General features: G+C 65.8%; 99 protein-coding genes and 1 tRNA gene (2 of these 100 only partly in view). 69 read left to right on the top strand and 31 right to left on the bottom strand.

Going from position 1 to position 115343, the window contains the following annotated elements; all coding sequences use genetic code 11:
- From PKE72_RS16490 to PKE72_RS16415, 16 genes are all read left to right on the top strand, one after another.
- Positions 1-845: the 3' portion of a M28 family peptidase gene (locus PKE72_RS16490; protein ID WP_271166452.1), read on the top strand. Its footprint begins 115 nt before the window's first position; the window shows 845 of its 960 coding nt (coding positions 116-960); its start codon lies beyond the left edge, outside the window; it ends in the stop codon at positions 843-845.
- On the top strand, positions 845-1369 hold the full coding sequence (locus PKE72_RS16485) for a hypothetical protein (protein ID WP_271166451.1): 525 nt from the start codon (positions 845-847) through the stop codon (positions 1367-1369). Before PKE72_RS16490 ends, PKE72_RS16485 begins: the two co-directional genes overlap by 1 nt.
- A 320-nt stretch (positions 1370-1689) precedes the next feature.
- A complete protein-coding gene (locus PKE72_RS16480; protein WP_271166450.1) occupies positions 1690-2343 on the top strand; it encodes a sugar transferase in 654 nt (217 codons plus the stop codon).
- Positions 2344-2560: 217 nt separating this feature from the next.
- Positions 2561-4087, top strand: coding sequence for a beta-helix domain-containing protein (locus PKE72_RS16475; RefSeq protein WP_271166449.1), 1527 nt, complete (start codon positions 2561-2563; stop codon positions 4085-4087).
- A 56-nt stretch (positions 4088-4143) separates the two neighbouring features.
- The gene (locus tag PKE72_RS16470; RefSeq protein ID WP_271166448.1) at positions 4144-6789 is read left to right on the top strand and encodes a TonB-dependent receptor domain-containing protein; all 2646 of its coding nucleotides are present in this window, start codon (positions 4144-4146) and stop codon (positions 6787-6789) included.
- Between the two features lie 193 nt (positions 6790-6982).
- Complete coding sequence (locus PKE72_RS16465) at positions 6983-7825, top strand: type II secretion system protein N (protein WP_271166447.1); 843 nt, start codon at positions 6983-6985, stop codon at positions 7823-7825.
- On the top strand, positions 7822-9978 hold the full coding sequence (gene gspD, locus PKE72_RS16460; protein ID WP_271166446.1) for a type II secretion system secretin GspD: 2157 nt from the start codon (positions 7822-7824) through the stop codon (positions 9976-9978). The genes PKE72_RS16465 and gspD overlap by 4 nt, the downstream gene beginning before the upstream one ends.
- A gap of 3 nt (positions 9979-9981) precedes the next feature.
- Positions 9982-11478 carry a type II secretion system ATPase GspE gene (gene gspE, locus PKE72_RS16455; protein ID WP_271166445.1) on the top strand — a complete coding sequence of 499 codons (1497 nt, stop codon included), beginning with the start codon at positions 9982-9984 and terminating at the stop codon, positions 11476-11478.
- Positions 11478-12698 carry a type II secretion system inner membrane protein GspF gene (gene gspF, locus PKE72_RS16450; RefSeq protein ID WP_271166444.1) on the top strand — a complete coding sequence of 407 codons (1221 nt, stop codon included), beginning with the start codon at positions 11478-11480 and terminating at the stop codon, positions 12696-12698. The genes gspE and gspF overlap by 1 nt, the downstream gene beginning before the upstream one ends.
- A gap of 13 nt (positions 12699-12711) precedes the next feature.
- Positions 12712-13161: a type II secretion system major pseudopilin GspG gene (gspG, locus tag PKE72_RS16445; protein WP_271166443.1), complete on the top strand. Its 450-nt coding sequence runs from the start codon at positions 12712-12714 to the stop codon at positions 13159-13161.
- Positions 13130-13594, top strand: a complete 465-nt coding sequence (locus tag PKE72_RS16440) for a GspH/FimT family pseudopilin (RefSeq protein WP_271166442.1) — start codon at positions 13130-13132, stop codon at positions 13592-13594. Before gspG ends, PKE72_RS16440 begins: the two co-directional genes overlap by 32 nt.
- A complete protein-coding gene (gene gspI, locus PKE72_RS16435; protein WP_271166441.1) occupies positions 13587-13997 on the top strand; it encodes a type II secretion system minor pseudopilin GspI in 411 nt (136 codons plus the stop codon). Before PKE72_RS16440 ends, gspI begins: the two co-directional genes overlap by 8 nt.
- Before the next feature lie 11 nt (positions 13998-14008).
- Entirely contained in the window at positions 14009-14593 is a 585-nt protein-coding gene (gspJ, locus tag PKE72_RS16430; protein ID WP_271166440.1) for a type II secretion system minor pseudopilin GspJ, read from the top strand.
- Positions 14590-15576 (top strand): type II secretion system minor pseudopilin GspK, encoded by a 987-nt coding sequence (gene gspK / locus PKE72_RS16425; protein ID WP_271166439.1) that lies wholly within the window; start codon positions 14590-14592, stop codon positions 15574-15576. Before gspJ ends, gspK begins: the two co-directional genes overlap by 4 nt.
- Complete coding sequence (gene gspL / locus PKE72_RS16420; RefSeq protein WP_271166438.1) at positions 15573-16673, top strand: type II secretion system protein GspL; 1101 nt, start codon at positions 15573-15575, stop codon at positions 16671-16673. Before gspK ends, gspL begins: the two co-directional genes overlap by 4 nt.
- Complete coding sequence (locus tag PKE72_RS16415) at positions 16670-17140, top strand: type II secretion system protein M (RefSeq protein ID WP_271166437.1); 471 nt, start codon at positions 16670-16672, stop codon at positions 17138-17140. Before gspL ends, PKE72_RS16415 begins: the two co-directional genes overlap by 4 nt.
- A gap of 4 nt (positions 17141-17144) precedes the next feature.
- Here PKE72_RS16415 and PKE72_RS16410 read toward each other — a convergent pair whose 3' ends face one another.
- The 3 genes from PKE72_RS16410 to PKE72_RS16400 all read right to left on the bottom strand — a co-directional run bounded on the left by PKE72_RS16410 (position 17145) and on the right by PKE72_RS16400 (position 21488).
- On the bottom strand, positions 17145-18161 hold the full coding sequence (locus PKE72_RS16410; RefSeq protein ID WP_271166436.1) for an SMP-30/gluconolactonase/LRE family protein: 1017 nt from the start codon (positions 18159-18161) through the stop codon (positions 17145-17147).
- 32 nt (positions 18162-18193) lie between these two features.
- Entirely contained in the window at positions 18194-19291 is a 1098-nt protein-coding gene (locus PKE72_RS16405; RefSeq protein ID WP_271166435.1) for a Gfo/Idh/MocA family protein, read from the bottom strand.
- 109 nt (positions 19292-19400) lie between these two features.
- Entirely contained in the window at positions 19401-21488 is a 2088-nt protein-coding gene (locus PKE72_RS16400; protein ID WP_271166434.1) for a TonB-dependent siderophore receptor, read from the bottom strand.
- A gap of 11 nt (positions 21489-21499) precedes the next feature.
- Between PKE72_RS16400 and PKE72_RS16395 the strand changes: the two genes are divergently transcribed.
- Positions 21500-22738 carry an acetyltransferase domain-containing protein gene (locus PKE72_RS16395; protein WP_271166433.1) on the top strand — a complete coding sequence of 413 codons (1239 nt, stop codon included), beginning with the start codon at positions 21500-21502 and terminating at the stop codon, positions 22736-22738.
- Here the strand turns inward: PKE72_RS16395 and PKE72_RS16390 are convergent.
- Positions 22729-22947 carry a hypothetical protein gene (locus tag PKE72_RS16390; RefSeq protein ID WP_271166432.1) on the bottom strand — a complete coding sequence of 73 codons (219 nt, stop codon included), beginning with the start codon at positions 22945-22947 and terminating at the stop codon, positions 22729-22731. The two genes, PKE72_RS16395 and PKE72_RS16390, sit on opposite strands and share 10 nt — an antisense overlap.
- A 108-nt stretch (positions 22948-23055) precedes the next feature.
- Positions 23056-23131, bottom strand: a tRNA-Lys gene (locus PKE72_RS16385).
- A gap of 156 nt (positions 23132-23287) precedes the next feature.
- On the opposite strand from PKE72_RS16385, the gene PKE72_RS16380 reads away from it, so the two are divergent.
- Both PKE72_RS16380 and PKE72_RS16375 read left to right on the top strand, forming a co-directional pair.
- Entirely contained in the window at positions 23288-24700 is a 1413-nt protein-coding gene (locus PKE72_RS16380) for an amino acid permease (protein WP_271166431.1), read from the top strand.
- Positions 24700-25053, top strand: a complete 354-nt coding sequence (locus tag PKE72_RS16375; RefSeq protein ID WP_271166430.1) for an Hpt domain-containing protein — start codon at positions 24700-24702, stop codon at positions 25051-25053. Before PKE72_RS16380 ends, PKE72_RS16375 begins: the two co-directional genes overlap by 1 nt.
- On the opposite strand, the gene PKE72_RS16370 is transcribed toward PKE72_RS16375, so the two are convergent.
- From PKE72_RS16370 to PKE72_RS16355, 4 genes are read right to left on the bottom strand one after another with little or no spacing between them, the layout of a single operon-like run.
- Complete coding sequence (locus tag PKE72_RS16370; RefSeq protein ID WP_271166429.1) at positions 25050-25322, bottom strand: type II toxin-antitoxin system RelE/ParE family toxin; 273 nt, start codon at positions 25320-25322, stop codon at positions 25050-25052. The genes PKE72_RS16375 and PKE72_RS16370 overlap by 4 nt on opposite strands.
- The gene (locus PKE72_RS16365) at positions 25315-25503 is read right to left on the bottom strand and encodes an antitoxin (RefSeq protein ID WP_271166428.1); all 189 of its coding nucleotides are present in this window, start codon (positions 25501-25503) and stop codon (positions 25315-25317) included. The genes PKE72_RS16370 and PKE72_RS16365 overlap by 8 nt, the downstream gene beginning before the upstream one ends.
- Positions 25504-25528: 25 nt before the next feature.
- Positions 25529-25861: a chorismate mutase gene (locus PKE72_RS16360; RefSeq protein WP_271166427.1), complete on the bottom strand. Its 333-nt coding sequence runs from the start codon at positions 25859-25861 to the stop codon at positions 25529-25531.
- 39 nt (positions 25862-25900) lie between these two features.
- A complete protein-coding gene (locus tag PKE72_RS16355) occupies positions 25901-26716 on the bottom strand; it encodes a ferredoxin--NADP reductase (RefSeq protein WP_271166426.1) in 816 nt (271 codons plus the stop codon).
- A gap of 109 nt (positions 26717-26825) precedes the next feature.
- Between PKE72_RS16355 and PKE72_RS16350 the strand changes: the two genes are divergently transcribed.
- The 8 genes from PKE72_RS16350 (at position 26826) to map (ending at position 36290) form a co-directional block, all read left to right on the top strand.
- Positions 26826-29072 (top strand): S9 family peptidase, encoded by a 2247-nt coding sequence (locus tag PKE72_RS16350; protein WP_271166425.1) that lies wholly within the window; start codon positions 26826-26828, stop codon positions 29070-29072.
- A 25-nt stretch (positions 29073-29097) separates the two neighbouring features.
- Complete coding sequence (locus tag PKE72_RS16345; RefSeq protein WP_271166424.1) at positions 29098-30738, top strand: amidase; 1641 nt, start codon at positions 29098-29100, stop codon at positions 30736-30738.
- A 47-nt stretch (positions 30739-30785) separates the two neighbouring features.
- Positions 30786-31064, top strand: a complete 279-nt coding sequence (locus tag PKE72_RS16340) for a SemiSWEET family sugar transporter (protein WP_271166423.1) — start codon at positions 30786-30788, stop codon at positions 31062-31064.
- 260 nt (positions 31065-31324) lie between these two features.
- The gene (locus PKE72_RS16335; RefSeq protein WP_271166422.1) at positions 31325-31630 is read left to right on the top strand and encodes an SCP2 sterol-binding domain-containing protein; all 306 of its coding nucleotides are present in this window, start codon (positions 31325-31327) and stop codon (positions 31628-31630) included.
- 104 nt (positions 31631-31734) lie between these two features.
- Positions 31735-32946, top strand: a complete 1212-nt coding sequence (locus tag PKE72_RS16330) for an acyl-CoA dehydrogenase family protein (protein WP_271166421.1) — start codon at positions 31735-31737, stop codon at positions 32944-32946.
- Between the two features lie 117 nt (positions 32947-33063).
- Complete coding sequence (gene egtB, locus PKE72_RS16325) at positions 33064-35223, top strand: ergothioneine biosynthesis protein EgtB (protein ID WP_271166420.1); 2160 nt, start codon at positions 33064-33066, stop codon at positions 35221-35223.
- Positions 35224-35313: 90 nt separating this feature from the next.
- Positions 35314-35523, top strand: coding sequence for a ParD-like family protein (locus PKE72_RS16320; RefSeq protein WP_271166419.1), 210 nt, complete (start codon positions 35314-35316; stop codon positions 35521-35523).
- Positions 35520-36290 carry a type I methionyl aminopeptidase gene (gene map / locus PKE72_RS16315; RefSeq protein ID WP_271166418.1) on the top strand — a complete coding sequence of 257 codons (771 nt, stop codon included), beginning with the start codon at positions 35520-35522 and terminating at the stop codon, positions 36288-36290. Before PKE72_RS16320 ends, map begins: the two co-directional genes overlap by 4 nt.
- Before the next feature lie 80 nt (positions 36291-36370).
- Here map and PKE72_RS16310 read toward each other — a convergent pair whose 3' ends face one another.
- Positions 36371-36592: a con-10 family general stress protein gene (locus PKE72_RS16310; protein WP_271166417.1), complete on the bottom strand. Its 222-nt coding sequence runs from the start codon at positions 36590-36592 to the stop codon at positions 36371-36373.
- Between the two features lie 117 nt (positions 36593-36709).
- On the bottom strand, positions 36710-36874 hold the full coding sequence (locus tag PKE72_RS16305; protein WP_271166416.1) for a hypothetical protein: 165 nt from the start codon (positions 36872-36874) through the stop codon (positions 36710-36712).
- Between the two features lie 111 nt (positions 36875-36985).
- Here PKE72_RS16305 and PKE72_RS16300 point away from each other — a divergent pair, with 111 nt between their 5' ends.
- Positions 36986-37279 (top strand): DUF883 C-terminal domain-containing protein, encoded by a 294-nt coding sequence (locus PKE72_RS16300; RefSeq protein WP_271166415.1) that lies wholly within the window; start codon positions 36986-36988, stop codon positions 37277-37279.
- A gap of 184 nt (positions 37280-37463) precedes the next feature.
- Here the strand turns inward: PKE72_RS16300 and PKE72_RS16295 are convergent, their stop codons facing one another.
- Entirely contained in the window at positions 37464-38165 is a 702-nt protein-coding gene (locus PKE72_RS16295; protein ID WP_271166414.1) for an MBL fold metallo-hydrolase, read from the bottom strand.
- 192 nt (positions 38166-38357) lie between these two features.
- Between PKE72_RS16295 and tig the strand changes: the two genes are divergently transcribed.
- From tig to PKE72_RS16270, 5 genes are all read left to right on the top strand, one after another.
- Positions 38358-39701: a trigger factor gene (gene tig / locus PKE72_RS16290; protein ID WP_271166413.1), complete on the top strand. Its 1344-nt coding sequence runs from the start codon at positions 38358-38360 to the stop codon at positions 39699-39701.
- A 116-nt stretch (positions 39702-39817) separates the two neighbouring features.
- On the top strand, positions 39818-40762 hold the full coding sequence (locus PKE72_RS16285) for a hypothetical protein (RefSeq protein ID WP_271166412.1): 945 nt from the start codon (positions 39818-39820) through the stop codon (positions 40760-40762).
- A 77-nt stretch (positions 40763-40839) separates the two neighbouring features.
- On the top strand, positions 40840-41772 hold the full coding sequence (locus PKE72_RS16280; protein WP_271166411.1) for a hypothetical protein: 933 nt from the start codon (positions 40840-40842) through the stop codon (positions 41770-41772).
- A gap of 90 nt (positions 41773-41862) precedes the next feature.
- Complete coding sequence (locus tag PKE72_RS16275) at positions 41863-42510, top strand: ATP-dependent Clp protease proteolytic subunit (protein ID WP_271166410.1); 648 nt, start codon at positions 41863-41865, stop codon at positions 42508-42510.
- Positions 42511-42582: 72 nt separating this feature from the next.
- Complete coding sequence (locus PKE72_RS16270; RefSeq protein ID WP_271166409.1) at positions 42583-42903, top strand: hypothetical protein; 321 nt, start codon at positions 42583-42585, stop codon at positions 42901-42903.
- 13 nt (positions 42904-42916) lie between these two features.
- Here the strand turns inward: PKE72_RS16270 and PKE72_RS16265 are convergent, their stop codons facing one another.
- A complete protein-coding gene (locus tag PKE72_RS16265) occupies positions 42917-43573 on the bottom strand; it encodes an HAD-IB family hydrolase (protein ID WP_271166408.1) in 657 nt (218 codons plus the stop codon).
- 194 nt (positions 43574-43767) lie between these two features.
- On the opposite strand from PKE72_RS16265, the gene clpX reads away from it, so the two are divergent.
- Positions 43768-45036 (top strand): ATP-dependent Clp protease ATP-binding subunit ClpX, encoded by a 1269-nt coding sequence (clpX, locus tag PKE72_RS16260; protein WP_008260240.1) that lies wholly within the window; start codon positions 43768-43770, stop codon positions 45034-45036.
- Between the two features lie 102 nt (positions 45037-45138).
- On the opposite strand, the gene PKE72_RS16255 is transcribed toward clpX, so the two are convergent.
- On the bottom strand, positions 45139-45327 hold the full coding sequence (locus PKE72_RS16255; RefSeq protein ID WP_271166407.1) for a hypothetical protein: 189 nt from the start codon (positions 45325-45327) through the stop codon (positions 45139-45141).
- Between the two features lie 693 nt (positions 45328-46020).
- Here PKE72_RS16255 and PKE72_RS16250 point away from each other — a divergent pair.
- The 4 genes from PKE72_RS16250 to secF all read left to right on the top strand — a co-directional run bounded on the left by PKE72_RS16250 (position 46021) and on the right by secF (position 50108).
- Positions 46021-47073: a M23 family metallopeptidase gene (locus tag PKE72_RS16250; protein WP_271166628.1), complete on the top strand. Its 1053-nt coding sequence runs from the start codon at positions 46021-46023 to the stop codon at positions 47071-47073.
- Positions 47074-47175: 102 nt separating this feature from the next.
- Complete coding sequence (gene yajC, locus PKE72_RS16245) at positions 47176-47493, top strand: preprotein translocase subunit YajC (protein WP_271166406.1); 318 nt, start codon at positions 47176-47178, stop codon at positions 47491-47493.
- Positions 47494-47526: 33 nt separating this feature from the next.
- Entirely contained in the window at positions 47527-49119 is a 1593-nt protein-coding gene (gene secD, locus PKE72_RS16240; RefSeq protein WP_271166405.1) for a protein translocase subunit SecD, read from the top strand.
- Positions 49119-50108 (top strand): protein translocase subunit SecF, encoded by a 990-nt coding sequence (gene secF / locus PKE72_RS16235; protein WP_271166404.1) that lies wholly within the window; start codon positions 49119-49121, stop codon positions 50106-50108. The genes secD and secF overlap by 1 nt, the downstream gene beginning before the upstream one ends.
- Positions 50109-50183: 75 nt before the next feature.
- Here secF and PKE72_RS16230 read toward each other — a convergent pair whose 3' ends face one another.
- Positions 50184-51389 carry a pyridoxal phosphate-dependent aminotransferase gene (locus tag PKE72_RS16230; protein WP_271166403.1) on the bottom strand — a complete coding sequence of 402 codons (1206 nt, stop codon included), beginning with the start codon at positions 51387-51389 and terminating at the stop codon, positions 50184-50186.
- 100 nt (positions 51390-51489) lie between these two features.
- Between PKE72_RS16230 and PKE72_RS16225 the strand changes: the two genes are divergently transcribed.
- The 14 genes from PKE72_RS16225 to PKE72_RS16160 all read left to right on the top strand — a co-directional run bounded on the left by PKE72_RS16225 (position 51490) and on the right by PKE72_RS16160 (position 67279).
- Positions 51490-52506 (top strand): hypothetical protein, encoded by a 1017-nt coding sequence (locus PKE72_RS16225; RefSeq protein ID WP_271166402.1) that lies wholly within the window; start codon positions 51490-51492, stop codon positions 52504-52506.
- A gap of 4 nt (positions 52507-52510) precedes the next feature.
- Complete coding sequence (locus PKE72_RS16220) at positions 52511-53224, top strand: TVP38/TMEM64 family protein (RefSeq protein ID WP_271166401.1); 714 nt, start codon at positions 52511-52513, stop codon at positions 53222-53224.
- A 284-nt stretch (positions 53225-53508) separates the two neighbouring features.
- Positions 53509-54549 (top strand): rod shape-determining protein, encoded by a 1041-nt coding sequence (locus tag PKE72_RS16215; protein WP_008260883.1) that lies wholly within the window; start codon positions 53509-53511, stop codon positions 54547-54549.
- A 150-nt stretch (positions 54550-54699) separates the two neighbouring features.
- Entirely contained in the window at positions 54700-55806 is a 1107-nt protein-coding gene (gene mreC, locus PKE72_RS16210; RefSeq protein ID WP_271166400.1) for a rod shape-determining protein MreC, read from the top strand.
- On the top strand, positions 55803-56321 hold the full coding sequence (locus PKE72_RS16205) for a hypothetical protein (protein WP_271166399.1): 519 nt from the start codon (positions 55803-55805) through the stop codon (positions 56319-56321). The genes mreC and PKE72_RS16205 overlap by 4 nt, the downstream gene beginning before the upstream one ends.
- The gene (mrdA, locus tag PKE72_RS16200) at positions 56318-58312 is read left to right on the top strand and encodes a penicillin-binding protein 2 (protein WP_271166398.1); all 1995 of its coding nucleotides are present in this window, start codon (positions 56318-56320) and stop codon (positions 58310-58312) included. The genes PKE72_RS16205 and mrdA overlap by 4 nt, the downstream gene beginning before the upstream one ends.
- Positions 58312-59466, top strand: coding sequence for a rod shape-determining protein RodA (gene rodA / locus PKE72_RS16195; RefSeq protein WP_271166397.1), 1155 nt, complete (start codon positions 58312-58314; stop codon positions 59464-59466). The genes mrdA and rodA overlap by 1 nt, the downstream gene beginning before the upstream one ends.
- Positions 59467-59533: 67 nt before the next feature.
- The gene (locus PKE72_RS16190) at positions 59534-60547 is read left to right on the top strand and encodes a LacI family DNA-binding transcriptional regulator (protein ID WP_271166396.1); all 1014 of its coding nucleotides are present in this window, start codon (positions 59534-59536) and stop codon (positions 60545-60547) included.
- 64 nt (positions 60548-60611) lie between these two features.
- On the top strand, positions 60612-61766 hold the full coding sequence (locus PKE72_RS16185; protein ID WP_271166395.1) for a fumarylacetoacetate hydrolase family protein: 1155 nt from the start codon (positions 60612-60614) through the stop codon (positions 61764-61766).
- Positions 61763-62521 (top strand): D-xylose 1-dehydrogenase, encoded by a 759-nt coding sequence (gene xylB, locus PKE72_RS16180; protein WP_271166394.1) that lies wholly within the window; start codon positions 61763-61765, stop codon positions 62519-62521. Before PKE72_RS16185 ends, xylB begins: the two co-directional genes overlap by 4 nt.
- A 56-nt stretch (positions 62522-62577) precedes the next feature.
- Positions 62578-64011, top strand: coding sequence for a sugar porter family MFS transporter (locus tag PKE72_RS16175; protein WP_271166393.1), 1434 nt, complete (start codon positions 62578-62580; stop codon positions 64009-64011).
- Positions 64012-64091: 80 nt separating this feature from the next.
- A complete protein-coding gene (locus PKE72_RS16170; RefSeq protein ID WP_271166392.1) occupies positions 64092-65534 on the top strand; it encodes an aldehyde dehydrogenase family protein in 1443 nt (480 codons plus the stop codon).
- A 3-nt stretch (positions 65535-65537) separates the two neighbouring features.
- Entirely contained in the window at positions 65538-66407 is an 870-nt protein-coding gene (locus tag PKE72_RS16165) for an SMP-30/gluconolactonase/LRE family protein (RefSeq protein ID WP_271166391.1), read from the top strand.
- A complete protein-coding gene (locus PKE72_RS16160) occupies positions 66404-67279 on the top strand; it encodes an aldose 1-epimerase (RefSeq protein ID WP_271166390.1) in 876 nt (291 codons plus the stop codon). Before PKE72_RS16165 ends, PKE72_RS16160 begins: the two co-directional genes overlap by 4 nt.
- On the opposite strand, the gene pelA is transcribed toward PKE72_RS16160, so the two are convergent.
- The 6 genes from pelA to PKE72_RS16130 all read right to left on the bottom strand — a co-directional run bounded on the left by pelA (position 67276) and on the right by PKE72_RS16130 (position 76965).
- Complete coding sequence (pelA, locus tag PKE72_RS16155) at positions 67276-68355, bottom strand: pectate lyase (protein WP_271166389.1); 1080 nt, start codon at positions 68353-68355, stop codon at positions 67276-67278. The genes PKE72_RS16160 and pelA overlap by 4 nt on opposite strands.
- Before the next feature lie 88 nt (positions 68356-68443).
- Positions 68444-71782, bottom strand: coding sequence for a TonB-dependent receptor domain-containing protein (locus PKE72_RS16150; RefSeq protein ID WP_271166388.1), 3339 nt, complete (start codon positions 71780-71782; stop codon positions 68444-68446).
- Between the two features lie 307 nt (positions 71783-72089).
- Positions 72090-73718, bottom strand: a complete 1629-nt coding sequence (locus PKE72_RS16145; RefSeq protein ID WP_271166387.1) for a family 43 glycosylhydrolase — start codon at positions 73716-73718, stop codon at positions 72090-72092.
- A gap of 144 nt (positions 73719-73862) precedes the next feature.
- Positions 73863-74501, bottom strand: coding sequence for a 2-dehydro-3-deoxy-6-phosphogalactonate aldolase (locus PKE72_RS16140; RefSeq protein WP_271166386.1), 639 nt, complete (start codon positions 74499-74501; stop codon positions 73863-73865).
- Complete coding sequence (locus PKE72_RS16135; protein WP_271166385.1) at positions 74498-75388, bottom strand: 2-dehydro-3-deoxygalactonokinase; 891 nt, start codon at positions 75386-75388, stop codon at positions 74498-74500. The genes PKE72_RS16140 and PKE72_RS16135 overlap by 4 nt, the downstream gene beginning before the upstream one ends.
- A gap of 2 nt (positions 75389-75390) precedes the next feature.
- The gene (locus tag PKE72_RS16130) at positions 75391-76965 is read right to left on the bottom strand and encodes a sodium/sugar symporter (RefSeq protein ID WP_271166384.1); all 1575 of its coding nucleotides are present in this window, start codon (positions 76963-76965) and stop codon (positions 75391-75393) included.
- Positions 76966-77167: 202 nt separating this feature from the next.
- On the opposite strand from PKE72_RS16130, the gene PKE72_RS16125 reads away from it, so the two are divergent.
- The 3 genes from PKE72_RS16125 (at position 77168) to PKE72_RS16115 (ending at position 80626) form a co-directional block, all read left to right on the top strand.
- Entirely contained in the window at positions 77168-77941 is a 774-nt protein-coding gene (locus tag PKE72_RS16125) for an IclR family transcriptional regulator (RefSeq protein ID WP_271166383.1), read from the top strand.
- 131 nt (positions 77942-78072) lie between these two features.
- Complete coding sequence (locus PKE72_RS16120) at positions 78073-78822, top strand: SDR family NAD(P)-dependent oxidoreductase (protein WP_271166382.1); 750 nt, start codon at positions 78073-78075, stop codon at positions 78820-78822.
- Between the two features lies 1 nt (position 78823).
- Positions 78824-80626 (top strand): IlvD/Edd family dehydratase, encoded by a 1803-nt coding sequence (locus PKE72_RS16115; protein WP_271166381.1) that lies wholly within the window; start codon positions 78824-78826, stop codon positions 80624-80626.
- Between the two features lie 51 nt (positions 80627-80677).
- Here PKE72_RS16115 and PKE72_RS16110 read toward each other — a convergent pair whose 3' ends face one another.
- Genes PKE72_RS16110 through PKE72_RS16100 form a run of 3 tightly spaced genes read right to left on the bottom strand, consistent with a single transcriptional unit; the run spans position 80678 to position 85706 of the window.
- Complete coding sequence (locus PKE72_RS16110; protein ID WP_271166380.1) at positions 80678-82660, bottom strand: glycoside hydrolase family 97 protein; 1983 nt, start codon at positions 82658-82660, stop codon at positions 80678-80680.
- Positions 82657-84195 carry a tryptophan halogenase family protein gene (locus PKE72_RS16105; RefSeq protein WP_271166379.1) on the bottom strand — a complete coding sequence of 513 codons (1539 nt, stop codon included), beginning with the start codon at positions 84193-84195 and terminating at the stop codon, positions 82657-82659. The genes PKE72_RS16110 and PKE72_RS16105 overlap by 4 nt, the downstream gene beginning before the upstream one ends.
- Positions 84195-85706: a tryptophan halogenase family protein gene (locus PKE72_RS16100; RefSeq protein WP_271166378.1), complete on the bottom strand. Its 1512-nt coding sequence runs from the start codon at positions 85704-85706 to the stop codon at positions 84195-84197. The genes PKE72_RS16105 and PKE72_RS16100 overlap by 1 nt, the downstream gene beginning before the upstream one ends.
- A gap of 235 nt (positions 85707-85941) precedes the next feature.
- Here PKE72_RS16100 and PKE72_RS16095 point away from each other — a divergent pair, with 235 nt between their 5' ends.
- From PKE72_RS16095 to PKE72_RS16080, 4 genes are all read left to right on the top strand, one after another.
- The gene (locus PKE72_RS16095; RefSeq protein ID WP_271166377.1) at positions 85942-88836 is read left to right on the top strand and encodes a TonB-dependent receptor; all 2895 of its coding nucleotides are present in this window, start codon (positions 85942-85944) and stop codon (positions 88834-88836) included.
- Between the two features lie 74 nt (positions 88837-88910).
- Positions 88911-90557, top strand: a complete 1647-nt coding sequence (locus PKE72_RS16090; RefSeq protein WP_271166376.1) for a DUF5597 domain-containing protein — start codon at positions 88911-88913, stop codon at positions 90555-90557.
- Positions 90558-90586: 29 nt separating this feature from the next.
- Complete coding sequence (locus PKE72_RS16085) at positions 90587-93517, top strand: TIM-barrel domain-containing protein (protein ID WP_271166375.1); 2931 nt, start codon at positions 90587-90589, stop codon at positions 93515-93517.
- A gap of 240 nt (positions 93518-93757) precedes the next feature.
- Complete coding sequence (locus PKE72_RS16080) at positions 93758-95707, top strand: sialate O-acetylesterase (RefSeq protein ID WP_271166374.1); 1950 nt, start codon at positions 93758-93760, stop codon at positions 95705-95707.
- Here PKE72_RS16080 and PKE72_RS16075 read toward each other — a convergent pair whose 3' ends face one another.
- The 3 genes from PKE72_RS16075 to PKE72_RS16065 are packed head-to-tail and all read right to left on the bottom strand — an operon-like array spanning position 95708 to position 100258.
- On the bottom strand, positions 95708-96334 hold the full coding sequence (locus PKE72_RS16075; protein ID WP_271166373.1) for a hypothetical protein: 627 nt from the start codon (positions 96332-96334) through the stop codon (positions 95708-95710).
- Positions 96335-96368: 34 nt separating this feature from the next.
- Positions 96369-97988 (bottom strand): alpha-L-fucosidase, encoded by a 1620-nt coding sequence (locus tag PKE72_RS16070; RefSeq protein ID WP_271166372.1) that lies wholly within the window; start codon positions 97986-97988, stop codon positions 96369-96371.
- Entirely contained in the window at positions 97985-100258 is a 2274-nt protein-coding gene (locus tag PKE72_RS16065; RefSeq protein WP_271166371.1) for a beta propeller repeat protein, read from the bottom strand. Before PKE72_RS16065 ends, PKE72_RS16070 begins: the two co-directional genes overlap by 4 nt.
- Before the next feature lie 281 nt (positions 100259-100539).
- On the opposite strand from PKE72_RS16065, the gene PKE72_RS16060 reads away from it, so the two are divergent.
- Positions 100540-103086: a glycoside hydrolase family 3 protein gene (locus PKE72_RS16060; protein WP_271166370.1), complete on the top strand. Its 2547-nt coding sequence runs from the start codon at positions 100540-100542 to the stop codon at positions 103084-103086.
- Between the two features lie 148 nt (positions 103087-103234).
- Here PKE72_RS16060 and PKE72_RS16055 read toward each other — a convergent pair whose 3' ends face one another.
- Positions 103235-104587, bottom strand: a complete 1353-nt coding sequence (locus PKE72_RS16055; protein WP_271166369.1) for an MFS transporter — start codon at positions 104585-104587, stop codon at positions 103235-103237.
- Positions 104588-104800: 213 nt separating this feature from the next.
- Between PKE72_RS16055 and cyoA the strand changes: the two genes are divergently transcribed.
- The 7 genes from cyoA (at position 104801) to PKE72_RS16020 (ending at position 111680) form a co-directional block, all read left to right on the top strand.
- Entirely contained in the window at positions 104801-106012 is a 1212-nt protein-coding gene (cyoA, locus tag PKE72_RS16050; protein ID WP_271166368.1) for a ubiquinol oxidase subunit II, read from the top strand.
- A gap of 13 nt (positions 106013-106025) precedes the next feature.
- Positions 106026-108029 carry a cytochrome o ubiquinol oxidase subunit I gene (cyoB, locus tag PKE72_RS16045; protein ID WP_271166367.1) on the top strand — a complete coding sequence of 668 codons (2004 nt, stop codon included), beginning with the start codon at positions 106026-106028 and terminating at the stop codon, positions 108027-108029.
- 3 nt (positions 108030-108032) lie between these two features.
- Positions 108033-108662 (top strand): cytochrome o ubiquinol oxidase subunit III, encoded by a 630-nt coding sequence (gene cyoC / locus PKE72_RS16040; protein WP_271166366.1) that lies wholly within the window; start codon positions 108033-108035, stop codon positions 108660-108662.
- Positions 108659-109051 carry a cytochrome o ubiquinol oxidase subunit IV gene (gene cyoD / locus PKE72_RS16035; protein ID WP_271166365.1) on the top strand — a complete coding sequence of 131 codons (393 nt, stop codon included), beginning with the start codon at positions 108659-108661 and terminating at the stop codon, positions 109049-109051. The genes cyoC and cyoD overlap by 4 nt, the downstream gene beginning before the upstream one ends.
- A 91-nt stretch (positions 109052-109142) precedes the next feature.
- The gene (locus tag PKE72_RS16030; protein WP_271166364.1) at positions 109143-109823 is read left to right on the top strand and encodes an SURF1 family protein; all 681 of its coding nucleotides are present in this window, start codon (positions 109143-109145) and stop codon (positions 109821-109823) included.
- The gene (locus PKE72_RS16025) at positions 109820-111154 is read left to right on the top strand and encodes an ATP-binding protein (protein WP_271166363.1); all 1335 of its coding nucleotides are present in this window, start codon (positions 109820-109822) and stop codon (positions 111152-111154) included. Before PKE72_RS16030 ends, PKE72_RS16025 begins: the two co-directional genes overlap by 4 nt.
- Positions 111144-111680 carry a response regulator transcription factor gene (locus PKE72_RS16020; RefSeq protein ID WP_271166362.1) on the top strand — a complete coding sequence of 179 codons (537 nt, stop codon included), beginning with the start codon at positions 111144-111146 and terminating at the stop codon, positions 111678-111680. Before PKE72_RS16025 ends, PKE72_RS16020 begins: the two co-directional genes overlap by 11 nt.
- A 20-nt stretch (positions 111681-111700) precedes the next feature.
- Here the strand turns inward: PKE72_RS16020 and PKE72_RS16015 are convergent, their stop codons facing one another.
- Together PKE72_RS16015 and PKE72_RS16010 are read right to left on the bottom strand one after the other, a co-directional pair.
- The gene (locus PKE72_RS16015; protein ID WP_271166361.1) at positions 111701-111901 is read right to left on the bottom strand and encodes a DUF2842 domain-containing protein; all 201 of its coding nucleotides are present in this window, start codon (positions 111899-111901) and stop codon (positions 111701-111703) included.
- Entirely contained in the window at positions 111901-112152 is a 252-nt protein-coding gene (locus PKE72_RS16010; RefSeq protein WP_271166360.1) for a transglycosylase, read from the bottom strand. Before PKE72_RS16010 ends, PKE72_RS16015 begins: the two co-directional genes overlap by 1 nt.
- Positions 112153-112288: 136 nt before the next feature.
- On the opposite strand from PKE72_RS16010, the gene PKE72_RS16005 reads away from it, so the two are divergent.
- Positions 112289-113389 carry a COX15/CtaA family protein gene (locus PKE72_RS16005; RefSeq protein WP_271166359.1) on the top strand — a complete coding sequence of 367 codons (1101 nt, stop codon included), beginning with the start codon at positions 112289-112291 and terminating at the stop codon, positions 113387-113389.
- Here the strand turns inward: PKE72_RS16005 and PKE72_RS16000 are convergent.
- Complete coding sequence (locus PKE72_RS16000; RefSeq protein WP_271166358.1) at positions 113358-114743, bottom strand: alkaline phosphatase PhoX; 1386 nt, start codon at positions 114741-114743, stop codon at positions 113358-113360. The genes PKE72_RS16005 and PKE72_RS16000 overlap by 32 nt on opposite strands.
- Positions 114744-115005: 262 nt before the next feature.
- Between PKE72_RS16000 and rplM the strand changes: the two genes are divergently transcribed.
- Positions 115006-115343: the 5' portion of a 50S ribosomal protein L13 gene (rplM, locus tag PKE72_RS15995; protein WP_183196355.1), read on the top strand. Its footprint extends 136 nt past the window's final position; only the first 338 of its 474 coding nucleotides appear in the window; it begins with the start codon at positions 115006-115008; its stop codon lies off the right edge, out of view.

The following is a 115343-nucleotide window of genomic DNA, read 5'->3' as shown; positions in this document are numbered from 1 at the left end:
ACGCCCAACTGCTGGACGACGTGCGGATCCTGTCGGCGGACGACATGGAGGGGCGAGGGACAGGCACGCCGGGCGGAGAGCGGGCGCGGGCTTATGTGGTGTCGCGGCTCGAGGCCCTGGGCGTGGCGCCGGCTTCGTTCGGGCGGTTGCAGCCGTTCGAGGCGACCGGTCGTTCGCCGCAGGGCCCGGTGACCTATCGTGGGGTCAATGTGCTGGGCCTGATCCCCGGAACCCGCGTCGGTGACCGCTATATCGTGGTCAGCGCCCATTATGACCACGTCGGCATGCACGACGGCCAGATCTACAACGGCGCCGACGACAACGCCTCTGGCGTCGCGACGATGCTGGAACTGGCCAAACGGCTGAAGGCCCAGGCGCCGGAGCACAGCGTGCTGCTGGTCGCCTTCGACGGGGAGGAGCGGGGGCTGCTGGGCGCGCGCGAGTTCGTCAAGGCGCCGCCGGTGCCCCTGTCGTCCATCGCCCTGAACCTGAACTTCGACATGACCGCGCGGGCCGAGACCGACGGCCATCTGTGGGTCACGGGCACCTATCAGCACCCGAACCTGCGCCCGATCCTGGAGCCCCTGTCGGCGGTCGGGCCGGTCAGTTTCGCCTTCGGCAAGGATACGCCGCAGGATGAGGGTGAGAACAACTGGGTCTCTGCGTCAGACCACGGCGCCTTTCACGACAAGGGGGTGCCCTTCCTCTATATGGGCGTGGATTATCACCCCGATTATCACCGCCCCACCGACGACTTCGAGCGGATCAAGCCCGAGGTCTTCACCTCGGCGACGGAACTGGCCATCGCCGGATTCCGGGCTCTGGACCGGTCGTTGGATCGGTGATGCGGCGTCTTCTGGTTCCTACCCTGATCGGCCCCATGTTGTTCGGCATGGCGGTGCTGACCGGCTGCGAGCGGCGTGAGGCGCGGCCGGAGGCGCCGGTTACAGCGCCCAAGCGTGAGGCCGATTTCCGCCATCGGCTGGAGGGGGACATCTCCGGCGACTATCGGCCCGTCGCCGAGGCGGGAGAGGTCTGGCGAGTCGCGAGCCTGTTCATCGGCCAGGCCTCTGCGTTCGAGGCCTGGGAAGCCGGACGGCGCGAGGCGTCTCCGCTGATCCTGACCCTGGTAGGGCCGGACGGCGCGGTGCGGTTCACGCCACGCGCCTATGCGCTGACCGATGAGCGGCTGACGCTGGTCGCCGGCGCGCCGGGCGGGCGGGACGCCAGGCTGGAGGCCCGGATCGATCCCGGCGCACTGGCCACCGCTCGTCGCAATCTGGGAGACCGGACGCCGGTCATCAGCGGAACCGTGACGGTCGAGGGCGTCAGACTGCCCGTCAATCTCGGCTGGTGGAACGGCGACTGATCTGGTCAGGTCAGGTGAAGGCGCGGGCTAAAAGCCAACCTGCCGCCGCAACCAAAACCCATAACAGGGCGCCCAGCCCGATCATGACCACGACCGAGCGGCGGCCCGACCAACGGCGTTCCGCCGGCGGCTGTTCGACGAGCCGGAGCGGGGGGCGGCGCAAGGATTTGCGATCTGGAAGAACCACGATGCAACCTATGATAGGTTGCGCGCCGTCGTCAACAGACTGATGGTCAAGTCTGAGTTGTTTTGTAAGTATTAGTGGGGGTTGCCAACTATACAACCATAAGGAATATTCCCGCCCCGGGGGAGGGGCGGGCATGACGACCGTTGAAGCCGCACTGCGAAACATGGAGGCGGACGGACCGGTTTCCGATCACGGGAGCCGAGCCCTTATCCGCCTTATGGATGTGCTGGCGGCGTCGGCGGCCCTGCTGTTCTTTCTGCCGACCCTGCTGTTGATCGCCGCCGCCGTACGGGTGCAGGACGGCGGCCCGGCCCTGTTCCGCCAGCAGAGGATCGGCCGCGACGGTCGGCCGTTCGCCTGCCTGAAATTCCGTTCCATGACTCCGGACGCCGAGGCGCGCCTGCCCCAACTGGTGGATGGAGAATGGGCGGAGCGTCGTAAATTGAGGCGCGACCCCCGCGTGACGCCGCTGGGGCGGTTCTTGCGCCTGTCCAGCCTGGATGAACTGCCGCAACTGATCAATGTGCTGGTCGGCGACATGTCCTTGGTCGGACCGAGGCCCATCGTAGCGGATGAGGCGCCGCTTTATGGACGTCGCTTCGCTGCCTATTGCGCGGTGCGGCCCGGACTGACCGGGCTTTGGCAGGTGTCAGGACGCAACGATGTGTCGTATGCGCGTCGTGTAGCCATGGACATGTGGCTGGTCCGCAACCTGACGATACGGACCTATCTGGCGCTGATCCTGCGCACGGTGCCGGCCGTGCTGGGTCGAGAAGGCGTCTACTGACTGGTCGTGAAACTGATTTGGTAACGGACCAAATATTGCAAAAAAGATGCGAATTGGCCGCAAAACCTCCGCCGAACCTTCATCTCAGGGCGCATGCGCCGTCACACGGCCTGACTATGACTGAAGTTGGGCAGGAGGGACGAACACGTCATCGCGGCCGGGCATGAGCTCGACCGTCCCCTGTCATAGCTCTTTGACCAGACACGGTGGACTGACGATGACCGGCCTTCAGCTCAAGACCCTTCTCGTGACGGCGGCCAGCGCCCTCGCGCTCGCCGCGTGCGGCTCCTCCGAGGTGGCCTCGCCCGGCGAGGGTGATTTCGGCAACGGCGGCGGCACCACGCCGACCACCCCGACCACGCCGACGCCCGGCACCCCCGCCGCCGACTGCCCGACCGGTCTGTCGAACATCGGCACCATCGCCAACGGCACGCTGCGCGTCTGCCAACTGCCGCAGCAGGTCCTGGGCAACCTGACCCTGTCGGTCCGCGCCGGCACCATCTACGCCATCAGCGGCCGCACCGAAGTCGGCACCGACCGCGGCATTGACCCGGCCTCGACCACCGGAACCCAGGGCATCCTGACCATCGAGCCGGGCGTGAAGGTCTTCGCCTCGAGCGGCGGCGACTATCTGCTGGTCAACCGCGGCTCGCAGATCTACGCCGAAGGCACCGCGACCAACCCGGTCATCTTCACCAGCCGTCAGGACATCGAAGGCACGGCCACTGCGACCTCGCAAGGTCAGTGGGGCGGCATCGTCCTCGCCGGCCGCGCGCCCCAGGCCAACTGCCAGTTGACGGCCCCGGTCACCTGCACCGGCCAGGTCGAGGGCACCAGCGCCTTCTACGGCGGCAACACCGCAGCCGATAACTCGGGCCGTCTGCGCTACGTCCAGATCAAGTACTCGGGCTTTGAAATCTCGACCGGCAACGAGCTGCAGGCCCTGACCCTGGCCGGCGTCGGCTCGGGCACGACCCTGGAGTACATCCAGTCGTATAACAGCTCGGACGACGGCATCGAGATCTTCGGCGGCAACGCCAACCTGAAGCACATCGTCATCAACGGCGCCGACGACGACGGTCTGGACACCGACACCGGCTGGCGCGGCGGCGCCCAGTTCGGCATCGTGACCCAGCGCGCGCCGAACTCCACCAGCCGTTCGGCCGGTTTCGAGTTCTCGTCCGCCCCGACCTCGACGCCCTACGCCTCGCGCTATCTGTCGCAGCCGAAGATCGCCAACTGGACCCTGGTCGGCCGTAACGCCCCGACCGACGCCCACACGGTCATGCACTTCGACACCGGCACCAACCCGAACCTCATCAACATCGTCGCCACCTCGACGACGGGTTCGGTCGCCGGCTGCTTCGACATCGCCGACGCGGACACCCAGACCAGCTTCGACGGCGGTTCGACGCCTTCGCTGCGCTCGATCTACATGTCCTGCTCGATCTCGTATCGTCCGGCCAACGTCGCCCGCTCGACGGCGGTGTTCACCAACGCCCGCAACACCAATGTCACGGCGGCGGGAACCTCGACCCTGACCGCTCCGGCCTCGGGCACGACGATCACGAACCAGAACCTGGCCTTCATCAACGGCGCCAACGAAAACGCCGTGACGGCGGTCGATCCGAAGACGGTCTACAGCTTCTTCGACAGCGTCACCTACATCGGCGCCGTTCGCAACGCCCAGGACACCTGGTGGCAGGGCTGGACCTGCGGCCTGACGTCCGGCTCGACCTGCTGAAGACGACAGCTCCGNNNCGGTTCTTCGCGTTTCCTGACCCCTTCAAGGCGCAGACCATGAATAGACTTACTCTGACCCTGAGCGGGGTCCTTCTCGCCACCAGTGCGCTGATCGCGCCCGGCCTGGCGTTCGCCCAGACCGCCGCCCCGACCGCCCAGACCCCGGCCGAGCAGGTCGAGGAACAGGCGACCGACGTCGGCGAAATCGTCGTCCTGGGTCGTTATATTCCCGAACCCAACCGCGAAAGCTCGGAGGTCGCGGCCTTCCTGACGTCCGAGGACCTTGAGCGCACCGGCGACAGCAACGCCGCCGCGGCCCTGACCCGCGTCACCGGCCTGTCGATCGTCGAAGGCCGTTTCATCTATGTCCGCGGCCTGGGCGAGCGTTATTCCTCGGCCCTGCTGAACGGTTCGCCCCTGCCCAGCCCCGAGCCGCTGCAGCGGGTCGTGCCCCTGGACCTATTCCCCTCCAGCATCCTGGACGGCGTGACGGTTCAGAAGACCTATTCGCCCAACTTCCCCGGCGAGTTCGGCGGCGGCGTCATCGACCTCCACACCATCGACGCGCCGAACCAGCCCTTCTTCAACATGAAGCTGTCGCTGGGCGGCAACACCGAATCCACCGGCAAGGAAAACCTGATCTATTACGGATCGCGCACCGACTTCACCGGGTTTGACGACGACACGCGCGAAGTCCCCGGTGCGATCGCCATCGCCTTCAATCAGGGCAAGCAGATCAACAGCGCCAACTTCACCGCCGACCAGCTCCAGACCATGGGACAGTCGCTGGTGAACGCGCCCCTGCGCCTGCTGCAACGCGAAAAAACGCCGATCGACGGCGGCGTGGAACTGGCCGGTGGCTTCTCGCAGGATACGAGTTTCGGCACCCTGGGCCTGATCGCGGTCGCTGGATACGACAACAGCTGGCGCGCCCGTAGCGGCGTCCAGGAAGAGGGGCAGTTCCAGGGCGAAGTCCTGGTGCCGGTGTCGACCTATGACGTCGACTCGAACCAGAACGACATCCGCCTGAACTTCCTCGGCGGTCTGTCGCTGTCGAACGCCGATCACGAGGTCAAGTGGACCAACCTCTACGTCCGCAACACGACCAAGGAAGCCCGCTCGGTCGCCGGTCCCGACTTCGACGCCGGCGGCAGCGTGATCCGCAACGACTATACCGAATGGTTCGTGCGCCAACTGTGGAGCAGCCAACTGGCCGGCGAGCATCAGTTCATGGACGGCGCGCTGGAGATCGACTGGCGCGCGGCCTACGCCAAGACGTCGCGGGACGCGCCTTATGAATCGCGCTTCCAGTACGGCGTCAACGCGGACGGCGACTACATCCACAACGTCCAGGGCAATCTGATCTCGTTCAGCGAGCTGGACGACGACATCGTGTCCGGCGGCTTGGATGTGGCCTATACCCTGCCTCTGTCCGAGGCCCGCGAAGCCATCATCAGCGCCGGGGTCGCCACCCTGGACAACAATCGTGAAGCCACCCGTCACGATCTGCAGTTCGAAGCGGTCAACGGCTTGACCGACGATCAACGGATGTCGCGGATCGACTATCTGTTCTCGGACTACAACATCAATCCGACCACGCTGCAGCTGCGTGAAATCGCCGGCAGCAACGGCGCCAGCGCCTATGACGCCGAGCTGCAAGTCAACGCCGCCTACGCCATGGTCGATGCGGAAATCATCCCGCTGGTCCGCACAACGGTGGGCGTCCGCTTCGAGGACGGTCAGCAGAGCGTCACGCCGCGCGACGTGTTCGGCGGAACCTCGACCTACGAGGCCACCGAGATCGAGGAGCAATATTGGCTGCCCTCGCTGACGGCGACCTGGAACTTCGCCGAGGATCAGCAACTGCGCTTCGGCGTGTCGCAGACGATCGGCCGCCCGCAGTTCCGCGAACTGGCCCCCCAGGCCTATACGGACCCGGAAAGCGACCGCATCTTCATCGGCAACCCCTATCTGGTGGACACCGAGCTGCTGAACCTGGACGCGCGGTACGAATGGTACTTCGCTCGCCAGCAGTTCATCACCGCCGGCGTCTTCTACAAGGACATGGACAAGCCGGTTGAGTCCGTCATCGTCGACGTGGGCAACCAGCGCCAGCAGTCGTATCTGAACGCGCCCAAGGCGACCATCATGGGCGCCGAGGTCGAGGTGAAGAAGTACTTCGAGTTCCCCGACCAGGGCATGAGCTTCATCGCCAACAAGCGTTGGCTGGTGCAGGCCAACTACACCTACTCGGACTCCGAGGTTAAGGTCGGCGACGGCGACACCGTCCTGACCCTGGGTGGGGCCGGCACGCCGGAACAGGCGTCCTTCTTCATCCAGGACGGCAGCCGTCTGCAAGGCCAGTCGGACCATGTCGCCAACCTGCAACTGGGTTGGGAAGACGATACGGCCCGCTCGCAGGCGACGATCATCGTCAACTATGTCAGCGACCGGATCACCGCCCGCGGCGCCGGCACGGGCGCGAGCCGCGAGCCGGACTTCATCCAGGAGCCGGGCGTCTTCCTGGACTTCGTCTATCGCAAGGACTTCACCGTCATGGCCCGCGACATGGGCTTCGCCCTGGAGCTGCGGAACCTGCTGGGCACCGAGTTCGACGAATATCAGGAGCTGGGCAACAAGATCCGGGTCAACAACTACGACCTGGGCCAGAGCGCCTCTGTCAGCCTGACCGCCCGCTTCTGATCTCAGGAACAGGCGAGACGTTTGCGACCGGGAGGCCGTCGGCCTTCCGGTCGTTTTCGTTCTGAAATGATCCGTATGGGTCGTGACTGTCACGACATGTTCTTCGTGTCTTCACACTTCGGTGCGGCCCGCATACGGACGATTAGTCTAGATCGCGCCATGGCCGTCTGGGGGCCGGAACAGGCATGGCGTCGTGATCGCGGCTTTCCGTAGTTTGAGCGTCTCTTCGGCGACCGACCGTCTGCGGCGTTTGCCGCTGCGCCGCCTCGTTGAGGGCGTGCTTATTCTGCTGCTGCTGGTTCAGGCCGGGCGTCTTGTTTGGCTGTTCGCCGCTCCGTCGTCGAAGCCCGCCGCCGCAGCCGCCCATTCGATCCCCGCTGTCGATCTGAGCATCCTATCGCGTTTCGACGCCTTCTTCCGCACAGGCGGGCAGGGGGCCCTGGCCGGCGCCTCGGGCGCGGACGCCAGCCAGATGCGGCTGTTCGGCGTTCGCTCGGGCGGCGTCGGCGGCGGGTCGGCGATCATCGGCCTGGCCGACGGACGCCAGATTTCGGTCGGGGTGGGCGAGGAGGTCGAGCCCGGGCTGGTGCTGCAGGGCGTCGGGCCGGACTTCGTGACCTTGGCGCGTGGCCAGTCCATCAGCCGGCTGGAGTTTTCCGATGCGCCGGTCGGGGCCGCTGCGCCGCCGCCCCCGCCCGCCACGCCCCAGGTGGTGGCCCCGCCCGCAGCCGCGCCGGCGTCGGCTCAGGGAGCGGTCGTCGATCCTCAAAGGCTGATGGCCCAGGCGTCGCTGCGGCCGCGGATGCAGGGGTTGGGCGTCAACGGCTTCACTGTCTCCTCGGCCGGCAATGCGTCGGAACTGCGCAGCGCCGGGCTTCAGTCCGGCGACGTCATCCTGTCCGTAAACGGCGTGGCCCTGAACAGCCCTCAGGCCATCGGCGCCCTGCGTGGCCAACTGGCCAGCGCCCCTTCGGCCGAAATCCAGTATGAGCGCGCGGGCGAGACGCGCATCACCACCATAAGGACGCGTCCATGACCGCCTCTCTGCGCAACCGCCTGAAGCGTTCCGGCGTCGGCGCCCTCGCCGCCGTGCTGGTCCTGCAGGCGCCCTTGGCCGCCGCGCCCGTGATGGCCCAGGAGGCGCGCCAGACCCTGAACGTCCAGGGCGCCGACATCCGCGCTTTCATCCAGGACGTGGCCCGCACCACCGGCCGCACCTTCATCGTCGATCCGGCCGTGACCGGGACGGTGACGGTGACCAGCGACCGACCCCTGGGCCGCGCCCAGTTGTTCGAGGTTTTCCTGTCCACTCTGCGGGCCAACGGCCTGGTGGTCACCCCGACCCAGTCGGGCGCCTATCGCATCAGCCCGGCCCAAGGGGCGGCCCAGGGGCCCTCCACCGTCGGGGCGGAGCGGTTCTCGACCGAGGTCTTCCAACTGCGCAACATTGACGCCGCGTCGGCCGCGGAGACCATTCGGCCCCTGGTCGGGGCCCAGGGCCAGGTCCTGGCCAATCCCGGCGCCAACAGCGTGGTGGTGGCCGACTTCTCGGACAATCTGGCCCGTATCCGCGCCCTGATCGGCCGGATCGACGTGGACCGGTCCAGCTATGAGGTGGTGGCCCTGGAAAACGCCTCGGCGCGCGAGATCGCCGGGGTGCTGCAACAGGTCATGGCCGCACCGGGCGGCGCCGGGCAGGGGATGGTCACGGTCACCCCGGTCGAAAGCTCCAACTCCATTGTCCTGCGCGGCGACGGCCAGGCCCTGGCCCGGGTGCGGGGCCTGATCCACGATCTGGACGGTCGGTCTCGGGCCAATCAGGACGTCAATGTCGTCTTCCTAGAGCACGCCGACGCGGCCCAGCTTCTGCCGGTGCTGCAGCAGGTGGTCGGCCAGCCGGTCACGCCGGCGACCGAAGCCAGCCCCGGCCTGAGGACCGCTCCGACCGGTTCGACCTCGTCGGCGTCCGGCGGTCTGTCCCGCGCCGCGACCAGCCTGGGGACTGACGAGGGCCAGAACGGAGCGATCGGCTCGTCCACCGTCACCGCTACCGGCCAGCACGCCACCATCGCCCGCTTCCCCGGCGCCAACGCCCTGGTCATCGCCGGTCCGGCCGACATGCAAAGGACGCTGGCCGATGTGATCCGGCGGCTGGACGTGCGCCGTCAGCAGGTGCTGATCGAGGCCATAGTCGTCGAGCTGAGCGACAATGCGGTGCGCGAACTGGGCGTTCAGTGGCTGTACGGCGGCGAGAACGGCGTCGGCCTGACCAACTACACCGACAATGCGACGCCGCTGGTGAACATCGCCGGCGGCGCCTATGCGGGTCAACTGGACGAAGACGATCCGCTGCGCGAACAGCTGCAGACCCTGGCCCTGAACAGTCTGGTCGGCGCTAACGGCTTCGTCGGCGGCGGCGGGTTCGAGGTGGGCGACGGCCTGTTCGGCTTCATCATCAACGCCGCCAAGACCGACAAGGGTTCCAACCTGCTCCAGACGCCGTCGATCATGACGCTGGACAATGAAGAGGCCAGCTTCCTGGTCGGCCAGGAGGTGCCGGTCACCACGGGCCAGACCCTGTTGGACGGCAATTCCAATCCCTTCACCACCACCGACCGCAAGGACATCGGGGTGCGGCTGACGGTGAAGCCCCAGATCAACGCCGGGGGCTCCATCACCCTGACCCTGCGTCAGGAGGTGTCGGCCATCAACAGCGGGCTGACGACCAGCACCTCCGGGCTGGTGTTCGACAAGCGCGAGCTTCAGACCACCCTTGTGGTGGACGACGGCGACATCGCCGTGGCCGGTGGTCTGCTGGACCAGAACGACATCATCTCGACCGACAAGGTGCCGGGCCTGGGCGACCTGCCGGGCGTCGGCGCCCTGTTCCGCTCGAACAGCCGCCAGCGGGGGCGGACCAATCTGATGGTCTTCCTGCGCCCCACCATCGTCCGGACCCGCGAGGAGGCTCAAGGGCTGGCCGCAGACCGCTGGGGCTATATGCGCGACCAGCAGCAGGCGGTGCAGCCGGATCGCGAGCCCAGCCTGGATGCGCTGGTGCGGGACTATATGCGCACTCAGGCGCCGGCCGCCCCGGCGACGGGCGAGGCCATGGTGATCGCGCCGAGCGGCGTCACGGCGCCCGTGGCCCCGGTCGAGGCCGCGCCCCTGCCGCCGACCGGGAACTGATCCATGATCACCCTGGTCAGCCCCAGCCTGCCCTATGGATTCGCCAAGCGGCACGGCGTCCTGCTGCTGGACGCCGGCGATGTGGCGCGGGTGGGCCTGCGCGAGGGCGCGGCCCCCCAGGGGCTGATCGAGGCGCGGCGGGTGCTGGGCCGGCCCCTGGTCGTGGAGCCGCTGACACAGGCCGCCTTCGACCGGCAGCTGTCCGAGATCTATGCGGGCGACCATCTGGCGGCGGCGGACGGCGAGGATCTGGACATGCCCGCCGGCCTGGACAGTCTGATCGACGACATCCCGGCGGCGGCCGATCTGCTGGACACGGCCGACGACGCGCCGGTCATTCGGCTGATCAACGGGATCATCGCCGAGGCGGTGCGGACCGGCGCCTCGGACATCCACCTGGAGACCTATGAGAGCGCCCTGCTGGTGCGGATGCGGGTCGACGGGGTTCTGCGCGAGGCGTTGAGCCTGAACCCGCGCATCGCGCCGCTTCTGGTGTCGCGGATCAAGGTGATGGCGCGGCTGGACATCGCCGAGAAGCGGGTGCCGCAGGACGGGCGCATCCCCCTGGCCCTGGGCGGCAAGTCGCTGGACGTGCGGGTCTCGACCCTGCCGTCGCGCGGCGGCGAACGGGTGGTGATGCGGATCCTGGACAAGGATCAGGCCGGCTTGACCCTGGACCGTCTGGGCATGGCGCCCGACGCCCTGGTCGCCTTCCGCGCGGCCCTGGCCGAGCCCAACGGCATCATTCTGGTCACCGGTCCGACGGGGTCGGGCAAGACCACCAGCCTGTATGCGGGCCTGGCCCTGCTGAACGACCAGACACGCAACATACTGACGGTCGAGGATCCGGTCGAATACGCCATCGACGGCGTGGGTCAGACCCAGGTCAACCCCAAGGTCGGCATGACCTTCGCCGCGGGCCTTCGGGCCATTCTGCGCCAGGACCCGGACGTGGTCATGGTGGGCGAAATCCGCGACGTGGAGACGGCGGGGGTCGCGGTTCAGGCCGCCCTGACTGGCCACCTTGTGCTGTCCACCGTACACACCAATGATGCGGCGGGGGCGGTGACGCGGCTGCGCGACATGGGGGTGGAGCCCTTCCTGCTGGCCTCGACCCTGCGGCTGATCGTGGCCCAGCGGCTGGTGCGACGGCTGTGCGACCATTGCCGCACGCCGGAGACGGCCGACCAGGCGACGGCGAAACTGATCGGCGCCAAGGTCGGGGTGCGCGTCTGGCGTCCGCACGGCTGCGCCCATTGCGGCAATACCGGCTACGTCGGTCGGCTCGGCCTGTATGAGGTGCTGAAGATCGACGACCGGGTGCGGCGTCTGATCGCGGCCGAGGCGGACGAGGACGCGGTGGTCGCCGCCGCCTTCGCCGGGGGCGGAACCCTGACGGAACGCGCGCGCGCCCTGGTGCTGGACGGCGTGACCTCGGTCGAGGAGGCGGTGCGCGTCGCCCGCCAGGAGACCGCGACCGATCCGGCGGAGGCGGCCTGATGGCGGCCTTCGACTATGTCGCCGTCGATGCGGCGGGCCGCACGGTCTCGGGCGCCGTCACCGCCGCAGATGAGGCGACGGCGCGGGGGCAGTTGACGCGCCGCCGGCTGATGCCGCTGCAGCTGACGCCGGCGCGGATCGCCGCGCGGTCCGAACGGGGCGGTTCAGGTTCGGTCCGAGGCGACCGGCTGACCGCCAAGACCCTGGCCCTGACCACCCGTCAGCTGGCGACCCTGATTTCGGTGTCGCCGATGGAGGAGGCCCTGCGCACCCTGGCGCTCCAGGCCGATCGGCTGGTGGTGCGGCGGGTGCTGGAAGGGGTTCACGCCGGGGTCATGGAGGGGCGGCGCCTGTCGGACGCCATGGCCTTGCAGGGCCAGGCGTTTCCGCCGCTGTACCGGGCCATGGTCTCGGCCGGGGAACAGTCGGGTGCGCTGCAACCGATCCTGGAACGTCTGGCCGACGGGCTTGAGCGGGACCAGCAGGTGCGCGGCAAGGTGATCACCGCCGTGGTCTATCCCAGCGTCCTGGCCGTGGTGGCCCTGGGCGTCATCGCCATTCTGATGACCTTCGTCGTGCCCAAGGTGGTCGATCAGTTCGAGAGCATGAACCAGACCCTGCCGCTGCTGACGCGGCTGGTGATCGGGGTGTCGGATCTGATGCGGAACTGGGGCTGGCTGTTCCTGCTGCTGCTGGCCGGCCTAGTCGTCGGCGGCGCGCTGGCGCGGCGTCGGCCCGACATCCGGCTGCGGATCGACCAGACGATGCTGAGGCTGCCGGTCGTCGGTCGCCTGACCCGCGACCTGCACGGGGCCAAGATGGCGCGGACCCTATCGACCATGATCGCCGCCGGCCTGCCGGTGCTGGAAGGCCTGACCATCACCGCCCGCACCGTGTCCAACATGGCCCTGCGCCGGGCCACGGAATCCATGAGCGAGGCCGTGCGCGAGGGTGGGGGGCTGTCGGCCGCTATGCGCCGCGCCGACGTGTTTCCCCCGCTGCTGGTCTATATGACCGCCTCGGGCGAGAGCAGCGGTCGGCTGGAGCCGATGCTGGAGCGCGCCGCCGACTATCTGGAACGCGAGTTCGCCACCTTCACCGCCGTAATGCTGAGCCTGCTCGAGCCGGCCATCATCGTGGTCATGGGCGGGGTGGTCGCGATGATCGTCCTGTCGATCCTGCTGCCCATACTTCAGATCAACACCCTGGCGATGGGGTGAGGAGAGTTTAGTCATGACGTCAGATAATCAGAACAAGCGACGCAAACGTCGGGGTTTCACCCTGGTCGAGCTGATGGTGGTCATCGTCATCATCGGCCTGTTGGCGACCGTGGTGGCGCTGAACGTCCTGCCCAGCCAGGACCGGGCCATGGTCGGCAAGGCCAAGGCGGACATCTCGGTTCTGGAACAGGCGATCGAGACCTATCGGCTCGACAATCTGAACTTCCCCACCGACCAGCAGGGGCTGCAAGCCCTGGTCGCTGCGCCCGCCGGCCTGGCCCAGCCGGAACGCTATCGTGAGGGCGGCTATGTGCGTCGTCTGCCCGAAGATCCGTGGGGCAACCCCTACCGCTATCGTCGCCAGAGCGCGCACGGCCAGCAGTTCGACGTCTTCTCCCTGGGAGCGGACGGCAAGGAAGGGGGCGAGGGCAATGACGCGGACCTCGGCAACTGGCAGGGCTAGCATTCGGCGTCGTCGTTCGGGATTCACTCTGGTCGAGCTGATGGTCACGATCACGGTGATCGGACTGGCGGCCGGGGCGGTGGTCTTGTCGATGCCGGATCCCCGCCCGGCCGTAGGTCTGGAGGCGGAACAGTTCGCCGCGCGGTTGTCGCGCGCCCGTGAAGAGGCGATCCTGACCAACCGCCCCGTGGCGGCGGAGGCGGACGCATCCGGCTACGGGTTCGCCAGCTTCGACGGCGCGACCTGGACGCCTCTGACCGGCGTCTTCGTCGCCAGGACCTGGGGCGAGGGCGTCACTGCGCCCGCAGATCCGATCCGTATCGTCTTCGATCCCACCGGGATCGCCGACCCGGCGCAGGTGCGCCTGACCCGTGACAACCAGTCCCGCACAGTGGCGGTCGACGGCGCGGGCGAGGTGTTGATCAATGATTGATGAAATTCCCGTTCCAGCAGCGAGGCGTCCGGCGGCGAGCGGTAGCGCCCAAAATCGCGATGGATTCACCCTGATCGAAATGCTGGTGGCCTTGGCGGTCTTCGCCCTGGCGGCCATGGCCTTGCTGAACCTGTCGGGCGAAAGCACCCGGTCGGCGGTGCGCGTCGAGGCCCGCACCTTGGGCGGGGTAGTGGCCGAGAATGTCGCGGCCGAGGCCATGATCGCGCCCAGCCTGCCGGTCGGGGAAACCGCCGGAGAAGTGCAGATGGCCGGTCGCGTCTGGCGCTGGCGTCGGGTCGTCACCGGAACCGAAGTCTCCGGCATGGGGCGGATCGACGTGCGGGTTTCCACCGATGAGGGGCAGGTGGCGGACCGCGTTCTGTTCCGGGCGGCGGGATCATGAGGCCCGGGCGCATGAGGCGGGGCGGCTTCACTCTGGTCGAGGTGCTGGTCTCGCTGGCGATCTTCGCTGTGCTGGCCGGCGCCGGGGCCCTGATGTTGAGCCAGACCATCGAAACCCGGTTCGCCGTGCGGGCCGAGACCGACCGGGTCGGCGACATCCAGCGGATGCGGGCCCTGCTGAAGGCCGACCTGGCCCAGGCCGCGCCCCGTCGCACTCGCGCCCCCACCGGCCGCCCCCTGCCGCGGGCCCTGATGGGGCAGGAGACGCCCGGTGATCCGATCCTGACCCTGGTGCGCAACGGCTGGTCCAATCCGAGCGAGGCGGCGCGCCCGTCCTTGCAGCGGGTCGAATATCGGGTGGTCGACGGACGGCTGGAGCGGCGCGTCTCGCCCTATCTGGACGGCGCCCGCGCCGGCCCGCCCCAGGTGCTGTGCCGGGGGGTCAAGGACGCCGCCGTCACCTTTATCCAGAACGGGTCGGAGGCCCAGGCCTTCATCGCCTCGAGCGACCGGCCCCTGCCGGACGCCGTGCGCATCGTCATGACCCTGGACGGCGTCGGCCGGCTGGAGCAGGTCTTCCTGGTGGCTTCGGCATGAGCCGGCCCCGGGCGTCGCGCGAGGGCATGGCCCTGTTGACCGTCCTGCTGCTGGTGGCGGTGATGGCGGTGGTGGCGGTGGCCATTCTGGACGATGTCCGCTTCTCGGTGCGCCGCACGACCAATGCCGAGACCCAGGCCCAGGCCCAGTGGTACGCCGCCGGGGCCGAGAGTCTGGCGCGACGTCAGATCACCGATCTTCTCAAGGTCGATGCGGCGCGCACCCCGATCGAGCCGCGCTGGAACGGCCGCGTGATGGAATTCCCGGTCGAGGAAGGGACGATCCGCGCCGTCGTTACCGACGGCCAGAACTGTTTCAACCTGAATTCCCTGGTCTATGGCCAGGGCGAGGATCTGTTCGCTCGGCCCGAGGGGACGGCCCAGTTCATCGCCCTAGGGACGGCGCTGGGCCTGTCGCGCGCCCGCATGGCGGCGGCGGCCGCCGCCCTGACCGACTGGATGGACAATGACGCCGAGGCCTCGCCCGGCGGGGCGGAGGACGCGCGCTACGCCGGTCTGGCGACCCCCTATCGCACCGGCGGGGTCATGCTGGCCGACGTCAGCGAAATGCGTGCGGTCGCGAACATTGACGCTGCGCTTTACCGGCGGCTGCGTCCCTATGTCTGCGCCCTGCCGACCACGGCCCAGGCGCGGCTGAATCCCAACACCCTGACCCCGGCCCAGGCGCCCCTTCTGGTCATGCTGACCGGGGGCGAGATCGGCCTGCAGACCGCTCGCGCCGCCGCCGCCGCCCGCCCGGCCGCCGGCTGGGCCAGCATGGACGCCTTCTGGGCTCAGCCCGCCCTGAAGAGCTTCACACCCGATGAAGAAACCCAGGCGCAAGTCTCTCTCTTGACGCGCTATTTCGATCTTCGGGTCGATATCGACTACGGCGGCGCCCACGCCGTTCGCACCGCTCTTTTGTACGCTGCGCCCGACGGCGCCGTGCGCACCGTCATTCGCCGCTGGACCCCTGAAGAATGAGCCAGACCCGTATCGTCATCATCCCGCCGGCGGCCTCGATGCCGGCCAATTTCCTGACGTTCGACGCGAACGGGCGGGTCCTGCAACGCGGAGCCTTGCTGCTTGAGGACGCGGCGGCGACGCCGGACGTCCGCACGGTGGCCGTGGCCCCCGGCGCCGACGTCCTGGTGCGATGGCTGGACCTGCCGGTCGGCGGCGCGGCCCAGGTGCGGGCCGCCGCGCGCTGGACGTTGAAGGACGATCTGGCGGGGGATCCGGAACGGACCGTGGTGGCGGTCGGACCCGTCACGGGCGAGGGGCCGCGTCTGGTCGCCGCTGTGGGTGCGGGCCTGCTGGAGGCCTGGATCGACTATCTGGCCGGGCTGGGGATTACGCCGGTCGCCATCGTGCCCGACTGTCTGGCGCTGCCGGAACCGGAGGGGGAGGGGCTGAACGCCGCCGCCTTCGGCGCCGACATCGCCCTGCGCGGCCATCGTTTTGCGGCCACGGTCCAGCCGGACCTCGTCGAGGCGGTGGCGGCGGGCCGCGCGGTGGTCGGCATCGAGGATCGCGAAACGCTGGAGCGGCTGCTGGCCGCCGCCGCTGCGGCGCCCGCCCTTGATCTGTTGTCCGGCGTCGAGCGTCGGCGCGAGGCCGCGCGCGGGGGCTGGCGACTGGCGGCGGCCCTGGCGGCGGCCCTGGTCTTCTCGCCCCTGATCCTGACGGTCGCTGCGGGCGCGCGCGACCAGGTCGCCGCCGACCGGGCCGAGCGCCGCACCCTGGCCCTGATCGCCGAAATCATGCCGGACGCAGCCCAGGCCGTCGATCCGGTCGAAGAGGCGCGTCGTCGCCTGGCCGTCGCCCCGCCGCCCGGAGGGCTGACCACCGTCGCCGCCGCCCTGTTCGCCGCCGTGGAACAGGTCGAGGGGGCGGAACTGGACAGTCTCAGCGCCGATCCCGCTAATGGGGTGCGCGCCACCGTCAGCTATCCGGCCTTCTCGGATCTGGAGACCCTGCGCACCGCTATGGCGGCGGCGGGCCTGTCGATGGCCGACGCCTCGACCGTCGAGGACGGCGGCCGGGTGGTCAGTGAAGTCGTGATCGGAGGCGCCGCATGAACGGCCTGATGTCTCAAGCCGCCGCCTGGTGGGACGGCCGCACCCTGCGCGAGCAGCGGATGCTGGCCGTCATGGGGCTGGTGGTCGCCGCCGTCCTGGTCTGGCTGCTGGTGGTGCGGCCGGTCTGGGCCTGGCGGGCGGACGCCGCCGATGCGCGCGTCGTCGCCGAGACGGACCTGGCCCTGGTCCAGGCTGCCAGCGGTCGCCTGTCGCCCGCTGCTGCGCCGGGCGACGTCGATGTGGCGGCCGTGGTCGCCGAGGTCGGGTCGGTGACGGGCCTGACGCCGGTCATGGGCATGTCGGCGGACGGCGGCCTGGGCTTCAGCCTGACCAATGTGTCCTCGACCGCCGCCTTCGGATGGCTGGCGGCTCTGCACGACCGCAAGGTTCAGGCGACTGCCCTCAATGTGGTCGAGAACGCCGATGCGACCCTGAGCCTGGAAGGGACGCTGGCGCCCGCGCCCTGACCGCTCAGCCGCGCGTCAGGGTGCGCAGTTTCAGCAGCCGGTCGCCCGCCGTGATGAACAGGGTGCGGCCGTCCTCGCCGAAGGTGCAATTGGCCGCCGCGCCCCCGGTCTGGATCAGGCCCAGCGCCCGGCCGTCCGCCGCCAGCACATGGACTCCGCCCGGACCCGTCACGAACAGACGGCCGTCACGGTCCACGACCATGCCGTCGGGCAGGCCGGGATTGGCCGGGCCGACCAGATCGGTGAAGTCCTTCAACACCCGTCCGCTGGCGGCGATGTCCGATGCGGTCAGGTCGTAGGCCATCAGCACGGCGCGCGCCGGGTCCGAGACCGCGACATAGAGGGTGCGCTGATCGGGCGACAGCGCGACGCCGTTGGGGAAGGTCAGGTCGCGGACCAGCAGGGTGACGCCGCCGTCGGGGGCCAGCCGATAGACGCCGTTCTGCGCCTGCTCCTTCAGCGGCGACTGGTCCATGTCCTTCAGCCCATAGGGCGGATCGGTGAAGAAGATCGCGCCGTCTGATGCCTGAACCAGGTCATTGGGCGAGTTGAACCGCTTGCCTTCGTATTGCGTCGCCAGCAGGGTCTTGGCGCGCGTCGCCAGATCGACCCGAGCGACGGCGCGGTTGCCGTGATCGGCCATCAGGATCGAACCCGCCGGACCGACAATCAGGCCGTTCGACCCCGGCTCGCGGAAGGCCGAGGCGTCGGGGCCGTCATAGCCGGAAGGGTCCATGAAGACGGAGGCGCCGTCCCGTTCGGACCAGCGGTGGATTCGGTTCTCCGGCACGTCGCTGAACAACAGATAGTCGCCGTCGGCGATCCAGACGGGGCCTTCCGACCAGGTGAAGCCGGAGGCCAGGGTCTCGATCGGGGCGTCCGGGGCGATCAACCCGTCCAGCGCCGGATCCAGGCGCACGACGCCGACGGCGGGCGGCGAAGCCTTCGCCTGCGCCAGGGTCGAAAGGCCGGCGGCGCCGGCGACACCGCCGGCAAGAACGAGGCGACGCGAAAGGGGCAAGGCGGATCTCCGGAAGAGGCGAGGGGTCTGGGTCAGAGCGAGACGGCGCGGTGTTCACGCGCGGACAGATATATGGCCTTGATGATCCGCATGTCCCGCAGACCTTCTTCGCCCGCGACAATGGGCTCGACCCCGGTCATCACACACTGCGACAGATGGTCCAGCTGGGCCGAGAACTGGTTCTGGGGCGCTTCCGGAACGGGGTGGTCCTCGGTGCGCCAGTCCTTGAGGCGGCGCAGGCGGTTGCCGGAATAGGCGGTCGCCGGCTCGGCGTCGACCCAGCCCTTGTCGCCGACCACGCGGAAGCGGTTGTGGTTCGACCCATAGGAGGAGACGCAGTTCGCCAGGGCGCCGGAGGGAAAACGAAGCTGAAAATTGATCCTGTCCTCGACCTCGCGGAAGCGCGGGTCGGAGCGGTCGGTCGCCTCCACCGCCGTCACCTCGACCGGCTCCTCGCCCGTCAGATAGCGCGCGGCCTGGAGGCTGTAGATGCCGATGTCCATCAGCGAGCCGCCGCCGGCCAGGGCGCGGTTCAGCCGCCATTGGGCGGGGTCGCCGATAGTGAACCCATGCTCGGCCGTGACAACGCGGGGCCGGCCGATTTCACCCGAGCGGGCGATCCTCATCGCCTCGCGGTTAGCCGCCTCGAAATGGCAGCGGTAGCCGATCATCAGCTTGCGACCGGCCGCCCGGCAGGCGGCGATCATCTCTTCAGCCTCGGCCGCCGTATTGGCCATGGGCTTTTCGCACATGACGTGCTTGCCCGCGGCGGCGGCGCGCAGGGTGTATTCGTGGTGCATCCCGTTGGGCAGGACCACATAGACGATGTCGACGTCCGGGTTGTCGCGGATCGAGTCGAAAGTCTCGTAGGTGTATAGGCCGCGCTCAGGAACGCCGTAGCGTTCGGCGTACCGGCGCGCCTTTTCCGGGGAACCGCTGACCAGGGCGGTGACGCGTGAATGCCTGCATTCGGCGAAGCGCGGCAGGATGACGTCCGCATAACCGCCCAGACCGACGATGGCGTAGCCCAGCCGCCGGTCCGGCGCCTGGGCGGCCAGAGCCGAGGCCGGGGCCAGCCCGGCTGCGGCGGCGCCCAGCTTCATCAGGGATCGGCGTGTGGGCGTCATCATCGTCGGCTTCCCCCGGCTTTGGTGCGAGCCCATAGTGACGGGGGTTCGCCTCAGGGGGAAGCCATGATCGCCGCGATCCGATGTCTCAGGCCGCCTCGGCGACGAGACCCTACAGGGCCAGTCGCAGCGAGGCGCGGACGCTCCGCGGGGCGCCGGGGAAGATCCAAAGGGCGCTGTACGAGCTGGCGGCGTAGCGCTCGTCGAACAGGTTATCGACCTCGACCCGCGCCGTGACCTGGGAGGTCACGCCATATTCGACCGCCGCCTTCGCCTTCCAATAGTCCGGCAGGCGCACCGGGTTGACGGTCAGGGCGCCAGCCCGGTCCCCGACATAGGCGGCGCCCGCCATCATCGACCAGTCCGTGCCGTGCGGCGTGGCGAACCGGCCGATAACGAACAGCGAGCCTGAGTGTTCGGGCACGTTCAGCACAGTGTCGTTGGCGAAGGCGCTGTCGTCGGCCTTGGCGTCGGTCCAGCCGTAGTTCGCGACCACCTGCCACGCCTCGCCGAGTCGGACCGATCCGTCCAGTTCGATTCCGCGCGACGTCAGCTTGCCGACCGGGGCCAGATAGTTGGCGTCCACCGGGTCGCTGGTCAGGATATTGGTCTTCTCGATGTCGAAGATGGTCGCGGCCAGGTCGATACCCTCCCAGGCGCCGGACAGGCCGATCTCGTAGCCCTTGCCCTCTTCCGGGGCGAAGCCGGCGCCGGTCCGGCCGGTGCCGGAGTTCAGCACGAAGGACTGGCCGTAGCTGGCGTGGGCGGTCAGGTCTTTGGTCAGGCGATAGCGGGCGGCGAAGCGATAATCGACCGGGCTGTCCTTGTTCTCGCCCACGGCGCCGGTGCGGTTGTTGCGGATGGTCTGGCTGTAGTCGTCATAACGCAGGCCCGCGACCAGGCTGAGGCGGTCGTTCACCTCCCACAGGTCCTGGGCGTAAAGGGTGACGACCTCGCGCGTTTCCAGATTGTCGGTGAAGGGCAGGGGCGTGGGGCTGGCGACGGCGCCATAGACGGGATTGAACAGGTCGATCGGATAGGGGTTGGCCGCCGTCGGATTGATCCTCAACCACTTCTCGCCATAGGTCAGCTGATAGGCCTTCACCCCGAAGCCCAGGGTGTGGACGCCCAGGCCGGTCGTCACCACGCCGTTCAGCTCCAGCCGCGCCGACAGGTCTTCTACGGTGAAGTCACGACCCCGGCGCTGACGCCACAGCGTATCACCGACCAGGCGCGAATGGTCGCTGGACAGCCCCTTCAGCGAGCCCCCCCGCCAGGCCACGCCGCCGTTCAGGCTCCAGCTGTCGCTGATCTGATATTCGCCGGTGATCTGGTGCCGTTCGTTGCGGAACCGCGTCGGGCCGTCGCTGGGCTCGCCGTAGTAGTTGGATGTCGGCAGGGCCAGGGCGTCGCCGTTCACCGCCGGCATGCCCCGGTCGAATAGGGTCGAGAAGACAGTGAATTCGCCCACATAGGTCAGACGCAGATCGTCGTTGGGCCGCCAGGTCAAGGACGGGGCGACCGAGGTGCGCTCCATCCCGACATGGTCGCGCCAGCCCTCGCTGGTCTCGCCCGCCAGCACCAGTCGTCCGGCCAGAGTTTCCGAGATCGGGCCGGTCACGTCCAGCTCGCCCCGTCTCAGGCCGAAGGAGCCGACCGTGCCGGAGAAGACCGCATCAGGGGTGAAACGCGGGGTCTTGGAGACGATATTGATCCGGCCGGCCGGGTCGATGTCGCCGAACAAGGCGCCGGCCGGGCCTTTCAGCACCTCGATCCGCTCGGCCGTGGCCGGGTCGCGCGGCGGGGCCATGCCCCGGTTGGCCAGGAAACCGTCTACATAATATTCCGCCCCGCCGTCGGGCGTGCCCAGGAAGCCGCGGATGGCGAAATTGTCCATCATTCCCCCGCGGTTGTTCTGCTGGCTGACGCCGCTGACCAGTTCCAGAGCGTCGGACAGGCGGGTGGCCCCGACGGCGTCCAGCAGGTCGCTTTCGATGGAGCGGCTGGAGGGAGACATCCGCTCGGTCACTACGCCGACGCCCAGGGTGTGGTCGTGCGGGGCCGTGCGACGGCCCAGAACCACGATCTCGCTGACAGTCGCGGGCTCGCCCGGCTCCAGGGGCGGCTCCCACGCAGCGTGGGATTCGGTGTTGGCGGCGGCCAGCAGGCACAGGCTGGCGCAGCTCGAAAGCAGGGACACGGGATACTCCGTTGAAACGTTATAAAGTATCGGCTATCCGCTTCTGCCTGATGATGTCAACCGCTGCAACGCTTGCACCCGCCTCCGTCGCCCCGTCCGAACAGGTCCGTTCGGCCGGTCGCATCCGCTCGATCGACGCCATGCGCGGCCTGGTCATCCTGCTGATGCTGGTCGATCACGCGCGGGAGTTCTTCTTCATTCACGCCCAGGTCTCGGACCCGATGAACCTGGAGACGACGTCTCCGGCGCTGTTCTTCACCCGGCTGTCGGCCCACCTGTGCGCGCCGGTTTTTGTGGCCCTGACGGGGCTGGGCGCTTGGTTGTATGGCAATGGCAGGGGGGGAGGGCCGGTCGGCGCACGGGCGGCGTCCGACTTCCTGCTGAAACGCGGCCTGTTTCTGGTGGCGCTAGAGCTCACCGTGGTCGGGTTCGGATGGAGCTTCTCCTTCACGCCCCAGATCATCTATCTCCAGGTCATCTGGGCCATCGGCCTGTCGATGATCGCCCTGGCCGCCCTGGTGCGCCTGCCGCGCGCGGCCCTGATCGCCGTGGGCCTGGCGATCATCCTGGGCCACGATCTGCTGGATCCCATCACCATCGCGGCGGGCCAGCCGGGCCATGTCCTGTGGGCGGTGCTGCACGATCGTACCCTGATCGACCTGCCCTGGGGCGGCCAGGTGCGGACCTCCTATCCCCTGCTGCCCTGGATCGGCATCGCGGCCCTGGGGTACGGGATCGGGCCCTGGTTCGTCGGGGCTGCCTCGTCGCGCCTGCGGCGTCTGATCCTGACGGGGCTGGTCGCCCTGACGCTGCTGGTGGGGCTCCGGGCCCTCAATGTCTACGGCGATCCGACGCCCTGGGCGGTCCAGGCCACGTCGCTTCAAACGGTGATGAGCGTGCTGAACCTGACCAAATATCCGCCCTCGGCCGATTTCGTCCTGCTCACCCTGGGAGCCGGCGCCCTGCTGCTTGCGGCCCTTGAACATGGGCCGACCCGGCTGACGGGAATCCTGGCGGTCTTCGGCGGGGCGCCGCTGTTCTTCTATCTGATCCACATCTACGGGCTGCACCTGCTGTACCTGTCGGCCCTGACCCTGTTCGGCGCCAACCAGGGCGACAGCTTCGGCGTGCCGGGAGTAGGCTGGCTGTGGGCCATCGCTGCGGTCGTCGCCGTCCCCTGCTGGTTCGCCTGTCGCTGGTTCGCTCGGGTCAAGCGGCGCAGTTCTCATCCGTGGATGCGCTACTTCTGAACGTCCTTACGTGGCGGCTCATCGTCGCGCTCGCCCTTGTCGTGATTGTCTCGCGCCTCGGACGCCGCATCCAGCATTCGGATAGCCGACAGATCGGCTTCCTGGGCCGTCATGCGGATCGAATCCTGCGACGGGTCCTCGACAACGACGGCGTCCTTTGACGCCCGTGGCGTTAGAGGGCCTTGGCGGGTCGAACTACGGTCAGTCATGCCAATTGAACACAGCGACCTTCGAGCGGTTCCTGTCCTCTGACCAAACGCGCAAAAAGCGCCCTTAGGGGCGGCGACCGCTAAGCAGCTGATTTGAAGGAAAGACGATGGTGGGTGATGTAGGGTTCGAACCTACGACCCGCTGATTAAGAGTCAGCTGCTCTACCAACTGAGCTAATCACCCGACCGGTCGTCTTGTCTGCGGCGAAGGCGACTGCCTTGCCGAAGGGCGCTCCTACTACCCAGCCGACGGAGGGTTGGCAAGCGCTTTCGAAAACTTTCTTTGACGGGCATGGTCTGCCAGGAATCGGTCGCGTGGGGCGGCGGGGGAGTGAGCATCATGGCCTTCTGGAACCGGCGTCGTTCGATCGACGTCATGACGGCGCCGCACGACGGACCGCGGCTGAAACCCACGCTCAGCTGGCCGCACCTGCTGGCCCTGGGCGTGGGGGCCATCGTCGGCACCGGCATTCTGACCCTGATCGGGGTCGGTGCGGGTCTGGCGGGGCCGGCGGTGCTGATCAGCTTCGGGCTGGCCGGCCTGGTCTGCGCCTGCGCGGCGCTTGCCTATGCCGAACTGTCGACCATGATGCCGGCGGCGGGCAGCGCCTATACCTATTCCTACGCCGTCCTGGGCGAGATGATCGCCTGGGTCGTGGGCTGGAGCCTGATCCTCGAATATTCGCTGGTCGTCAGCGCCGTGGCGGTGGGCTGGTCCGGTTACGCCGTGGGCTTCCTGAGCGGCCTCGGTGTCGACCTGCCTCTGGCCCTGACGGCGGGGCCGCACGCCGGGGGGATCATCAACCTGCCCGCCGTGGCCATCATCGGCTTGGTGACGGGTCTGCTTCTGCTGGGCACAAAGGAGAGCGCGACCCTGAACGCCGTGCTGGTGGTGATCAAGATCGCCGCCCTGGTCGTCTTCGTCGCCATCGCCCTGCCGGCCTTCAAGACCGAGAACTTCACCCCCTTCATGCCGAACGGCTTCGGCGCGCCCTTCGTGCAAACCGGGGTCATGGCGGCGGCGGCCATCATCTTCTTCGCCTTCTATGGGTTCGACGCCATCTCGACGGCGGCGGAAGAGACCAAGAAGCCCGAGCGCGACCTTGCCATCGGCATCGTCGGCTCCATGCTGATCTGCACGGCCCTGTATCTGGTCGTGGCGGCCGCCGCCATCGGCGCCCGGCCGGTGGCGGACTTCGCAGACAGCCCCGAGCCCCTGGCCTTGATCCTGCGCCAGATGGGGCAGGGGACGGCGGCCCAGTGGATCGCGGCGGCGGCGGTGATCGCGCTTCCGACCGTGCTGCTGGCCTTCCTGTTCGGCCAGAGCCGCATCTTCCTGGGCATGGCGCGCGACGGCCTGCTGCCGCGCCGCCTGGCCAAGGTGTCGGTGCGCGGCGTGCCGGCGGTGGTGACGGTCTTTACGGCCGTGGTGGTGGCGATTCTGGCGGGCCTGTTGCCGCTGGACGAACTGGCGTCCCTGGCCAACGCCGGGACGCTCGCAGCCTTCTGCGCGGTGGGGGTGTGTCTGGTGGTGCTGCGGATCCGCGAGCCGGGTCGCCGTCGGGTGTTCAAGGCCCCGCTTTGGCCTCTGGTCGGTGCGGTCACCGTGATCGGCTGTATCGTCTTCTTCCTGAGCCTGAAGCCGGTCACCCAGATCGGTTTCCTGATCTGGAACCTGATCGGCGTGGCCATCTATCTGCTGTGGTCGTCCCGGCATTCCCGCCTGGCCAAGGGCGAGGAAGAGGCCGCCTGATGGCGCGTCGCGACCTGACCGGCGCCGTCGACTTCAGCGTGCTGGAGGGCATGACCGGCGGCGACGCGGCGATTTCGGAAGAGGTGCTGGGCTTGTTCGTCGAACAGGCCGCCCTCTGGTCTAATCTGCTGAACCCCAAGGTCGAGGGCTGGCGCGACGGGGTTCACACCATCCGGGGCGCGGCGGCGGGGATCGGCGCCGGCGATCTGGCGGCGATCTGCGCCGAGGCGGAAGCGGCCGACCAGGCCCTGGCGGCGCCGGCGCTGGAGCGGGTGCGTACGGCGCTGGACGTCGCTCTGGCCGACGTCGCCGCCTATCGGCACGAGCTGATGCTGCGGGGGTTGCGGGGTTAGTCCAAATCCTGTGCGGCGTGGCGAATGTCGAGGATGACGACCAGGTCGCTCGCCACGCGATAGCGGAGCAGATACGGTGGAATATGGGTCAGCTGGCGACGCCCGCCGCTGATCGGCGCGCCGCGCTCGGGAAACTCGGCCAGACTGTCGCCCGCCGTCTTCAGGCGCGTGGAAATCCGCTGACTGGCCAGCGGATTAAAGTCGGAAATATAGGCTTGGATCGAACGGAGGTTCCGAAGAGACCGGACCGTCCAGATCACTCTAGTCATCCAGGCCCCAGGATGCGGGGGGCGGTCCTTCCTCGGGCGTGCCCCAGGTCAGAAGCCACTTCGAGACCTCTTCATGAGGCACGACCCGACCGGCCGCGAAGTCAGCCTCGGCCTCCGCCAGGGAACGTTCGTCCGCTTCGGCGTCAGGCGGGTTGAAGATGGAAGGTTCCGGGCGCGCCATGGCTGGAGATTACCACCGTTAGGCGTCAGCGCCGAGTCCGGTCGTAGGCGGCGAATTCGTGGGCGATGCAGCGGTCGATCAACAGGCGCCAGACCGGCTCGGCGATGTCGGGCGACAGGTGATGGGCCTCGGCGGCGGTCAGAACCTTGGCCACCACGTCGTCGATGCGGGCCTGGTCGAAGACGGCGTCGCGGTCGGGCTTGATGCGGGCGGCCGCCTCCATATAGCGCTGACGTTCGGCCAACAGGGCGACCAGGGCGCGGTCCAGGGCGTCGACGCCCTGGCGGACCTCGGCCATCGACGAGCATTCGGCGGGATCGACGCGGGCGTCGACAGCGACAAGGGCAGGGTGGTGCATGGCCCCGGCTTTCGCCGGGATGGGCGGACTTTTCAACCCCTAGCCGACGAAGGCGCGTTCCAGCACATAGTCGGCGGGTTCGGCGTTGGAGCCTTCCTTCAGCCCATAGGTCTCCAGCAACTCGCCGGCTTCCTTGATCATGGCCATGGAGCCGCACAGCATGGCGCGGTCGCGGGCGGGATCGAAGCCTTCCGGTAGGCCCAGGTCGCGGAAGAAGTCGCCGGACTTGATCCGGTCGGTGATCCGGCCCGGGTTTTCGAAGGCTTCGCGCGTGACCGTCGGATAATAGGTCAGCTGCGCCTTGGCCTCGTCGCCGATCAGAGGGTCGTCGTGGATCTCGCGGGTGAAGAAGTCGCGATAGGCCAGGTCCGCGACGCTGCGCACCGTGTGGATCACATAGACATGGCCGAAGCGGGAATAGGTCTCTGGGTCACGCGCGACGCTCAGCCAGGGCGCCAGGCCCGTGCCGGTGCCGATCAGGAACAACCGCTCGCCGCCGGTCAGGGCGTCCAGCACCAGGGTGCCGGTCGGCTTCTTGCCCATCAGCACCGTGTCCCCGGCCACGATCTTTTGCAGGCGCGAGGTCAGGGGGCCGTCCGCGACCTTGATCGAGAAGAACTCCAGTTCCTCGGCCCAGCAGGGGCTGGCGATGGAATAGGCGCGCAACACGGGCTTGCCCCCGTCCTCGCCCGGCAGGCCGATCATCACGAACTCGCCCGAGCGGAAGCGGAAATCCTCGGGCCGTTTCACCGCGAAACTGAACAGGCTGTCGGTCCAGTGGCGGACCCACAGAACCTCCAGTTCGTTGAACGGGCTGGCCTTAACCGGGGCGGGGGAGAGGGCGGCGTCTGTCATGGTGCGGCCTCTGTAATCTGAGACCCGCTCGCAGGGAAGGAAAAGCCAGAGGCGCAACGGCGACTTTTCCTCGTGACGGCTTGCAGAAGGGCCGCTAGCGTCGCCGCCCATGCGCACAGTTCTCCTTGCTTCGACCATCCTCCTGTCGGCCGGTTCCGCACTGGCCCAGGAGACGCCCTCCAACATCCTGACGCCCGAGCGGGTCTTCTCCAGCCCCAGCCTGAACGGCCCGGTGGCCAAGGGGGTCAGCCTGTCGCCCGACGGCCAGCTGGTCGCCTTCCTGCGCTCGCGCGAGGACAATGTGGACGTCCAGGACCTGTGGGCCGCCCCGACCGGCGAGGGCGAGGCCTACAAGCTGATCGACGCCCGCGCCCTGGTGCCCGACGCCGGCGAACTGTCCGAGGCCGAGAAGGCGCGGCGCGAGCGGATGCGGATCAGCGCCCGCGGCGTCGTGGACTATTCCTGGGATCAGCAGGGCCGCTACATCCTGGCGCCGCTGGAGGGCGACATCTTCCTGGCCAGCCGCGCCGACGGCAAGGTGCGCCGCCTGACCGAGACCGCCGCCGACGAGATCGACGCCAAGGTCTCGCCCAAGGGCAACTATGTCTCATACGTCCGCGACCAGAACCTCGTGATCTATGACCTAGCCACCGGCCAGGAGACGCCGATCACCGACGACGGCGCCGGCCTGATCACCTGGGCCACGGCCGAGTTCATCGCCCAGGAGGAGATGGACCGCGACACCGGCTATTGGTGGAGCCCCGACGAACGCTACATCGCCCTGACCCGCGTGGACGAAAGCCCGGTGGACATCGTTCCCCGCTTCGAGATCACCGGCGCCGGCGCCACCATGGTCGAGCAGCGCTATCCCCGCGCCGGCCGCCCCAACGCCTTGGTCGAACTCTATGTCCGCGACCAGCAGACCGGCGCACGGGTCAAGGTGGACCTGGGGTCGAACACCGACATCTATCTGGCGCGGGTCGACTGGGCCGACGACGGCAAGACCCTGTATGTCCAGCGTCACTCACGCGACCAGAAGACGCTGGACCTGCTCAGCGTCGATCCGGCCACCGGCGCCTCGCGCGTGATCCTCAGCCAGAAGGCCCAGGCCTGGGTCGATCTGAACAACGACTTCCACGTCCTGCCGGACGGCCGCTTCATCTGGTCGAACGAGGACAGCGGCTGGCGCCACCTGTATCTGTACGACCGCAACGGGCGTCAGCTGCGGGCCATCACGCGCGGCGACTATCCGGTCAAACACCTGGACGGCGTGAACAAACAGACCGGCGAGGTCTATTTCACCGCCTCAATGCGCGACGGCAAGGAACTGCCCATCGAGCAGCAGATGTTCCGCGCCAGCCTGAACCGCACGGTCGATCCGGTCGCGGTGACCCCGGCCGGCGGCTGGTGGAACGTCTCGGTCAACGGGCCGGCGACGGCCTATGTCGGCAACTATTCCGATCCGAAGACCCCGCCCCAGTCGGCCCTGTACCGGATCGACGGCACGCGCGTGCGCTGGATCGAAGAGAACAAGCTCGACGCCGACCACGCCTTCGCCCCCTATGTCTCGCGCCTGCAAGCGCCCCAGTTCGGCACGATGCAGAGCCATGGCGAAACCCTGGTCTGGCGCATGACCACGCCGCCCGGCTTCGATCCGTCGAAGAAATATCCGGTGGTGATGCAGGTCTATGGCGGTCCCGGCACCGGGGCGGGGGTGCAGAAGAGCTGGCAGCCCCTGACCAATCAACTGCTGACCGAGGCCGGCTATATCGTCTTCCGCGTTGACAACCGCGGCGAGGGCGACCGGTCTCAGGCCTTCGAGACCAGCATCTATCGTCGCCTGGGCCTTCCTGCGGTCGAGGATCAGACCTTGGCCGCCAAATGGCTGAAAACACTGCCCTATGTCGATGCGGACCGGATCGCCATGATGGGCTGGAGCTTCGGCGGCTTCCTTAGCCTGCTGGCCGTGACCGAGCCCGAGGCCGGTCTGGCTTCGGCCCTCGCCGGCGCTGCGCCGACGGAATGGAGCCTGTACGACACCCATTATACCGAACGCTACATGTCGACGCCCCAGGACAATCCGGACGGCTACGCCGCCACCGACGTCCTGCCGCGCCTGGACGACCTGACGGGTCGTCTGCTGATCCTGCACGGCATGGCCGACGATAATGTGATCTTCGGCAACGCCACCCGGGTGATCGACGCCCTCCAGGCCAAGAGCGCGCCGTTCGAGATGATGCTCTATCCCGGCCAGCGGCACGGCGTCCGCGGCGAACCGAGGCAGCTTCAGCAATGGCGCACCTATCTCGACTTCCTGGACCGCACGATCGGCAAGCGCGCCGAACCGGCTGACTGACGACTGAACCAAGGCGGAGGCGAACATGTTGAAGACCAAACTTCTGGCCGGCGTGTTCGCCTTTGTGGTGACGAGCGGTGCGCCGCTTCTCGCCTCGGCTCATCTTCCACCGCCTCCGCCGCCGTCCGACGCCGACATCGCCTGGGTTCACGGCGAACGGACGCCCTACGGCTCCTGGGAGGAGATGGCGCGATTTTTCCTCAGCCAGATTCGCACCTATGACGTCGAAGGCCGGTTCGGCGAGCCCGGTCCTGCGATCAACAGCCTGATCTCGATAAACCCTTCGGCGCTTGACGACGCCCGTACCTCCGACTCCCGCCGCCTCGCCGGACAGGCCCTGCCGTTGGACGGCGTGCCCTTGGTCATCAAGGACAATGTCGAGGCGCGCGGCATGCCGACCACGGCGGGCTCCCTGGCCCTGGCCGCGAACCAGCCTGACCGCGATGCGCCGATCACGGCCCGCCTGCGCGCGGCGGGCGCGGTGCTGATCGGCAAGAGCAATCTTTCGGAATGGGCCAATATCCGCTCGTCCGGTTCGATCAGCGGGTGGAGCGCCGTGGGCGGGCTGACGCGCAATCCCTATGCCCGCGACCGCAACACCTGCGGCTCGTCCTCGGGATCGGGCGCTGCGGTGGCGGCGGGTTTCGCCATTGTGGCCATTGGGACCGAGACGGATGGTTCGATCACCTGCCCGGCGGCGATCAACGGTCTGGTCGGGTTCAAGCCCACCGTCGGGCTGGTGTCGCGGACGGGCATCGTGCCGATCAGCCACAGCCAGGACACGGCCGGACCGATGACCCGCACGGTCAGGGACGCCGCCCTGGTGCTGAACGTCATCGCCGGGACCGACCCCGCCGACCCGGCGACGGCTGAGGCCGATGCGCGCAAGACCGACTATGCGGCGGCGCTGGACGGCGCCAGCCTGAGCGGCGTTCGCATCGGCGTCGCTCGTTTCCTGACCGGCTATTCCACCGGCACGGACGCCGTCTTCGAGGCCAATCTGGAGCGGTTGCGCCAGGCCGGCGCCGTTCTGGTCGAGATCAAGGACGGGCCGGACATGGACGCTGTTGGCGGCGCAGAATTTACGGTTCTGCTGACCGAGCTGAAGGTGGATCTGAACGCCTATCTCGCCACCACCGATCCGGCCCAGGTCAAGACCCGCACCTTGGCCGACGTCATCGCCTTCAATCGCGCCACGCCGCGCGAACTGGCCCTGTTTGACCAGGATCTGTTCGAGAAGGCCGAAGCGACGAGCGGGCTCGCCGATCCCGCCTATGTCACGGCGCGCGAGACCTCGCTGCGCTTGGCCGGGGTGGAGGGTATCGATCGGCTGCTGAAGGACAACGACGTCGCCGTCCTGATCGCGCCCACGACCGGGCCGGCCTGGACCACCGACATCGTCAACGGCGACCACTATCTGGGCTCGGCCTCGACCTTGCCGGCAGTGGCGGGCTATCCGCACCTGACCGTGCCCATGGGGCAGGTGGGCAGTCTGCCGGTCGGGCTCAGCTTCATCGGCGGCCAGTGGCAGGACGCCCGGGTGCTGGCGCTCGGCTACGCCTTTGAACAGTTGGGACCGCAGCGGGTCGGGCCGGGCTTTGCCTCCTCGCTGAACACCACGCGCGCCGTCGCGCCTTTTCTGGCGCCGGCGGTTCAGGAACCTTGATCGGCCGTCCGCTGTTGGGCCTTCATGAAACAGCGGAAGAGCCTGAGATGAGCGACCTGATCGCCAATATCGTCGGCTCGGCCGCCGCCGTGTGTTCCATCACCAGTTTCGCGCCCCAGGCGATTAAGATCTGGAAGGAGCGCGACGCCTCTTCCGTCAGCCTGAAGACCTATTCCCTGACCGTGACCTGCTTCGTCCTGTGGGTGGTCTATGGGGTGATGACCCAGGCCTGGCCGGTGACCATCGCCAACGCCTGCGCCCTGGTCATGGCCTCGGGCGTGCTGGCGATGAAGTGGCGCTTCCGGGACGGCGATCCCGACGCCTGACGATTTGATCCCGATCAAGGCGAAGCCGGCGCCGTGGCGCGACAGTGGGGTGGAAGGAGATTTCCATGCCCCAGGACGCAATTCCCTTTGTCGCCGCCATCGTCGCGGCCTTCGTTTTCTTCATGGCCGCATTGGGTCTGGCCAGCCTCTATTCGCGCTCGCCCCAGGACAAGTGACGAGAGCTTTACCCGACGTGATCTTGGCGCCCCGTGCGATGCGGGTTACGGCAGGGGTCTCAACGTCCAAGGGAGACGCCCCCAATGCCTGATCTCGCACAAGTCACCGAACACATCCGCGGCGCCGTCGGCGACAACTCCGGTCTGGGCAAGACCGTGAAGCTCGACCTCGGCGACGAAGGTAAAATCTACATCGACGGCGCCTCGGTGCCGAACACCGTCACCAACGAAGACAAGCCCGCCGACGCCACCGTCTCGATGAAGTGGGACGACTTCATGGCCCTGTCGGACGGCAAGCTGGATCCGATGATGGCCTTCATGCAGGGCAAGCTGAAGATCGCCGGCGACATGATGATCGCCCAGAAACTGGCCCCGCTTCTGAAGCGCTGATGCCAGTCTGATCAAGAGTTGATTGCGGCGCGGCTCCCTTGGGGGCCGCGCCGTTTTCGTCTTCAGCGCCCGTCAGAGGCGCGAACCGAAAAAGAGGAAACGACATGGACTTCAGACATTCCGACCGCGCCCTGGACTGGCACGCCCGCGTGCGCCGTTTCCTCGACGACCAGGTCATCCCGCGCGAGGCCGAGTATCTCGCCCAGGTGCGCGAGAACCCGAACCGCCAGCCGCCGGTCATGGAGGCCATGAAGGCCGCTGCGCGTGACGCTGGTCTGTGGAACATGTTCCTGCCCGGAGAGCATGGCGCCGGCCTGACCAACCTCGACTACGCCCCCCTGGCCGAGATGATGGGCGCCCATCTGTGGTCGTCCGAGGTGTTCAACTGCAACGCCCCCGACACCGGCAATATGGAAGTCCTGCACATGTACGGCGACGCCGCGCAGCAGGACCGCTGGCTCAAGCCCCTGATGGCCGGCCAGATCCGCTCCGCCTTCCTGATGACCGAGCCCGAGGTCGCCTCGTCCGACGCCACCAATATCCAGACCCGGATCGAGCGCGACGGCGATCACTATGTCATCAACGGCCGCAAATGGTGGTCGACCAATATGGCCCACCCGAACGTCGCCGTGACCATCGTCATGGGCAAGACCGACTTCGACGCCGCTGCGCACGCCCAGCAGTCGCAGGTCATCGTGCCCGTGGACACGCCCGGTTTCCGCGTCGAGCGGATGCTGACGGTGTTCGGCTATGACGAACGCCCCATCGGCCACGCCGAGGTGGTGCTCGAGAACGTCCGCGTCCCGGTCGAGAATCTGATCGCCGGCGAGGGCCGGGGATTCGAGATCGCGCAAGGGCGGCTCGGCCCCGGCCGGATCCACCACTGTATGCGCGTGATCGGGGCAGCCGAGCGGGCGCTGGAGCTGATGGTCGTGCGCCTGCTGAACCGCACCGCGTTCAAGAAACAGCTGGCTGAACATTCGGTGTGGGAGCAACGGGTCGCCGACGCCCGCACCAATATCGAGATGTGCCGCCTGCTGGTCCTGAAGGCCGCCTGGATGATGGACGAGGCGGGGGCCAAGAACGCCCGCTCCGAGATCGCCCAGATCAAGGTCGCCGCCCCCCGCATGGCGCTTCAGGTCATCGACGACGCCATCCAGGCCTTCGGCGGCGCCGGCGTCTCTGGCGACACCCCCCTGGCCGAACTCTATGCGACGGTGCGCACCCTGCGCATCGCCGACGGCCCGGACGAGGTTCACAACCGCACCATCGCCCGGCTGGAATACGCCAAACACGGCGGCAAGCCGGTGCGTTGAATTCACCGTTACGCTTCCCAAATCAGGGGAACTCCGGCTGAGGCGTCACGTTCGTTCTGCTTGGACGACGCGACGCCCGGCGGGGCGGCGAGGCTGACGCGGGACGGGACGGCTGACATGAATGCTCGCTTCGAGCCCGATACGCGGGCGGCGTCCGACGTGGCCCGTTTCAGGGAGACCCGGGCCGCCATGCCCGCTCTCGCCCACGGTCTGTCGCCCGAGGACCTGTCCGCCCAGTCCATGCCGGACTGCAGCCCCGGCAAATGGCACCTGGCGCACACCAGCTGGTTCTTCGAGGCCATGATCCTGTCGGCTGATCCGGAGTATCAGCCGGTCGATCCGCGGTTCCAGCAGCTGTTCAACTCCTACTACGAGGCCCTGGGCGAGCGGGTGCCGCGCGACCGGCGCGGCCTGATCACCCGGCCCTCGGTGGACGAGGTCCTGGCCTATCGGCGCGAGATCGACCGGCGCATGGCCGCCTGGCTGGCCTCGGGTCCGTCCAGCGGTCTGCAACGCTACCTGTTCGAACTGGGCCTGCACCACGACCAGCAGCATCAGGAGCTGTTCCTGATGGACCTGCTGAACCTGATGTCCTGCTCGCCGCTGGACCCGGCCGCCTATGCGGTCGAGCCGCGACAGGCTCCGCTTGAGGCCCCGCGCGGCGGCGCTGTCGCCTTCGACGGCGCCTTGGTGACCATCGGTCACGACGGCGCCGGCTTCGCCTTCGACAACGAGGGGCCGGCGCACCGCGTCTGGCTGGAGCCCTTCGCCCTGGCCGCCGACCTCGTGACCAACGGCGACTGGCTGGGCTTCATCGCCGACGGCGGCTACGCCCGGCCTGAGCTCTGGCTCGCCGACGGCTGGGCCAAGGTCAAGGCCGAGGCCTGGACCGCGCCCCTCTATTGGCGCTGCGACGGCGACGACTGGACGGTCCTGACCCTGACCGGCCGCGCCCCGGTCGACCCGACTGCCCCGGTGCGTCATGTCAGCTTCTACGAGGCCGACGCCTACGCCCGCTGGGCCGGCAAGCGGCTGCCCTCCGAGGCGGAATGGGAGCACGCCGCGACCACGGCGCCCGACGCCTTCTCCAACCTGTCGGGCGAGGTCTGGCAGTGGACGTCCAGCGCCTATGCTCCATACCCCGGCTTCAAGCCGACGCCCGGCACGGCTGCCGAGTACAACGGCAAGTTCATGGCCAATCAGATGGTCCTGCGCGGCGGCGCCTTCGCCACGCCCCCTGGCCACGACCGCGTCACCTATCGCAACTTCTTCTACCCCCAACAGAGGTGGGCCTTCATGGGTCTCAGACTAGCCGAAGACGCCCCGCGCGAGCGCAGGCCTGCCCCCGAGGACGCCCAGACGGCCGCCTTCCGGCGCGACCTGGTCCAGGGCCTGTCGCGCGACCAGAAGGCCGTGCCGCCCAAATGGTTTTACGACGCCGAGGGCTCGCGCCTGTTCGAAGAGATCACCACCCTGCCGGAATATTATCCGACCCGTCAGGAGACCGCACTGTTGCGCGACCGCGCCGCCGCCCTGACCGCCGACTTCGGCCCCGACGCCGTCCTGGTTGAGTTCGGATCGGGCGCCAGCGAGAAGACCCGCCTGTTGCTGGACGCCGTGCCCGACCTCGGCGCCTATGTGCCTCTGGACATCAGCGAGTCGGCCCTGCTGGACGCCGCGACCCGCATTCGCGCCGACTATCCAGGCCTGCGGGTGCAGCCGGTGCTGGGCGATTTCGAACATCTGGCCCCCTTGCCGGACGATTTGCCGCAGGGCCGGAGGATCGGTTTCTTCCCCGGATCGACCATCGGCAATCTGGAGCCGGACGAGGCGGTGCGGTTTCTCGCCTCGGCTCGGCGGATGTTGGGGGAGGGGGCGCTGTTCATTCTCGGCGTCGACCTGGTCAAGGATCCCGCGATCCTGGTCGCCGCCTATGACGACAGTCAGGGCGTGACGTCGGCCTTCAACCTGAACGTCCTGGTCCGCGCCAACGCTGAACTCGACGCCGACTTCGACCTAGACGCCTTCGCCCACCGCGCCGTCTGGAATCCGGATCAGTCACGGATGGAGATGCACCTCCAGGCGACACGTCAAACCATCGCCCACGTCAGCGACAGCCGCTTCAACTTCATGGCCGGAGAGACGATCCACACCGAAAGCTCGCGCAAGTTCACGGAGGCGATGGTCGAGGCCTTGGCGACGCAGGCCGGCTGGTCGGTGGCCGGTTTCGAGATTTCCCCCGAACCCAGCGTGGCCCTCGCCTTGTTGCGGGGGTGAAACTCCCGCCTCAATCCCCGAGCCGGCCTTGCCGTGCGCGGAGGTGGAATATATGAAACGCATGCAAATCATATAGTCCAGCGAGGCGTTGTGGGTATCGTCAATATCGAGGATGAGCTGCATGAACAGCTCCGCCGCGCCAGCAAGGCGTCTTTTCGCTCGGTCAACGGCCAGGCGGCGTTCTGGATCAAGATCGGCATGCTGTGCGAGTTGAACCCGAGCCTCAGCTTCCAGGATTTGGTCGCGCGGGAACTGAGGTCTGCAGGCGTCGAGGCGGCTGAGCTCGCAGGCGCGGCATGACCAAGACCCCGGCCGAGGTCGCGTTGTTGGCCGAGTCGGGACGGCTGCTCGCCTCCGTTTTCACGCGGCTGGACGAGTTGCCGCTGATCGGCATGACCACGCTTGAGATCAATGATCTGGTCGAGGCTTTCATCGTCGACCAACTCGGCGCCCGCCCGGCCAGCAAGGGCCAGTATGGCTATGGCTTCGCCTTGAACAGCTCAAGAAATCAGGTCGTCTGCCACGGCGTCCCGTCCAAGGACGAAATCCTGCGGGACGGCGACATCGTCAACTTCGACATCACGCTGGAGAAAAACGGTTATATCGCCGACTCCAGCAAGACCTACCTGGTCGGGGACGTATCTCCGGCCGCCCGAAGGCTGGTCGCGGCCACCTATGCCGCGATGTGGAAGGGGATTCAGGTGGTCCGGCCGGGCGCCGCCTTGGGCGACATCGGTTTCGCCATCGAACGTCACGCCAAGCGTTTTGGATACTCGGTCGTCCGGGACTATTGCGGTCACGGCATCGGGCGCGAGATGCACGAGCCGCCCCAGGTCTTACATTTCGGCAAGCCTGGAACCGGCGTGACCATGCGCGAAGGCATGGTCTTCACCATCGAACCCATGCTCAACCAAGGACGCCGTACGGTGAAGACCGAGGTGGACGGATGGACGGTTGTTACGGCCGACGCCGGATTGTCCGCCCAGTTCGAGCATACGGTGGCTGTGACGAAAGACGGGGTTCAGGTGCTGACTTTACGTCCTGACGAAATTCGAACGGCGGCCTGAACAGGCCTCCCAGAGGCTTGTCATAGAAGAAGGGCGGAGCACTGAATGCTCCGCCCTTTTTGGACTCTCTGTGTGGACGTCTATTCAGCTTCGTCCGAAGCGGCGTCCTTCTTGGGGCCGTGAGAGGCCTCGCCGCCCTTGCGTCCGGCCTGGGCCGCCAGGCTGCGGTCTTGCGAGAAGCTTCTCTTTTCGCTGGGGACGCTGGCGCCCCCCTTGCGCGCGATCTCGCGTTGACGTTCGGGATCCATGGAGGCGAAGCCTCGCTTGGAAACGCCGGAGGGTCGCGTCGGTTGGCTGTCCATCGGTGTTCCTTTCAGTGCTGCCGTTGCGCTTGCCGATGTGAACCCTGTGACTCGGTGACGGTTCCGTGCGGAACTCCGTTTTACTGTCCCGCCTCTGAACGTCATTGTGGTTTGACTTTAAACGGCTCCGTAGGGTCGGGAATCACCTTCGCCGCCACCGCCGGGTTCCATCGGCGGCATTTCGTCCGGCGTGTCGGATGGATCGATTTCGGGCTGGGGCGTAGGCTCGGGCTGGATCTCGGGTTGCGGGTTTCCTGGGGGCGTGGGTTCGACATAGGTCATGAACATTCTCCTTGGCTTTGAAGAACGCCACCCGACCCGCAATGTTCACGAGCCTAGGCTGGAACTGGATCGTGGCGGGCCGGTTCAGTGTCGGAACCCTCGGAGATCATCATGACCCAGACACCCATCGCCCCCGCATCGCCCGACGACATCGTCTTGGAAGACGACACCCTGACCCAGCGCTTGGACCGTCAGGCCGACGCCATCCTCGCCGAGAGCGAGCCTCGCAGCTTCGAAAACACGACCTCCATCCGACAAGCCCTGCGCGAGGACGCCGAACTGATCCGCAGCAAGGTGATCGGCCGCGTCGAAACCGCCCGCGACGGCATCCGTGACGAACCGATGAAGACCACCCTCTACGCCTTGGGCGTCGGTGTGATCATCGGCATGCTGCTGCGCCGATAGACACCCTCTCCCGCCGGGAGAGGGCTTGAGCGCACGGCGGCGAAGCCGTCGTTGTGGCGCGACCCGAAGGGCGGCGCGAAGCAGCCAAAGGGTGAGCGGCAAGGTGGTGCGAGTTGGCCCACCGTCGGCCCCCCTCATCCGGCCCTTCGGGCGACCTCCTCCCGCAAGGGGAGAAGAAAGCAATCTAAGCCGGCCCTACCGGCTCCCTCTGGATCGGCGCACTCCGCAGCGCCGCGTCCGACACGAACGGATTGGTCCGCCGCTCTTCGCCGAAGGTCGAGATCGGCCCGTGGCCCGGCACGAAGGTGACGTCTTCGCCCAGCGGCCACAACTTCTCCACCACGGCGCGGATCAGGGCGGGCGGATCGCTCATCGGGAAGTCGGTCCGGCCCACTGATCCCTTGAACAACACATCCCCGACCTGGGCGAATCGCGCCGCGCGATTGAAGAAGATCACATGGCCCGGCGTGTGGCCGGGGCAGTGGCGCACCTCCCAGGTCGTTTCGCCCAGACTGACCCTATCGCCGTCTTCCAGCCAGCGGTCGGGGGTGAAGGGGCGGGCGTCCGGCAGGCCGTACATCCGACCGCTTTCAACGATCCGGTCAATCCAGAACTGATCGGCCTTCTGCGGCCCGGTGATCTGGACCCCGGTCTTTTCCTGCATTTCCGCCGCGCCTCCTGCGTGATCCAGGTGGCCGTGTGTGATCCAGATCTGGTCCAGGGTCAGGCCGCGCCGCGCCACCTCGCCCAAAACCGCATCCACCGAGCCGCCCGGATCAATTACCGCCGCCTTGTTCGTGGCGGTGCACCAAACGGTGGTGCAGTTCTGCTGAAGCGGCGTAACGGGCGTGACGAAGACGCCGATGGGGGAGGCGGGCTGGCTCATTCGGCCAACATAACCCCCGATGCGGCGTGAAACCACTGTCCGAGGCCACGCTCGCGTTGACCTTTGGAGCCCTTCTCGACATAAGGGCGGGCTTCGAGGCGCCGCTCCTAACGGGGCGGCCTTCTTGCTTTATCCATTCCGCGCCGGCCGTCTCGACGGTCCATGCGCCCCAGAGCGTCAGAAATCCCGACCATGCAAGTCGTCGAAAAGTCGAACGAAGGCCTCAGCCGCGTGTTCGCGGTCACCATTCCCGTCGCGGAGCTGAACGAGAAGCTCGAAGCCCGCGTCAAGGAAGTCGCCCCCCAGGTGAAGCTCAAGGGCTTCCGTCCGGGCAAGGTGCCGGTCGCCCACGTCAAGAAGACATTCGGCCGCGAGTTCATGGGCGAGATCATCAACGCCGAACTGAACGAGACCAGCCAGAAGGCCCTGGACGAGGCCAAGGTCCGTCCGGCCGCCCCGGCCGAGATGAAGCTGACTTCCGACATGGACAAGGTCATCGCCGGTCAGGAAGACCTTGCCTATGAGATGTCGCTGGAGATCATGCCGGACTTCACCCCGGTCGACCCCAAGACCCTGAAGCTGGACCGCCCGACCTACGAAGCCTCGGACGCCGATCTGGACGAAGCCCTGGCGGAGCTGGCCGGCCAGGCCAAGTCCTACGAGGACAAGAAGGGCAAGACCGTCAAGGCCGCCGAGGGCGACCAACTGACTATCGACTTCCTGGGCAAGCTGGACGGCGAGCCCTTCGACGGCGGCGCCGCCGAGGACGCGGACCTGGTGATCGGCTCAGGCCGTTTCATCCCCGGCTTCGAAGAGCAGCTGACCGGCGCCAAGGTCGGTGAAGAAAAGACCATCGAGGTCACCTTCCCCGAGAACTATCAGGCCGCCCATCTGGCCGGCAAACTGGCCACCTTCGACGTCAAGGTGAAGGCCATCAAGGCCGAGGTCGAAGCCAAGGTCGACGAGGACTTCGCCAAGCGCATCGGTCTGGAATCTCTGGACAAGCTCAAGGAACTGCTGAGCCAGAACCTGAACCAGCAATACGCCGGCGCCGCCCGCTTCAAGCTGAAGCGCGCCCTGCTGGACCAGCTGGACACGGCCCATGACTTCCCGCTGCCGCCGAAGATGGTCGAGGCCGAGTTTGACGGCATCTGGCAACAGGTCGAGGCCGACAAGGCCGCCGGCCGCCTGCCGGAAGAGGATGCCGCCAAGTCCGACGAGGACCTGAAGGCCGAATACCGCAAGATCGCCGAGCGCCGCGTGCGCCTGGGTCTGGTCCTGGCCGAGATCGGCCGCGCCAACAACGTCCAGGTCACCGACCAGGAGCTGAACGCCGCCCTGCTGCAGGAAGCCCGCAACTATCCGGGCCAGGAACAGGCCGTCCTGAACTTCTACCGCCAGAACCCCAACGCCGCCGCCCAGATGCGCGCGCCGATCTATGAGGAGAAGGTCGTCGACCTGATCGTCGGCCTGGCCGAGGTGACCGACACCCCGATCACCAAGGAAGAGCTTCTGAAGGAAGACGAAGAGGCCTGATCGCTTTCGTCTTTACCGCAAGATAGGGGCGCTCCGTCGGAGCGCCCTTTTTTGTTGACCGAACGACGGGTTGCGCCCCCTTATGATTGTCGGAGAGCAAGAAAGGGGTTGAGGTCATGCTGACGAAATTTGCCGCAGTGCTAGCTGCAGTTGTGAGCGTGCAGGAGCAGACCCCGGCTGATCCGAATGCGGCTTTGCATATCGACAGCGTTGAGGTCGTCGGCAGCCGGCTCGAGGATGCCGCTCAAAACTTTGTGCGGACGGTGGACGTCGAACCACCGCTGGGAACCTTGCCCGGTCGATGGACCAAGCCCCTTTGCATAAGCGTAGCCAACTTCCGCGCGCCTTGGGGACGGTTCATGGTCGATGGCCTGACGAGACGCGCGATTGATGTGGGCTTGGACGTCTCTGGTCCTGGGTGCCATCCAAACGTCCTCATTGTCGCTTCGGGTGATGGAGCGCAAACGGCAGACGCCATTGTCAAGCTTGATCGCCGAAGGTTCCGGCCGCCTGTCGATCACTCCAGTCATGACTTGTCCGATCTTAATCATTTCCGGCGGTCGGATGCGGCTGTGAGGTGGTGGCAAGTGACCTATCCACGCACACTGGCGGAAGGCGAAGTGATGGGCGGTCGCGCTAGTGGCATTGAGACGTGGGGCGAAACGAACCAAGGCCTGATTTCACCAAAAATGGCGGTGCGCAATCCAAGCCTGATCGCCCCGACGATCCGCTACGACATCGAGACGGTTACTGTGGTGGTTGATCTATCGAAGACCGGCGACGTACCCATGTCTGCGCTCGCGGATTACATCGCCTTGGTCACCCTTGCGCAGATTGATCCGCGAGAGCGCTTCGACGGTCAATCCACTGTTTTGAATATGTTCAACGAACCTGGCCGCTACGCGTCCATGACGGATTGGGACGTGGACTATATTCACGCCGTCTACGCCGCTGATCTCACGCGCAATTCTGTTCGAGGGCATCAGGCCGAGGTCGCGCGCGCCCTTGTCGCTCGGCGACAGGCCCGGTTTGCGGAAAACTCCGACAAAGCGCCCGAGTGAAAAGGCCCATTTTTCATCAAGCGCGACATGGACATTTAATGGCATGATCCCCTGCGGACGATCCAGGGGGTGTTGGAATGTGGCTTGTTATAGCAGCGGCTTTTGCCATCTCAGGACAGCAGCAGGATTCTGGGCAGGATCGAACGATTTCTCGCGAAGCCACCGAGGTCGAGAGTATCGAGGTGACGGGAAGGCGTCTTGAGGACGCCGCGCGGGACTTTGCGCGGTCGGTGGACGATCGGCCGCCTCTAGGCACGCTGCCAGGTCGCTGGGCCAAGCCGCTCTGTATCAGCGTCGCCCATTTTCGGGCCCCCTGGGGTCAGTATGTCAGTGACGGTGTTGGTCGGCGCGCCGCAGAAGTGGGGCTGGATGTCGGCGGGCCGGGATGCCGGACCAACGTCCTTATCGTGGGCGCCGAAGACGGTGCGCGTATGGCCGACAGTCTGATTCGCGCCGATCGTCGTCGCTTCCGTGATCGGGTCGATCATTCCAGCAAGGATTTGTTTGATCTCGAGCGATTTAGAACCTCCGACGCGCCTGTCCGTTGGTGGCACATAACCTATCCTCGCAGCATCGATGAAGGCGTGCTCATGGGCGGCCGCTCCCTGAATTCGCCAGACGCTTCCGCGCCGGTGATGGCTGTCCGAGCGCCTAGCTTGATACGACCGACGCTGAGGTATGACATCGAAACCGTCACCGTGGTGATTGACCTGTCCAAGACGGCAAGGACGTCCATGGCGGCCTTGACCGATTACGTCGCCATGGTGGTGCTGACCCAAATAGACCCTTATCGAGCGCCGATGGCGCATCCTTCCGTCCTGAACGTTTTCGAGGAGCCTGACCTTTATCCAGAGGGGATGACGGACTGGGATATCGACTATATGCATGCTGTTTATGACGCAGACCTAAATCGCAACAGTGTGGCCGGACATCGCGCCGAAGTGACGCGCGCCTTGACGGAACGACGGCGGCAGCGGTCTAGCGAAGACGTCTCTCTGGGCGAGGACTAGCAGCAACGCCTTGCGCGGCGGCACATTGGACGCGATATGCTGGAGCGAACCGGCGCGACAGGCGCCGGACCTTGCACCCGAGAAGGCTGAATGCGCGATCCGATCGAACTGATGAACATGAACCTCGTCCCGATGGTGGTCGAGCAGTCCAGCCGGGGCGAACGCTCCTTCGACATCTTCTCGCGCCTGCTGCGCGAGCGGATCATCTTCCTGACGGGGCCGTTCGAGGACGGCATGGCCTCGCTCATTTGCGCCCAGCTGCTGTTCCTGGAATCGGAGAATCCCAAGAAGGAAATCTCCATGTATATCAACAGCCCCGGCGGACAGGTGTCCTCGGCGCTCGCGATCTACGACACCATGCAGTACATCAAGAGCCCGGTTTCGACCGTGGTCATGGGCATGGCGGCCTCGGCCGGCTCGCTGATCCTGACGGCCGGCGCCGCAGGCCAGCGCATCGCCCTACCGAACGCGCGCATCATGGTGCACCAGCCGTCGGGCGGCTTCCGCGGCCAGGCTTCGGATATCGAACTGCACGCTGCCGATATTCGCTACACCAAGCGTCGTCTGAACGAGATCTACGTCCATCACACCGGCCGGACTTATGAGGAAGTCGAAAAGACCCTCGATCGGGATCACTTCATGTCGGCCGAAGAGGCTAAGGCTTGGGGCATCGTGGATCACGTCTATGACCGCCGCGAACAGGCCGACGCCGACGGCGTGAAAACGCCCGGCCACTAAGCCGTCTGACGACAGGTAAAAAGGGCGCGCCTTTGCGGCGCGCCCTTTTCATTTTGTGCTATCGGAACCGCCATGCAGTTCACACGAGATCCAAGCGGCACGGTCGAAGTCGACGGCGAGACCTATGTGTGGGAACTCCGCCGCCAGCCTCAGCCCAAGGGCGGCAATGTCTGGGAGGGCATGGCCGTGTCCCTGCGACACGCCGACTTCAAACGCGAGGCCATCGTCCAGTTTCCGCCGCCCTTGCGCCCCAACGGCCGGCCGGACGTCGAGAAGCAGCGGGTCAATGTCGACGCCGTGCGCAACGCCGTCGCCTCGGCCATCGAGGCGGGATGGGACCCTGCGTCGCGCGGCAAGGCCGTGGTCTTTGACGTCGACGCCGACGGGAACTGACTCCGCCCAGGCTTCAAGGCCGGGCTTTGAACACCCGGAACCCGGCCTCCTGCGCCATCGCCAGCATCTCGCGGTCGCCCGAGGTGTCGCCATAGGCGGCGGTGAGCGTCATATCGTCGCTGTAGGCGGCCTTCAGCCGCCGCACCTTCTCCTCGCCCCGACAATTGGGGCCGGCGAAGGCGTCGGTCACGCGGTCCTGTGCATCAAAGGCCAGCTGTGTGCCCAGCAGGGCCTCGGCCCCCAGCCGACGCGCAAACGGCGCCACCGTCGTCTCGGGCGAGGCGGTCACAATTACGCGATGAGCGCCGCGCCGGCCCCAGTCGTCCCAGACCGCAAGGGCGTCCGGCCGCATCAGTCGCGACCACATGACCTCGGCGAACCGCTCCGCCTCCGCCTCCAACGACTCGCGGGTCTCCCCGGCTAGGAATTCCTTCACCGAGGCGACCTTGATCCGTCCCCGGTCTCGATGTCGCCCATAGGCCGCCAGGGCCGGGGCCAGCTTGACCAGGCCCAGGGCCCAGCCGCCCGGCCCGGCCTTCCAGCGCAGGAATTCGGTGAAACTGTCGCGCACGGTCAGTGTGCCGTCGAAATCGAAGGCCACAATCGGCCCCGCCTGTCCCGATTTGGTCCGAGACTGGCGCAAATCCTGCAGGCTTCCCATGTCAGACATTCGCCTTGATCCCCAACGACACTGATCCATCCACGCACTGCAACAATCCTCTGCCGCCTTCGGGGTTGTCGTTGAACGTGGGATGGGTGATTGTCATTTTTTGAAGACCTTTGCGTCCAGAGTGCTGGAATCAACGTGGAGGAAGCGCGTTTCGGGCCATTTCGGTCCGCTCCGCGGGAGTGAGATAAGGGTCTATGACCAAAGCAGCCGGCTCTGACGCCAAAAGCACCCTGTACTGCTCGTTCTGCGGAAAGAGCCAGCACGAGGTCCGCAAACTGATTGCGGGCCCGACCGTTTTCATCTGCGATGAATGTGTCGAATTGTGCATGGACATCATCCGTGAAGAGCACAAGATCGGGTTCAAGAAGACCACCGACGGCGTACCCACGCCGAAGGAGATCCGCGACGTCCTCGACGACTATGTCATCGGCCAGTCGCACGCCAAGAAGGTCCTCTCGGTCGCGGTCCACAATCACTACAAGCGTCTGAACCACGCGACGAAGAACAACGACGTCGAACTGGCCAAGTCGAACATCATGCTGATCGGCCCGACCGGTTCGGGCAAGACGCTGCTGGCCCAGACCCTGGCCCGAATCATCGACGTGCCATTCACCATGGCCGACGCCACCACCCTGACCGAAGCCGGTTATGTGGGCGAAGACGTCGAGAACATCATCCTGAAGCTGCTCCAGGCTTCCGACTACAATGTCGAACGGGCCCAGCGCGGCATCGTCTACATCGATGAAATCGACAAGATCAGCCGCAAGTCGGACAATCCCTCCATCACCCGCGACGTCTCGGGCGAAGGCGTGCAGCAGGCCCTGCTGAAGATCATGGAAGGCACGGTCGCCTCCGTGCCGCCTCAGGGCGGCCGCAAGCATCCGCAGCAGGAGTTCCTGCAGGTCGACACCGCCAACATCCTCTTCATTGTCGGCGGCGCCTTCGCCGGCCTGGAGAAGGTGATCTCGGCGCGCGGGGCAGGGGCCTCCATCGGCTTCGGCGCCCAGGTCAAGGAAATCGACGAACGTCGCACCGGCGACATCCTCAAGGGTGTCGAGCCTGACGACCTGATGCGTTTCGGCCTGATTCCCGAGTTCATCGGCCGTCTGCCCGTTCTGGCGACGCTGGAAGACCTGGACGAGACGGCCCTGGTCACCATCCTGACCGAGCCGAAGAACGCCCTGGTCAAACAGTACAAGCGCCTGTTCGAGATGGAGAATGTCGAACTGACCTTCACCGACGACGCCCTGATCGCCGTCGCCAAGAAGGCCATCACCCGCAAGACCGGCGCGCGGGGTCTGCGTTCGATCCTGGAAGGCATTCTGCTGGAAACCATGTTCGAACTGCCGACCTTCGAAGGCGTCGAGGAAGTGGTGGTCAACGCCGAGGTCATCGACGGCAAGGCCCAGCCTCTGCTGATCTATTCCGAAGCCTCCAAGAAAAAGGCCGACGGCGCCGCCTGATTCCGGCTTTGTCGCTGAACAAACCAATGGCCGGAGCCGCAATGCTCCGGCCATTTTTTTCGTCCTTATCCCTTGGGAGAGAAGGCGACGAGCGGCTTGTTTTCAGCCCAGCACCAGCACATGACCGCGATGGGCTTCCGCCTCGGCTCGGGCGCTCCTCACAGCGCTTTTGGCGTCGGTGAAGACGCCCTCGAACAGACCGTCACTGGAGGTGACGCGCCATTGCCCATTCGCGGGCCGGATCGTCAGGGTCTCGATTGCGGAAGGAGTGGGGGCGGGGGCGGCGATCATTGCACCCACCTGTGCTGGTCGCGATTGAGTCGATCCGCCTCGGCCTGCAAACGCGCCGCCAGCCGTTCGGCCGTTGCCCGATCGGGCAGGGGACGGGTCATCGCGTCGTTGACGGCGACGGCCCATCCGGCGGCGCTTGGCACGACTCTGTATCGTCGGGGCGGCGCCGGATACGCGGCTCCGCCTTCCACATAGCCCCGCATCATCGTGACGGCCCCCGGTGAATCGGCGCGCCAAACAGGGCGCCTATAACGGTCAAGGCCATCTTCCAGATGGAGGGTGGGGCAGCGGGGCGTTTCAGCGACTCCGCCAGCAAATGTGAACGGCTCATGGTCATCTCCTTCGCCGATCAGAAGACGCCCGAACCTCGTAAAGCCGCCATGTCAAACACGGAGGCTGGCATAATGCGGGCGTCAAAAATGCTTGGTCGGACTTTCCGGTGGAACTGCCGGCGCCGTATATTAAGCCGTTGAAACTGGAAATATTCCTGCAATCTGGCGGCCTTCTTGATGACCGCATCGTCGTGGTGACGAAATACGTCCTCCAGTGCGCCGCCGTCTTACGTCTGCGGGCCGAAGACCGCGTTAACCTTCACGCCCAACTTTGGCGATGATTGCGGGCTTGGCTTGGGCGGCGCGAGCGGGCACACCGGGCGGGCGGATTTAACCATGTGAGGAGCGGCCGGTGGCGGTGATGTCGGGCTGGATAAGAGCGGTTGTGATCGCGGGGGCGTCGCTGAGTGCTGCGGCCTGTATGACCTATCCGTCCGAGCCGCGGTATTCGACGCGACCGACGCCGGCCGGGCAGGGCGCCTATCCGTCCCCGGCGCAGCAAGGCCCGTACGGACAGCCGACCACTCAGCAGCCGCAGCCGCAAGCGACGGCGCCCGTCGGCCAGGTGGACGGGGGATATCTGCCCCCGCCGGTCACGGTGACGCCGACGCAGCCGACCTATGTTCCTCCTGCCTCCTCCTATCCGACGTCGCCGGCCCCCTCAGGCGTGGTGACGCCGGGCGCCGCCTATGTGATCCAGCCGGGCGACACGATCTCGGGCGTCGGGCGCCGGTTCCAGACACCGGTGCAGACCCTGATCGATCTGAACGGCCTGGGGCCGCGGGGGGCGATCACGACGGGGCAGAGAATCATTCTGCCGGACGCCGCCGTCGATACGGGGCGCGATCCCTACGCTACCGGGCCGTCGCCGGCCGGGGTGCTGGTCCCGAACACCGGCGTGGTTCCGCCGCCCCCGCCGCCGCCCTCGGGCAATGCGGCCCTGCCGGCCCAGACCCGGCCGGTTGAGACTCCCGCCCGTCCGCCAGTGAGCGCCGCCCCGTCGACGACGCCCATCGCGGGCGGTCCCATCGCCCTGCAATGGCCGGTGCGGGGCGACGTCCTGCGCCGGTTCGGCCCGGTGGGCATGGGCGAGCGCAACAATGGGATCAATATCGGCGCCTCGGCCGGCGCCTCGGTTGTGGCGGCCGCCGGCGGGCGTGTGGCCTATGTCGGCGACGACTTGGTGGGCCAGGGACTGACGGTCCTGATCGTCCACAACGGCGGCTGGCGCACCGTGTACGGCCATCTGGGTTCGGCCACGGTCAAGGACGGCGACGACGTGCGCGCCGGACAGCAGATCGGCACCGTCGGCCTGACCGCCGGCGACGGCCGCCCCTCGATCCATTTCGAGACCCGCCAGATGCGCGGCGACGACCCCGTCGCGGTCGATCCGCTGACCGTATTGCCGCGCTGACGCTTAGCCGCGTTGCAATCCGCGAGACGGAGCCCTAGGTTCCGCGCCTCGTTTTAATGGGGCGCCGACGAGGGCAGCCCCCCTTGTGTTCGGAGACTACCCATGGGCGCCCCAGCTGACGGCGGCATGATGGCCGTGATCATGCAGTTCCTGCCGATCGTCGCCATCTTCATCCTGTTCTACTTCCTCCTGATCCGTCCGCAGCAGAAGCGGGCCAAGGAACATGCAGCCGCCATCGCCGCCGTGAAGCGCGGCGACACGGTCGTGCTGTCCAGCGGGACCATCGGCAAGGTGACCCGCGTCGAAGAGGGCGAGGTCAATGTCGAGATCGCTCCCAGCGTGAATGTACGCGTCGTCAAGACGATGATCGCCGAGGTGCGCAATCGCACCGCCATCGCCGCCAACGATTCCAAGGCCTGACACCAAGCGTATCGCTGAACCTGGACTGTCCTCATGATTCAGCTGTCGCGCTGGAAAGTCATTCTCGTCGTCGCCTCGGCGATCCTGGGCTGCCTGCTGGCCTTCCCGAATCTGCTGAGCCCGGCTCAGCGGGAGGCGATGCCCGGTTGGCTGCCGAAGAACGCCCTGAACCTGGGGCTGGACCTGCAGGGCGGGTCGTACCTGCTGCTGGAAGTCGATGTGGCCGCGATGCGCGAGAAGCGCGTCGCCAATCTGATCGAGGACGTGCGGGTCACGCTGAACGGCGAGGGCATCGCCACCAACGGTTTCCAGCGTGAGGCCGGCGGCGTGATCGTCACCCTGGCCAATCCGGGCCAGCAGACGGCGGCTTTCGAGGCGCTGCGCCAGCTGGCCGGGGCGGCGGGGCCGTCGGGCCAGGTCGAGCGGGCCGCGACGCGCGTGGGCGGGGACCGCATCCGCTTCGCCTATACGGACACAGCCCTGGCCGGCATGGGATCGACCGCCGTGGACCAGTCGATCGAGGTGGTGCGCCGCCGGATCGACAGCCTGGGCACGCGTGAACCCTCCATCACCCGTCAGGGCGCCGACCGGATCGTGGTCCAGGCGCCGGGCGAAAGCGACCCGAGCAAGCTGGAAGAAGTGATCGGCCAGACGGCGCAGCTGACCTTCCAGATGGTGGACAGCGAGAATTCGGTGACGGATGCCATGGCCGGCCGCGTGCCGCCGGACGCCGAACTGCTGATGGACGAACAGGGCACGCCTTATCTGGTCAAGAAGCGGGTGCTGGTGTCGGGTGAGAACCTGACCCGAGCCGGCGTCGGCGCCGACCAGAGCGGTCGCCCGGCCATCGACTTCCGCTTCGACGGCGCCGGCGCACGCCGGTTCGGCGAGGCCACCGCCAACAACCTGGGCAAACCCTTCGCCATCATCCTGGACGGCAAGGTGATTTCCGCGCCGACGATCCAGAGCGCGATCACCACGGGTTCGGGCCAGATCACCGGCAGCTTCTCGATTCAGGAGGCCGCGACGCTGGTGAACCTGCTGAACGGCGGCGCCCTGCCGGCGCCGCTGAACGTCGAGGAGCGCCGGACGGTGACGGCCGAACTGGGCGCGGACGCCGTGGCGGCGGGCGCTCTGTCTACCGCCGTGGGCTTTGCGATCATCGTGGTGTTCATGATCCTGGCCTACGGCTTCCTGTTCGGGGGCGTGTCGGTCGTCGGCCTGGTGCTGAACGGGGTGCTGATCGTGGCGGCCATGTCGCTGACCCAGGCGACCCTGACCCTGCCGGGCATCGCCGGTCTGATCCTGACTTTCGCCGTGGCCGTGGACGCCAACGTCCTGATCTATGAGCGGATGCGTGACGAGGCGCGGTCGGGTCGAAGCGTGATCGCCAGCATGGATGCCGGCTTCTCCAAGGCCTGGGGCACGATCCTGGACGCAAACGTCACCACCCTGGTGGCGGCGGCGATCATGTTCGTCTTCGGCGCCGGCCCGGTGCGCGGCTTCGCCTGGACGCTGAGCATCGGCGTCTTCACCTCGGTGTTCTCGTCAGTTCTGGTGGCGCAAGTGCTGCTGGCCTACTGGCTCAAGACCGCCAAGCCCAAAAAACTGCCGATCGCGGAGTGATGGCGATGCGTGGATGGCCCCTCATCAAACTGCTGCCGCAGAAGACGAATTTCCATTTCGTCAAATATGCCCGGTTCGCCGCGGTGCTGTCGGTGGTTCTGTGCGTCGCCTCGATCGTGGCGTGTTTCATTCCCGGCCTGAACATGGGCATCGACTTCCGGGGCGGCGCCTCGATGGAGGTGTCCAAGCCGGCCGGTCAGGCGATCGAGCTTGACCGGGTGCGCGAGGCCGTCAACGGCCTGAACCTCGGCGACGTCCAGGTGCAGGGCATCGCCCGCCGCGACACCAATGTCGATGACGGCTCGACCGCCATCCTGCGCTTCCAGGTGCCTGAAGGCCGAGACCAGACCCAGGTGGTCAACCAAGTGGAAAGCGCCATCAGCCAGACGGTGGGCGAGGTCCAGTATTCGGGCGTCAGCGTCGTCGGCTCCAAGGTCTCGGGCGAACTGTTCACCTCAGGCCTGCTGGCCCTGGCCGTCGCCATCGGCCTGATGTTCCTCTACATCTGGTTCCGGTTCGAGCCGCAGTTCGGCTTCGGCGCCGTGATCGGTCTGCTGCACGACGTGATCCTGACATTCGGTCTGATCGTCCTGTTCCGGCTGGAGTTCAGCTTGAACATGGTCGCCGCCATCCTGACCGTCATCGGCTATTCGATGAACGACACCGTGGTGGTGTTCGACCGCCTTCGTGAGAACCTGCGCAAGTACAAGACCATGCCGCTGCGCGAGGTGATCGACCTGTCGCTGAACGAGACCCTGTCGCGGACCATCATCACCGGCGTGACCGCCGTCATGGTGCTGGCGGCGCTGGCCATTTTCGGAGGCGAGGCCCTGTTCGGCTTCTCGGTCGCCCTGATGTTCGGCATCATAGTCGGCACCTATTCGTCGATCTATGTCGGCGCGCCGATCATCCTGCTGTGGGGCGTCAAGCGCGGCGCCCTGGCCGAAGACGCCAAGCCGATCAAACTGGGCATGGCCAGCAGGCCCTGATCGAGCGGACATCGAGGCAAAGAAAAACGGCGGCTCCTTGCGGGGCCGCCGTTATCGTTTGGGCGATAGTTCGTTCTATCGCAGCGAGGCGGCGAAACGCTGGATGCGGGTGCAGGCTTCTTCCAGCACGACGTCGGAGGTGGCGTAGCTGATGCGGAAATAGGGCGACAGGCCGAAGGCCTCGCCCTGGACCACGGCGACGCCCTCGGCGTTCAGCAGTTCGGCGGCGAAGGTGGAATCGCCGTCGATGACCACGCCCGATTCCGTCGTCTTGCCGATCAGCCCGGCGATGGACGGATAGACGTAGAAGGCGCCTTCGGGCGTCGCGCAGGTGAGGCCGGTCGCCTGGTTCAGCATCGAGACGACCAAGTCGCGGCGCTTCTCGAAGGCGGCCTTGCGCTCGGGGATGAAGTCCTGGGTTCCGTTCAGGGCCTCGACCGCCGCCCACTGGCTTATGCTGGTGGGGTTGGAGGTCGTCTGGCTGGCCACCTTGCGCATCAGGTCGATCAAGGGCTTGGGGCCGCCGGCGTAGCCGATACGCCAGCCGGTCATGGCATAGGCCTTGGACACGCCATTGACCGTCAGGGTGCGGTCGATCAAGTCGGGCGCGATCTGGGCGATGGTGGTGTATTCGAAGTCGCCATAGACGAGGTGCTCGTACATGTCGTCGGTCAGCACCCAGACATGCGGGTGGCGACGCAGGACATCGGCCAGGGCCTGCAGTTCCGCCTGGGTGTAGGCGGCGCCGGTCGGGTTGGACGGGCTGTTCAGGATCAGCCACTTGGTGCGGGGCGTGATGGCGGCCTCCAGCACTTCAGGACGCAGCTTGAAGCCGTCCTTTTCCTCGCCCACCACAGTGACGGGCTCGCCGCCGGCCAGCAGCACCATGTCGGGGTAGGAGACCCAGTAGGGGGCGGGCACGATGACCTCGTCGCCGGGGTTCAGGGTGGCGACCAGGGCGTTGAAGATGACCGGCTTGCCGCCGGGGGCGACGTGGATCTGTGAGACGTCATAGGTCAGACCGTTCTCGCGGGCGAACTTGGCCACGATGGCCTTCTTCAGCTCGGGCATGCCGTCTGCGTCGGTGTATTTGGTCTCGCCGCGATGGATCGCGTCGATGGCGGCCTGTTTGATATTCTCGGGCGTGTCGAAGTCGGGCTCTCCGGCGCCGAGGCCGATCACGTCGCGCCCCTCGGCTTTAAGCTTCCGGGCCTGGGCGGTGACGGCGATGGTGGCCGAAGGCTTGACGCGGGCGAGGGCGGAAGATTGCAGGCTGGACATGGGTATCCCGTGACTCTGGACGTTTTTTGCCGGGAGAGGCGCCGCTGTTTACGTGGCGAGGAAGGCGTGTGCAAATGATCCGACGTGTCGGAGATAAAGAATGCTGATCGCCGCCTTTCTCGCCACACTGGCCGCCACCCAGGCCGAGCCGCCGCGCGATTGCCGCGACGATAATTGGCGCGACCGGTGCGCAGCCGACGACCGCGCGCGTGTCGAAGGTCTGTTGGGCATCGCCGCCATCGAGGCCGAAGCCGAGACCGAGGCGGAAGTCTATCGGGCTCGCTTCGTGGATGGATATGGCCGCGACATGCCGGCGGTGGCCTTTGTGAGACGCCCCGGCCAGGATCCGATGGTCGAGGTATCCGGACAGGACGGCCGCAAGATGACGGCGCCGGTCGATCCCGAGGTTTGGCAAGCGGTGCTGGAGGACGCCCGCTTTGCGGATCGAACCCTCACCCCGGAAGACGGTACGACGCAGGAGGCGTCGATCTGTCTCCATTCGTGGGTGGTGTCGGTCGAAATGGCGAACAGCCGACCCGACCACTGGGAGGACGTGCCAGTCCGCCGCGTGACGCAGAGCGCCTGCGGCGGCGCGCTGGCCGTCAAATACGCCTTTGATCTTGCGAAGCTGGCGGTCGAAGCCTTGCCGCCTTGCCAGCTTCTAGATGAAGACAAGCAACGCAACCAGGTGACGATCTTGGCCTCTTGCCTGGGGTTGGAGGGCGACCGCTTCGCTGCAGCAACGTTATGGAACGCTCAGATAGACGGCGGACCTACGCGAAAGCGGGATCTCGCCGATGCCAATGCCTGGAGGGCCTATATGGGGACGAACGGTTCGCCGACGCTCGACTGGCAAGGCGAGGTGGTGTCCACGGATCGTAGTCGGAACAATCGGGTGGCCGAACTGGTCGTGCGCAAGTTGGCGGAAACGCCGGACATGTCGTTTAGGCCGACGAAATTTCGCGGGATCAGCAGAACACGAGCCGAACTCGAAGGGCGGTTAGAGGCGGGCGACGACCGTTTCGCCCCCTATCGCCAGACCTGGATCTGGGATCCAAACCTGTCGGAATGGATGTTGGAACGCTGGACCGTGGAGCCATTCTCCGTCACGGACTGACGCGATGAGTCGGTTTTTCGATTTTCTGCTGAACATGGAGGCGCGGCGCTGGCGCGCCGTGCTGGCGACGATTGTATTGCTGGGTGCGATGATCGGCCTGTTCGCCGTGGGCAAGAGTCAACTGGGGCTGGACGCCGAGGTGCGGCTGGAGGCCTGGCTGGGCGGGTTCCGGCATGGGCCGTGGGGTCTGCCGGCGGCGGCGATCGTCTTTACGGTCGCGGCCTTCTTCGGTGCGCCGCAGTTCATCCTGATCGCCGCCTGCGTCGTGGCCTTCGGACCCTGGTTCGGATTTTTGTACAGCTGGATCGCCACGGTCGCCTCGGCCGCTGTCACCTATTGGATGGGGCGCGGGCCAACGGCGCGGCTGCTGGAGCGGCACGGCGGCAAGACGGTGGGGCGGCTGACCCGGTTCGTGGGCAAGAACGCGTTCTACGCCAGCTTCATGATCCGTAACGTGCCCTCGGCCCCCTTCATCGTCGTCAATATGGCGTTCGGCGCGGCGCGGGCGTCTTTCCCCGGGTTCCTGGCGGGATGCGCCCTGGGGGTGCTGCCAAAGACGGCCTTGGTCGCCTTCTTCGGCGGATCCTTCATGACGGCCGTCAGCGGCGACGGGATCTGGACTTCGGTCATATTGGCGGGAGTGGCCCTAGCCTGGTTGGGGCTAATGCTGGGCGTGCGCGAATGGGTCCGGCGCCGCGAGGTCGCGCGGGGCGACTGATCGCGTGGGACGCGAAGGCAGCATGTTTCACAGGCCGTTCAACCCCCTCATGACGCTAACGTGAACGGCCTCAAGGGCCAAGCTTCTACAGGGCTGGGGGTGAACTGGGGTCCGTCACGCGAAGGGGGTTGTATTCCCTGTTTCATACGGGCACACGAGCCAGCGGTAGGCGTGGCGAAGACGATCAGGAAGCTGTCCGGCAAGGGGATGTCGGGGCAGCGGGGCGTCGCCAGGTCAACTGCGAAACTGACGCCCTCGGTCAAAGAACAACGGTATCGATTCCCATGAGCTTTTCCCTTTTCGGCGCGATCTCCAACGACATCGCGATGGACCTGGGCACCGCCAACACCCTGATCTACATGAAGGGCAAGGGCATCGTCCTGAACGAGCCCTCGGTCGTGGCCCTGCGTAATGTCGGCGGACGCAAGATCGTCCACGCCGTGGGCATAGAGGCCAAACAGATGCTGGGCCGCACCCCGGGCCACATGGAAGCCATCCGCCCGATGCGCGACGGCGTCATCGCCGACTTTGAAGTCGCTGAAGAGATGATCAAGCACTTCATTCGCAAGGTGCATAACCGCAAGGGCTTCGTGAATCCGAAGATCATCGTCTGCGTGCCGTCCGGCGCCACGGCGGTCGAGCGTCGCGCGATCAACGATTCCTGCCTGAACGCCTCGGCCCGCCGCGTGGGTCTGATCGACGAGCCGATGGCCGCCGCGATCGGCGCCGGCCTGCCGATCCACGAGCCGACCGGCTCGATGGTCGTCGATATCGGCGGCGGCACCACCGAGGTCGCCGTCCTGTCGCTGTCGGGCATCGTCTATTCGCGTTCGGTCCGCGTCGGCGGCGACAAGATGGACGACAGCATCATCAGCTACATGCGTCGCAACCATAATCTGCTGATCGGCGAGACCACCGCCGAACGCATCAAGAAGGACATCGGCACCGCCCGTATCCCGGCCGACGGCGAAGGCCTGTCGATCGAGGTCAAGGGTCGCGACCTGATGCAGGGCGTGCCGCGCGAGGTCCGCATCTCGGAACGTCAGGCCGCCGAGGCCCTGGCCGAGCCGGTGACCCAGATCATCGAGGCCGTGAAGGTCGCGCTGGAAGCCACCCCGCCGGAACTGGCCGCCGACATCGCTGACAAGGGCATCATGCTGACGGGCGGCGGCGCTCTGCTGCGCGGCCTGGACATCGAGATCCGCGATCACACGGGCCTGCCGGTCTCGGTCGCCGACGATCCGCTGTCGTGCGTCGCAATCGGTTGCGGCCGCGTGCTGGAACATCCGCGCTGGATGAAGGGCGTGCTCGACTCGGCGTTGTGATTTTTCGATCCGCGGCCGGGTGAAAGCCCGGCCGCAAATCCTTTTCAGCCCTGCGTGATCGACGGTTCCATTCCGGCCCCGATTTTGCGATAGGCAGGCAGACGGCAGGGGTCCCTTGCCGATTCCAACCCCTTGTGTGGAAGGTCGCCCGTGGCGTTTCGCGACGGCCCCTTTGAGAACCTGAAGGTGCCGCTGGCCTGGACCGCCGCGGTGGTCGCCGTCGTGGGCATGATCGGGGCGGGCCTGCTATTGCTCAGCGACCGCACGGCGCCGGACGGCGCCGCCGGCTACAATGCGGTTCGCGGCGCGACGGAAACGGTGACGGGGCCGGTCAGCGGCGTGCTGGCGGCGCCGGTGCGCTGGATCGGCGCTGTGACGGACTATGTGGGCGGCTATTTCTTCGCGGTATCAGAGAATCGACGCCTGAAGGCGGAACTGGCTGAACTGCAGCCGTGGCGCGACCAGGCTATTGCCCTCAAGAATATCAACGGCCGCTACGAGGCCATGCTGGGCCTGCGGACCGAGCCTGCCGTTCCCATGTTGACGGCGCGGGCCATCTCCGAGAGCCGGGGGCCTTTCAAGAACGCCAAGCTGATCGACGTCGGCGGAGCCAAGGGCGTGCGCATTGGCAATCCTGTCATCAACGAGCACGGTCTGGTCGGTCGGGTGACCGGTGTGACCGGCGGTGTCAGCCGCATGGTTCTGTTGACCGACGTCGCTTCGCGCACGCCGGTGCTGGTGGACCGCACCGACGCACGGGCCCTGCTGACCGGCGACGGCAGCGGCAACCCGCGGCTGGAGTTCGTTCGTGGCGCCGGATCGGTGCAGGCGGGCGACCGGATTTTGAGCTCGGGCGACGGCGGCGGCCTGCCGCGCGGGATCCCGATCGGCATCGCCGCCAAGGGCATCGACGGCAGCTGGCGCGTCAAGCTGTTCAGCGATCGCGGCGCCATCGACTATGTGCGGGTGCTGCTGTTCCAAGACTTCGGTCAGCTGATCGATCCGAACGTGCTGAACGCCCCGCCCCTGGCCGGCCTGACCACAGCCCCGCCGCCCAGCGAGGCGCAGGCAGGCGCCATCGGCGATGCGGCCGCGCGCCGTCAGGCTGCGGCGGAGGCCCAGGCGGCTCGCGCGCGCTCCGCTGCAGCGGCGCCGGCTCCGACGCGGCCAACCCCCGCTCGCTCCGCCGAGACCGCGCCCCAGCCGCCGCCACAGACCTCGCCGGAGCCCGCGCCGGCCCCGGGGGGCGTGACGTGAGACGGCCCGTCGCGGTCCGCGTCGTCGGACCCCTGCAGTGGATTATCTATCCGGCCCTGGCGGCGGTCGCCGCAACGATCGTCTTCGCCACGCCCGTCGAACTGTTCGGCCTGACTCTGCCTGAGCCGGTGTTTCCGATGGTGCTGGCCTTCGCCTGGCCTCTGATCCGTCCATCGATGACGGCGCCGGCGGTGCTGTTCGTGCTGGGCCTGTTCCTGGACCTGTTCTGGGGCGGGCCTCTGGGGCTGTGGCCGTTGTGCCTGATGGCGGTTTATGCGGTGATCCTGCTGTCGCGCAATCTGCTGGCGGGGCACGAGGGGTTGATCCGTTTCGCCTGGTACGCCGCCTGTACCCTTGGCGCCTTCCTGACGGCCTATGTGATCGTGGCGATCCGGGCGGCCAATCCGCCGTCGATCCTGTCGCTGATCGGCCAGGTCACGCCGACCCTGATCCTGTATCCGATCGCGGACTGGATGCTGGAACGCTTCGACGACGGGGATACCCGGTTCCGATGAGCGGCGAACCCTCCATCTTCTTCGCAGACGTCAACGAGCGCCAGGGCTCCTTCCTGCGCCGTACCTTCGTGTTCGGCGGTCTGACGGGACTGGGGGTGGCGGCCCTGATCGGTCGGCTGGCCCAACTTCAAGTCGTTCAGGCCCAGGAGTATGCGACCCTGTCGTCGCAGAACCAGTTCAACTTCCGTATGGTCCCGCCGCCGCGCGGCCTGATCAAGGACCGCAACGGCGTGGTCATCGCCGGCAACCGCCCCAGTTTTCGGGTGCTGGTGGTTCGCGACGAGACCAAGGATCTGGACCAGACCCTGGACCTGCTGGGCCGGCTGCTGCCCGACACCCTGGAGCGTCGTCGCGCCATTATTCGCGACGTCAACGCCTCGTCCAAGTTCAACCCGGTCCCGGTCAAGAGCGACCTGACCTGGGAGGAGTTCGCCAAGGTCAATCTGTACGCCAACGAACTGCCCGGCGTCATGGCCGACATGAACGACGCCCGCTACTATCCGTTCGGCGGGTCGTTCGCCCATGTGATCGGCTATGTGGCCAAGGTCAACGACCGCGACATCAAGGCGATCCGCGACAAGGGAGAGACGCCGCCGCCCCTGTTGTTCAACCCCAGTTTCCGCATCGGCCGCCAGGGGGTGGAGAAGGCGCTGGACGCGGCTTTGCGCGGCGAGCCTGGGGGCAATCGCGTGGAAGTGGACGCCCGCGGCCGGGTTGTGGCGGAGGATGTCGGCGGGTCCCGTCCTGCAGTGCCCGGACAGGAGGTGGTCCTGACGCTGGACGCGGATGTTCAGAACCGGGCGCTGGAAGTGTTTGGCGAGGAGTCCGGCGCCTGCGTGGTGATGGATGTGCGCAACGGCGACATCCTGGCGATGACGTCTGCGCCGTCGTTCGATCCGAACCTGTTCGTCGGCGGCGTGCCCTCAAGCGTCTATCGCGCGCTCGCCGACTATGAGCGGCGGCCACTGACAGACAAGGCGCTGGCGGGAACCTTCGCCCCGGGCTCGACCTTCAAGCCCGTTGTCGGTCTTGCGGCCCTGAAGCGTGGAGGCGATCCAAACCGGCGTATCGTCTGCAACGGTTCTTATTATTTGGGGCGACGGTTCGCCTGTCTAGGACGTCACGGCTCGTTAGACATGCGAGGGGCGATCAAGAACTCCTGCAACGTCTATTTCATGACATTGGCTGTGGAGATGGGGCCGGACGCCATCGCCGAGACTGCGCGGGAACTGGGGTTCGGCCAGACTTTCGATATCGGCGTCTCCGGCCAGAAGCCCGGCCTGGTTCCCGACCGCAAATGGCGACGCGAAAATCCCGTTCGGGGCGACGGCAAATGGTATCCAGGAGAGACGCCCAGCTACGGCATCGGGCAGGGGGCCCTGACGGTCAACGCCCTGCAACTGGCCGTCTATGCCTCGAGACTGGCCAATGGCCGCAAGGCCGTGATGCCGCGGCTGATCAAGTCGATCGGGGGCGTAGAGCAGGGCGCCGACCGGATCTTCGCCGACCTTCCCTATGATCCCGCCTTCGGCCAGGTGATGCGCGAGGGGATGGAGGCCGTGACCGACGTCGGCGGCACCGGCTTCAGGAACAGCCAGCTGGGCCTGGGCGATATTCGCATGGCGGGCAAGACCGGCACGGCCCAGGCGCAGAACTATGGCGCGGGTTCGCGCAAGGGCGCGGGCCGACCCTGGGCCCAAAAGGACCACAACCTGTTCATCGCTTTCGCGCCTGCCGACAATCCGCGCTACGCGGTCTCCGTCATCGTGCAGCACGGCGGCATGGGCGGTGGCACCGCCGGCGCGCCACGCGCCCGCGAGGTGATGAAGGTCGCCTTGCTGAAGGATCCCGAGATGCGGGCGCGCATGGAGCGGCCGCCGGCGCCGGATCCGGTCGAGCCGACCTCGCTGGACGAACCGTCTGTCGTGGCGGAAGCGACGCCGCAGCCTCTCGGCGCCGAGCCCCCTCTTCCTTCGACCGAGCCGCGCTGATGACCGCCTCCGCCCTGTCCCGTCCCGGCGAGCGCGAGCGCGTTTCGACTAAGATCAGCCAGATCGACTGGCGTCTGCTCTTGCTCATCTGCGCCGTCGGCGGGGCAGGGGCGATGATGCTCTATTCCGTCGGCGGGGGCTCCTGGTCGCCGTGGGCGGCCAAGCATCTGATGCGGTTCGGCTTCTGCCTGGTGCTTATGCTGGGCCTGTCCATGATCAACATTCGGTACTGGTTCGGTCTGGCCTATCCCATCTATGGTCTGGCGCTGTTTCTGCTGGCCCTGGTGGAGACTCCGCTGGGCTATACCGCTCTGGGCGCCACCCGCTGGCTGGACCTGGGAGTCACCCGTATCCAACCGTCGGAAATCATGAAGATCGGCGTGGTTCTGGCTTTGGCGCGCTGGTACCACGGGGCGTCGGCCCAGGAGGCGAGCTTCCATTGGAAGCTGATCGTCCCCGTCGCCATCATCGGCCTGCCGTTCATACTGGTGGCGCACCAACCCGACCTGGGTTCTGCCATGCTGATCGGTTTGACTGGTGCGGCCATCATGTTCATGGCGGGCCTGAACTGGAAGATCATCGCCGCCGTCGCCGCCGTCGCCATAGTCGCCGTGCCGCCTTATGTGATGTTCGGCATGCACGACTATCAGCGGCACCGGGTGCTGACTTTCCTGAACCCCGAGGCCGATATGGCCGACAAGGGGTATCAGATCGTGCAGTCGAAGATCGCCATGGGATCCGGCGGCCTGCTCGGCAAAGGCTTTGGCCTGGGCAGTCAGAGCCAGCTGGAATTCCTGCCCGAGCGGCATACCGACTTCATCTTCGCCGCCTTCGCTGAGGAATTCGGCTTTGTCGGCACCTTCTTCCTGCTGACCGCCTACGCAGCGATCATATTGATTTCGCTTCGAATAGCCTCGCTATCGCACAGTCATTTCGGAAGATTGGCCGCTTCGGGCGTCATTGCTACCTTCGCCATGTATGTACTGATCAACGGGGCGATGGTCATGGGGCTGGCGCCGGTTGTCGGGGTGCCGATGCCGCTGCTGTCAAATGGCGGCACGGTGATGCTGACGGTGATGATCGGTTTCGGTCTGGTGATGGCGACGCGTGTCCACCGTTACGCCGAACTGCCGAAGGGCCATGGTCTGATATAATGGCGAATGCGCAGACCTTCTTCCGGGTGCTGGACATGAACGCCCTGGGTGTGGTCGTGTTCGGCCGATGACTGTCAAGACCGGCCAGGGCCGCAACCGCACTATGGGCGACATCGCCCGCCTGGCCGGCGTCTCGCCGATGACCGTCTCGCGCGTGGTGAACGGCGACGCCCGCGTCCGAGAGGCGACGCGGACCAAGGTCGAACAGATTATCCGCGAAACCGGCTATGTGCCCGATCCCGCCGCGCGAATTCTGGCGCGGGCCGGGGCAGGGCGGATCGGACTTTTGTACGCCAACCCGTCCAACGCCTATCTGGCCGAGGTCCTGTCCGGCGCTCTGGAAGGGGCGCGATCGGTGGGCTTGCTGCTGCTGATCGAGCCGTCGCAGGCCGGAGCGCCGGAAGAGGAGCGGGAGGCAGTCCAAAGGCTGAGCGCTGGAGGTGCACAGGGGGTGATCGTGCCGCCGCCGCTGGGTGAATCACAGGCCACCCTGGACGCCATCTCTAAGAGCCGGATGAAGGCCGTGGTCCTGGCCGCGCCCGCCGCCAGCGAGGATCTGGTCTCGTTGAAGGTGGACGATGTCGGGGCGGCCCATCAGATGACCAAACACCTGCTGGACATGGGTCACCGGGTGATCGGCTTCATCCTTGGCCGTCAAGACCAGAGCGCCAGCGATGACCGGCGACGGGGCGCGCAGGCCGCCATCGACGATGTGGAAGGTGCAGTTCTTCAGGTCGAACCGGGCGATTTCACCTATCGGTCCGGGTTCGAGGCCGGGCGCCGGCTGCTGGCTCAGTCGCGTCGGCCAACGGCCATTTTCGCCAGTAACGACGACATGGCCGCCGGGGCTCTGGCGGCCGTGCATGCGGCCGGCCTGTCGACCCCGCGCGACGTCTCGGTGGTGGGTTTTGATGACACCTATCTGGCCGCCAGCGTCTGGCCTGGCTTGACCACGATCCGTCAGCCGGTCGCGGCCATGGCGCGGCGGGCGGCTATTATACTGGGTCGTGGCGGCGAGAATTCAGGCCCCGTCGCGCATGAAATGATCCTTCGCGAGAGCACGTCGCCGCCTTCTGATTGACAGGGCGTTTGCGATGCAAGATGGTAGCGCTACCACATCATAGAGTGTGGAAGGGGAGACCAATTTGAACCTAGCCTCACATCTGCCGACGGACTGGCGCGATGCCCGCTTGCTGGGACGGATCATGACTCCCGCTGGGCCGTCGCCGGTTCTTGTCCGGGGCGGGCGCCTCTATGATATCTCCGGCCAGGTGGCCACGACGGCTGAAGCCGTGTCTCGTACCGAACTGGACCGAATCGAAGGCGTCGATCTGGGGGCGTTGGACGAGCTGTCGTTCGTGACGGCTTGGGATGAGGCGGGTCAGGCGGACATCGTCCTGCTGTCGCCCCTGGACCTTCAGTGCATCAAGGCGTCGGGCGTCACCTTTGCGGTCTCGGCCCTTGAGCGGGTGATCGAGGAGCGGGCGCGCGGCGACGCCGACGCCGCCAATGCGGTTCGCCAGTCCATTCTGGATCGGATCGGCGGCGACCTGAGAGATTTGCGGCCAGGCTCCGAACAGGCTGAGGGCGTCAAGGCGCAACTGATCGCCGACGGCATGTGGTCACAGTATCTGGAAGTCGCGATCGGTCCCTATGCCGAAATCTTCACCAAGGCGCCGGTTCTGGCCTCGGTCGGCTGGGGCGCAGAGGTGGGCGTTCGTGCAGACTCGGCCTGGAACAACCCGGAACCCGAGGTGGTCGTGATCTGCGATCCGGTCGGCCGCCCTGTCGGCGCCAGCCTGGGCAATGACGTCAACCTGCGCGACATCGAAGGGCGTTCGGCCCTGCTGCTGGGCAAGGCCAAGGACAACAACGCCTCCGCCGCCATCGGCCCCTTCATTCGCCTGTTCGACGACGGCTTCGGTATGGACGACGTGCGCGCCGCGACGGTGCGGCTGGAGGTCGAGGGGCAGGACGGCTTCGTCATGACCGGCGAAAGCTCGATGCGGCTGATCAGCCGCGACCCTGAGGAGTTGGTGCGCCAGACCCTGAGCGCCCACCAGTATCCGGACGGCTTCGCCCTGTATCTGGGCACCATGTTCGCGCCGATCGAGGATCGCGACGCGCCGGGCAAAGGCTTCACCCACAAGATCGGCGACCGGGTCCGCGTATCGTCCGAGAAGCTGGGCGTGCTCGAGAATATCGTGACCACCTGCGACCAGGCCCCGGCCTGGCGGTTCGGGGTGGTCGAGTTGATGCGTAATCTGGCCGGTCGCGGCCTGCTGGGAGTCTCTGTATGAGTCGCGCCGTCTATCCGTCGCTGAAGGACCGTCTGGTCGTCGTCACCGGCGGCGGTTCCGGCATCGGCGCCGGCTTTACCGAAGCCTTCGCGCGCCAGGGCGCCCGCGTCGTGTTTCTCGATATCGCCGAGGCCGAGTCTCGCGCGCTGGAGGCCTCGCTGGCCGAGCTGTCGCCGGCGCCCGTCTTTCATCCCTGTGATCTGACCGACGTCGCCGCGCTTCAGACCTGTCTGGCTGATGTGATCGCCGGCCATGGTCCGATCGACGTCCTGATCAACAACGCCGCCAACGACGACCGTCACACGCTGGCCGAGGTCACGCCCGAGTATTGGGACAACCGCATCAATGTTAACCTGCGCCACCTCTATTTCGCGGCCCAGTCGGTTGCGACCGGCATGCGCGAGAAGGGGCGGGGGGTGATCATCAATCTCGGCTCGATCAGCTGGCACCTGGGTCTGCCAGACCTGTCGCTGTACGAGACCGCCAAGGCCGGCATCGAGGGCATGACCCGCGCTCTGGCCCGCGAGCTGGGCCGGGACGGGGTGCGGGTGGTCTGTATCGTGCCGGGTAATGTCCAAACCCCGCGCCAGATGAAATGGTACACGCCCGAGGGCGAGGCCGAGATCGTTGCGGCCCAGTGCCTGCCCGGTCGGCTTCTGCCCGCGGATGTCGCGGCGCTGGGCCTGTTCCTCGCCTCTGACGACGCACGTTTGATTACAGGCCACGAGTATTTCGTGGACGCAGGCTGGCGATAGGCTTTCCTGCGACGTTCAACGCCCGCGTCAGACGGGCTCTTTGGGAGTAGATCGAAATGGCAGGACCAACGGGGGGCTCTGGCCCGGACATCGCGGGGGACGACCGCGTCAACATGGCCTTCATCGCCCTGATCGTGGCGGTCGCCACCATCGGCGGCTTCATGTTCGGCTATGATTCCGGCGTCATCAACGGCACCCAGGACGGGTTGGAGGCGACCTTCAATCTGTCGGCGCTCGGCACCGGGTTCAATGTCGGCGCCATTCTGCTGGGCTGCGCCTTCGGGGCCTTCATCGCCGGTCGTCTGGCCGACGCGATCGGCCGGCGTACGGTGATGCAGATATCAGCCGTCCTGTTCATCATCTCGGCCTTCTGGGCCGGCGCAGCCGATACCTCGGCTCACTTCATCATCGCCCGATTCATCGGCGGCCTGGGCGTCGGGGCGGCCTCCGTGCTGTCGCCCGCCTATATCTCCGAAGTCACCCCGGCCTCGATCCGCGGCCGGTTGTCGTCGGTGCAGCAGATCATGATCATCACCGGCCTGACCGGCGCCTTCGTGGCCAACTATGCGTTGGCCCGCACCGCCGGCGGATCGACCGCCGACTTCTGGCTGGGCTTCCCCGCCTGGCGCTGGATGTTCTGGCTGCAGGTCATCCCGGCCGCCGTCTATCTGCTGGCCCTGCTGGTGATCCCGGAAAGCCCGCGCTATCTGGTGGTCAAGAAGAAGGACGCCCAGGCCGAGGCCGTGCTGTCCAAGCTGTTCGGCGCCGGCGCCGGCGCGCGCAAGGTTCAGGAAATCCGCGCCTCCCTGGCCGCCGACCACAAGCCGAAATTCTCGGACCTGCTGGATCCGACCACGCGGACGGTGCGCCCCATCGTCTGGGCCGGCCTGATCCTGGCGGTGTTCCAGCAGTTGGTCGGCATCAACATCGTCTTCTACTATGGGGCGGTGCTCTGGCAGTCGGTCGGCTTCTCCGAGAACGACGCGCTTCAGATCAACATCCTGTCCGGCGTCCTGTCGATCGCGGCCTGTCTGGCGGCGATTGCGGTCATCGACAAGATCGGCCGCAAGCCGCTGCTGCTGATCGGTTCGGCGGGCATGTTCGTGACCCTGGCGGTCGTGGCCTGGTGCTTCTCTCGCGCCGCCCTGATCGACGGTTCGCTGCACCTGGACGACCAGACCGGCCTGACCGCCCTGATCGCAGCCAACGCCTATGTGGTCTTCTTCAACTTCAGCTGGGGCCCGGTCATGTGGGTCATGCTGGGCGAGATGTTCCCCAACCAGATGCGCGGCTCGGCCCTGGCCGTCGCCGGCTTCGCCCAGTGGATCGCCAACTTCGCCATCTCGGTCAGTTTCCCCTGGATGGCCGCGACGCTCGGCCTGGTCGTCACCTATGGTTTCTACTCGGTCAGCGCCCTTATCTCCTTCTTCCTGGTCCAGGCCTGGGTCAAGGAGACGCGCGGTCGCGAACTCGAAGACATGACGGGCTGATTTTCACCCCTTCGATACCCATCTCCCCGAGACGGGCGGCGCTCCCCCGCCGCCCGTCAGCCTTATGAAAAGGACATCCCATGACCGACACGCTTGAACTCTCGCACTGGATCGGCGGCGAAAAGGTCTCCGGCGCGATCGCCGGCGAGAGCCTGAACCCGTCGGACACCCGCGACGTCGTGGCCCGTACGCCCAAGGGCGGCGCCGCCGAGGTCGACCAAGCCGTCGCGGCTGCCCGCGCCGCCTTCCCCGGCTGGTCCGACGCCTCGCCGGAAGTCCGTTTCGACGTGCTGGACAAGGCGGGGTCGCTGATTATGGCGCGCGCCGCCGAGATCGGCCGCCTGCTGTCGCGTGAAGAAGGCAAGACTCTGCCCGAAGGCATCGGCGAGACCATGCGCGCCGCGCGCATCCTGAAATATTTCGCCGGCGAGGCCCTGCGCGTCCACGGCCAGAACCTGGCCTCGACCCGTCCGGGCGTCGAGATCCAGACCTATCGCCAGGCGGTCGGCGTCTTCGGCCTGATCACGCCCTGGAACTTCCCCATCGCCATCCCGGCTTGGAAGATCGCCCCGGCCATCGCCTTCGGCAACACCGTCGTCATCAAGCCTGCCGGCCCGACCCCAGCCACGGCCGAGGCCCTGATCGCCGTCCTGCATGAGGCCGGTCTGCCCAAGGGCGTGGTCAATATGGTCATCGGCGACGGCGACGTCGGCCGCGCCATCGTGGCCCATCCGGGCATCGACGGCATCAGCTTCACCGGCTCTCAGGCCGTGGGCGCCGGCGTGGCCGAAGGCGCGGTCAAGCGTCAGGCCCGGGTCCAGCTGGAGATGGGCGGCAAGAACCCGCTGATCGTTCTGGACGACGCCGATCTGGACCGCGCAGTCGCCGTGGCCCTGGACGGCAGCTTCTTCGCCACCGGCCAGCGCTGCACCGCCTCCAGCCGCCTGATCGTACAGGACGGCATCCACGACCGCTTCGTCGCCGCCCTGGCCGAGAAGGTCGCGGCGCTTCGCGTCGGCGACGCCCTGGATTCCAACACCCAGATGGGTCCGGCGGTCAGCGAGAGCCAGCGCGAGGTCTCCTACAAGTACATCGACATCGCGCGCGAGACGGGCGGCCGGATCGTGACGGGCGGCCAGCGTCTGAACCTCGACAAGCCCGGCTGGTACGTCCAGCCCACCCTGATCGCCGATACGGCCGCCGACGCCCGGATCAACAATGAGGAGGTCTTCGGCCCCGTCGCCTCGACCATCCGCGTCGCCACCTATGAAGAGGCCCTGGCCGTCGCCAATGGCGTCGAGTTCGGCCTGTCGGCCGGCATCGTCACCCAGTCGCTGAAATACGCCCGCGACTTCCAGCGCAACGCCAAGGCCGGTATGACCATGGTCAACCTGGCCACGGCCGGGGTCGACTATCACGTCCCGTTCGGCGGATCGAAGAAGTCCAGCTATGGCTCCCGGGAACAGGGCTTTGCTGCGGTGGAATTCTACACCCAGATCAAGACCTCCTATTCGGCGAGCTGATTGATGAGCGTTGTGGAACTGGCCCAGCCAGAATTGGTCTGGGACATCCAGGCGGAGCTGGGCGAAGGCCCCGTCTGGGACGCCGAGCGCAAGGCGGTGTGGTTCGTCGACATCAAGGGTCGCAAGCTGCACCGCTATACGCCCGCAAACGGTGAGACCGTTTCGTGGGATACGCCGGACCAGACCGGTTTCGCCCTTCCGGCGGACGATGCGTCGCTGGTCTGCGGGGTTCGGGGCGGGTTGCACCGTTTCGAGCCCGAGACCGGGGTCTTCACCCTGATCCAGCCGGTGGAGGAAGACCGGCCACAAAACCGACTGAACGACGGCTTCGTAGCGCCGGACGGCTCGCTGTGGTTCGGGTCGATGGACGACAGCGAAGAGGTCCAGACCGGCGCCCTCTATCGCTGGTTCCAGGGCGAACTGACCCGGCACGACGACGGATACGGCGTCACCAATGGTCCCTGCCTGAGCCCTGACGGGCGGACCCTGTATCACCACGACACCCTGGCCAAGACGGTCCTGGCCTTCGACCACGCGGACGGGGTGTTGTCGAACCGGCGGGTCTTCGCCGTGACCGAGGACGGCTATGCCGACGGACCCAGCATGGATTCCGACGGCGTGCTGCACGTCGGCCTGTTCAACGGCTGGGGCGTGGCGAAGTTTTCGCCGCAGGGCGAGCGGATCGGCAAGATCGAGGTTCCGGTCCAGACCGTGACCAAGGCGGCCTTCGGCGGCGAGGATTTGCGCGACCTCTATATGACCACCGCTTGGCTGGGGAACGCCGACAAGCGCGGCGAGCAGCCCACCCTGGGCGGGCTTTACCGGGTTCGGGTCGAGACGCCGGGCCTGCCGCAGAACAAGATCCGCCTGTGAGCCTGCTGACGCTGACGGCCGGGGACTGGCGCGCGACCGTGGCGCCGGAGCAGGGCGGGGCGATTCTGAGCCTGGAGTGGCGAGGGCAGCCTGTATTCCGTCAGACGCCCGAAGGGGCGACCGACATGCTGGAGACGGCCTGTTTCCCTCTGGTCCCTTATGCCAATCGGATCGCCGACGCGCGGTTCGAGTTCGAGGGGCGGGACGTGCGTCTGAGAACGCTGGACCGGTTCGCGCCACACGCCTTGCATGGCGACGGTTGGCTGAACCCCTGGACGGTCGAATCGGTCGATGACGGTTCCATCGAGATGGTCTTGGACTGGTCGGGCGGAGGGGACGGCGAGGATTGGCCCTGGCCGTGGCGGGCGCGGCAGGTGGTCCAGCTCACCGACCTGGGTCTGGAGGTCACCTTGTCGGTGACCAATACCGGTGATGCGGTCATGCCGGCGGGCCTGGGTCTGCATCCCTATTTCCACAAGTCCGCCGACAGCCGCCTCAGCCTGTCCGCGACCGGGGTCTGGCTGACCGATGCGCGCGAAATCCCTGAGCGGGTGGCGGCGCCTGATGCGGTGGTCGATTGGAGCGGCGGACTGGCCCTGGCCGAAGCGCCCTTCGTCGATCACGCCTATGCCGGCTGGGCCGGTGCAGCGGTCATGGAAGGCGGCGGCCGGCGCGTGATCCTCTGCGGCGGAGCCGGCGCGGAATGGGCGCAGGTCTATGCGCCCGTCGGCGCAGACTATTTCTGCGTCGAACCGGTGACCCACCGGCCGGACGTATTGAATGCCCCGCCAAGCGAGCAAGGCGGTCTGGCGCGGCTGCTGCCGGGCGAGAGCCTGAGTCTGGTCATGACCGTGATAGCCGAAGACCTCTAACGCGCGGGCAGGCCCACCCGGGTCCGCCAGGCCGGATAGTCAACATTGATCAAGGCGGCGGGCCAGGTTCCGACATAGTTGTAGCCGGCGCGGCGCTCCTGCTCGATTTCGGCCAGGCTGGCGCGGGCGATCGACTCCCGGCCCATGAAGATCGGCGCGTCCGTCTCCAGATCATAGAAGCGCGCCCATAGCGGACCCTCGCCCGGCGCCGCCACGACCCGACGATCCGGCTTGCCGTCGGTCTCGAAGGTCTCGACGCGAAGGTCCGGCAGGGCCACGGCCCGGAACCAGTCCACGGCGCCTTCGACGGCGGCGATCACGTCTGGCGAGGGGTGGTCGATGCTCATGAGAAAGCGAACGACGCCGACGCTTTCATTGCCGGACAGCGACGGCGGTTCGAACCGGCGGGCCCAGGCGGGTTCAAGGGTTACGGCGTCGTGCTGGGCGCACCAGGCGGTCAGGCGGCCGTTCCGAAGTACCTGGGTCTTGAGTATCAGGGCTGTCCCCGCTTCAACCGCGTCGGCCGCGCGGGCGCGTCGAGCCGGGTCTACAAAACCATAGGGCGACCGGCCGCCGGCGACGCCCTGCAACAGGCGCAGGACCCTGACCATGGCGTCGTCATTATAGGTGATCTGGTCGTAATAGCCGCCGCGCAGCGGATAGAACTGGGGCCAGCCGCCGTTCGGCCTTTGCGCCTCAAGCAGATAGTCTAGGCCCCGATCAAAGGCCGGCCTCGCCGCCTCGTCGCCCGCGCTAATGACGCGCGCGAGGAAGTCGAGCGGCAGGGTCGTGCCGTCATTGTCGATGGTGTTGGCCAGCCCTGGATCGGCGTTTGGACGCGGCGGAGCGAACAGGTCGGTGTTCTTGGGCCATCCGCCCTCGGACGACTGATGTAGGACCACCGTCGCGGCCATGTTCCGCGCGGCGTCAGATCTGTACCAATCCGCCGGCCGCCGCACGACCTGCGACCCCCAGGCGGGCGTATCCGTTTCCGCTGCAGCAAAGGCTGGCGCCAAGGGGGACGAGGCCAGGACCAGGGCGATGACCGATGTCAGGATCAGACTGCGACGGCTCATGGGACTCTTTCCGACTTCACTCAAAAATTGAAGGGCGCCGATGCTTCGGCGCCCCTCGAGGTTCGTTCCTTGGGAGAAGGCGACGATCTTAGAAGACGAAGCGGGCGCCGACGAAATACTGGCGGCCGGTGCTGCCGTAGCTGTTGACCACGGGATCGTCCTGATAGGCCCAGCGCTCGTCCTTCTGGTCCGTCAGGTTCAAGGCCTCGGCCGTGATCGTGACATGGTCCGTCAGCTTGTAGGTGAAGGCCGCATCGACGTTCAGGGTCTCGTTTGAGCCGATGAAGTCATTGATCAGCGGGGAGTCGCACTGACCCGGATCGCAGCCGCCGGCCGCCAGGGGGTAGGTGGTCTGATAGGCGGCGCGGTAGGCGGCCGAGACGCGCGCGCTCCAGCGCGGGACTTCATAGAAGATCGTCGCGTTGAAGGATTCCGGCGAGGCCCCCAGGAAGGGCGCGGTGCCCGTCAGATTACGCGCCGGGTCCAGGATATATTCCAGCTCGGACTCGATGTTGGTGTAGTTGGCCTGAAGCCCGAACCCGTCGAAGGGCGCCGGCAGGAAGGTGAAGTTCTGCTGATAGGCGATCTCGAATCCGGACAGGGTGCCACCGGGCGCGTCGTCATACTGGCGTAGGACGAAGGGTAGATCGGCGTCGAGATAGGCGCGCCGGCTGTCCGAGGCCTGGTCGACCAGGCCGTCGTAGGTGGCGCGGAGATTGGCGATCTGGTCCGCGTCGAACACTTCACTGAGACGGCCTTCACGCAGCACGACTTGCGGGAAGCTCTCGATCTCCTTGTGGAAATAGGCGACCGACAGCAGGGCGTCCTTGGCGAAATACCATTCGACATTGAAGTCGAGGTTGGTGGCGCGGAAAGGCTTGAGCTTGGTGTTCCCCAGGGTGATCTGGGCGTTGGAGCCGTCGAACTCGGCCGCAGCGCCCGCGACGCCCACCGGGACGGTGAAGGCGGTGACGCCGGGTTGAAGCGCCATCATCTGAGGCCGGGCCATGACCTTGGCGGCGGCGAAGCGGACGATCAGCTTGTCGTTGGGTTCCCACGCCAGGTTCAGCGACGGCAGGGTGTCGTTGTATTCGTTGTCGTTGCTGATGGGACGGCCGCTGGGCGAACGGCCGCGCGAATCCACGCTGGTCTCAGCGCGGCGCAGGCCGGCGTTGCCGCGCAGGGTGCCGATGGGCAGCGGCAGGTCGAAGTCCATCTGACCATAGTAGGACAGGCTTTCCTCATCGACCCAGAAGGTGTTGACTCCGCCGTTGCGTAGATCCGACAGACGCCAGTCGCCCCATTCGTTGATGCAGTCGCAATCGAAACCGAAGCGGTTCTGGAAAGCCTGAAGGTTCGGCGCGAAGAAGGAGGTCGGCATGCCGTCCGGCACATCCAGTCCGTCGCCCCAACTGACGACCTGGCCCATCTGACCGACCGTGGTCGCCTGGGCCAGGCCGGTGTTAACGCCCTCCAGCAGGCTGGGGTTCATGGTGTCGCCGATCAGGCGTTCATAGCGGGTGTAGTAGAAGTCGAACTTCCGTTGACCGATGCCGAAGCGCAGGGTGACGTAGTCGTTGTAATCCCAGCGGAAGTCGGCCTTGGCGGTCTGGTAGCCGTTCTCAGTGACGGTCCGGAAGGCGCGCAGGGCGGAGTAGCCCTTGACGAAGTCCCAGTTGCTCGGATTGGCGACGTCGAAGCCGAAGTCGATGAACGGCATGTCGCCGCCCGCCCGGTCGTCATAAACGAAATAGTCGTTGCCGGCGACGCCCTGACCGGAGTCCAGACGGATAAAGTCCGCCAGCAGGCCGGTGTTTTCATTGGTCGATTCCGAGTCGCCGAACAACAGCGACATGCTGAAGCGATCGCTGAAGTCGTGCTCGATATTGATCGAGTTCTGGCGGAAGTCCGTGGTGTAAGAGCCCTGGTCCACCGCTGAACGCATATCGACGTTGCCCAGCACCAGGTAGTTGGCGTTGTCGCCGTTCGCACTGAGTCCCGCATCGATCAGCCTAACCGACGGCCGGCCGATGAAGGCCCCGCGCATCGCCATGTAGCGCGGGTGGGACACATAACCAACCGACGTCGGCTGGTTATAGTAGTCGTACACGTCAAGGTTGTTTGGGTTGAAGCTACCGACACCCGCCGCCAGGGTCTGGTTGGTGGCGCCGGGCGCGGTCGAGAAGATCGGCGTGGAGCCGTACAGCGACTGGCCGCAGTCGATGGCGTCCCGGAACTCGGTCGCAGCCTGGGCGGTGCAGTTGGCGTAGGCGCCGCGACGGTTGTTGTAGCTGTTGTTGGTCGCACTGGTCGTCGGCAGGGTGTTGTAGCTGAAGGCCGTCGTCGTGCGGTTGCCGTTGGTGTTGTTCCGGTTCAGACCGACCGGACCGATCTGGTAATTGGTCGAGGTCTGATTCATCTTCGAATAGAGATTGTCGAAGTTGATCGTCGTGCGATCCGTCGGCCGCCATTGGCCCGACAGGGTGACGCCCAGACGATCCTGATCGACCTCACGGTGGTTCAGCGTCGCCAAGGCCGGGATGCGGACCAGGGATCCCTTGGTGCCGCCGCCGTTGATCAAGGCATAGGCTTCCGGGTCCGAACCGATCAGATAGTTGATCGCCTCCGGGTTTGTGACGCGGGGCAGGGCTGTGGCGGGGTTGGTGCCGATAGGCAGGGCGAAACCCTGGTGGTCGCCGGCGGCGTTGGTCCCGACGTTGTTGAAGGTGGCGCCGCGGTAGGCGTAGTCGAACGAGCCGACCTGACGCGAATAGCTGTCGATCACCTGTTTACGTTCGTTGTAGGCCACCGAGCCCAACAGGCCGAATTCGCCGATCTTGCTGGTCCAGCGGTCGGACGCCAGCAGGGCGACGCGGGGGCTGTGCTCGCCGCCGTTCTCATAATAGGCGTCCTGAAGAGTCAGGGCGAGACGACGCTCGGAGAAGTCGAACGGACGCCCCGAGATCAGATCGACCGTCGCGCCCAGGGAGCCCTCGTCAGTCTGGGCGTCGGCGGACTTCTGCACCTTTAGCGAGTTGAACAGCTCCGACGCGAACGTGTTGAACTGGAAGCCGCGATCCCGGCGCAGGGCGCCGTCGGCGTTGCTGGCGCCCGAGGTGGAGAGGGTTTCCAGGCCGTTTAGTCGAACCCGCGTGAAGTCGCCGCCCAGGCCTCGCACAGAGATCGAATTGCCTTCGCCGTTTTCGCGGTCGATCGAAACGCCAGGGATCCGCTGCAGGGATTCCGCCAGGTTCGCGTCGGGGAAGTCGGCGATATCCTCGGCGTTGATCACGTCGACGATGGTGTTCGAGCGGCGCTTCTCGCTGAGCGCGCTGGCCAACGAGGCGCGGATGCCGGTGACGACGACCTCATCGACCGTCGCGGCCTGCTCCGCCTCCTGCGCAAACGCAGGGGCGGCGAACAGCATCGCCCCCATCAAGATCGCGGCCGGCGAGGCCGCTGCGCGCAAATGTCCTATGGTTTGGTTTTGCATCCGTTCCCTCCGTTTCATCCGCTCCAGCCTCTGACGGGCCGGATGCCGATATCCCCTGCTCCTCGCTCACCGAGGATCAGCCTGCTTTACTGCAACACGATCAAGCGACCGTCTTGCAATGTCACCGGTGTCATATGGCTAAAATAAGGCGGGCGCTAGCCCCAAATTTTGCTTTCGAATTTCCGTGTTGTTCGACGTCTGTCGCGCGTCGGGTCGGGCTGCGCTGCGCCGTGGGTATCGATTACAGGGCCTTGAACTTGAAATTGCGGAAGCGCGCTTCGCCTTCGCCAGCGGTGTAGAGACCGGGACGCAGCATCATAAAGCCGCCGCGAACATTCTGATTATAGCCGGAAACTTCCATGCCTCGGTCGAAACGGGTCCAGGCTTGGCCGTCGGGCGAAGTGTCGAAATAGACATTCTGATACGCGTTGGTCAGGCGGATGAACATCCGTCGGCCGTGCGGGTTGGCCGGACGGCCGCGTTCGATGCCGTACTGGTGGGTGACGAACCTCTGGGCGTCGAATCCGAGGCCGGCGTACAGGGCGCGGTCGTAGAACAGGATCAGGCCCGCCACGGCGCCGGGGTCGATCTCGATCTCGCATTCGATCTGATAGGCCTGCTCGCCCTGGACGAAGGTGAGGGGCGAACAATCGACGGGAGCCTTGCCCTTGGCCCGCATGTGCAGGACGCCGTTCTCGCGACGCAGGCGATCCTTTTCGTTCGGCTGAGGGTCGTAGAAACTCCACTGTAGGCCGAACTTGTCGGTCGAGAAGTCGTCCGACAGAGCCATGCCGTGCGGCGCGGCTTGGCCGCCGCGCGGCTTGGGAATTGGCTGCGACAGGTCGCCGCCCTTGGCGTGGAACCAGCCGTCTTCGGTCCATTCGATGGGATCCAGCAGGGTTTGACGCCCCAGACTCCAATAGGCGTTTTCATAGCCGTGATAGACCATCCACCAGTCGCCGGCCGTCGGCCCTTCCACCAGGGTGGCGTGGCCACGCGACCACCACTTTTCGGCGCCGGATCGTGTGCGGACAATCGGGTTGTTGGGGCAGTCTTCCCATGGCCCATTGATCGACTTCGACCGTGCGGCGATGACCATATGGCCGGTCGGCGGGCCTGCGGTGCCGCCGATGGCGGTGATCATGTAGAAATAGTCGCCGCGCTTCAGCAGCTTCGGCCCTTCTTGGGCGAAGCCTTCGACGATCCAGTCCTCGGGGTAGCGCCACGCCTTGTAGACGCCCTTGTCCACCGGTCCGTCGACGGCCAAACCGTCGTCGGTCAGCTTCACCCGGTCGCCGCCGTTCAGGAACAGATAGCGTTTGCCGTCTTCACCGACGATATGGCCCGGGTCGATGTGGGCCGGGAGTTTCAGATCGATCGGCTCGCTCCATGGCCCTTCGATGCGGTCGGCCCAGATGACATAGTTGGAGCGGTATTCTGGGAAGCGAGCCGGGATATAGCAGTAGAAGCGGCCGGCGTGCTTGATTAGCTCCGGCGCCCAGACCGAGCCGATATTGGTGGTCAGGGCCGCGGTCACCGGCCCCCAGTTCACTAGGTCGCGCGAATGCCAGATGTGGATGCCCGGCACCGACTCGAACGATGAGAAGGTCATATAGTAGTCGTCGCCGTCCTTCAGGATAGACGGATCCGGGTGGTCGCCGGCGACGATTGGATTGAGGAATGTGCCGTCGCCGAGGTCGGCCATTCGCTGGCCCTCGACGCCGCGACGCCATTTCATGTGCGCCCATTCCCGACCTAGAGGCGCGGCTTCCTCGTGGGTCTGGGCGAAGGCGGCGCGGACGGGCAGGGCCGAGGCCGCGACGCCGCCCAGCAGGCCGGCCAAGGCGGTCCGCCGGTCGATGAATCTCATGGTCGTTTCCTCGTCTGCTCTTATTGGCCGAAGCGAGCGTCATAGGAGCCGAGGTCTGTCACCGGTGTCAATTTGAAAAGCCGAGTCACCCCTTCCAGTGCGATCAACAGCGACAGACGAGGTAAGAAGGAAGAAGAGGTCGGGTCAGCGCGCCGATGCGGCCTTGGTCCAGGCCGACACGAAGGCGTCGGCGTTGCGGCCGACCTCCTCGGCAGACTGGCCGGGCTTGAACACGGCCGAACCGATGCCGAATCCGGAAGCGCCGGCGGCCAGCCACTGACCCATGCTGTCGGGATCGACGCCGCCCACTGGATAGACGCGGGTCGCGGCGGGCAGGACGGCGCGAACCGCCTTCAGACCGCGTGTGCCGGCGACCTCCGCCGGGAACAGCTTGAGCGCGTCGGCGCCGGCGTCCAATGCGGCGAAGGCCTCGGACGGCGTGAAGAAGCCGGGCAGAGACAGCAGGCCAAGACTCTTGGTCTCGCGGATCACGTCGGTGTTGGTGTTGGGCGAGATGATCAGCTGGCCGCCGGCCTGGGCCACTTCGCGCGCGGCGGCGACGGTCAGAACCGTGCCGGCGCCGACCAGGGCGCGGTCGCCCAGGGCCGCGCGCAGCCGACGGATGCTCTCCAGCGGATCGGGCGAGTTCAGCGGGACTTCCAGGCAGCGGAAGCCGGCGGCGACGATGGCTTCTCCGACCGCGACCGCCTCGTCGGGCTTCAGGCCGCGCAGGATGGCGATCAGCGGCAGGGCGTCCAGGCTTTCGACGGTGGGGGTAATCATCGGGATACAGCCTCGTGAATGCGCCACAGGCCGAGGGCCGTGGCGGCGGCGCCGTCCGCGATCCCGACGGCGTGGAAATCAGCCTGCGCCAGGGCGGCGGCGTAGCGGCGACAGAGCGGCTCGGCACCGATCAGGAGGATCGGGCGGCCGCGGGCATCGATCTGGGCGGCGACTTCGGCCCCGATCAGAAGGCCGGACAGATAGTCGGCGGCGGAGGTCGAAGAAAGCCGCCCGGCCAGACCTTCGACCCGCACCGAAAACAGGTTGGCGGTTACGGCAGGGTCATGCAGCGCTCGTTCAACCCCGCTGGCGAAGGCGTCGTCGTCCACGCCCGGATCGCCCATGTCGGCGCCCAGGATCGTGCCCTTGCGGATGGCGGCGAACAGTTCGCCGGTCATGAAGGTGCGAAAGTCCGTGATCCGGCCCTGGGCTGTCCGGATCCATTTGCTGTGGGTGCCGGGACCGACCACGACGGCGTCGTCCTGAAGGTCCAGCCCGAAGACCTGGGTTTCCTCGCCGCGCATAACGTCCTGAAGACGTTCGGATTCGAGCGCGGCGACGCCGGGCACGAGGCGGACCAGGGGCGCGTCATCGGGCGAGGCGACGGCGCCGGCCAGGTCCGCGACGCCGGCGGGGCAGGGCAGATAGGCCATTTCGCGCCAACGCCCCCGCGCGCCGGCCATGCCGCTGATCAGGACGGGCAGGCCTTCGCTTAACCAGTCGCCCGCGACATCCTGAAGGACGTTGTGGAACTGGTCGGACGCCAGGCCGCCCGCGCCGCGCGGGTCCGAACGACTGTCCAGAACCCGCCCGCCTTCGGCGATCCGCATGGCGCGCAGATTGCTGGTGCCCCAGTCGACACCGATCAGGCCTGTCGTCACGCTCACCCTTACCACCAGATCGAATAGACCAGGATCAGGAAGGCGACGACGCCGACGGCGGCAAGGTTGAAGCCCAGCGACGTCTTATAGCTGATCTGGTCCAGCTTGATCTTCATGGCGCCCGGTTTGGCCGGGACCAGCAGCGACACGATCACTGCGGCGACCAGGGAGACGACGAAGACGACGCCGACCCGGTTCATGAAGGGGAAGATGAACTGCCCGGTCTCCTGCAGCCACCAGAAGATCGCCGACAGCACCACCGAGCCGATTGCGGCGGTCAGGGCGCCGGCTTCGGACGCGCGTTTCCAGAACAGGCCCAGCATGAAGATGACGACGATGCCCGGGGTGAAGAAGCCGGTGAACTCCTGGATGAACTGGAAGGCCTGATCGAAACCACCCAGCAGCGGTCGGGCGGTCAGGATGCCGATGACCACGGCGACGACGGCGGCGATGCGGCCGACCGTGACCAACTGATGCTCGGGCACGTCCTTCTTGATCTTGGCGTAGAGGTCCAGGGTGAAGATGGTCGAGATCGAGTTCACCTTGGACGCCAGCGAGGCGATGATGGCCGCGATCAGGGCGGCGAAGACCAGGCCCTTCAGACCGACCGGCAGCAGGTTCATCATCGAGGGATAGGCCTGGTCCGGCGCCGACAGGTTCGGCGCCAGGATCAGGGCGGCCATGCCCGGCAGGACCACGATCACCGGCATCAGCAGCTTCAGATAGGCGGCGAAGGCGATGCCCTTCTGGGCTTCCGGCAGCGACTTGGCGGCCAAGGCGCGCTGGATGATGTACTGGTTGAAGCCCCAGTAGCTGATGTTCATGACCCACAAGCCGCCCAGCAGAACGGCGATGCCCGGCAGTTCCTGATAGTGGGGGCTGTCCTTCGACAGGATCATGTCGAACTTGTCCGGGAAGTCGGTCAGCAGGGTGTGGAAGCCGGCGAGGGCGCCGCCCGTGCCGCCGATGGTCGACAGGGCGATAAAGCCGATGATCAGGCCGCCGCAGACCAGCAGGGCCACCTGGACGATGTCGGTCAGGGCCACGGCCTTCAGGCCGCCCCACAGCTGATAGGCCAAGGCGAAAACGCCGATGGCGACGATGGCGTAGTCCTGGTTGAAGCCGGTGACGGTGTGCACGGCGATGGCGCCCAGCCACAGGATCGAGGTCACATTCACGAAGACGTAGAGCAGCAGCCAGAAGACGGCCATCACGTTGCGGATCGTCGGTCCGTACCGCTGTTGCAGGAACTGCGGCATGGTGACGATGTCGTTGCGCAGGAAGATTGGCAGGAAGAACTTGCCGACGATCAGCAGGGTCAGGGCCGCCATCCATTCATAGGATGCGATGCCCAGGCCGATCACATAGCCGGATCCGCTCATCCCGATGATCTGTTCGGCCGAGATGTTGGCCGCGATCAGCGAGGCGCCGATGGCCCACCAGGGCAGGCTTTTGGACGCCATGAAATAGTCGGTGGAGGTCTTCTGCTCGCCGGCCTTGCCGCGAGAGACCCACTGGGCCAGGCCGAAGATGAAGACGGCGTAGATCGCCAGAATGGCCAGATCGATGCCCGCGAGCGTCATGTGCATTTCCCCTACAGCCCTTGGTCCGGGCGGCCCTTGGTCCGGGCTTCGCGCAAAGCCTAGGGGAGGCGTCGATCCGCCGCAACGATATTTTTATATATGCTGGGCGATTTTACCCGCGACAATGCTAAGGTCGACGCGCTCGCGGGCTTCACCCAACGGAGACGCCCCTTTAGCCTATGGATCTTGCCGCAGGATTCCCATGACCGATCAAGACCCGACTGACGACCGCAAATATAGAGCGCCTGCGCTGGAGAAAGGGCTGGACGTGCTGGAGCTGCTGTCGGCACAGGGCGAACCGATGACGCCGTCACAGATGTCGGTGACGTTGGGACGTTCGGTCAGCGAGCTGTTCCGTATGATCCAGGTGCTGGAGTTTCGCGGCTATATTGAGCAGTCGCCGGACGGTTATCGCCTGACTAACCGCCTCTTTACGCTCGGCATGACCCAGGCGCCGATCAAATCGCTGGTCGATGTGGCCATGCCCGCTATGCGTGATCTGGCGTCGAACACCTTACAGTCCTGCCACCTCGTCGTCCCGTCCGGCGACCAGATCGTTGTGATCGCCCGAATCGAGAGCCCGGGCGACCTCGGTTATTCGGTACGGATCGGCTATCGCCGCAGCATTCTGCACGCGACGTCTGGCCTGATGTTCTATTCCCGGTCCAATCCGCGGGCGCGCAAACACTTGCACGATAGCTTGGTTTCTCTGTTTGGAGAGGCGGATGTGATCGAGTTCGCGGAGCGAGCCATGGCCATGACCCGAGGCGCTCATGTTGAGCGCGCTAGCGATTTCGTGGTCGGCGTCACCGATCTGGTCGCGCCGATCATGGGGTCGGACGGGGTCATAGCCACCCTCATCACGCCCTTTATCGAGCAGGCGTCGATGGTCTGCACAAAGGATCAGGCGGCGACCCTGCTGGTCCAGGCGGCCGGTGCGATTTCCGATCAGATGAGCGCCGTCTCACAAGCCTGATCTCGGACGAGTTTCCGCCGTTGACAGGAGCAAAGGCAGTCGTCATTTTCGTTGACGGTAACGACTTTCATTTGTGAAAGACCAATAGCCGCCGATAGAACGGCGGGCGTCGAGGAGGCGCGCTTCGAATCATGGCCGCCATCTACACCGACCTTAAGGGCAAGACTGTCATCGTCACCGGCGGCGCCGGCGGCATCGGTGAGGGCATTGTCCGCGCCTTTCACGCTCAGGGCGCTCGCGTCGGGTTTCTGGACATCGACGCCCAGCGTGGACCGAAGCTTCAGGCCGAGTTGGGTGCGGACACACGGTTCGTCGCCTGCGACCTGACGGATATTCCGGCGCTGAAGGCGGCTGTAGCCGAGGTGCGCGCGGCGTTCGGCCCGATCGACATCCTGGTCAATAACGCCGCCCATGACGAACGTCATGCGACTCTGGACGTAACAGAAGAATACTGGGACGGCCGAATGGCCGTGAACCTGAAGCATCAGTTCTTTGCAGCCCAGGCCGTGCTGCCGGACATGAAAGCGACGGGCAAGGGCGCTATCGTCAATCTGGGTTCGACGTCCTGGATCATCGGGCAGGGCGGCATGCCGGCCTATACGGCGTGCAAGTCGGCCGTCATCGGCCTGACCCGCTCGCTGGCCCGCGACTTCGGCCCCTTCGGCGTTCGCGTGAACGCGGTTGCGCCCGGCTGGATCATGACGGAACGCCAGCTGGAGCTCTGGGTCACGCCGGAGACCGAAAAAGAAATCTACGCCAACCAGTGCCTCAAGCGCCGACTCGTGCCGGACGACATCGCCAAGATGGTCGTCTTCATGTGCTCGGACGAGGCCGGGGCGATCACCAATCAACACTATGTCGTCGATGGCGGCTGGACCTGAAATGACCGATACCCCCAAGACCGCGAAGACGCTTCGCAGCCGCGCCTGGTTCGACAATCCGGAAAACCCGGACATGACGGCCCTCTATCTCGAGCGCTATCTGAACTATGGTCTGACGCGAAAAGAGCTTCAGTCGAACAAGCCGATCATCGGCATCGCCCAGACCGGCTCGGACCTGTCGCCCTGCAACCGTCACCACTTGGTGCTGGCCGAGCGCGTTCGCGAAGGCATTCGCGAGGCCGGCGGCATCGCCATGGAATTCCCGGTCCATCCGATCCAGGAAACCGGCAAGCGTCCCACGGCGGGCCTGGACCGTAACCTGGCCTATCTGGGTCTGGTCGAGAGCCTTTACGGCTATCCGCTGGACGGGGTCGTCTTGACGATCGGCTGCGACAAGACCACGCCCGCCTGCCTGATGGCGGCCGCCACGGTGGACATCCCTGCCATCGCCCTGTCGGTCGGACCGATGCTGAACGGCTGGCACCGTGGCGAGCGCACCGGGTCGGGCACGATCATCTGGAAAGCGCGCCAGATGATGGCGGCAGGCGAGATCGACTATGACGGCTTCATCGAACTGGTCGCCTCGTCGGCGCCGTCGGTCGGCTACTGCAACACCATGGGCACGGCCACGACCATGAACTCGCTGGCCGAAGCTCTGGGCATGTCTCTGCCCGGCTCGGCCGCCATTCCCGCCCCGTATCGCGAGCGCGCCCAGGTCGCCTATGAGACCGGTCTGCGGATCGTCGAGATGGTGCGTGAAGATCTGAAGCCGTCGGACATTCTGACCAAGGAAGCCTTCCACAACGCCATCGTCGTCAACTCCGCCATCGGAGGATCGACCAACGCTCCGATCCACCTGACCGCCTTGGCGCGCCATTCTCATGTCGATGTGCCGTTGCAGGACTGGCAGGCCGAGGGATTGCACGTGCCGCTGCTGGTGAACCTTCAGCCTGCGGGCGACTATCTGGGCGAGGACTATTTCCATGCCGGCGGCGTGCCCGCCGTCGTGGCGGAACTGATGAAACAGGGGCTGATCAACGAGGACGCCCTGACCGTCACCGGCAAGTCCATCGGCGACAACTGCCGTGACGCCGAGATCGTCCTGCCTGACGTCATCAAGACCTTCGACGCCCCGATGAAGACCGACGCCGGCTTCGTCGTTTTCACCGGCAATCTGTTCAACTCCGCCATCATGAAGCTGAGCGTGATTTCGCCTGAGTTCCGCGCACGCTATCTATCTAATCCCGATGACCTGAACGCCTTCGAAGGCCCGGCCGTCGTGTTTGACGGGCCTGAGGACTATCACCACCGGATCGACGACGAGAGCCTTGGCATTACCGAACAGACCTTGCTGTTCATGCGCGGCGCAGGCCCCATCGGCTATCCGGGCGCGGCCGAGGTCGTGAACATGCGGCCGCCGTCCTATCTGATCAAGAAGGGCGTCAGCGCCTTGGCCTGTATCGGCGACGGACGTCAGTCGGGCACCTCCGGCTCGCCCTCGATCCTGAACGCCTCTCCCGAGGCGGCGGCCGGCGGCAACATCGCCCTGCTTAAGACCGGCGACCGGGTGCGGATCGACCTGAACACCGGCCGGGCCGACATCCTGATCTCCGACGAGGAACTGGCCGAGCGCCGTAAGGCGTTCGAGGCTGCCGGCGGCTACAAATACCCGGCGTCGCAGACTCCGTGGCAGGAGATCCAGCGCGCTACCGTGGGTCAGTTGGAAACGGGCGCCGTGCTGGAGCCCGCAATCAAATACCACCGCATCGTCGACAAGTTTGGCCTTCCGCGCGACAACCACTGAGGCGTCATGGCCAAAAGGAAAGGGGCGGCGCGAGCCGCCCCTTTTTTTGCGTCAGCGGGGCGTGATCCTGATCGCCGCCCCGCCGCTGGGTTTCAGCGCCAGCCTCAGCGTCGTTCCGCTCTCCACCGTCTGGGTCGAGATCGCCGTGCGGTTCGGTGCATCGGTGTCGGCGTAGACGGTCGCTTCGAACCGGCCGCGTCCAAGGAAGTCGAGCGGCAGGCTTATGGTCCGCGCGTCCGCATTGGTCATGGCGCCCACGTACCAGTCGCGACCCTTGCGACGCGCGAGGACGATCGACTGGCCGATCTCGCCTGAAATGAACCGGGTTTCGTCCCAGGTCGTCGGAACCTGGCCGATGAAGGCCGTCTCCGGCTGGCCGGCGTAGGCGTCGGGCGTGTCAGCGACGGTCTGGAGCGGGCTTTCATAGACGACGAACATCGCCAGCCCGTGCGCCCGGGTTGTCATCACCGTGGGCCGCAGGAACCGCCACTGGAAGGTTTCGGGCGTCTGGTTGCCGAACCCGCCGGGCGTATAGTCCATGGGGCCCAGCAGCATACGCGTATAGGCCAGGGTGACGTTGTGGTCGGCGGTGATCCGGCTGGACCATTTGTTGTTTTCGGCCCCCAGCACCCCTTCCTGGGTGATGAAGTTGGGGTAGGTCCGGGTCAGGCCGGTCGGGTGGAAGGCGCCGTGCAGATTGACCATCAGACGCCGCTGCGCCGCTTCGGCTAGCAGCCTGTGATACCAATCGACCATCACTTGGTCGTCTCGGTCCATGAAATCGACCTTGATCCCGGCGATCCCCCAGGTCTGGTAGCGGTCCAGGGCGGCGTCGAACTGGGCGTCCAGCGCCTTCCAGTTAAGCCACAGAAACAGGCCCACCCCTTTGGCGCGGCCATAGGCGACCAGTTCCGGTATGTCGATCTGCGGGATGGTTTCGGTCACGTCCACGCCGGGCCGAACGACCCCGCCGCCGCCGGCGCCGCGATACCAGCCCTCGTCGATCGTAACATACTGAAGCCCGTTGGCGGCGGCGAAGTCGATGAAGGCCTTGAAGGTGGCGGTGTTCATGCCGCTGTCTTGCACCGCGTCGATATGGCCGCCGTTCCACCAGTCCCACGCCGATTTCCCCGGTTTGACCCACGACGCATCAAACGTCGCCGGCGCGCTGAGATCGGTGATCAGGGTGGATTCGATCAGGTCGCCGGCATGGTCGCCGACCATGATCACCCGCCACGGCGTCTCCAGGTCCTGCCCGATACGCGCCGTCGCCACGACGGCGGGGACGCCGCCAGGCGCGTCCGGCCGTGGAGCCAGCTTGGCCTGCACGCCCAAGCCGCCGTCGCCGCGTCCGGTTAGGTACAGGCCCGGATAGTTTTTAAGGTCGGCCTCGGCGATGGCGAAGGCAGGCCCGCCCGGCGCCGTTTCGCAGACCAGAGGGGCGTCGTAGGCGTTGTGGTCGCGGATCCGCGAGGCGAGGATTGGGTCGAACTCGCCTTCGTGGCTGGAGTTGAACCGGCCGAGATTCAGTCCCCAGCAGCCATAGTCCGAAGGGAAGGCGAACTGGGTGTTCTCCGCCACCACGCCCAGCGGCGCGTCCTGGCCGGCCGGCACCCGATAGCGGAAGGCGACCCCGTCGTCATGGGCGCGAAGCACAAGAACCATCGCGGGTTTGTTGTCTGCGGAGACTGGGGTCAATGTGACCTCGCGCCAGTTGGAGCGCACACGGGACGTCCGCCCCAGCAGGGCATAGTCATCCACGCCCTGTCGGATCGGCGATGCCGTAAAAGCCTCGTCGCCGCCTACCGTCACGCGGTTCTCCAGCGTCAGGCCGATCAAGGATGGAGCAACAAGAACCTGGCCGTCACGCAGCACGGACAGCGAAGGCTTGCCTTCGAGCATTTCCACTCGGACGGTTAATCGCCCATTGGGCGAGGCGAGATCGATCGGGTCGGCGAAGGCGGCGGCCGGCATGGCGTTGACCCAGGCAGCAAGGGCCGCGCCGCTCAGCAGTCTCACGACTAAAGACGTCATACAGGATTCCTAGTTTCAGCAGCTGCAAGAGGCCCTACCGCGCAGCGGCTGGAAATATAGCTTTCGTGTGTGGGCATCTGCTCCACGGCGCGCCGGATGGCCAAGCGGATCTCGTTCAGCCGGTGACGAACCTGGTCCTGTGCAACGGTTTCGGTCAGCGGGTCGCAGCGGGCGGGGAACACACCTTGGCCCATCAGGACTGCAACCCAGCTAGCTTCCTGGAACAGTTCGTCTTCGTAGCGGAAGACCCGACCGCGACTGCGGAACAGATCAATCTTCTGGGTCAGGCTGTCGGGTATCGCCATAGCGCGAACCTGACGCCAGAGCGGGGCGTCGTCCCGCTCGGTCGCGTGGTAGTGCAGGATGATGAAGTCGCGGACCCGTTCGAATTCGGTCTGCATCAGCCGGTTGTAGTTGTCGATGTCCGCCTGCGCGAAGCCGGTATCGGGAAAGCTGAGCAAGAGCTTGGACAGACCCGACTGGATGAGGTGGATGCTTGTCGATTCCAGGGGTTCGACGAAACCGGAGGCCAGTCCCAGGGACAGACAGTTCTTGTTCCAAGTCTTGCGCCGGCGGCCGGTCGTGAACCGCAGGAAGTTGGGCTCGCCCGCCGCAGGTCCGTCCAGCGACGCCCGAAGCGTCGCCTCGGCCTCATCGTCGGACAGGAAGGCGCTGCTATAGACATAGCCGTTGCCCGTCCGGTGCTGAAGCGGGATGCGCCAGCGCCAGCCCGCCGACAGGGCCGTGGATTGGGTGTAGGGTGTCGGCGGCGCCACGCGGGCGCACGGCATGGCCACGGCGCGGTCGGCAGGCAGCCAGTGGGTCCAGTCCTCGTAGCCGGTCTTCAGCGCACCCTCGATCAGCAAGCCGCGGAAACCGGAGCAATCGATGAAGAAGTCGGCCGCCAGTTCGCGGCCGTCTTCCAGTTTGACGGAATGGATGAAGCCGTCGCTGTCGCGTAGTTTCACCTTGGCGATACGGCCTTCGTGACGAGTGACCCCGCGCGCTTCTGATTGACGCCGCAAAAAGCGGGCATAGAGACCGGCGTCGAAATGGAAGGCGTAGGTCATCCGCGCCAACGGCGAGTGTGGCATGTCCTCGGGGCGGGCGAACCGCCCCAGTCGCGCAGCCACTTCTGTAGGCGCATATTCAGCCAGTTCGCCGACACGGCTGTCGCCGTCGTGCGCCCTCAGCCAGTACTGGTGAAAGGCCGCCACGCCGAGCGGTGCGCCATAGGCGCCGAAGGGATGGAAATAGCCGTGCCCTTGGCGCAACCAATCCTGGAATGCGATGCCCAGTTTGAACGTGGCCTGGGTCTCGCGGATGAAAGTGTTCTCGTCGATGCCAAGCAACTGGTTGAAAAGCTTGATCGGCGGGATTGTGGCCTCGCCGACGCCGACCGTGCCGACGGCCTCTGACTCGACAAGCTCGATCCGAACCGCCGTGCCCAGTATGTGCGACAGGGCGGCTGCCGCCATCCAACCGGCTGTGCCGCCGCCGACGATCAGGATGCGTTGAACCGGCGCCGGGGCCATCAGGCGTAACCGGTGAAATGTTCGGAATGGGGGGGGAGGCTGGCGACGGCCTGACGGATCAGGTCGGCGAAGCGTGCGGCTTGGCGCTCGACATCATCCAACTTGTCGATTCCGACGAGCGGCGTCGCCTGTCGCGGCCAGACGCCCAGGCCGGTGAAGACAGCGGTCCAACTGTCCTCGCGGAAGGACTCGTCTTCCAGCAAGGGGATGTCGCCGCGTGCGCGGAAAAGTTCGATCTTGTGAAGCAGGCTGTCGGGCGGCGTGGTCTCGCGGCAGCGCCGCCACAGATCGCCGTCCTTCCGTTGCGCCAAGTGATAGTGCAGTACGATGAAATCCCGAATCCGCTCGAACTCTTGCGCCGAACGACGATTGTACTCGCGGACAAGCACGGGATCGAAACTGCGATCGGGGAACATCTCGAGCAGCCGGCCGATGCCGGTCTGGATCAGATTGATGCTGGTCGACTCCAACGGCTCCAGAAAACCCGAAGCCAGTCCGAGGGAGACGACATTGCCCTTCCAGACCTCCCGCCTACGCCCGGTGACGAACCTCAGGCGGTTGGGCTCAGCTAGGGGCGGCGATTCCATCTGACCGATCAGGTCATCCAACGCCGTCTGGTCTTCGATGTGAGCGCTGGAATAGACATAGCCGTTGCCGACCCGGTGCTGCAGCGGGATACGCCATTGCCAGCCGGCTGAACGGGCGCGGGCCGTCGTGAACGGCTCTGCCGGGCGGGTTGCCGCGCAGGGCAGGGCGACGGCTCGGTCACAGGGGAGCCAATGGCTCCAGTCCTCGTACCCCGCCTTCATCGTCTGTTCGATCAAAAGGCCTCGGAAGCCCGAACAGTCGATGAACAGGTCGGCCTCGACCCGGCGGCCGTCCTCTAGCTGTACGGCCGCGACAAGTCCTTTGTCCGGATCCTGAACGACATCGACGACCCGACCCTCGCAGCGCGTCACTCCCAGACCTTCCGCCAGGGTCCGCAGACGACGCGCGAACAGGCCGGCGTCGAACTGGAAAGCGTAGGAATAATGAGACAGAACGGAACGGGGGTCGGCCACCGGCGGAGCGAACCGGCCGGCGCGCGACATGGCGGTCGGCGCCGACCAGGGTTCCAGACCCTCTATCCGGCCCGCTGTTTTCAGTCGGAACAGGTATTGCCGCCAGGGCTGTCCGGCGACCGTTGGGCCATAATCGCCGAAGCCATGGAAATAGTCTGAGCCGGGGCTGCTCCAGTCCTTGAACGCAATGCCCAATTTGGCGGTGGCGGCCGTGGACCGGATGAAGTCATCTTCAGCCAGTCCCAGCATTCGGATGAACTGACGGATCGGCGGGATGGTCGCCTCGCCGACGCCTACGGTTCCTATGGCGTCCGACTCGACCAAGGTAATTTCGACGGCTAGGCCCGACGGGCGGGTGAAAGCGCGGGCCAAGGCGGCGGCGGCCATCCAGCCGGCCGTACCGCCGCCGACGATAGTGATGCGGCGCACCGCTCCCGACGAGTCGTTCATTCCTCTCCCTCCACGCCGGCTTTTCGCCGATCCTGTTGCCGCACACGGTAAAGCAAAGCCCGCCGGACGGCATTAATGGTAGCGCTATCAGAAAATGCTTTTCAACGCATGAAAACCTGTGCATCCTTAAAAGGTGGTCACGTCGTCTCAGAGCGGCGGACCTCAACTTCGGGAGGGATGTCGTCCCACGACGCTGATAAGCGACGGGCGCGACCAGCAGGAAGGTTTGAGGCAAATGTCTCGTCAAAATCACGTTCGCCGTGTCGCGCTTCTGTGCGGCGCTTCGCTTGTCGCCGTCGCCGCCATGGCGCCGACGACGTCCATTGCGCAGGAAGCGGCGCAAACTGACGACGCCGCTACGGTCGATGAAGTGGTCGTCACCGGCATCCGCGCTCAGTTGCGGTCGGCTCAGGCGATCAAAAAGAACTCTGAAGTCATCGTCGATTCGGTGACGGCTGTTGATATCGGCGCTCTGCCGGACCGGTCGGTGTCCGAGGCGCTTCAGCGTATCCCCGGCATCACCCTGCAACGCACCAACTCCGCTCGCGACCCCGCCCGTCTGGCGGCTGAAGGCGGCGGCGTCTTCGTGCGCGGCCTGTCGGGCGTTCGCTCCGAAACCAACGGGCGCGACATCTTCTCGGCCTCCAGCGGCCGCGGCCTCAGCTTCGAAGACGTGTCCGCCGACCTGCTGTCGGGCGTGGATGTCTACAAGAACGTCGCCGCGAACATGATCGAAGGCGGCATCGCCGGCACCATCAACCTTCGCACGCGCGTTCCGTTTGACAACAGCGAGCCTCTGCTGGCCGTCAACACAGACTACAATTACGGCGACCTGTCGGAGAAGGGCTTCTGGTCGGGCAGCGTCATCGCGTCCGACCGTTGGGACACACGGTTCGGCGAGTTCGGCCTGCTGGCCAACGTCAGCATCTCGAATGTGGGCAACCGAACCGACAGCATTTCGGCTGACCGCTATGATCCTGTGGTCCTGACGGCCAACAGCGCCGACGGCACGGGTCTTGCCGGCGAAACGGTCTATATTCCCAAGAACATGGGCTGGCGCACCATCGACTGGGAGCAGAAGCGTACCGCTGTCGCCCTGGCGGCCCAGTGGCGCCCGAACGACAAGTGGCTGTTCACCTTGCAGGCGCTGGGTTCGCAGGCCGAGACCTATAACGTCGAATATGCGATGGGCAGCGAGAGCATCCTGACGCCGAACTCGACCTATTCGTATAACGAAGACGGTTTCTTCACTTCGGGGACGGTGTTCGACGCCAACTACAACACCGACACCCGCATCGGCGACGACACCAAGAAGACCGGTGATGTCGCGCTGAACTTCAAATATACGCCGGGCGGCGCCTGGTCGTTCAGCGGCGACCTTCAGTACGTCAAGTCGACCGCTGAAATCTATTCGATGACGGCCTTCACCCAGCTGGAAGATCGGCCGAATCTTCAGTTCGTTATCGATGGCGATCTGCCGACCATCACCTCCACCGGCGGCTCGATGGACGACAAGTCCAGCTACTGGTGGGCCGCCGCGATGGATCACATCGAGGACAACGAGGCCGACGAATTGGCTGGTCGTCTGGACGCCCGCTACGACTTTGAAAACAACGACTTCTTCCGCTCTGTCGAGTTCGGCGTCCGCATGACGGACAAGAACTACACAAACCGCCAGACCGGCTATAACTGGGGTCTGCTGTCCAACCAGTATTGGTTGGGCAACGCCAACACCGTCTATCTGGATGACGCGGGAGCTGCGAGCGACTCGTCCTTCCTGTACACCTTCGACAACTTCTTCCGTGGAGATACGGCGGTTCCGGGCGTCGCCTGGTTCCCAACGGCCGACCTGCTGAATCAGGGTACGGCTCACGCCTATGACATCCTGAAAACTACCCAGACTGCAGGTTGGGGTTGGTCGCCCTTGAGCGACGACTACGACAGCTATCGCCTGGGCGGCGGCAACGGCGGCGTGACCGACCTGCAGGAAACGACCGAGGCAGCCTACATCTATAGCCGTTTCGGCAATGACACCGGCTTCTTCGGTCGGGCCTTCGACGGCAACGTCGGTCTGCGCGTCGTCAAGACCAAGACCGAGACCAATCAGGTCGTCACCCTGCCTTCGATCACGGGCTCGTGCCCAGCCAGCGCGAACTGCACGGACTTCAATAGAGCGGTTCAGTTCGTTTCCGGCGGAGCCTTGGCTGCCGGCGCCGATATCAGCAAGGAGTACACCAATGTGCTCCCCAGCCTGAACCTGCGTGCGTTCCTGACTGAAACTCTCCAGGCTCGCGTCGCCGTATCGCGCGCGATCCTGCGGCCGGAAATGTACCAGCTTCAGCCCTTCACCAACCTGTCAATCAACTTCCAGTCCGACGGCTATACGCTGAACGCGACGACGCCCTTCACGGGCACCGGCGGCAATCCGAACCTTGAGCCTCTAAAGGCGACCAACTACGATTTCAGCCTGGAATGGTACTTCGCTCCGACCGGCAGCCTGACCTTCGCCGCCTTCCACAAGGACCTGAAGGATTACATCTTCTCTGGTTCCTCGACGGAGACCTACACCAATGGCGGGGTCACCTACGACTTCCTGATGACGCGCTACACCAATGGCGACGAGGGCAAGATCGACGGCTTCGAACTGGCCTATTCCCAGTTCTATGACTTCCTGCCGGGCGCGCTGAGTGGCCTGGGCGTCCAGGCCAACTTCACCTATGTCGATAGCAGCGGCGGCCGCAACACCAGCCAGAACATTCTGGATTCGGTGCAGAACGAGGCCGCCGACGACGAACTCCCGCTCGAAGGTCTCTCCAAGACCAGCTATAATCTGGCGGTCCTGTACGAGAAGTACGGCATCTCGGCGCGCCTCGCCTACAACTGGCGCGAGGAGTATCTGATGACCACCTCGGCGGCCAACATCAATGCGCCCGTCTGGGCCAGCGACTTCGGCCAGTTGGATGGTTCGATCTTCTACAATCTCACGCCTGACGTGAAGATCGGCGTTCAGTCGACGAATATTCTGAATGAGCGGACCGTGTTGAAGGTCGGCAGCGCCGACAGCAAGGCACCCTACAACTGGGTGGACACTGACCGCCGGATCGCCGTGGTGCTGCGCGCCGCCTTCTGATCCGGATCTGAGTAACGGGGCGTCGGCAGCCGCCGGCGCCCCGACTGTTTTCTTATCGACGTTGGGAGGCGGCGATGGGTTTTTTCGCACGCGGTTTGAGCTCGGCCCTGTCGTTCGCGGTCGTTGCAGTCGTGGCGGCGGCGCCGGTCCAGGCGCAGTCGCCGATCCCCCGGCTCGTCCAACAGGACGGACGGCATGCGCTTATGGTCGATGGCGCGCCCTTCACCATCCTCGGCGCCCAGGTCAATAATTCGACCAACTACCCGGCGCCTCTGGCCGAGGCTTGGCCGGCCATCCGCTATGTCGGCGCCAATACGGTTCAGGTTCCCATCGCCTGGGAACAGCTGGAGCCGGAGGAGGGGCGGTTCGACTTCTCCTTCGTCGATCACTTGGTGCAGGAGGCGCGTCGCAACGACGTGCGTCTGGTCATCCTGTGGTTCGCCACCTGGAAAAACACCTCGCCCAAATATGCGCCGGCCTGGGTCAAGCTGAACCCGACCCGTTTTCCGCATCTGATCCAGAAGGACGGAACGGAATCCTACGCCATGTCGCCCTATGGCGAGGAGACCTTGGCCGCTGACGCCCGCGCCTTCGCCGCCCTGATGCGTCACATCCGCCAGATCGACGAGCGTCAGCAAACCGTCATCATGGTCCAGCCGGAAAACGAGACAGGCACCTATGGTTCGGTGCGCGACTACTCCCCTGCCGCCCAGGCCGCCTTCGACGGCCCGGTGCCCCAGGCCCTACTGGACCGGACGGGCAGGGCGCCCGGAACCTGGTCCGCCGTCTTCGGCGACGAGGCGGAGGAATTCTTCCACGCCTGGTCCATCGCCTCCTACGTCAATACGGTGGCTGAGGCGGGCAAGCGGGAATATCCGCTGCCTATGTACGTCAATGCGGCCCTGCCTGACCCGCATGAGCGCGTCGCCCCGACCAACTACGCCTCGGGCGGTCCGGTCTGGCCTGTGATCGATGTCTGGAAGGCGGCGGCCCCGTCGATCGAGATGCTGAGCCCGGACATCTACAATCGGGATTCCCACACCTATGAAGGCCATCTGGATCGCTATGCGCGGTCGGACAACGCCTTGTTCGTGGCCGAGACCGGCAATGACGACCCTTATGCCCGTTATCTGTTCTCGGTCCTGGGCCGCGGAGGCATCGGCTATTCGCCCTTCGGCATCGACTATACGGGTTACGCCAACTATCCGCTCGGCGCGCCTGCGGTGGACGAGAAGACGTTGACCCCGTTTCGGGATGCTTATCGGTTGATCGCGCCGTGGCAGCGGGTGTGGGCGCGGGCCGCCTTCGCCGGCAAGGTCTGGGGCGCGGCCGAGCCGGACGATCGCGCGTCGCAGACGCTGGATCTGGGCGACTGGACCGTCACGGTCGGCTATCGCCGCTGGCAGTTCGGTCAGCCGGACTGGACCTGGCTGGGTCCGCTGGCCGATGTGCCGGGGACCGAAAAGCCCAATGGCGGCGCTCTGATCGCCGAGATCGCGCCGGGCGAGTTTATCGTCACCGGCCACCGCGCCCGCATCGACTTCGCCCCCAAGCCCGCGGCAGACGGTAAGCGCCGCATGGTCGTGCGCTATGAGGAAGGCCGTTTCGATGACGCCGGCAAATGGGTCTTCGAACGCATCTGGAATGGCGACCAAACCGACTACGGCCTGAACTTCACCGACCAACCGCAGCTGTTGCGCGTCGTCACCGCCACCTACTGAACGCACCCTTGATAGAAGCGAGAGCCCCCATGACCTCGACCCTCGCCCGCCGGCTGATGCTGGCCACCCTGATGATCGCGCCTCTGGGCGCCTGTTCGACCCTGATGGACAGCGCCTCCGCCGGCGCGATCCAGCAAGCCGCCTTTGAACGCATCCCCGCCGGCGTCGTCATAGCCCCGACCGAAGGCGCCGCGCGCCGCGTGCGACTGGAGGTCTATGGTCCCGAGACGATCCGCGTCACCGCGACCGAAGACGCAAACCTGGATCTGCCCGCCAGCCTGATGGTTACGGCCCAGCCCTCGACCACCACCCCGTTCGAAGTCGAGACTCAGGGCGACCTAGTCGTGCTGAAGACGGCGGAAGCCACGGCGGAAGTGTCGCGCACCACCGGCGCCGTGCGCTTCCTCGACGAGAATGGTCAGGAAGTGCTGAAGGAGCGTCCGAACAGCCGCGAGCTGACCCCTGTCACGGTCGAGGACCAGAAGGGCGATCATCGTTTCCTGGCCACGCGCCAGGTCTGGGAAAGCCCCGCCGACGAGGCCTTCTACGGCCTGGGGCAGCACCAGCAGGGCATGATGAACTACAAGGGCCAGGACGTCCTGCTGGCCCAGCACAATATGGACGTGGGCATTCCCTTCGTCGTCTCCAGCCGCAACTACGGCCTGCTGTGGGACACGAACGCCATCACCCGCTTCGGCGACCCGCGCCCCTACGGCATGCTGTCGGATCGTCTGATCGTCCGTGACGAGGGGGGCGCCTTCGGCGGCCTGACCGCCCGCTATTATCAGGACGGCGTGCTGAAGGTCAGCCGGCCGGAAGGCGAGATCAACTATGAGTTCATTCGCGACCAGCAGCGCTGGCCTGAAGGCCTGAAGGCCCAGCCCGGCGCCCCGGTCCAGACCGGCGACATGGGCAAGCCCGGCCAGGCCGGCGTCAGCGTCGTCTGGGAAGGCACGATCGAGACCGCGACCGCCGGGCTGCACAAGTTCCGCCTCTATTCGTCCGGCTATGCCAAGGTCACCATCGACGGCAAGGTCGTCGAACAGAACTGGCGCCAGAACTGGAACCCGTTCGACCATGATTTCCAGGTCCAGATGGCGGCCAACACCCGGGTGCCGATCAAGATCGAATGGACCCCGGAAGACGGCTATATCTCGTTGCGCCACATGGACCCGCTGCCCGCGGCTGATCAGGGCGCGCTGAGCCTGGCCTCGGAAGTCGGCACGGCCATCGACTACTTCTATGTCGGCGGCGACGACATCGACGGCGTCATCTCCAACTATCGCGGCCTGACCGGCAAGTCGGTGATGCTGCCGCGCTCGGCCTATGGCTTCTGGCAGAGCCGCCAGCGCTATAACACCCAGGAAGAAGTGGTCGGCGCCGTGCGGCGTTATCGCGAGCTGGGCCTGCCGATCGACATGGTGGTGCAGGACTGGTTCTACTGGCCCGAGAACGCCTGGGGCTCGCATCAGTTCGACCCGGCCCGCTATCCGAACCCGACCCAAATGGTGAAGGACGTTCACGACATGAACGCCGACATCATTATTTCGGTCTGGCCGAAATTCTATCCGACAACCGAACACTACAAGCAACTGGACGCCATCGGCGGCATGTATACGCGCAATGTCGACGTCGGCGCGCGCGACTGGGTCGGCCCGGGTTACGCCAACAGCTTCTACGACCCCTATCTGCCGGCCGCCCGCGACCTGTACTGGAAGCAGATGTCCGACAGCTTCAAGGACATGGGCTTCGACGGCTGGTGGCTGGATTCGGTCGAGCCGGACATGCACTCCAACCTCGACATTCCCGAGCGGACCCTGCGCATGGGGCCGACGGCGGCCGGGCCGGGCGCCTATGTCTTCAACTCCTATCCGCTGGTGAACGCCGAGAACGTCTATCGGAATTTCCGTGCGGAGCAGGGCGGTCAACGCACCACCATCCTGACCCGTTCGGCCTGGGGCGGTCTGCAACGCACCGGCTCGATCCTGTGGTCGGGCGACGTGGTGGCCCGTTGGGACAATCTGCGCGACCAGATCTCGGCGGGCGTCAACGCCGGCCTGTCGGGCCTGCCCAACTGGACCCACGACATCGGCGGCTTCTCGGTCGAGGCCCGCTATTCGAACCCGGCCGGCATGAAGCCCGAGGACAAGGCCGAGTGGGACGAGCTGCAGCTGCGCTGGTTCCAGTTCGGCGCCTGGTCGCCGATCTTCCGCTCGCATGGCGAGTACCCGCTGCGCGAGGTCTATAACCTGGCCAACCCGGGTACCGACTACTACGCCGCTTATGCCGACCAGATGCGGACCCGCTACCGGCTGATGCCCTATATCTACAGCCTGGCCGGCGACACCTATCTGCGGGACGGCACCATCATGCGCGGCCTGGTCATGGACTTCCCGTCCGACCGGAAGGTCCGTGACATCGCCGACCAGTATATGTTCGGTCCGTCCGTGATGGTGGCGCCCGTCACCGAGTACAAGGCGCGCAGCCGGTCGGTCTATTTCCCCGCCGGCGCCGCGTGGTACGACCTGAAGACGGGGCAGACCTATGCGGGCGGTCAAACCGCCTCCGTCGCGGCGGCGCTGGACAAAATCCCGGTCTTCGTCCGCGCGGGTTCGATCCTGCCCACGGGTCCGGCCATCACCTATACGTCCGAGAAGCTGGACGGCCCCCTGACCCTGGTCGTCTATACCGGCGCGAACGGCGCCTTCTCGCTCTATGAGGATGCGGGCCAGGACTATGGCTATGAGCGGGGTGAGTTCTCCAACATCCCGATGACCTGGGACCAGGCGCGCGGCGTTCTGACCATCGGCGCCCGTACCGGCTCGTATCCGGGCATGCCGGCGAGCCGCACGATCAATGTGCGATTCGTCAGCGGGCCGGGGGCGGACGTCGGCGACTTCGACGCAGCGCCGGCCAAGACGATCCAGTACACGGGTCAGGCGGTCGAGCTGCGTCGCTAGAAGACGGGGGCATCGACATCGCGCACAATGTCGATGCCCGCTCCGTTGTTTTATAGGACGATTTTAAGTTTTTGGGTGCGCTGACCCAGCACGGTCCCAGACGGGGTTATACTCTTCATTCCGTCTTCGCCCGGCCGCCAGGGATCGAGCCGAATTGCACTCGATTGCACATTGCACCCATTTTCGCCGTGCAGTGCAGTTTCGAAACGCCCGCCCTGGCGGGGTGATGGAGAGGCGCCGATGCGCTCGTTTTTGCTGTCCGCCGTTGCTGCGACCGTGCTGGCCACAGGTTCGGCTCAGGCCCAGGTTTCGGCGCCTGCCGCGCCCTTGCTGGACCCCATGTTCCAGGACCACGCCGTCCTGCAACGGGGGCGTCCGATCGCGGTCTGGGGCCAGGCCGCGCCCGGCGCCGTCGTCTCGGTCGGCGTCAGCCAGGCTCAGGTCCAGGCGACCGCCGGCGCTGACGGTGTCTGGCGCGCGACCCTGCCGACCCTGACCGCTGGCGGCCCCTATGTCCTGACCGCCCAGACCTCGGGCGCGACCCAGACGGTCTCGGACGTCATGGTCGGGGATGTCTGGCTGTGCTCGGGTCAGTCCAACATGGAGTTCGCCGTCCGCCAGGCGACTAATGCCGAAACTGAAATCGGCGCCGCCAACGACCCCAATCTGCGTCTCTTCCTGGTCGGCCGCTCCAGCCTGCCCGCGCCGTCGTCGGCGCCCCATTCGGTCGGCCAATGGCGCACGACCGATCCCGCCAGCGTCCGCGATTTCTCGGCGGCCTGCTATTTCATGGGGCGCGATCTGCGCCGGTCCGAGAATGTCCCCGTCGGCCTGATCGCCGCCTCCTGGGGCGGGTCGATCATCGAGGACTGGCTGAGCCGTGACGCTTTGACCAAGTTGGGCGGACATGACCAGGCGCTGGAAGCCCTCGACGCCTATGCCCGCGATCCGTCCCAGGGCGACGCCATCTGGCGGCAAATCACTCAGGCCTGGTGGTCGGCCAATGATCCCGGCACGAAACAGGGCTGGAACCTGCCGCGCACGGTTGACGCCGACTGGTCATCGATCCCTGCCGAAGGATTCTGGGAGTCCACCGTTTCCGGTCTCGCCACCTTCGACGGCGTCGTCTGGCTGCGCAAATCGGTCGTGCTGACCGCCGCCCAGGCCCGTCAGGCGGCCAGGATCGAGCTGGGGCCGGTTGACGATGCGGACGTGACCTGGATCAACGGCAAATATGTCGGCGGCCAGCAGGGCTGGGATACGCCGCGCACCTACGCCATTCCCGCCGGGACGTTGAAGTCGGGTCGCAACCTGATCGCCGTCGGCGTGCTGGACACCAACGGCGGCGGCGGCGCCTGGGGACCGGCGGCGAACAAGCGCCTGGTCTTCGCGGACGGAAGCACGGTCGCCCTGTCTTCGGGCTGGCGTCACCGGGTCGCCGCGCCCCTGGGGGACCTGCCCAATCCGCCGCGTACGCCCTGGATCGGCGGCAGCGGCACGACCACGCTTTACAACGGCATGATCGCCCCCCTCGGCGCCTATGGAGTGAAGGGCATGGCCTGGTATCAGGGCGAGTCGAATGTCGGCGACTATGTCGGCTACCGCCGCCTGCTGCCGGCGCTGTTCGCCGACTGGCGTAGCCAGTTCCAGAATCCTGACATGCGGATCCTGGTGGTCCAACTGGCCAACTTCGGGCCCGCCGCCGGTCAACCGACCAACTCCTATTGGGCGGCCCTTCGCGAAACCCAGCGCACGGTCGTCAATGCCGACCGCCTGGCGGGCTTGGCCGTCGCCATCGACATCGGCGACCGCTACGACATCCACCCAACCAACAAGCTGGAGGTCGGCCGTCGCCTGGCGCTTGAGGCGCGGCGTCTGGACGGCGCGGTTCAGCCGCTCTCGCCGCAGCCGGTTTCGGTCGAACGAGACGCGGACGGTGTTCACGTCCGCTACGCACCGGGCACAGCCTTGACCGCTTACGGCTTCAATCGCCCGATCGGTTTCGAACTGTGCGGCGCCGGCGACGTCTGCCGCTTCGTTGATGCGACCTTGGCCGGTGATCAGGTCGTGTTGGCCTCGGCCCAGCCCACCGACGTCAAGGTGCGCTTGTGCTGGGCCGACAGCCCCGTCTGCAACCTCTACGGCCCCGCCGGTCTCCCGGCGGTTCCGTTTGAGGCGACGATCCGCTGATCAGGGGTTCTGGGGAAGGCGCGACCGGTCGTAGTCGGGACCGAAGTTGAACAGCAGCGCCGGACCCAGCTCAAGCCTGTGCACGGCCTGACCCATCTGCAGGATGATCTTGCTCTCGCCCGGGGCGAAGTCCTTGGCCGCCACGCCTGAAGCGTAGATCATCTTCCACTGGGGACCGACCGCCACATCCGACGCCTGCGCCAGCGTGACCTTCGGTTCGGTCTCGCCTTCCAGAATCATGGTGGCCATCCGGGTCTCGGTCTGACCTTCCGGCAGGCGGTCGGCACGAACCCAGACGCCCAGCAGCAGCACGTCTCCAGTCTTGATCGCGCCGCTGTTCGTCATCACCGCCCCGACCGACCAGGGATCGCCGGCCTTCTGAACGTCGATGGTCAGGGCCTTGCCGCCGGTCACGCCCTGGGCGTCGCGAGGCGTCGGGTTGGGCGTCAGACCCCAGGTGTACCAGTTCTGCACGAAGGGCGAGTTGATCAGCCTGTCGATCATGGTCGCGCGTGGGGCCGTTGGGGACGGCCCGCTTTGAGCCGGTCCTGACTGGGCCAGGGCCGGGGCGCCCAGCATCAGGGCCAGGGCAAGACCGGCTTGCCCTGCGATGGATGGGATCTTCATGGCGTTTTTTCCTCCCGTTTTCGCCTTGTGAATTTCAGACGAGGGCCACCCCCCTCAGCCTTACGGCGGGCGCCGTGGACACCGGCCGCTCGGTCGGCAAGTCGATGACCAGTCCCTGCTCGGTTTGCCGGAAGGGCAGGGCGGGGCCGCCCAACAGCTCGACGGCTTCTACGCGGCCTTCCTGCGGCGTCAGGGCGCGAATCTGCATCCGGCCGTCTTGGGGCCAGTCCAGAGCGAAGGCGTACAGGGTTTGCCCCTTGGTCGTGAAGCGGATGTCCTGGCCGGTCCACGGCCTCGCCGCGCCCTCGCCGTGCATGCCCGCGACCACCGTAGTCGGCCCCTCGCCGTAGATGCGCCAGGGACGGGTGTCGAAGATGGCCTCGCCGTTGATCTTCATCCAGGCGGCGATGTCGGTCAGGATCTGGCGCTCGTCGCTGTCGATGGAGCCGTCGCCGCGCTGCGGGATGTTCAGCATCAGATTGCCGTTTTTCGACACCACATCGACCAGGCGTTGGATCACGCTATGCGCGGGGACATAATAGTGGCTGGTGTAGCGGGCGCGGTTGTAGTGCCAGTCGCCGATACAGGTGTCGGTCTGCCATGGCTCGGGCTTCAGACTGTCCGAGAAGCCGCGCTCCACCGTTTCCACGATACCTTTACGCTGACGCTCGTCCAGCCGCTTGCCGTTCACCACCGGCAGTTCGCCGCGCCATTGTAGCGAGGCGTTATAATATTCGGCGGTCGCCTCAAGGCCGTATCGACCCAGCGGCAGTTGGTAGTTGTCGAAATAGACCATGTCCGGCCGGTATTTCGTAATCAGGTCGCGTTGTCGCGCCACCCAGGACCGGACGAAGGCGGGGTTGTTCGCCGGCGGGGTCTCGATCCACTGGCCGTCGCGGGCGTCGTGCCAGGCGTTCATCTCGGCAATGGAGCCGATGCCGTCGGGCGGAGCAAAGGTCGGGCCGGTATAGAGTTCCTGCGGGTCCAGCCCGTCCCACCATTTGCCGGCGCCATCGGCCTTGGTCAGACGCGCCGCATCATAGCGGACGCCCTTCAGCGGACCTTCGGCGTCGTATCCATAGGCCGTCTGCCACCAGTGCCAGGCGTGGGCTGCGTGGTTTGACACGGCGAACCTCAGTCCTCGCGCCCGGACAGCCTTTTCCCAGGTCCCGACAATGTCGCGCTTGGGGCCGACCCGCATGACGTTCCAGTCGTTGTGGGCGCTGTCGAACAGGTCGAGATTGTCGTGGTGGTTGGCCATCGACATGATGTAGCGGGCGCCGGCCGCCTGATAGAGATCCAGCAGACCCTCGGGATCCCACTGGTCGGCCTTCCACTGATCGATGAACTCCATGAATCCGAAGCGGCTGGGGTGGCCGTAGGTGGCGACGTGGTGATCGTAGAATGGGTGCCCCTGAATATACATCAGTCGGCCGTACCAGTCGCCGAACTCAGGCACGCACTGGGGGCCCCAGTGAGACCAGATGCCGAACTTGGCGTCGCGGAACCAGTCGGGCGTCTTGTAGCCCTGGATCAGGCTGTCCCATGTTGGCGTGAAGGGGCCTGTCGTGAGTTGCTCCGGCGTCGTTGCGCATGCGCTCAATAGGGAAGCTGAGGCGCCCGCCCCCAAAAGTCCGCGCCGTGACAGGTTCATGCCGGTGCTCCATAGACGACGCCGCGTCCGTCGGTGGCCACATAGACGCGGCCAAATACTCTTGGATCGCCGGCGATGGCGCGATAGCGGCGACCGTATTCGTGACGGTCGTCATTGACCCTGACCCACGAACGGCCCCTGTCGTCGGACCGGAAGACGCCCCGGACAGCGCCCTGTGTCCCTATGGCGAAAAGGGTGGGGTAGCCTGATCCGGCCGACGGCTTGCCGAAGTCCAGCATCTCCACGGCCAGTCCTCCGTCTATCCGCGCGAAATTCTGGCCGCCGTCCCGGCTGTTGTAAAGACCGAAGCGGGAGACGAACCACAGGTCGCCGTCATGGCCGGGCGTGGCCTTCAGCGGGAAGGCCTGCTCGCGCCAGGTCGGCCGGTCAGCCGATACATCGGGGAGACCCTGCGACGGCACCGGCGCAAAACTGCGCGCCTGATCGACGCTGACCAGCCATTCGCCGGTTCGGAAATTCAGGGCGTAGAACAGGCCGGGATCCTTGCGGTCCGCGACCGGACGCAGAAGCGGCGGCAGACCGAGGCAAGGTCGCCAGGTCGCGCCCCGGTCGTCTGACCAAGCGGTCTGCGGCGTCGCCAGCACGAAGGTCGATCCGTCCGCCGAGACGGTGATTGGCGCGTCGCGGTACAGGTCCACACTCGGGTTGTCCGGCGACGCGGCCGTTGCGCCCGAGGCGGGACGGGGGCGGCCCAAGGGTTTCCAGCTTCGCCCCGCATCCGCAGACCAGGCCAGCGTCGAGCCGTCGTGGCCGTTGGAGCCGACGCCTTCGTGCGGCGTGCCGCTGCGCACCACCACATTGGGCGCCATGCCGGCGTAGTCGATCTGGTTCGTGTTGGCGAAGACCGGCGTGGTGAACTGCAAATCCGGCGACCGGTCCAGGTCTTCATGCGCGAAACCGGATATGTCGCCGAACCCGGTCAGAAGCTGTGGCCCCACCGGCGGGCTGATCAGGGTGATCACCGCCGTCTGTTCGATGCCCTCGACCCACGGGACCCAGTCGGTCGGACGTCGAGCGTCGGCGGCTGACAGGTTGAGCGTCTGATAGACGGTCGCTCCGGTGGCATAAACCAGGCGCTCGCTGTCAAACGGATCCAGGGCCAGGGCGGCGATCCACCAGCCGAAGTCGGGCTTGTCGTTGCCCCAGTTCAGGTAGGGCGTGGCGCTGACATTGTGGCGCGCCGCCTCGCGTAGACTCTTCCAACTGCGGCCATCGTCGGTGCTGCGCCAGATCGTGTCGCCTGGTTGCCACCGGTTCAGGGTGGAAACCATCAGGACGCCGGGCCGGTGGCGGTCCACCGCCACGCCCATGAAGCCGCCGAGAGGGCGGGGCGGGGTGACGTCGGTCCAGGCGTTGGTGTTCACATCCAACCGCCACACCGCGCCGTCGGTGACGCCGTTGGGCCCTATCCCGAGGGTGCAGGTGACGTATAGCACCCCTCGGTCGTCGAGCTCAGCCTTAGCCGCCGACAGTTCGGCGCGGGGGCCGCCCTCGACCGGCCGCCACGTTTGGCCTGCATCGTCTGAGCGATAAAGCGCGTGCTCGTGCGGATCGGCGACGCCGACGAACAAGGTCTGCGACCGCCGCCCCTTGGACCCCGTGCGGGGATCGAAAATCACGAAGCTGAGGCCGCCGTGAGTCTCACGTCCGGTGGGGAGCCCCAGGCCTGTCAGAGGGAAGCTGTCGACCTTGCTCCAGGTCCGGCCACCGTCGCTCGACGTTTGCAAACCGTCGTGGCGCGAGCCGAAATAGAGAATCTGGTTGTCGTTCGGATCGATCGCCAGCCGCTCGCCGAGTCCTCTCCCGTCCTCATTGCCGCCCATGCGGAAGGGAACCTCGACGCGCGACCAGGTTTCGCCGCGGTCGTCGGAGCGCAGCATGGCTCCTGGATCGCCCCGGTGAACGCCCACCGCCATATGAACCACATCCGCATCGACGGGATCGGCGGCTATGCTTTCCACACCGAAGTCGGCCGAGCGGGGGCTGGAATCTTGCAATGGCCGCCATTGTCCGGCGGCGGCGTCGAAGCGATAGGCGCCGCCCATGTCCGACCGGGCGTAGGCCAAGCCTTGCTCGACACGGCTGAAGACGATGCCCGGTATGAAGCCGCCGGCGCCGACCTTCACATTGCGCCAGCGGTAAGCCGCAGCCTTAGGTTCCGACTGCGCCTGGGCGGTCAGCGGGTCCAGCACGGTGGCCAGGCCGAACGTCAGCACGCCAGCCGTCCGTCGCGTGATTCCGTTCTTCATTCCTTTTCTCCCTTGAACTCGGACATCTGGCGGTCCGTTTGTGGTAGCGCTAACTTATTCCAGTTGACAGCATTGTCATGGGTGCATCAAGTTGCGCTGGTGAAAATCAACGTCGGTCAACGACGTGCGGGAGTGAGGCTTGAGTTCCAATGGATTTCGCCCCGTCCTGTGCGTCCGAGACGCCTGATCTTTTGCACCCTGAGCGAACTTCCGGTGCGGTCGAAGGACCGCACCGGGCTTTTCGCGTCTAGTTTCTCGCCCGCCGAATGGACGGACCCGATATGACCTCGCGCTTCTTGACTTCTCGCCGTAACGCCGTGTCGATCATGGCGTTGAGCTTGGCTCTGGCGGCCGGCGCTTGCGCCACGACAGCCTCAGAATTGGCGCCGACCAACTATGTGAAGTCGTCGGATACGATCGTCACCGACGCCAGCCGGGCCCATCCCGACCTGTGGCCACATGCCGCATCCCCCGCCGCCATGACGGACGCCGCCACTGAGGCCTTCGTCACCGAACTGATGGCGAAGATGACGCTGGAGGAGAAGGTCGGCCAGACGATCCAGGCCGACATCGCCTCGATCAAGCCCGAGGACCTGCTGACCTATCCGTTGGGGTCGATCCTGGCGGGCGGCAACTCCTCACCGGGCGGAGACGAGCGCGCCTCGGCCCAGAAGTGGGTCGAACTGGCCCAGGCCTTCCGCGCGGCGGTGGCCCAGCGTCCGGGCGCCAAGATCCCGATGATCTACGGCATCGACGCCGTCCATGGCCACAACAACATCGTAGGCGCCACCATCTTCCCGCATAACAGCGGCCTGGGCGCCATGCGCGACCCCGACCTGATCCGGCGCATCGGCGCGGCGACGGCGCTGGAAGTCGCCGTGACCGGAGCGGACTGGACCTTCGGCCCGACCCTGGCCGTGCCCCAGGACGACCGCTGGGGCCGCGCCTATGAGGGCTATGGCGAGAACCCCGAGATCGCCCAGAGCTATGCGGGGCCGATGACCCTGGGTCTTCAGGGCGCGCTGTCGGCCGATCATCCGCTGGCGCCGGGCCATATCGCCGGGTCGGCCAAGCATTTCCTGGCCGACGGGGGGACGACCGGCGGTCACGACCAGGGCGATTTCGTCGGTTCCGAACAGGAGATGATCCGCACCCACCTGTCCGGCTATCCCCAGGCCATTGATGCCGGCGTGCTGTCGATCATGGCCAGCTTCTCCAGCTGGAACGGCGTCAAACACTCCGGCAATGAGACGATCCTGACCGACGTCCTGCGCGGGCCGCTGGGCTTTGACGGTTTCGTCGTGTCCGACTGGAACGCCCAGGGGCAGCTGCCCGGCTGCTCGAACGAGAGCTGCGCCCTGGCCTTCAACGCCGGGATCGACATGTTCATGGCACCTGACAGCTGGAAGCCGCTGTACCAGAACACCCTGGCTCAGGTTCGGTCCGGCGTGATCCCGATGGCCCGTCTTGATGAGGCCGTGCGCCGGATCCTGCGGGTCAAGGTCAAGACGGGCCTGTTCACCGACACGCGTCCGGTGGAAGGCCATCTCAACGAGTTGGGTTCGCCCGCCCACCGCGCCATCGCGCGCGAAGCGGTGCGCAAGTCGCTGGTCCTGCTGAAGAACGACGGGGTTCTGCCGATCCGGTCCGGCGCGCGGGTTCTTGTGGCCGGCCATGCCGATGATATCGGTCAGGCGTCGGGCGGTTGGACCCTGACTTGGCAGGGGACGGGCAACACCAACGCCGACTTCCCCAACGGTCAGTCGATCTGGAGCGGCATTCTGGAGGCGGTCGTCGCCGGGGGCGGTCAGGCGACGCTCAGTCCCGACGGGGCCTTCGCCCAGAAGCCGGACGTCGCCATCGTCGTCTTCGGCGAGACGCCCTATGCGGAGTTCCAAGGCGACGTCGACACCCTGGACTTCCTCCCGACCGAACCTCTGGAGACGCTGAAGCGGCTCAAGGCGGCTGGAATACCGACTGTCTCGGTGTTTTTGGCCGGGCGTCCGATGTGGACCAACCCCGAGATCAACGCCTCTGACGCCTTTGTCGCCGCCTGGCTGCCGGGCACGGAAGGCGGCGGCGTGGCTGATGTTCTGATCGGCGACGCCGCGGGCAAACCCCGCACCGACTTCAACGGCAAACTGTCGTTCAGCTGGCCCAAGAACGCCAAAGGCGAGCCGCTGAATGTCGGCCAGCCGGGCTATGATCCGCAGTTCGCCTATGGCTATGGCCTGACCTATGCGCAGGGCGGCCGTGTCGGCCCCCTTTCCGAGGACAGCGGCGTCGCGGGCGAGATCGGCAGCGTCGATCGCTATTTCGTCGACGGTCGTTTCGTCGCCCCCTGGTCCTTGATGTTGCGCGACGCGGGCGGCGAGTTCCGGCTGGGAACCGAGAGCAGCGGCGCCAGCCCGCGGGGCGGTGTCAGTGTTCGCTCCACCGACGGCGCCGGCCAGGAATCGGCCCGCGCCCTGACCTTCGGGGCGGGTGGCGGCCACGCCCTTATCGTTGCCAAGCCAGTGGACCTGGTTCGTCAGGCCAATGGTGAGATGGCTCTGGTGTTCCGCTACCGGGTCGACGCCAAACCCGCGGGCGCTGTGACGCTGACCTTGGGCGAGGGCAGGGTGGATGTCACGGCTCTGTTCAACGCTGCCCCCGTTGGCGAATGGCGCACCTTGAAGGTTCGGCTGTCCTGCCTGCGCGATGCGGGCGCTGATCTGGCGGCTGTCGACCAACCTTGGGGCCTGAGCGCCGCCGGCGGTTTCGGCGTGACGGTGGAGGATATCCGCCTGGGCTCGAACGAGGGCGATGCTATCTGCCCCGCCGGATGAACGGCCGGGCCTGAGCGCCCCTCACGTTCGCACATTGGGACGGGTCTTGCGGATTGCACGGCCCGTCTTTTTTGTTTGCGTGAGGCAAAGAAAAACCCCGGCCTCGCTGGCGGCGAGACCGGGGCGGGGCGTCAGGCGCGAACCCGTATCAGTTCTTGGCGACGCGCGCCTTGTCCGAGGAACTGCGGGCCAGCTCCCGGTTCAGCCACAGGGCTGCAAGGGTCAGGATAGAGCCTGACAGCAGATAGGCGCCGGCTGCGATCAGGCCGAACTGGCTAGAAATCCATAGGGCGACGAGCGGCGCGAAGCCTGCTCCGAACAACCAAGCCAAGTCCGACGTCAGGGCCGAAGCGGTGTAGCGGTTCGCCAGCGAGAAGCTGGAGGCCACCGGACCGGACGCCTGACCGAACGACAGGCCCAGCAGGATGAAGCCCGAGATCATGAAGATCAGTTCGCCCATCGCGCCGCCGTTCAGCAGCTGGGGTGCGAAGCCGGAGAAGGCGGCGATGCCGGCAGCCGTGGCGGCCAGCAGCGAACGACGGCCATAACGGTCGGCCAGAACGCCGGAGGCGAGAATGGCCAGCAGGCCGAAGACTGCGCCGACCATCTCGATCAGCAGGAAGCGCACCGGCGTCTCCTGGGTGAACAGGAAGACCCAAGACAGCGGGAAGACGGTGACCATGTGGAACATGGCGAAGCTGGCCAGGGGCGCGAAGGCGCCGATGGCGATCCGGGGGCCTTCCGCCTTGATGGCGGTGTGAACCGGCGTGGGCTGCAGTTCGCGCGTTTCGAACATCTGCTGGAAGCTGGGCGTCACGACGATGCGCAGTCGTGCGAACAGGGCCACCACGTTGATGGCGAAGGCGACGAAGAACGGATAACGCCAGCCCCAGTCGAGGAAGTCCGCCGCCGAAAGCGTATTCAGGAAGAAAGCGAACAGGGCCGAGGCGACGATCAGCCCAATGGGCGCGCCCAGCTGCGGAATCATCGCGTACCAGCCGCGACGGTTCTCCGGCGCGTTCAGGGCCAGCAGCGACGCCAGGCCATCCCAAGCGCCGCCCAGGGCTACGCCCTGGCCGATGCGGAAGACGGCCAACAATACGGCGGCCGCTATGCCGATGCTCTCATAGCCGGGCAGGAAGGCGACAGCGACGGTCGAGGTGCCCAGTAGGAACAGGGCGATGGTCAGTTTGGCGCCGCGCCCGAACTTCTGGTCGATGGCGATGAACAGCGCCGTGCCCAGCGGGCGCGCCAGGAAGGCGAGGGCGAAGACGGCAAACGAAAGCAAAGTACCGCCGATCGGTCCCGCGAACGGGAAGATCAGTTGTGGGAACACGACCACGGAAGCGATGGCGTAAACGAAGAAGTCGAAGAACTCCGAGGTGCGGCCAATGATCACGCCGATGGCGATTTCGCCGGGGTCCACCTTGCCATGATCATCGTGGAGGGCGGCGGCGTCGCGTTCCAGCGACTCTGACGAAGGGGTCGTCGAGACGGACATGGGCTGGGATCGCTCCGTTTAAACTGAAGGTATTTAGGTGTACGGCGGTAATGCCGCATTATGACCGCGCGCCCTTTGCGATGAAAGTCGCCACATGAGGATAGGACAGATTGTCCAATGTCGCTCCTGACCGAAGCTGACTATCCGGCGCAACTCGAACGCCCATCGTCGCGACTCCTCCCCCTTGTCCGACGTTTTCCGATTGGAGCTCCCTTGCGCCGTCTGCGCCTACTCCTGCTCGTGCCCATGGTGGCGCTTCTGTCGGCCTGTAATCTGGTCGTCTTGAAACCCGCAGGCGACGTCGCCCAGCAGCAGGGTGACCTGCTGATGGTCTCGACCCTGCTGATGCTGCTGATCATCGTGCCGGTCATGGCGCTGATCGTCTTCTTCGCCTGGAAGTACCGGGCGTCGAACACAGAGGCGGAATATACCCCGGACTGGGACCACTCGACCCATCTGGAAGTGGTCATATGGGCCGCGCCGCTGCTGATCATCATCTGCCTGGGCGCACTGACCTGGGCCGGTACCCACCTGCTGGACCCCTATCGTCCGATTGATCGGATCAAGCCGGGCCAGCCCGTCGCCGAAGGTGTGGAGCCGCTGCAGGTCAATGTGGTCGCGCTCGACTGGAAATGGATGTTCATCTATCCGCAGTACGGCGTCGCCACGGTCAATGAGTTGGCCGCGCCCGTGGATCGCCCGATCAGGTTCCACATCACCTCGTCCTCGGTGATGAACTCCTTCTACATCCCCGCCCTGGCTGGCCAGATCTACGCCATGCCGGGCATGGAGACGAAACTGCACGCGGTCATCAACCGTCCGGGCGAGTACCAAGGACTGTCTGCCAACTATTCCGGCGACGGCTTCTCAAACATGCGGTTCAAGTTCCACGGCCTGGATCAGGCAGGCTTCGACGGCTGGATCGCCGGGGTTCGCCGCAGCGGCCAGCCGTTGGATCGCGAGCGTTACCTCGAGCTGGAAAAACCTAGTGAGAAGGTTCCGGTGATGCGCTTCTCCACCGTCGACGGCGGTCTGTGGGACGCCATCCTCAACATGTGCGTCGAGCCGGGCAAGATGTGCATGGGTGAGATGATGGAGATCGACCGCAAGGGTGGTCTGACCATGGCCTCGATCCGCAACACCATGCCGCTGGTCTATGACAAGTACGCCGGTCGCGGGAAGAACGCCGCCATCTTCGGCTCCAACGAGAGCTATGTCATGACCATCTGCACGCCGCTTCAGGCCGAGGCTGCGGCCGCCGAACGAATCCGCCGCGCAGAGCTGGACGCAACCAGCGCTCCGGTCAGCATGGCGCCCCTGTCGGGCCTGGGCCTGACCCAGGGTCTGCCGATGGCGTCTCTTTCCATAAACAAGCAATCGACGGGGCCGGTTTCGACCGACGTCCGTTCCTCCCCCAACGCCTGAGCGAACACAGTCGATGAACGCTGACACTCTCATTCCACTCATCTTCGGGCGGCTGACGCTCGAGGCTCTGCCCTTGCATGAGCCGATCCTGGTCGTGACCATGATCGTGGTCGCGCTGGGCGGCCTCGCCCTGTTCGGGGCCCTGACCTACTTCAAGCTCTGGGGTTATCTCTGGAAGGAATGGTTCACGACCGTGGACCATAAGAAGATCGGGATCATGTACATGATCCTGGGGCTGATCATGTTTGTACGCGGGTTCGCCGATGCGATCATGATGCGCCTGCAGCAGGCCATGGCCTTCGGCGGGTCGGAAGGCTACCTGAACGCCCACCACTATGATCAGGTCTTCACCGCCCACGGCGTGATCATGATCTTCTTCGTGGCCATGCCTATGGTCACCGGCATCATGAACTACGCCGTGCCGCTGCAGATCGGCGCGCGCGACGTGTCCTTCCCCTTCCTGAACAACTTCAGCTTCTGGATGACCACGGCTGGCGCCATCATCATCATGGCCTCGCTGTTCGTGGGCGAGTTCGCGCGCACCGGCTGGCTGGCCTATCCGCCGCTGTCGGGCATCGGCTACAGCCCGGGCGTCGGTGTCGACTACTATATCTGGGGGCTTCAGATCGCGGGGGTCGGCACGACCTTGTCCGGGATCAACCTGATCGCGACCATCGTGAAGATGCGCGCCCCGGGCATGGGCATGATGAAGATGCCGATCTTCACTTGGACCTCGCTGTGCACCAACGTCCTGATCGTGGCGTCCTTCCCGGTCCTGACCGCTGTGCTGGCCCTGCTGACGCTGGACCGGTACGTCGGCACCAACTTCTTCACGAACGACTTCGGCGGCAACCCGATGATGTACGTGAACCTGATCTGGATCTGGGGTCACCCGGAAGTCTACATCCTGATCCTGCCGCTGTTCGGGGTCTTCTCGGAGATCGCCTCGACCTTCTCGGGCAAGAAGCTGTTCGGCTACACCTCCATGGTCTACGCCACGGTCGTCATCACCATCCTGTCGTACCTGGTGTGGCTGCACCACTTCTTCACCATGGGGTCGGGCGCGTCGGTGAACTCCTTCTTCGGCATCACGACGATGATCATCTCGATCCCGACGGGCGCGAAGATCTTCAACTGGCTGTTCACGATGTACCGTGGCCGTATCCGGTTCGAATTGCCGATGATGTGGCTGGTCGCCTTCATGCTGACCTTCGTCATCGGCGGCATGACGGGCGTGTTGCTGGCGGTGCCGCCGGCCGACTTCGTGCTGCACAACTCGCTGTTCCTCATCGCCCACTTCCACAACGTCATCATCGGCGGCGTGCTGTTCGGCCTGTTCGCCGCCATCAACTTCTGGTGGCCCAAGGCCTTCGGCTTCAAGCTGGACAAGTTCTGGGGGCTGGTCAGCTTCTGGTGCTGGGTGCCTGGCTTCTGGCTGGCGTTCACGCCGCTGTACGTTCTGGGTTTGATGGGCGTAACGCGCCGCATGCGGGTGTTTGACGATCCTTCGCTGCAGATCTGGTTCGTGATCGCGGCCATCGGCGCCGGCGTCATCGCTCTGGGCATCGCCGCCATGTTCATCCAGTTTGCCGTCTCGATCATCAATCGCGACAAGCTGCGCGACACCACGGGCGACCCGTGGGGCGGCCGCACTCTGGAGTGGGCGACCTCTTCGCCGCCGCCGGCCTACAACTTCGCCTCCACACCGGTCATCCACGACTCCGACGCCTGGTGGGACATGAAGAAGAAGGGCTATCAGCGTCCGCTGGGCGGCTACCGCGCCATCCACATGCCCTCGAACACAGGCACGGGCGTCATCCTGTCCGGTCTGTGCCTGGTGATGGGGCTGGCCCTGGTCTGGTACATCTGGTGGCTGGCGGCGCTCAGCTTCTTGGCTGTGCTGGCGGTCTCGATCGCCCATACCTTCAACTACAAGCGCGACTACTACATCCCCGAGGATGAGGTTCGCGCGACCGAAGAGGCGCGTACGCGCGCCCTGGCCGGAACGGAGGCCTGATCCATGAGCGCGACCGCGACTGCGACTGAGATCGACCCGAACGTCTTCCACCTGGAAGAGGAGCCGCATCACGAGGAAGGCTCCAGCACGATGCTGGGCTTCTGGCTCTATCTGATGAGCGACTGTCTCATCTTTGCGATGTTGTTCGCCGTGTTCGGCGTCCTGGGCGGCAACTACGCCGCCGGGCCGGGGCCAAAAGAGCTGTTCGACCTGGAGTTGGTGGCGATCAACACCGCCATGCTGCTGTTCTCGTCGATCACCTATGGCTTCGCCATGCTGTCGATGGACCAGAACAAGAAAACTCAGACTTTGGTCTGGCTGGCTGTCACCGGTCTGTTCGGCCTGGCCTTCCTGGGGATCGAACTCTACGAGTTCGCTCACCTGATCCATGAAGGCGCGACGCCGCAGCGCAGCGCCTTCCTGTCGGCTTTCTTCACCCTGGTGGGCACCCACGGCCTTCACGTGACCTTCGGCATCATCTGGCTGGTGACGCTGATGGTTCAGGTCAGCTGGAAGGGTCTGATCCCCGCCAACAAGCGCCGCCTGATGTGCCTGTCGATGTTCTGGCACTTCCTTGACGTCATCTGGATCGGCGTCTTCACCTTCGTCTATCTGCTGGGCATGGTTCGATGAGCGCCGATAAGAACGACCACTCGCCGGAGTCGCACGACACCGACCATCTGGGCCACGAGGGGCATAATCACGGCTCCTTCAAGAGCTATATGATCGGCTTCGTCCTGTCGGTGATCCTGACGGCCATTCCGTTCTGGCTGGTCATGACCGGTGTCCTTCCGACCCAGGCCACCGCCCTGATCGTCATGGCCTTCGCCGTGGTGCAGATCGTGGTTCACATGATCTACTTCCTGCACATGAACACCAAGTCCGAGGGCGGCTGGACCATGCTGGCCCTGATCTTCACGATCATCGTCGTGGTCATCGCCCTGTCGGGTTCGCTGTGGGTCATGTACCACCTGAACACCAACATGATGCCGACCCACGAAATGAGCGGGATGGGCTCCTAAGGGGCCGACCAAGGAGGTCGTGATCAAAGGCGACAGCCATAACGCGCCGCGTCGACATCTGACCCTTGTATGGGCCGGATTCGGCGCGGCCTTGTTGTTTCTGAGCTTCGTGGCTCTGGGCGGCTGGCAGGTCCAGCGGTTGGCCTGGAAGACCGAACTGATCGCGCAGGTCGAGGCTCGCGTTCACGCTCCACCCGTCGAAGCGCCCGGACCGGCGTCCTGGTCCGCACTGTCCCGCCAAGACCAACAGTACCGTCGCGTTATGATACGGGGCGTTTTCCAGCACGAACACGAGGTCCTGGTTCAGGCTGTCACCGACTATGGCTCGGGCTTCTGGGTCATGACGCCTTTGGCCACGGATAAAGGCTTCACGGTTCTCGTGAACCGCGGATTTGTCCCGCCTGAGCGTCGTTCGCCGGCCGATCGGTCGTCTGGTCAGTTGGGCGGCCTACAGACGGTGACCGGTTTGTTGAGAATCACCGAACCGGGGGGCGGCTTCCTGCGCGCCAATGATCCGGCCGGGGACCGTTGGTATTCCCGCGATGTGGCGGCGATCGCGGCCGCGAGAGGGCTGTCGACCTTCGCGCCCTATTTCATCGACGCTGACGTCACGCCCAATCCGGACGGCTGGCCGAAAGGCGGGCTGACCGTGGTACGATTCCCGAACAGCCATCTTGTCTACGCCCTGACCTGGTTCGGCATGGCGCTGCTGACCCTTGTTGGATACGGGATCGTGGTGCGTGAAGTTCGTCGTCGTCGCCGGCCCGCATGACCTCCACGCTTCAACGCCTTCTGGGTTTTGGCGACTGGCGCGAGACTGCGGTGTCGCAGGAGGCGGCGAACCGGCGCAATCTTCGCCTGTTGGTCCAACTGCGATGGCTGGCTGTCTTCGGCCAGGTCGCGACGATTCTGATCGTCCATTTTGGTCTGGGCATCCGGCTGCCGCTGCTTTGGCTTCTGATCGCGCCGGTCAGCCTGGCGTTGGTCAATCTGGTCAGCCTGCCCCTGACGCAGCGTCGGGATTCCATTTCAGACCATGAGCTGATGTTAGCCTTGCTGGCGGACGTGGCGGCCCTGACGGGGCAGCTGTTTCTGACCGGAGGCGCGACCAATCCCTTTGTCGGCCTTTACCTGCTTCAGGTCGTGCTGGGGGCGGTTCTGCTGCGGCCTTCATACGCCTGGTCTCTGATCGCGATCACCAGCGTCTGCTTCGTCTGTCTTGGCGTTTTTCACTTGCCGCTCGATCTGCCGCCCTATCAGGAAGGCGGCGTGCTTAGCCTTTATATGGCGGGTGGGTTGATCTGCTTCCTGCTTATGGCGGTGCTGCTGGTGCTGTTCATGACCCGGATCAATGAAAATTTGCGCGCGCGCGACGCCTATGTGGCTGATGTTCGCCAACAGGCGGCTGAGCAGGATCACATCGTCAGGATGGGGTTGCTGGCGTCAGGCGCCGCCCATGAACTGGGCACGCCATTGGCCTCGCTTTCGGTGATTCTAAGCGATTGGCGGCGGATGCCGCTCCTGAAGGCCGACGCCGATCTGAGCCAGGACATGGATGTGATGCAGGCCGAGGTCGAGCGCTGCAAGGCGATCGTCACCGGGATTCTGATGTCAGCGGGCGAGGCGAGGGGACAGGCGCCGTCTCACACCACCCTGGTCCGTTTCCTCGATGAAGTGGTCGAAGGCTGGACCACCCGAGACATCCGGGTTCGGGTGGATGTGACGCCCTGGACCGGCCCCGATCCTCGGATCATCGCCGACCCGGCGTTGCGTCAGGTCTTCGGCGTCCTGTTCGACAATGCGGTTGAGGCCGGTGCGCGGCGGATCGTCGTTTCGCCCACCGTGAGCGATGGAAAGCTTCAGGTGGCGGTGAGAGACAATGGTCCAGGTTTCCCAGCAACCGTGCTCGATCGGCTGGGCAAACCCTATAATTCGACCAAGGATCGTCCCGGCGCCGGCTTGGGTCTGTTTCTGCTCGCCAATGTGATGCGATCACTGGGCGGGTCAGTCGAGGCTTGCAATCCAGCCGGAGGAGGCGGCGAGGTCAAGCTGACCCTGCCGATCGACGTTCTGGCGCCCGAGGAGATTGCAGATGACCGATGAAGCCCCTGTTCTGCTGATCGTCGAAGATGACGACTCATTCTCCCGCACCCTGCGAAAGTCGTTCGAGCGACGAGGGTATGTCGTGGTCAGCGCGGATGGGCCGGATCAGATGGCCGAGGTTCTCAAGATCCATCGCCCGGGATTTGCGGTCGTGGACCTGAAGCTGGGCGGGGCGTCCGGCCTAGGTTGCGTTTCCACTCTGCACGCCTTCGACCCCGACATGAATATCGTCGTCCTGACCGGTTTCGCCAGCATCGCCACGGCGGTCGAGGCGATCAAACTGGGCGCCCGTCATTACCTGGCCAAACCCTCCAGCACCGATGATATCGAAGCCGCCTTCGGCAAGGCCTCTGGTGATGCCGCCACGCCGCTGACCACGCGTCCCACTTCTATTAAGACGCTTGAGTGGGAGCGGATTCACGAGACCTTAGTTGAGACCGACTTCAACATTTCGGAAGCGGCGCGTCGGTTGGGCATGCACCGTCGGACCCTGGCGCGGAAGCTGGAGAAGCGACGGGTCACCTGAGGCCGTCGCGGATCTCGACGTCAGCGTGGCGGCCGCTCTGCCCATTTCAGCAGGGGGATGAGCGGCAGCCCCCAGCCCGTACCGCCGATGCCGAAGAAGAGAAAATCTATCCACGGCGAGGCTGGCAGCAGGCCGCGCAGGGCGATCAGCCCCCAGACCCAGAAAACCAGAAACGCCAGGACGCCAATAGCGGCGACGAATCGACGCGCGCGGGGCGGCATCAGCGCTTGTTCCTGAACAGGAAGAAGGCGATCAGGCACACGGCGGAGCCGGCAAGCGCCCATGGCGTCCAAACCCAGCTGTCCATGGTGCTGACGGCGAAGACGCGTACAGCCAGGAACCAGCCGCAGGCCAGGCCGACGCCGGACACAAGAATGGTCCCGCCTAGGCCACGCCGCCCGGTTAGCAGGTCGGCGATCCAGGCCAGCAGAAGTCCCCCCAGAACGGCGGCGGCGATGTCGGCGTATTGCAACCCTGATCTCCCTGTCGGCCTGTGCGCCGTCTCTCAATCCGACTCGATCTTGTGATCGTAGCGGGGCATACCGCCACGGTCGCGTTTTGGTCACGGTCGAAGGCGACACCATATCCGGGTCAGTGTCGGGCGTCGAATGAACCGTTTCGGAAATCCAGATCGCAATGTCGCCGTCGCTGTGTGGCTGTTCGCCACTGCGGCGTTCGTCTTCCTGATGGTGGTGGTCGGCGGCATCACCCGCCTGACGGGCTCGGGCCTGTCGATCACTGAGTGGCAGCCGATCATGGGGGCGATTCCACCGCTGAATGACGCCCAATGGGCCGAGGCTTTCGAGAAGTACAAGCAGATCCCGCAGTACGCCCAGGTCAACGCTGGCATGAGCCTGGGCGAGTTCCAGGGCATCTTCTGGTGGGAATGGCTGCACCGCCTGATCGGGCGGTTGATCGGACTGGTATTCGCCCTGCCGCTAGCTTTCTTCCTGCTGTGCCGAATCGCGCCACTGCGGTCTGTTTTTCCCCAGTTCGCCATGCCTGATCGCCTGATCTGGCGGTGTCTCCTGTTGTTGGCCTTGGGCGGCCTGCAGGGGCTGATCGGTTGGTGGATGGTTTCCAGCGGCCTGTCCGAGCGGGTCAGTGTCGCGCCCGAACGCCTGGCGACCCACCTGGGTCTAGCCTTCGTTCTGTTCGCCGCCCTTATTTGGACGGGGCTCGAAGCCTGGCATGGAGAGGACAGAGGGCGTCCGCCGTCGGGTTGGGCGCGCGGCGCTGGTTTCCTACTGGGCTTGGTCTTCATCCAATGCCTGCTCGGCGCGCTGGTCGCCGGAGGGCATGCTGGGCTGGTCTACACCGATTGGCCGCTGATGAATGGTGCCGTACTGCCTCCGGCCGATTGGAGTCTGGGCGCTTCAGCTTTTCTGCACGACCAGGCGCTGACCCAGTTCAATCACCGGCTCGTTGCCTATGGGCTGCTGATCGCCGTCAGCATCTACGCCTTCCAGGCCTGGCGTTGGCGCGTGGCTGAGGGGATGGGGCTAGGGGCTTTCGTCCTGGCGGCCGTGATCTGGCTTCAGGCTGCGCTGGGTATCGTCACCCTCATTCACGCCGTGCCGGTCTGGCTGGGCGTGCTCCACCAGGCTGGGGCCGCCGTCGTCCTTGCTGTGGCGACGGCGAACCTTTGGCTGGTGCTGCGGGCTCAGCCCCGGATCTTCATGTCCGGACCGAGGTCCATGGGCCTCTGATCGCCAGGGTCATGCCCGGGTACATGATGTTGACGAACAGCACTTCGCCGTCGGGCGAGAAACAGGCGCCCGCGAACTCGGAGTTGCCGGTGAAGACATTGCGGCCGATCGTATAGACCTTGCCGTCCGGCGTGACGCCCTTCAGGTGGTTGCGAACCTCGGTGGAATAGTTGTCTTCGCACAGGATGAGGTGACCCCACGGCGCGACTGTGATGTTGTCGGCCATGTTCATCGTCTTGATGTCCGTGCTTTCAACGAACAACTGCAGACGGTCGGTCCCGCCGTTCAGGCCGGGAACAAGTCGCATCACTTGACCGCGCCGGATCGGCCCGCCGGATGTTGCGGTGAAATACATCTCATTGTCGCCCCACCAGACGCCTTCGCCGCGGGCGACCCAGGCTGCACCGGCCGCGTGGCCGCGCTTGGCCAGGTCGCCGTTGGGAGATTCTACGTCCTCCATGTCGATCCACTCGATGTCGCGCCAGTCGCCGACGGCCCAGGCGCGGTCGTCTTGGTTGCGGGTGTCGGCCGAAGGCGCGCCCTTCCAGGCCATGGCCTGCAGCTTGCCGCCTTCGGCCAGCTTGCCAGGCGTCTTGGGAATGAAGCGGTAGAACAGGCCGGAATTGTCGTCCTCGGTCAGATAGACGATGCCTGTGCGCGGATCGATGCAGACCGCCTCGTGATCGAACCGTCCCATGGCCTTCAGCGGCACGGGGTCGACGAGGCCGGTCGCCGTCGATGGCACTTCGAACACCCAGCCGTGGCTCTTGGTCACGTCGGCGTCGGCAGGGGTCTCGAGCGTCTCCTCGCATGTCAGCCAGCTGCCCCAAGGCGTCGGCCCGCCGCAGCAGTTGGTCGAGGTGCCGGCCAGGCTCATATGCTGACTGACCTTCTGACGCGTCTTGAGATCATAGATGATGGTGGAGCACCCGCCCGGCAGGGGACGGCCGTCCTTGTAGGTGTCATAGGCCTTGGTCGCGTCTAACAGACCGAGGCGTTCTTCGTGCAGGCCGCCGGGCCCCAGATTGCGGTGCAGGCCGGATGAACCCTTCAGCTCGTGATTGACCACCAGGGCGACCCGCGAACCTTCCAACGGGAAACAGGCCATGCCGTCGGGTTGCCCTGGGACGAACAGGCCGTCATCCATGGTGTCGCCGCCTTGGACTATCACCTGGTAGGAGAAGCCTTCGGGCAGATCGAGCAGTCGGCTGGGATCACGGATCAGCGGGCCATAGCCGTGGACCTCGTTGACGTAGGTCTCTTCGCCTTCCGCCTGGGCGGCGGCGTGACGGGCCAAGCCTGCGAAAGCGAGGGCGGCGCTCGAGGCGATTAGACCGCGACGGTGAGGGTTCATGGGAAGCTCCGGAAGTTTGTCTCCCGATGACTCCGATTGGCTATGGTTTGATGACAAGCGCCGTTATTTTATAACGAGTCAGCACCTAAAGTTTTGGGTATTTTAATACCGTAAACAAAATATCGTTGTAAAACATAAAGTTGATGGTAGTCTTGTGGCGTTCAGTGCGTTGACGCGACCCGTCCTCTCCTGTATCAGCGCGCCTTCATTCGGTTCCCTCGGGGGCCGGACCCGATTTTCGTCTCCAGGAACCCCCTCAATGCTGAAGAGCACCACGGCTTCGTTGAAGCCGGCCGAGGTCGAGAAGAAATGGATCCACATCGACGCCGAAGGCGTCGTGGTGGGCCGTCTCGCGACCTTCATCGCCAACCGTCTGCGCGGCAAGCACCGCGGCGACTACACCCCGCACGTTGACTGCGGCGACTATGTCGTCGTCACCAACGTCGACAAGGTGGTGTTCACCGGCAAGAAGTCGACCGACAAGGTCTATTATCGCCACACCGGCCACCCGGGCGGCGTCAAGTCGACGACCCCGGAGAAGGTTCTGGGCGGTCGCTTCCCCGAGCGCGTGCTCGAGAAGGCCGTCGAGCGCATGCTGCC

Origin of the sequence: Brevundimonas intermedia, from assembly GCF_027922165.1 — a bacterium.
Taxonomy (GTDB): domain Bacteria; phylum Pseudomonadota; class Alphaproteobacteria; order Caulobacterales; family Caulobacteraceae; genus Brevundimonas; species Brevundimonas intermedia.
The sequence above is the reverse complement of the archived record's forward strand: the minus strand, read 5'-3'. Positions and strand labels throughout refer to the sequence as shown.

Excerpts from the sequence above, each read along its gene's own strand:
- PKE72_RS16485 (WP_271166451.1), top strand. The coding sequence starts at position 845 with ATGCGGCGTCTTCTGGTTCCTACCCTGATCGGCCCCATGTTGTTCGGC.
- PKE72_RS16480 (WP_271166450.1), top strand. The coding sequence starts at position 1,690 with ATGACGACCGTTGAAGCCGCACTGCGAAACATGGAGGCGGACGGACCG.
- PKE72_RS16475 (WP_271166449.1), top strand. The coding sequence starts at position 2,561 with ATGACCGGCCTTCAGCTCAAGACCCTTCTCGTGACGGCGGCCAGCGCC.
- PKE72_RS16470 (WP_271166448.1), top strand. The coding sequence starts at position 4,144 with ATGAATAGACTTACTCTGACCCTGAGCGGGGTCCTTCTCGCCACCAGT.
- gspD (WP_271166446.1), top strand. The coding sequence starts at position 7,822 with ATGACCGCCTCTCTGCGCAACCGCCTGAAGCGTTCCGGCGTCGGCGCC.
- gspE (WP_271166445.1), top strand. The coding sequence starts at position 9,982 with ATGATCACCCTGGTCAGCCCCAGCCTGCCCTATGGATTCGCCAAGCGG.
- gspF (WP_271166444.1), top strand. The coding sequence starts at position 11,478 with ATGGCGGCCTTCGACTATGTCGCCGTCGATGCGGCGGGCCGCACGGTC.
- gspG (WP_271166443.1), top strand. The coding sequence starts at position 12,712 with ATGACGTCAGATAATCAGAACAAGCGACGCAAACGTCGGGGTTTCACC.
- PKE72_RS16440 (WP_271166442.1), top strand. The coding sequence starts at position 13,130 with ATGACGCGGACCTCGGCAACTGGCAGGGCTAGCATTCGGCGTCGTCGT.
- gspI (WP_271166441.1), top strand. The coding sequence starts at position 13,587 with ATGATTGATGAAATTCCCGTTCCAGCAGCGAGGCGTCCGGCGGCGAGC.
- gspJ (WP_271166440.1), top strand. The coding sequence starts at position 14,009 with ATGAGGCGGGGCGGCTTCACTCTGGTCGAGGTGCTGGTCTCGCTGGCG.
- gspK (WP_271166439.1), top strand. The coding sequence starts at position 14,590 with ATGAGCCGGCCCCGGGCGTCGCGCGAGGGCATGGCCCTGTTGACCGTC.
- gspL (WP_271166438.1), top strand. The coding sequence starts at position 15,573 with ATGAGCCAGACCCGTATCGTCATCATCCCGCCGGCGGCCTCGATGCCG.
- PKE72_RS16415 (WP_271166437.1), top strand. The coding sequence starts at position 16,670 with ATGAACGGCCTGATGTCTCAAGCCGCCGCCTGGTGGGACGGCCGCACC.
- PKE72_RS16405 (WP_271166435.1), bottom strand. The coding sequence starts at position 19,291 with ATGATGACGCCCACACGCCGATCCCTGATGAAGCTGGGCGCCGCCGCA.
- PKE72_RS16390 (WP_271166432.1), bottom strand. The coding sequence starts at position 22,947 with ATGACTGACCGTAGTTCGACCCGCCAAGGCCCTCTAACGCCACGGGCG.
- PKE72_RS16380 (WP_271166431.1), top strand. The coding sequence starts at position 23,288 with ATGGCCTTCTGGAACCGGCGTCGTTCGATCGACGTCATGACGGCGCCG.
- PKE72_RS16375 (WP_271166430.1), top strand. The coding sequence starts at position 24,700 with ATGGCGCGTCGCGACCTGACCGGCGCCGTCGACTTCAGCGTGCTGGAG.
- PKE72_RS16370 (WP_271166429.1), bottom strand. The coding sequence starts at position 25,322 with ATGACTAGAGTGATCTGGACGGTCCGGTCTCTTCGGAACCTCCGTTCG.
- PKE72_RS16365 (WP_271166428.1), bottom strand. The coding sequence starts at position 25,503 with ATGGCGCGCCCGGAACCTTCCATCTTCAACCCGCCTGACGCCGAAGCG.
- PKE72_RS16360 (WP_271166427.1), bottom strand. The coding sequence starts at position 25,861 with ATGCACCACCCTGCCCTTGTCGCTGTCGACGCCCGCGTCGATCCCGCC.
- PKE72_RS16355 (WP_271166426.1), bottom strand. The coding sequence starts at position 26,716 with ATGACAGACGCCGCCCTCTCCCCCGCCCCGGTTAAGGCCAGCCCGTTC.
- PKE72_RS16350 (WP_271166425.1), top strand. The coding sequence starts at position 26,826 with ATGCGCACAGTTCTCCTTGCTTCGACCATCCTCCTGTCGGCCGGTTCC.
- PKE72_RS16345 (WP_271166424.1), top strand. The coding sequence starts at position 29,098 with ATGTTGAAGACCAAACTTCTGGCCGGCGTGTTCGCCTTTGTGGTGACG.
- PKE72_RS16340 (WP_271166423.1), top strand. The coding sequence starts at position 30,786 with ATGAGCGACCTGATCGCCAATATCGTCGGCTCGGCCGCCGCCGTGTGT.
- PKE72_RS16335 (WP_271166422.1), top strand. The coding sequence starts at position 31,325 with ATGCCTGATCTCGCACAAGTCACCGAACACATCCGCGGCGCCGTCGGC.
- PKE72_RS16330 (WP_271166421.1), top strand. The coding sequence starts at position 31,735 with ATGGACTTCAGACATTCCGACCGCGCCCTGGACTGGCACGCCCGCGTG.
- egtB (WP_271166420.1), top strand. The coding sequence starts at position 33,064 with ATGAATGCTCGCTTCGAGCCCGATACGCGGGCGGCGTCCGACGTGGCC.
- map (WP_271166418.1), top strand. The coding sequence starts at position 35,520 with ATGACCAAGACCCCGGCCGAGGTCGCGTTGTTGGCCGAGTCGGGACGG.
- PKE72_RS16310 (WP_271166417.1), bottom strand. The coding sequence starts at position 36,592 with ATGGACAGCCAACCGACGCGACCCTCCGGCGTTTCCAAGCGAGGCTTC.
- PKE72_RS16305 (WP_271166416.1), bottom strand. The coding sequence starts at position 36,874 with ATGACCTATGTCGAACCCACGCCCCCAGGAAACCCGCAACCCGAGATC.
- PKE72_RS16300 (WP_271166415.1), top strand. The coding sequence starts at position 36,986 with ATGACCCAGACACCCATCGCCCCCGCATCGCCCGACGACATCGTCTTG.
- PKE72_RS16295 (WP_271166414.1), bottom strand. The coding sequence starts at position 38,165 with ATGAGCCAGCCCGCCTCCCCCATCGGCGTCTTCGTCACGCCCGTTACG.
- tig (WP_271166413.1), top strand. The coding sequence starts at position 38,358 with ATGCAAGTCGTCGAAAAGTCGAACGAAGGCCTCAGCCGCGTGTTCGCG.
- PKE72_RS16285 (WP_271166412.1), top strand. The coding sequence starts at position 39,818 with ATGCTGACGAAATTTGCCGCAGTGCTAGCTGCAGTTGTGAGCGTGCAG.
- PKE72_RS16280 (WP_271166411.1), top strand. The coding sequence starts at position 40,840 with ATGTGGCTTGTTATAGCAGCGGCTTTTGCCATCTCAGGACAGCAGCAG.
- PKE72_RS16275 (WP_271166410.1), top strand. The coding sequence starts at position 41,863 with ATGCGCGATCCGATCGAACTGATGAACATGAACCTCGTCCCGATGGTG.
- PKE72_RS16270 (WP_271166409.1), top strand. The coding sequence starts at position 42,583 with ATGCAGTTCACACGAGATCCAAGCGGCACGGTCGAAGTCGACGGCGAG.
- PKE72_RS16265 (WP_271166408.1), bottom strand. The coding sequence starts at position 43,573 with ATGTCTGACATGGGAAGCCTGCAGGATTTGCGCCAGTCTCGGACCAAA.
- clpX (WP_008260240.1), top strand. The coding sequence starts at position 43,768 with ATGACCAAAGCAGCCGGCTCTGACGCCAAAAGCACCCTGTACTGCTCG.
- PKE72_RS16255 (WP_271166407.1), bottom strand. The coding sequence starts at position 45,327 with ATGATCGCCGCCCCCGCCCCCACTCCTTCCGCAATCGAGACCCTGACG.
- PKE72_RS16250 (WP_271166628.1), top strand. The coding sequence starts at position 46,021 with ATGTCGGGCTGGATAAGAGCGGTTGTGATCGCGGGGGCGTCGCTGAGT.
- yajC (WP_271166406.1), top strand. The coding sequence starts at position 47,176 with ATGGGCGCCCCAGCTGACGGCGGCATGATGGCCGTGATCATGCAGTTC.
- secD (WP_271166405.1), top strand. The coding sequence starts at position 47,527 with ATGATTCAGCTGTCGCGCTGGAAAGTCATTCTCGTCGTCGCCTCGGCG.
- secF (WP_271166404.1), top strand. The coding sequence starts at position 49,119 with ATGGCGATGCGTGGATGGCCCCTCATCAAACTGCTGCCGCAGAAGACG.
- PKE72_RS16230 (WP_271166403.1), bottom strand. The coding sequence starts at position 51,389 with ATGTCCAGCCTGCAATCTTCCGCCCTCGCCCGCGTCAAGCCTTCGGCC.
- PKE72_RS16225 (WP_271166402.1), top strand. The coding sequence starts at position 51,490 with ATGCTGATCGCCGCCTTTCTCGCCACACTGGCCGCCACCCAGGCCGAG.
- PKE72_RS16220 (WP_271166401.1), top strand. The coding sequence starts at position 52,511 with ATGAGTCGGTTTTTCGATTTTCTGCTGAACATGGAGGCGCGGCGCTGG.
- PKE72_RS16215 (WP_008260883.1), top strand. The coding sequence starts at position 53,509 with ATGAGCTTTTCCCTTTTCGGCGCGATCTCCAACGACATCGCGATGGAC.
- mrdA (WP_271166398.1), top strand. The coding sequence starts at position 56,318 with ATGAGCGGCGAACCCTCCATCTTCTTCGCAGACGTCAACGAGCGCCAG.
- rodA (WP_271166397.1), top strand. The coding sequence starts at position 58,312 with ATGACCGCCTCCGCCCTGTCCCGTCCCGGCGAGCGCGAGCGCGTTTCG.
- PKE72_RS16190 (WP_271166396.1), top strand. The coding sequence starts at position 59,534 with ATGACTGTCAAGACCGGCCAGGGCCGCAACCGCACTATGGGCGACATC.
- xylB (WP_271166394.1), top strand. The coding sequence starts at position 61,763 with ATGAGTCGCGCCGTCTATCCGTCGCTGAAGGACCGTCTGGTCGTCGTC.
- PKE72_RS16175 (WP_271166393.1), top strand. The coding sequence starts at position 62,578 with ATGGCAGGACCAACGGGGGGCTCTGGCCCGGACATCGCGGGGGACGAC.
- PKE72_RS16170 (WP_271166392.1), top strand. The coding sequence starts at position 64,092 with ATGACCGACACGCTTGAACTCTCGCACTGGATCGGCGGCGAAAAGGTC.
- PKE72_RS16165 (WP_271166391.1), top strand. The coding sequence starts at position 65,538 with ATGAGCGTTGTGGAACTGGCCCAGCCAGAATTGGTCTGGGACATCCAG.
- pelA (WP_271166389.1), bottom strand. The coding sequence starts at position 68,355 with ATGAGCCGTCGCAGTCTGATCCTGACATCGGTCATCGCCCTGGTCCTG.
- PKE72_RS16150 (WP_271166388.1), bottom strand. The coding sequence starts at position 71,782 with ATGCTGTTCGCCGCCCCTGCGTTTGCGCAGGAGGCGGAGCAGGCCGCG.
- PKE72_RS16145 (WP_271166387.1), bottom strand. The coding sequence starts at position 73,718 with ATGAGATTCATCGACCGGCGGACCGCCTTGGCCGGCCTGCTGGGCGGC.
- PKE72_RS16140 (WP_271166386.1), bottom strand. The coding sequence starts at position 74,501 with ATGATTACCCCCACCGTCGAAAGCCTGGACGCCCTGCCGCTGATCGCC.
- PKE72_RS16130 (WP_271166384.1), bottom strand. The coding sequence starts at position 76,965 with ATGACGCTCGCGGGCATCGATCTGGCCATTCTGGCGATCTACGCCGTC.
- PKE72_RS16125 (WP_271166383.1), top strand. The coding sequence starts at position 77,168 with ATGACCGATCAAGACCCGACTGACGACCGCAAATATAGAGCGCCTGCG.
- PKE72_RS16120 (WP_271166382.1), top strand. The coding sequence starts at position 78,073 with ATGGCCGCCATCTACACCGACCTTAAGGGCAAGACTGTCATCGTCACC.
- PKE72_RS16115 (WP_271166381.1), top strand. The coding sequence starts at position 78,824 with ATGACCGATACCCCCAAGACCGCGAAGACGCTTCGCAGCCGCGCCTGG.
- PKE72_RS16110 (WP_271166380.1), bottom strand. The coding sequence starts at position 82,660 with ATGACGTCTTTAGTCGTGAGACTGCTGAGCGGCGCGGCCCTTGCTGCC.
- PKE72_RS16105 (WP_271166379.1), bottom strand. The coding sequence starts at position 84,195 with ATGGCCCCGGCGCCGGTTCAACGCATCCTGATCGTCGGCGGCGGCACA.
- PKE72_RS16100 (WP_271166378.1), bottom strand. The coding sequence starts at position 85,706 with ATGAACGACTCGTCGGGAGCGGTGCGCCGCATCACTATCGTCGGCGGC.
- PKE72_RS16095 (WP_271166377.1), top strand. The coding sequence starts at position 85,942 with ATGTCTCGTCAAAATCACGTTCGCCGTGTCGCGCTTCTGTGCGGCGCT.
- PKE72_RS16090 (WP_271166376.1), top strand. The coding sequence starts at position 88,911 with ATGGGTTTTTTCGCACGCGGTTTGAGCTCGGCCCTGTCGTTCGCGGTC.
- PKE72_RS16085 (WP_271166375.1), top strand. The coding sequence starts at position 90,587 with ATGACCTCGACCCTCGCCCGCCGGCTGATGCTGGCCACCCTGATGATC.
- PKE72_RS16080 (WP_271166374.1), top strand. The coding sequence starts at position 93,758 with ATGCGCTCGTTTTTGCTGTCCGCCGTTGCTGCGACCGTGCTGGCCACA.
- PKE72_RS16075 (WP_271166373.1), bottom strand. The coding sequence starts at position 96,334 with ATGAAGATCCCATCCATCGCAGGGCAAGCCGGTCTTGCCCTGGCCCTG.
- PKE72_RS16070 (WP_271166372.1), bottom strand. The coding sequence starts at position 97,988 with ATGAACCTGTCACGGCGCGGACTTTTGGGGGCGGGCGCCTCAGCTTCC.
- PKE72_RS16065 (WP_271166371.1), bottom strand. The coding sequence starts at position 100,258 with ATGAAGAACGGAATCACGCGACGGACGGCTGGCGTGCTGACGTTCGGC.
- PKE72_RS16060 (WP_271166370.1), top strand. The coding sequence starts at position 100,540 with ATGACCTCGCGCTTCTTGACTTCTCGCCGTAACGCCGTGTCGATCATG.
- PKE72_RS16055 (WP_271166369.1), bottom strand. The coding sequence starts at position 104,587 with ATGTCCGTCTCGACGACCCCTTCGTCAGAGTCGCTGGAACGCGACGCC.
- cyoB (WP_271166367.1), top strand. The coding sequence starts at position 106,026 with ATGAACGCTGACACTCTCATTCCACTCATCTTCGGGCGGCTGACGCTC.
- cyoC (WP_271166366.1), top strand. The coding sequence starts at position 108,033 with ATGAGCGCGACCGCGACTGCGACTGAGATCGACCCGAACGTCTTCCAC.
- cyoD (WP_271166365.1), top strand. The coding sequence starts at position 108,659 with ATGAGCGCCGATAAGAACGACCACTCGCCGGAGTCGCACGACACCGAC.
- PKE72_RS16025 (WP_271166363.1), top strand. The coding sequence starts at position 109,820 with ATGACCTCCACGCTTCAACGCCTTCTGGGTTTTGGCGACTGGCGCGAG.
- PKE72_RS16020 (WP_271166362.1), top strand. The coding sequence starts at position 111,144 with ATGACCGATGAAGCCCCTGTTCTGCTGATCGTCGAAGATGACGACTCA.
- PKE72_RS16015 (WP_271166361.1), bottom strand. The coding sequence starts at position 111,901 with ATGCCGCCCCGCGCGCGTCGATTCGTCGCCGCTATTGGCGTCCTGGCG.
- PKE72_RS16005 (WP_271166359.1), top strand. The coding sequence starts at position 112,289 with ATGAACCGTTTCGGAAATCCAGATCGCAATGTCGCCGTCGCTGTGTGG.
- PKE72_RS16000 (WP_271166358.1), bottom strand. The coding sequence starts at position 114,743 with ATGAACCCTCACCGTCGCGGTCTAATCGCCTCGAGCGCCGCCCTCGCT.